Here is a 97,620-nt window from a genome sequence, read left to right as displayed (position 1 = left end):
CGCCCCTCCAGTTCAAACGCGGAGACGTGTGTGACCCACCCCTACCCCCTTCGAGCGGGCGGGGTAGCTGATGCCGTTTTCGTCAACCACGATTCGGGACCGGCGGCGGTCTGAGGTTCGGCGTCGGGATGGTGATGCACCGTGCGCGTTGCAGATCACCGCTGATTGTCGGGCGGTGGGTGGGGCGATTGATTACGACGCACGGCCGCCGCATCCGCGATCATTTACGGTCGACCATGTCATCAGCTCGGATGAGGCGTTGAGGTTGGGCTGGTCGCCGGTTGAGGCGGACGCGTTGGAGAACTGTGCTACGTGCTGTTGGCAGTGCAATCGTGAGAAATCCTCTGGTGTGCGGAGAACCGCGCCGATCCGTGAGACCTATCTGAATCCGCGGTTCGCATGACTGCGAAAGGTGTGCCTGATGGCCAAGTACGCGACGCTCGCTGAGGCGATGGTCGACAACAGCGATGAGTTGGCTGAGGCCGAGATGCGGTATCGGTTGCTGTCGGAGTCGTTTGAGGCGATGCCTCAGTTGCGGGCGAATCTGAATCCTGCGTTGGAGCGGGCGAAGGCGGAGATTCTTCGATTGCGGGCGGCGCGGGCTGCGGTAGCGCCTAGGTCGGAAGGGGGCGGCCAGGTGGTCGCGGTTGATCCTGCCCGCTTTCGCAAATCAACGGGCTGAAATGATGAAAGATGTTTTGCAGCAATGCTATTGGCTGACAGGAGAGTAAGCTGTGACGTTACCCGCTGATTGGATCGCTGGTGATGATTTCACCGCCGCCGACGAAATCAATGTCGAAACCGCCCTCAATAACCTCGCTAACGGTTCAACAGTCATCCCCAGGTATGTGAATATTTCCGGTGCATCAACTTTGACGTTGACGGTGGCGAAGAATATGTGGGTGTTCAACGGCACTACAGCAGCCGCTTGGACGCTGCCAGCTGTTTCGGGGAACACCGGGTACACGTTGTGGCTGTATAACCGCGGCACCGCCAATCTGACGGTGCAGCGCGCCGGCAGCGACCAGATTTACCACTCCGGGGGTGCGGTCACGTCGATGACGTTGCTGCCGGGCCAGTCGGTGGAACTTCTCAACGACGGCACGTATTGGCTGGTTTTCACGGGCGGCGCAGCGCAGCCCCCGTCGGTGGATAATTCGGCGAAGTCGACTGAGCAATCTGGTGTGGTCAGTCCCGCAACGTTCACGTGGAACCACACTGTCGGAGCCTCCGCGTCGAGGGTCATCGTCATCGTTTACGGCAGCAGCGGCATGACCGCATCCGCTACCGCCACTGTGACTTTCGGGGGCACCGCGCTCACCGAGTTGGGTAGTTCCGTCAATACGAGTGCTGGACATTGGCAGCGCTGGTTTATCGGCACACCCCCCGGTTCGGGGTCGAAGACCGCGAGTGTGACCCTCACACAATCAGGCGGCGCCACCCTGAACTCGGGTGGCGCGATGTCAATAACGTGCAACAACGTCACCACCGCGGCGGGGTTCACCACGTCCAGCACCGACGGGTCAGGCGCCACGCTGACTGTCACGCCAAGTAACGTGCCGAATCTGGTGGTGTTCAGCTCATACACCACCTTTGGTGGCTTGTCAGTGCCTATCGGAACTCGCCAAACATTGAACGGCAAAGTGGTTTCCGATGTCGTTTTGGCGCAGTCGAACTCGTTTCCCATTCAATGGGAGGCGGGCAGCCCGAGCTGTGCAGCGGCGCTGAATCTCTACTAGCAACTGGAGAAATCATGTTCGCCGCAATCAAGATGATGTTGACGCCCACCACTGTGGCGCTGCCGAACCCTGTCACCTTGATTGGCGTCAACCGCTCTGGCGTAAGTATCACCGGCACGTCCGACGTGCCGATCCCTGCTCATCAGGCCGGCGACGACATCTACATCATCGCGGCTCAATGGCCGACAAACACCGTTCCGCCGAAACCCGCTGCAGGCGGCACCGTTCCGGCGTGGGAGGACGTGGACGCCCCTGCGGGCTCGAACAACGTGGCGGCAAGGACAGCGCATTTCAAAGCGACGGCGAACAACCACACCTCAGGTGACTGGTCCGGCGCCAGCTTCGTCGGTGCGGTCGTGGTGCGCGGCGCGGACGCCACCACCCCGACCGGCGGGCACGCAATGCAAGGCGGCGCGTCGACCAACGGGGACTCCATCGCCCCGGCAGTCACCCTGGCGCGAAGCAACGGAACAAGCCTGCTGCTGCATCTCTGCGTCTCACCCCAATCCACCACGTGGGACGCTGCGCCAGCCGGATACACCAAACGGGCCGAAGGCATCGGTTTGTGCGTAGGAACGAAGAACAGCTCCACCGCTGATGGCAGCGTCACGTTCAGCGGCAACGCCGGCGCGGAATATCGCGCCGCAACAATCGAAGTCCGAGCACACTAAAGGGAAGGCAAACTGATGCCTCTTGCATTAAGAGTTGAAACCGAACTCGATCAGCGGTCCCTGTCGAATGTGCGTCAGCAGGGCCGAAAACGAACTCACCGAGGTTCATCGACAGCACACCCGCGCCAGGGCATCACGCCTGTCGTCCAGTTCCGACATCAGCCAGAACGGAACCCCGCCCGAGCCGTCTGCCCTATGATCGCGTGGGGACGGCACACAGTTAGCTCAGTGATGAGCTCTTCGGCAATAAAATCTTCGCCCACCGGACCAGGTGTGTGTTCTTAGACCACAACTGACGGTCTTCGGATGGCTTAGACGCCAATGAGTGCCTTAAGGGCGCTTACAATGCGGTCATCTGCTAGCCCACATAGAGTTCCTATGAGAAGCGCACTCCTCCAACTCACGGCCATCGTGAGGCCTTTTCCAAGGGAAGTGTATTCATACGCGTTGAAGAAAACTAACGCGACTATCGGGCCAACAAAGAGCTTGCCGTTGTTCGCCTGTAGGAAAGTTTCTTGAAGCGGGTTCGAGATATCTGACAGTGCTTCTCTGACAAAAGCGCCGAGCAAGGCCGCTACTATGACGACCAGATTCAGCGAGAGGGGATAAGGACTAATTTGCAAGTGGGTCGCGACTGAGATCGTCCTTTGAGCTTCGCCTGCTTCATATTCGCCCTCAAAGCCTAATTGGTATTTCCTTGGTTCAAGAGCTGGCCGCCTGAACTTCACCACATATGTACGTACGAAGGAGGATCCTGGCTCTATGGTGGTCAGACCCGTGCTGTCCGTCTCGGTGACCTTCGCTTCCACCCTGCGGAGCTGGTCGATCTTCGCTTCGAATATTGAGCGCAGAGTGTCCTCGTCGTTGGGGGGCGACTGTTCTGGCGCGCTGGGGGTGAACCACTTTTTGAGCGCTAGATCGGCATCTTCCGACGACTCGATCTTGAACAGGGCGCCGGCTAGGGAGTCATCATCTCGATCGTCCGACAGATCAAAGACCTCGCCGCCGATTCCGGTCAATAGGCCCTTCATTACAGAGGCATAGCGATCCCATATGTTTCGTGCTCCACTGGTGGGCGGGTTTGAGGACGATCGAGCAACGCGTTCAGCGGTTCTTCGTACTTGTTTTTGCTTCTCCTGAAAAGCGGGCATTTCACTGAACCGTTGGAGCAAAAGTATGTTCAACTCGTGAACAAGTTGATCTCTGCGCTGACCTGCTTGAACCATTGAGTTGTCGATTACATCTACAAGTCTGGCACCTACCGGAAGCCGAGGCTTAAGCGTAAGAATGGTGAGTGACGTGATTAGTGTGTTGTCGATGGTTAGTTTGTAGGCCACTTCGCGCGATCGGATGTCTTCAAATTGTTCGTCGAGCTTCACGGTTGGAGCCGCGGTTGTCCCATTAACCATTGGTATCGCCCCCCGCCGCCTGAGCCGCTTGATTAGTTACAGGTCGAGTATGCGCCGTTCTGAAAGAAGTCCGGTGACGATTGCTCAATTTCGGCGCTCCAGGAGGCGAGCACGAGAACCAAGAATACGCGGTGCGGTGGGCGGAAGCCGCCGACGACCTCTCTATATTCGATGTCGCTATCTCGGGGGCAAGTTGTGAGTGACCCACTGGTCGACACTCGGCGGCATTGCCCACCATCGGCTTCCGTAGTTGGTCGCTGATTCGCGTATCGCCAGTTCATACATCTGTTGGATCGCTGTAGCGATTTGCGCGTCAGGGACTCCTGGAAACATGCGTCGCCTGAGGTCGGCATCGGTGACCACGCGTTGCGCGATGGGTTTCGCGCGGTCTTCATCGAACGCGGCCGACGACGGGTAGGCCGATGCGTGATGAGTTCCCATCGCTGCGACGACGAAGCAGTACGCAATGTCGAACTGGCACAGTGAGTTCAGCGCAATGTCATGGTCTGTGAGTTCGCCGGGCCCTATTTGGTCGTCGGAAATGTCGGGCCGCATCGTCGGGTGTGCTGTGGATGAGTTTGTTGCAGGGTCTCTGGTGTTCCTTTGGTGCGACGCAGGCTGGCGAGAAGTCCACGGGGGGAAGTTTTCTTCCTTTGATGGGCGTTATCTGCGGCTGATTACATGTAACTGCGCAGACAATCCTGGTAGTTTTTCTCGCACTGTTCCAAAGCCCATTGCCTATCTTCAGGAGGCAAGTTCCTGGCGTTTAGGATGCAGGACTGGCGTTGCTCGGCGCAGAATTTCGCACGGCTTGTGCCGCTGTTTATTCCGCCACCCCCTGTTCCGGCCCCTCCTCCTGTGTCCACAAAGTCCCCGAAGTTGTCAAAGCCTGGGAGGTTGCGATTGAGCCCGTCGCGGTCGGAGAGCAGTCTTAAGCCGCTATACGGGAGGCGGTTCTGCTGGCCCAACGCTGCGGCAGTCTGGCTCAGCTGTCGAAAGATATCGGCGACGGTCTCGTTGGTGAAAGCGACTTCAGCGACGATCAGTCGCTTTCCGCAGCAAAGACGGACATCTTCGGTTGGAACCACTGCCTCGATGTCAGCCTTACTGACAGTTATCGTTTGTGAGCAAGCACATCGCCCGCCTACCACTGGAGTAACCGCGACACGGTCCTCGCCGGAGGATTCGATGGTGGCAAGCACCGGGAGGTCGCTCTGCCGTTCGAGCAACTCGTCGACGCTCAGGCTTGTCCTATCCGCGTGCTCCGTTGTTGGACCCACAGGATCGTCCTCCTCACGATTGAATCTGAATCACGGGGGTCTGCCGAGGATCAGTGCGCAAATCGTGTATTCCCGCTACTCCGGTACGTCATGAATGGTAGTCGTCCCCTTTACTGATGCAATGGTTCCATGCAAATCGCGCGAATTGGAGTAGCGCACTACACAACCCGTCACGCAGCGCCCAAGAAGAGATGTTCACCGCAAACGCTAACGGCAAGGAAAATTATGACTGTACGCTGATAAAAGAAAGGCTAACAACGTCCCGCTGTCATGACGCTGCCACAACTCCCGGAGAACTCACCCATGCGATTTGTGCATTAGTGCGGCGCGACAACTGACCTACAGTTCGGGGCCGGGATCTCTATCGTCGAAGTCTCGGCGGTGGCAGATCGTTCGCAGCCGTGGCGTGTAAAACGTGTCCCCGCATGTCTTGCAGTAGTGCGTTCGATGCATGATCCCGCAGTCACAGTGCGCTACACCCACGAGGGCGTTGCCCTTCAGCGTGTGCCCGTTGGCGCATCGGGCCGGCGCTAGTTCCTCCCAGCCACGGCGCGTGCGACGTAGCCGCATACCTTCGACGCTATGACGGCAGAACGACAGATCCGGGTTCGACGTTTACGATCCCCTTCAGCGAGGGATGCCGGAGACGGCCGGTGAACTCGCGGTAGTCGACGTTGACGACGACGGATGGGGTCAGCCAACGGGCGCCGTCGAGTCTGCGCAAATTACTGAAGGGTGATGTCGCGCAATCGAGTTCGGCGAACTTCGCGGCCAGCGTCCGTCGTAGCGGGCCGCTGAACCCGAACCCGACCTGGCCGCAGTAGACCAGCGCACCGCCGCTGTCGTGACCGCCAACTAGTAGCGATCCGACGCCACCGCCTCGGCCGGGCATCCAACCCCCGACCACCAGCGGTGCGCGGTGCCGCACAACACTTTTGATCCATGCCTGCGACCGCTGCCCCGGTTGATACACCGACGATGCGCGTTTGCACACCACACCCTCAAGGCGCATCTCCTTGACGATGTCGAACATCGCCTCCGAACTGATTCCTGTCCAATACGGCGAAGTCAGCACCAGCTTCGCCGTGAGGTCCAGGTCATCGAGGAGTCCACGGCGCTCGAGATAGGGGCGGCGCATCACGTCGGCGCCGTCAAGGTAGAGAACATCGAAGACAAAGAACATGGCCGGTACAGCGGCGACGAGGTGCGCGGGCGGGCGCGTGCTACGCATCCGACGCTGAATCAACGAAAACGAGGGACAAGCGTGCCGATCGATTGCAACGAGTTCGCCGTCGAGGATCGCGGTACGCCCCGCCAAGGCGTCGGCCAGGTGCTCGGTGATCTCCGGAAAGCAAGGCGTCATGTTATGCGCGTGACGGCTGAACAGTTCTGTGCGCCCGTCGACGCGGGCGAGGGCGCGGACACCGTCCCATTTCGCCTCGAACACATATCCGCTTGGATTCGTCGGCAGGGTGGCTGCGGTAGCCAGCATCGGTGCCGGCGGAAACGGGACGACCGCAGTCATGGCATAAGTCTGCCTGATCGGCTCGCACTAGTTTCCTGCTGAACGCGGTCACTTGCGTGCTATCGTCGGCGTTAATTTGCTGGCGTGGTTAGCGGCGGGTATCTGGCCTGGTTAGCCGCACGTCTGAGATCGGATGGTAGTGGCGAAGTCAGTTTTTCCCTTTGTCAGCGCGGGGTGCGCGATCGCAGGTGCCGGCAGCATCTGGCTGGCCAGTCCGCCCAGCGCCCCGGCGCATCCGGTGGCACCCCCCATTCAGGTTCAGTTGGCGTCGGTCGGGTCGACGCTGCCCCCACCGCTGTCCCCGCCGTCGTGCCCGCTGGATCCGTCGGGCTGCGGCAGCAACCTGTTCGGCACCAACTTCTCCACGCCCACCCCGAAGGGGCTGACCGCGGCGCTGCTCCCCACGCCTGGTGCGCCTATTCCCGCCGCTTCCACACCGAATCCGATCAGCGCCATCATCGGGATTTTCATCGGCAACGGAGCCGACGCCCCAGCGGACTGCACCGGGACAGCCTGCAACGGCGGCAACGGCGGGTTGCTGTTCGGCAACGGCGGGGCGGGAGCCAACGGCGGTAAAGGCGGCAACGCCGGCTTGTTCGGCGACGGCGGTGTGGGCGGCGTTGGGGTCGCCGGGGTGAACAACGGCACCGGTGGCGCTGGCGGCAACGGCGGTTTGCTGTTCGGTAACGGTGGCCGCGGTGGCGCCGGTGTGGCCGCCGACCTCAACAATGGCGTCGCCGGCAATGGCGGGGCGGGCGGCAACGCCCGGCTGATCGGCGCGGGTGGGGCCGGCGGCGCGGGTGGCCAGGGGCGCACCGGCACCGCTGGGGTCAACCCCACAGTCAGCGGCGCCGGCGCCGAGGGCTCCTACCCCGGAGGGACGGGCGGCGATGGCACCACGACTTTCGTCGGCGGAGTCCCGGTATCCAGCCAGGCCGGCGGCAAGGGCGGCCCGGGAGCCAACTCGTCACCTGGCGGCGCGACGAGTATCGGCGGACCAGGCGGCAACGGCGGAAACGGCGGCGTCGGCGCTCCCGGCGGCACCGGCGGGACGGGAGGGTACGCCAGCACCGCCGCCAGCGGCACGTCGTCTCAAGGCGGAACCGGCGGCACCGGCGGCACCGGGGGGAACGGCGTCGATAACGCCGGCACCGGTGGCCTTGGCGGCAACGGCGGTCCCGGCGGAGACGGCGGACTCCTCGGAGGCAACGGCGGCCCAGGCGGAGCGGGCGGCCAAGGCGGCACCGGTGGCACCGGGACGACCGGCGGAGCGGGCGGGGCGGGCGGAACGGGCGGCCAGGGCGTACTCGCCGGCGCCTGCCGGGACAATGGCACCTGTTCGCGAGCGGCGGGCAACGGCGGCACGGGCGGTAACGGCGGTAGTGGGGGTGCCGGAGGCGCCGGCGGAAACGGCGGAAACGGCGGCACCGGCGGCAACCATCGCGGGCTGTGGGGCACGGGCGGCGCCGCCGGATCGGCCGGTCCCGCCGGACAAGGCGGAGCCGGTGGCGCGGGGGGTGCCGCGGGTGCTGGAGGCAGTGCCGGCAGCACCGATCCCGCCGGTGGAGCTGCCGGCAGCCCCGGTGCCAGCGGCACGACCGGTGGCACGGGCGCGACGGGCTCCGCAGGCAGCGCCGGCAGCCCCGGAACCGCCGTCAAATAACTACCTCGACGCGGCCACGGAAGACGCGGGCACCGATATCGACATCTGCTCAGTGGAACTCCGCTTGAACTACCTGAAAGGGTGTACTACTCGTACTTTCTTCGGCAGCGAAGTGCCGCCGCTTTAGAGGAGTGGACCCGCCCCGTGGTGATTGGTGGCAGACAGATTCCGCGAAGGCGACGGTCAGCGGGGCAACGCTAGCGTCTTAACAAAGGGGATGAACCCCGCTGACCGCCTTGCAGGAACCGCCGGGGTCATCCCTCACCGTCGTTTCCCACTGACAACACTCGTTGCCGACGCTGGGTATGATCAAACACAGCATTCGGCCCGTCAGCAGGGGCGCCGATAGCTGCGGGCGCGCGTGAGTCTTAAACGACTGCAGTCGGTTGTCGTACCTTCGCGGCGCCTAGTCGACCGGTTGGTGCTTGCTGAGACTCCAATCAGATCGTTGACACTCGGGTGGGGTCTAAGGGTTGGGCTGGAGTGAGAATCGAGCTGCCCCCGGTATCTGGGACAGGAGCGTTCTTAAGGACGCACCACCCCTCGGGGTAGGTGCCTCCTGTCCACGTGCCGCCGGCCACAACGCAGCAGTCGAAACTGGCTGCGGTGCTGCCTTCTCGTGGCTTCAATTGCTTGTAGCAGGTGTTGTACGCGTCTATTTGCTTGACGGGCTGGGCCTGCGCTTCTGTGGCAGCGCCGAACGCACCGAGTGCGCCGGCGGCAACGATGAGGGTGGCGGACGCGAGCCTGCGGGCGAAAGCGGTCATGGTGTTTCTCTCCCCTTTTAGGTGGCACCCCTCATGGGGGTGCGATCATCTATTGGAAGAAATGGTCGCGTTCACCGGCACTTCGCTGTAATAGCCCAGCGGCCAGAGTCCGCTTGGGGCAAGAAATGATTTTCTATCCGCCGGGTAAGAGTGGCTGCACAGCAGACGCGGCCCGGGCGTGTCCGGAAGGTTTGGCCCGCCATCAGGGGAGCGGATGGCGGGCCGATTGGGGGAGACAGTAGGTCAGACGCCGGACATGTCCGTTTGGTTCCCCGACAGGAAGAAACCGCGCACCAAATCCGAACGGGTCTTCGCCTCCTCAAGCAAGAGCGCCACCTGTGCGCACACCGCGGCAAGCTGCCGCAGCGACTCAGGCTGGTTCATGAGTACCTGCGCGGTCCCTGATGTGTCCGGCAACCCGTCAATCGTCGCTTCGTACACAACGTCTAGCGGGTGTTCATCGTTGGGATGCCAGTAGCAATACCGCTCAACCTTCCCGACGATGTGGCCGGCAGTAACAACCGCATACGGGTCGATCATGTCGACCACATTGGCGCCGATGTTCGGGATGGGCGGCAACTCGCGGCGCTCGATACGCACCTCGGTGGCGGTCATCGCTGCGCCCCGTCCAGGATTTCGCAGGTGTCGGCGAGGTTCAGCAGCATCGCCGCCAACCGCCGCGCATCCTGCACTGTCAGATCGTCGCCGCGAGACTGGATCGCCTCGTCGAGCCGCATCATGATGCTCCGCCCTGTAGTGCCGCGGGCGTACTGGACGCCGTGAATGGTGAGCGTCGCGTCCCCGATATCGATGGGGGCGTGTTCGAACGGGCGGCCCCGGTCAGCACCGTCGCCGCGCCATTCGCCGACGTGCACAGCGCCTGCGGGCGCACTCAGGTATTGAGTGGGGTCGTAGGTGGTTGTCATCAGTTCTCCCTTCTGCGGGAGTGAAGTCAGTCAAGGATATTTGCGGTATCCACGCTCGCTGACCACCAGCATTTAGCCATGTCATGCACAGCGCACAGCAGCCCATAGTGGCCATCTATCTGTACTGAATGACGGCTATCGCCCCTCTAGGCATAAGAGGGCTGGCACACACACAGAGCCTGTCTCCACATCGAAACCTGGGCGACAATTCATCGGCCGCTCAAACTACTTACAACTCGGGCCGGGTTGTCGCTCGTCGCGGTCTCGACGGTGACAGATCGTGCGCAACCGCGGCGTATAGACCATGCCCCGCACGCCTTGCAGTAGTGCGTCCGATGCATGAATCCGCAATCACGGTGGGCCGCCCCGACAAGCGCATTGCCCTTGAACCGGTTCCGTGAAGGCCTTCCCGGGCAGGGCTCCTCAGGCCCCCTCGCGGCCCTGAGCATCGAGATAGGCCGCGGCGCGCTTGAGTATCAGCACCGCGTCGGCCGCGGTGGTGTGCACATCATCGTTGAAGGCGTCCAGATTCGCCCAGTTCGATGACTCGGCGGAATTGGCCAACCGCACCAGTAGTAACTCCAGCCGATCTACTTGCCGTTGCGCCGCGTAGGGCTGTCCGCTGTGCCAGTAGCCAGCTGCGGTACGTAACGCGCCTCCCAGGCAGAAGCTGCATGGGGAAGCCACGGGCTCGGTGCGTACGCGGTAAGCACCCGCGCCCACGTGCGCGGTTAACATCCGCACCCACTCGCCCGGGGAGTCGACTGCTGGGTGCACCTGAGTGCCATCGGCGTCGCGGCAGTAGGCGCCTTGGGTCCACCCACCGTCAGCCTCGATGAGCGCGAGGGCGCCCTCGATTACCTCCCGGTCGGTATTCATGTCAGCCATACCTTCAAAGTACGAAGTGCCGCCGCGCGACAACACGGGGTTGACCCTACGATTGATGGGGGTTAACCCCCCTGACGCGACCTTGTGTACGACGACCCCGCTGAATGGTGACTCAGCGCCGACGCAGGTGTTGGCGTTGCCTCCGCTCTAGATGCGTTCGTGCGTAGGCAACCGCCACTTTCGCGAGACGTGAGCCGAGTGGCGTTTGCATTTGGGGTTAGGACAAAGCGGCAAAACGGTCACGCACGTTTGCGATAGTCGGCGCACCGTGATCCGCTATGCCCGGTGAAAGTCTTGTTCTAAAATTCGGAAATGATGCTTCCGGCGCGCTGGGCTGCCTTGACACTGCTAGTTGCGGCCGCCATCGGAACACCAATCGGCGTCGCGCAGGCTGAACCCGTGGATCCGCCGCCCGGGCCGCCGCTTCGCCATGTACAGTACAGCGTTTGGTCCGAAAAGCCGTACAGAGCCGAGATCTATTACCGCGACACAGATCCGCCGAACTGGGGCGAGTACAGCCACAACCCGTATCTGTACAGCCCTAACATCGAGGTGGACGTCGGGCCCGACCGCAAATGGAACATGGACACCTACCTGGCGAACCCCGACGCCTGGGCAATGGTCGTCACAAGCATCCAGACCGACTCGCAAGCGACACCCAACCTGCACTGCGTGCTCGCAGTCGACGGCGTCGTCGCCAAGACCGCCCAAGGCCCCAAGGGCGCTTTGTGCTCGATTCGCCCTTGGTAAGGCGTGGCCGATTCGCCCCTGGCAGGACGGCTATCCGCCCGCTGAAGCAGCTGCCTTCATCGACTCGACCGGCTCTCCTTCGAGCTCGCGCAGCCAGGCCTCGACGAATTCCAGCGTCTCGGTATGCCCCCCCGACATGCCCAGTGCCGTCTCCATGACGAGCATGCGGGACAGGCTCGTGGCGAACACCGCCCATACCACCGGCGGAACCTCTGAAGCGTCGATGCCGTAACGCTGCAGCGTCTCGCTGATCACCTTGCGCTCGCGCTCGCGGAACAATTCGCCGTAGCGCGCGAACTCGGCCCGCAACTCATCGCGATGGATGGCCAATGCCATGAACTCGACGGTGAAGGCAGTGATTCTCGGATCGGAGCTATATCTCCACAGCGCCCACAGGGGCTGCTCGGACTTCAGTGCCCGCTCTTGGGCCTCGAGCCCTTGCTCGGCGCGCCTGCGGAACACCGCCAGGTACAGATCGCCCATCGTGCGGAAGTAGTAGTGCACCAACTGCGGTTTGAGGCCGGCCTTCTCCGCGACCCGCCGCGACGTCACCGCCGCGTAGCCTTCCTCGAGCATCAGCCGCTCGGCGGCGTCGAGCAGCACGGCACGATTCTTCGCGTCCGGCGCCCCGATTCTGCGCTCCGATGCCATCCCCGGCGCCACCTTTCCTGCTGCCCACACCCGCGACACCCCCGAAACGCCGATGGTAGCGGCCTCCCGGCTCGTCGCCTTGACCCTGACCTCAGCCCCATGCTAAGCAGGTGCTCAGCAGATTTTTCGTCATTCGACAACATCATCATTCCGGCCCGGGAGGCACGAACCAATGACCACAGATTTCGACTCGGTGGACTTCTTCACCGACCCGGCTCTCGTGCCCGACCCGCACCCCTATTTCGACCACCTCCGGTCCAAGGACTCCACCTGCTGTCCGATCAACAATGGCGTGCTGGCAGTCACCGGCTGGGAAGCCGCCAACGCGGTCTACCGGGACGTCGAGAACTACTCAGCCTGCGTCGCGGTGGCAGGTCCGTTCACCCCGATCCCTTTCACCCCGGAGGGCGACGACATCACGGCGCAGCTCGAGGCGCACCGCACCGAGATCCCGATGTATGAGCACATGGTCACGATGGATCCGCCGCATCACACCAACGCCCGATCGCTGCTGAGCCGACTGCTGACGCCCAAGCGGCTGAAGGAGAACGAGGACTTCATGTGGCGCCTCGCCGATCGCCACATCGACGAGTTCATCGACGACGGCAAGTGTGAATTCCTGGCCGCCTACGGGAGGCCGTTCTCGCTGCTGGTGGTGGCCGACCTACTCGGTGTTCCCGAGGAGGATCATGAGGAGTTCCGCGAGGCCTTCGGCGCACAGCGGCCCGGGAGCAACATCGGCGGCCTGGACCACGAGCCGATCGCGGCGAACCCTCTGGAGTGGGCCGACGAGAAGTTCTCGCACTACATCGAGGACCGTCGCAAAAACCCGCGCGATGACGTTCTCACCGGCCTGGCGACGGCGCTGTACCCCGATGGCTCAACCCCCGAGGTGGTGGATGTGGTGCGCACCGCCACTTTCCTCTTCGGCGCGGGCCAGGAGACGACGGCCAAGCTACTCAGCGCGGCGATGCGGGTGCTCGGCGATCGCCCGGACATCCAGGACAAGCTACGAGCGGACCGCAGCCTCATCCCGGTCTTCATCGAGGAGTGTCTGCGGATGGACAGCCCGGTGAAGAGCGTGTTCCGGATGGCCCGCAAGACCACCACGCTGGGTGAGACGCCGGTCCCTGCGGGCACCACGGTGATGGTCAGCCCGGGCGCCGCGAACCGGGATCCCTCTCGCTTCGAGAACCCGCACGAGTTCTCACTCGACCGCAAGAACGTCCGCGAACACATCGCTTTCAGCCGCGGCATCCACTCCTGCCCCGGCGCGCCGCTGGCCCGCGTCGAAGGCCGCGTCAGCATCGAGCGCCTGCTGGATCGGTTGAGCGACATCACCATAGACGCGGACAAACACGGTCCGGCGGGCGCGCGCCACTACACCTACGAGCCGACGTTCATCCTGCGCGGGCTGACCGAGATCAACATCAAGTTCACCCCGGTGGGGTGACCTCTACAGATCGCCGCGCTCCCACCGACTCAAGCCGTCACGGGCATTGCAGGTGAGGAAGAGGCCGTCGGGTGCCTGCGCGACCTCACCCTCCTCCGCCGGGCAGAAGTCTCCTTCGTTCTTGATGCCGTGCATCTCAGGTGAGCGAAACCACCGCGGCTCGTACCGTCTCGGCGAGCCGCAGAACACGAGCCTGCCCCAGTCCGTGACACCGAACGCGTAGTAGGTCGGATTGTCGCAATAAGAGCCGAGGACGATGTGCGGGGCGATGCCTGGCGTGCAATCGGGATAGTTGCACTCGTCTGCGGCAGCGGGTGGAGCGGACGCCAACAATCCAGCGGTCATGACTCCGGCGAGCGCCGCGTTCAGGGATCGCACATCGGCCATTCTCACACACCACCGAAACCAAATTCTCTCTTTCAGAGAGCAGCACTTCAACCGGCGATAGGCTGGTGCCATGGGTGGAAAGCGTGTCGTCGGAAGCATTGTGACAACGGCATCAATCGCGCTCGGAGCGCTGGGTACCGCGCCGCCGGCGCAGGCAGACGCCCCCAACCTCAACGGTCGCTACCAAGCGTTGTCCAACGGGCAGTTCGCCAGGACCAACGACGTCTTCAAGGATGAGCGAACAATCGTGGAGACCTGGGATATCTCAACGACCTGTAAGAGCCCCATCGAGTGCCTCGGTGAGGTGAAGAGTTCGGCCGGCTGGACGGCGCCGATCACGTACGACGGTGATGTGTGGAACGTCAAGCGCGCCATTCCGAACTGGGAAGCATGCCCAGACGGCACCTACGCCGAGGGCGCACAGAACATCATTTTCTGGGGCATCGATCCCGTGAAAAACGAACGCCGACCGACCTTCACCACCCTCCTCGGCGGCCGGGACATCACGATGTCCCCGTCGGGTTCCTGCGGAATCAACAAGTCCCTGCAAATCGAACTGCCCTTCCGGCTGGACAAGTTGTAGCCCCAGCGCTTCCGGTGCCGAGCGGCCGTCAGATCGGGAGCAGATCCTTCCACGACTTCGGGTGTCCACCCGCCGCGAGATTCTGCACCTGCTGCAGCCGACCGTCGGGGGTCAGATAGTTTCCCGTGCGCGGGTCGTAATGCGTGATCGCCACCGATGGTCCGCCGCTTGCGTTGCTGTTGAAGGCACTTGGCGCAGCCGGGACTGCGCCGTCCGCGGGCGGCGGCGCAGGTATCGGCACGCCGTTGAGAGAATTGCCCGGTGGCGGCGGTGCAGGCACGGCCGCCGGCGCGACCGCCGGAGGCGGCGGACCAGGCGGCGGAGCGCCAGGTGGCGGAGCATCGGGCGCCGTGCCCGCGGGCACCGCGCCGGGAGGCCTGGGGGTGCCCTCTACCGGAGCGTGGATCCGGTCGTTGAAGTCGACGCGGTCATCGGGTGGCACGCCCTGAGCGATCAGGTTCGGGTCGAACGGATACGGCCCCAAGGAGTGCTCCCGGATCGCCGTGGGGATGTATCCCCTTGGGTCGTTGCAGAGTTCGACGGTCGGCGCGCGTTTTCCGGGGTGCTCGATACACGGGTAATTGCGCGCGCCGCGCACGTTCATCGGGGAATCCTGCGGCAGCTTGCAGTACAGATTGTCAGGGGTATCGATGATCGACAGGTCCTCGGGCGATCGCCACGACGACGGCGGTAGAAAGCCAACGGTGCACGCCGGTGGATCGGTAATGGTCAACGCGAAATCACCCAGCGGTAGACCGTTGACGTTGTTCTTCGGGATGCCGAACGCCTGCTCCATCGAAAGCGCGGCCGGAAGGATCACCAGCACCTGTTCGATGGCCGGGTTGTAGGTGAGGAGGATCTGGCCCAAAGTGTTGAGGTTCGCGAGCAAGATCGGCAGCGTCGGCTTGATCTGATTCAGCAGTGTGCTGACCTCTTGGGCGAACCCGGGTCCCTTTTGCAGTATCGCGCGGATTTGCGGATCGTCTTCAGCTAGTTGCTGTGTCACTCCGGACAGGCTGCGCGCCCACGTCCGGATAGCGTCCGCCGTTTCGGCTTGTGAATCCAAGAGCGGGCCGCTGTCATCGATCAACGCCTTCGTCTGATCCGAGACGGCCGTGGCGTCCTTGGTGACCGTGGAAGCCGAGTCGACCAGTGACTGGAAATCGGGGCCCGCCCCGTTGAACGCCTTGAACGTCTCGTCGAGCAGGTCGGAAATCCTGTCCTTGGGAATGCTACCCACCAACGAGTTGAGCTGATCCAGCACCGGACCGACTGCCTGCGGGATCGACGTGTTCTCTTTGGCGATCACCGACCCGTTCTGCAGGAAGGGGCCAGAGGCGGTGCGTGGACGCAAGTCGACGTACTGCTCGCCCACCGCAGACACGCTGCGGACATCCGCCTGGAGATCGGCCGGAATCTTCGGCGACCTGTTAAGCGTCAAAGTGGCTTCAGCTCCGGTTCGCGTCAGCTTGACGTCAGTGACCTTGCCGACTTGCACACCCCGGTATGTCACGTTGGAGAACTTGTACAGGCCACCCGCCGCCGGCAGTTTCATCGTCACGGTGATCCGTCCGATGCCCAGTAGGGTCGGCACCTGGATGTAGGTGAACAACATGACGGCCACACCCACGATCGAAGCGATCGTGAAGATGATCAGCTGGTTGCGCACAAAGCGCGTCAGCATCAGCCACCCCCTTCAGGTGTGGGTGCTATCTCGGCCGGGGGCGCCTGCGGTGCCGCCGATCCTGGCCCATACGGGCCCGCAAAGATTTGGGAAGACGTCGTCAGCGGCGCGGCCGCGCCCGGCATCGTCGGCGGTGGCGATACCGGTAGCAGCGGTCCGGTGACCGGCGGCATCGGCGCCCCTGGGGCCGCCGCAGGCGCGGGTGGCGGCGCTTCCGGCGGCGGGGCAACGCCGACGTTCATCGGGGCATATGAGTAGGTCAGGTAGAAGGGATCGCCCGGCGCGGGAATCATTTTCGCGTTCTCGTCGCCCCACCGGGTGCCGAGGAACAGTGTCCTCTTGAGCCGCGGATAGGTGATGTCGAAGATCGCATAGAGGTTGATGTAGTCACCTCTGGTGATCTTGTCGGCGAACGTCGGACCATACGGAAATGCGGTGGCGAAGATCAACGCGTTGAACAGGTCAGGCCCAATGTCCGCGAGCGACCTCAGAATCGGGTCGAGATTCCGGAGGTCGGTCACCAGGTCGTCGCCCGCGTCATTGACCAACTGCGCTGCGGTGTCCCCGAACTCGCCCAGCCTCGTAAGCGCAGTTGTCAGTAACGGCCGCTCCTTGATCAGCACGTCCAACGCCGGAGGTATCTCCCTGAGCGCGCGGTCGATCACCTCACGCTGCCCGGCGAATGTTCCCGCCACCCGGTTGAGTTGCTGGATGGTCGTGATGATGTCGTCACGTTGCTGATCGAGGACGCCGACGAAATTATCGAGATGGGTCAATAATTCGCGAATTTGGGGTTCGCGTCCGGCCACTGCGACGCTCGCATTGTGGATGATGTCCCCGATCTGCCCCAGGCCACCGCCGTTGAGTACCGCAGAAAGGGACGACAGCGTCCGTTCCGTTGTCGGATAGGTCGCGGATTGCTTCAACGGAATCGTAGTGCCGGGTTGCAAACGGCCGCTCGGCTTTTCACCAAGGGGAGGGTTGAGCGCCAAGTGCATGGACCCCAACAGGCTGGTCTGGCCAACCGTGGCCACCGCGTTGGCCGGCACCACGACCTCCGGCTTCACCGAGATCTCCACGTCGGCGTGCCAGTTGTCGACCTTCATCGGACCCACACTGCCGACGACGACGTCGTTGATCAGGACCGGCGAATTCGACTCCAACGTCGCCACATTGGCGAGCTCGACGTGGTAGGTCGCCGCACCCGGTCCTCGTCCCACGGCTCCGGGTAACGGCAGCGAGTTCAGGCCCTGGAAGGCACACCCTGTCAGAGACACCGCAAGGCACGAACCGACGATCGCCAGTCGCTTGATTGCGCGCGTCATGACGGCGGCGCTCCTTCCGCAGGAAGCAGTGGCCCAGGAGGCTGCGGAGCTTGCCCGGGTAGCAGCAGGTTGTCGACCGTCGGCGGCGGCCCCGCAGGCACATTCGAGACCACCCTGGGCGGGCCCGGGATGGCCGCGCCGGGAAAGAGTGCCGGCGACGGCGGGATCGGTGCGTCGTTGCCCGGCGAATAGATTCCAGGCGGCCCCGGAGGAGCGCCCCAACCGGGGGGTGGTGGGATATCGCCCGCGCCCAGGTAGGCCGAAACCGATGGAAATGGCTCCGGCGGGTCGCCGGGCCCCGCGCCGCCGGGGGCGAGCTTCGGATCCGTGTAGATGAGGTAGTCAGGGTTGATCGACGGTCGCAGGTAGGCGTTGAACGGCAACGGGATGTTGTTGAAGTTCAGCAGGCGCAGCACCGGGCCGAGGTATTGCGCGCAGAGTTTCGCCGTTTCGGGTGCGGTGGTATTCGCGATTCCGCCGATCAAACCACAGAAGAAGTAGACCGGGTTGGAGAAGTTCACCAGCGAGAACGCGCCCGAAACCGCACCTCCGTTGGGGTAGTAGATGTTCTCGAAGTTGGCTAGCGCGTTGGGCGCGACGTGCAGGATGTTCTCGAGCGACATCTTGTTGTCGACCAGCACCTGGGTGACATCCGCCAGCCGGGCCACCTGCTCAGCGGCCTCGTTGCGAGTGCCCGCCACGAAGCGCTGCACTTCACCGATCGCCACCGACAGATCCGACAGCGCCGCGTCCAGATCAGACCTGCTGTCGTTGACGACGCTGGTGAGGCTGGCCAGCCTGTTCTCGAACAGAACGATCTGCTCTTTGCTGTCGCGGAGGGCGGCCACGAAGATCTGCAGGTTCTTGATGATGTCGACGATGTTTCCGCTGCCTTCGGCGAAGATCCTTGCTGCACCGGATAGTTGGGCGAGTGTCTGCCGAAGCTTGTCCCCGTTGCCCCCGAGCGCGTTGGCAGAGCTGTCGAGGAAGCGTGAGATCGAGGTGTCGGAAATGCCCGAGCCGGGCTTGGGTCCTAGATCAGTCGCAAGCCGCATCAACTGCTCTTTGACTTCATCCCATTCGACGGGTACGGCGGTTCGATCGGCGGGTATGACCGCACCGTCGCGCATGGTCGGTCCGCCGCCGTTCCGATATGCAGGCGTGAGCTGGACGTAGCGGGCGGCGACCAGGTTCTGTGCGACGATGACGGCTTTGGCGTCGGCCGGAATGGCTATACCGTGATCGACTTTCAGTGTCATCTTCGTCTGGGTGCCGTCAGGCTTGATCGAATCGATCGAGCCGACCTTGACGCCCGACACGCGGACCTCATCGCCGGCGTAGATCGCCGTCGCGGTCGGAAAGTAGGCGGTGATGGTGGTCGGCCCGAAAAAAGCTTTCCGGACGAGCACGATGGTTCCGGCCACCAACACGACGACCAGTAGGACCGCCGCCAGCATGGTTATCCGCTTACGGTTGCGGTTCACCCGGATCCCCATCGTCAGGAAGGTCTCCCGGTTGCGGAATGCTGTTGACCGGGAAGGGTAGCTCTGATCGCGGACCGGCGTTGTCCGGCGGTTGTCCGGCGTTCACCCCGCGCCGGAAGCCGAATGCGTAGTCGAGGAACGGTTGCAGAATCTGGGCGGGCGAGATGTTGGGGATGAGCGCGTTGTAGTAGGCGCCGTTGGAGACGATTTCACCCTGGGTCACCAGATACTTCTTGATCCCCGGCAGCATCTTCGACACGTTCTCCCGGTTCTTCTGCAGCACTGCCAGGACGGAGTTCAGCTTGTCCAGCGTCGGTTTGAGTTCCTTCTCGTTGTCAGCGACCACGCCGGTCAGCTCCTTGGACACAGCCGAGGTGCTCGCGAGCAGGCTGGTGATGGCGTACCGACGGTCGTTGAGGACGCCGACCAGGTCGTTGGCGTTCAGGATCAGCGTGTTCACCTGCGCACTGCGTTCAGAGAGGATACCGGTCACGTCGCCCGCGGTCTTCAACAGCTCCGCCAGGCTCTCGTTGCGGTTGTTCAACGATCTCGACAGCCGCGAAAGGCCATCGAAAGTCGGGCCGAGTTGCGGCGCGATCTGGTCGAGCGTCGAAGCAAGGGTGTCCAGCGACTGATTCAACGATTGAGTGTCGGTCCCTGCCGTGTTCGTGGTGAGCTCACTGACCGCGTCGGTCAACGAGTAGGGCGATGTGGTCCGTGAGATTGGTATGACCGCGTTGGGCTTCAATGTGCCGCTGCCCGCCGATTCCAGCGCGAGCACCCGCTCTCCCAGCAGGGTGCCGGTACGGATGTGTGCGGTTGTGTCGCTGCCGAGAGCGTATTTGCCGCTGACGGTGAACCCGACGAGTGCGTCACCGTTGTCGAGCTTGATCGATGAGACCGTGCCCACCTTGGTGCCCGATACCGTCACGTCATTGCCTTCGACCAGCCCACCGGCCTCGGAGAACAGCGCGTTGTACCGCAGCGCAGAGGCCCACGCCACCAGTCGCTCGGGCTGTAGTCCGACAGTGATGGTCAGGATGGCTAGCACGATGCCGATGATCCCGGCCCGCGCCAGCTGTGATCCATGATATTTGAGCACTACTCCGCGCACCTCCCTTGGAGCTGCTTGATCCACGGGAACACCACGGTGCGGCCCTGTAGATCGCTGGCACGGAAGCTGATCCCGCAGATGTAGTACGGGAAGAAGGACCCGTAGGAGCCGACTCGCGCGAGTTTGGCATAGATATTAGGCAAGCGCTGAATCGTGGCGTCGAGTCGCGGGTTGTCATTCGCGAGGATCGGAGCCAGCCTGCTGAGCTGATCGACGGTGCCGTTCAACGGCTCTCGCGCGCGACCGAGCAGATCCGCGAGGGAGGTGGTTCCGTTGTTCAGCGACTCGATCGCCGTCCCGATGGGGTCGCGATCCTGGGAGAGTCCGGTGACCAGGCGCTCGAGCCGATCAACCGCGCCGGAGAACTGGTCTCCGTCTTTGTCGAGCGTATCGAGCACCGTTTTGAGTTGGTCGATCAACTGCTCGATGATCTGATTGTTGTCTGCGAGCGAGTTCGTGAAACTCGACGTCTTCGACAACAACGAGTCCAGCGTGCCCCCTTGGCCCTGCAGGATCTCGACCAACGATCTCGTGAAAGTATTCACGTCCTGTGGATTCAGGCCCCGGATAACAGGCTTCAGTCCGCCGAGCAGGAGATCCAGGTCGAGCGCGGGCGCCGTTCGGTCGATGGGTATCTGTCCGCCTGCCGCGAGAATCCGCGTGGACCCCGGTCCGTCCAGCAGTTCGAGGTAGCGATCGCCGACCAGGTTCAAGTAGCGGATCGCGGCTTTGGTGCCGGTCGTCAACTTGATGTCGCGATCCGCGTCAAAGTTGACGAGGACCTTTCTGTCCGCTTGCAACGCAACGTCTTTCACGGTGCCGACACGTATGCCCGCGACTCGCACGCTGTCGCCGGACTTGAGCCGCGAGGCATCGGTGAAAACGGCCGAATACCCGTTGGTGGAACCGGTCCTTGTCTCGGCGAAGATAAAGAACAGGAACGCGGTCAGCACCGCCATCACCAGCGCGAAGGCGGTGAACTTGATCAGAGTGCTGATTGATCGGGTCATCCTGGCATTCCAACTTGTGCGGTGTTGCGCGGCGGTCCGTCGAGTGGTCCGAACAGCCAGTTCTTGAGTCCCTCTGAGTTCAGCAGAATGCCTTGATTGCCGTACTGCGCCGGGTTAGCGCCGACGTCGCCGACAACGAACGGGGACCTGAAGCCGGGAGGAACCTCTGGCAGGCTCAGCTCCTTGCAGAGATCGCGACCGCCGGTCGTGGCGGCGACCTTCGGCAGATCATGCGGATAGCGATACCGCTCGACGCCGAGGGTGAGGCCGGCACTGACGAGGATTCCCGGAGACTGCGGCGGCGATATCGTCAGCGGCACAAGGCCGCCGATCCCGCACGTGATTTGTTTGTCGTACCTGGCGAGCAGGTCGGTGGTCGGCACGAGAACGTGCAGCAGATCTGTCAGCGCCTGACGGTTGCCGCCGATGACCTCGTTGCCGATCTGCGCCAGACCGATGGCGCTGACGAGGAATTCGTCGAGATTCTGCTGCTCGTCGACAATAGAATTGCTCACCCGGGTGGTGTTCTCGATGGTCGACATCAGGTCCGGCGCAGCATCGCCGTAGGCATTGAACGTAGGGGCGGCGGCGGCGATGTCACGCGACAAGTTCGGCAGGCTGGGTTCGATCTTGGCCAGCAGAGCGTTGAGGTCGGACAAGGTCTGGCCGAACTTCTCGCCGCGGCCGTTGAAGGCCGACGAGATCGCACCCAGCGTTTCGTTCAACTTGGCCGGGTCGATCTTGTCGAGCACTGAGACCAACTGCTGAAACACCGTGTTGATTTCGACGGTTACGTGCTGGCTCTGTATGACTTGGCCAGCGCGCAGCGTCTGCGGCGACGGGTCCGGCGGCGAGTTCAGCTGGACGTATTTGGCGCCGAAAACCGTGTTCGACGTGATGTTGACGAGCACGTTCGACGGAATGAGCGCCATCTGCGACGGTTCCATGGCCAGGTGCAGCGCCGCAGTCCCGTCGGCCCGATCCTCGATGTCTTCGACCTTGCCGACCTGCACGCCGCGCAACTTGACCTTGGCGTCTTTGTCCATCACCAGACCCGCGCGGTCCGAGATCACCGTCACCGGAATTGACTTGGTGAACGTTCCGCGGAACAGCGCGATCGCGAGCGCGATGATCAACGCGATCGCCAGCACGAAGCCCAGGCCCGCGAGCGGACGCACCGCATTGCTCTTCATCACACCCCCTAACCCGACAGGTTGAAGTTGCCGTTGGAACCGTAGACCGATATCGAGACCAGAAGCGTCACCGTCACCACGACGACAAGCGATGTGCGCACCGCGTTACCCACCGCGACGCCGACGCCCGACGGGCCCCCAGACGCGAAATAGCCGTAGTACGTGTGAACCAGCAGGATCGCGATCGCCATCAGGATTGCCTGCAGGAACGACCAGAGCAGATCAATCGGGTTGAGGAAGGTGTCGAAGTAGTGGGCGTACAACCCGCTGGACTGGCCCAGCAGAAACACCGTGGTGAACTGGCTGGCGAGAAAGGACATGATGACCGCGATCGCGTAGAGCGGCGTGATGGCGGTCATGCCTGCCACGATCCGGGTAGACACCAGGTACTCGACGGGCCGAATTGCCATCGATTCGAGGGCGTCGATTTCCTCGTTGATGCGCATTGCGCCCAGCTGCGCTGTGACGCCCGCACCGAAGGTTGCGGCCAAACCGATCCCTGCTACCACTGGCGCGGCGATGCGCACGTTGATGAACGCCGATAGGAACCCTGTCAGCGCCTCGATGCCGATGTTGCCCAGCGAACTGTAACCCTGAATCGCGAGCACGCCACCGGTGGCGAGGGTGAGGAACCCGACGATTACCACGGTGCCGCCGATCATCGCCAATGTCCCTGCGCCCATGCTGATTTCGGCGATCAGGCGAATGATCTCCTTGCGGAAATGCACAGTGGCGTGGGGCACGCCGCGCAGCGCCCTCAGGTAAAACAGAACGTGGTCGCCGATGTTGCCGAAAAAGTTGACAGGGCGGCGTGCTTGGCGGAAAACCCTCGGATAAACAGCTCTCAGTGCCATCGAGCTATCCCGTCGTCATCCGGATGCCGATGGCGGTCACGACCACGTTGACCACGAAGAGCGACATGAACGCGTACACCACGGTTTCGTTGACAGCGTTTCCAACGGCTTTGGCACCGCCACCGGTGATCGTCAAGCCGCGGTAACACGCCACCAGACCAGCGATCAGACCGAATAGCAGGGCTTTCACGCACGAGATGATCACCTCGGGCACGCCGGTCAGCAGTGTGATGCCCGCGGCGAAGGCACCAGGGTTCACGTCCTGGATGAGAACCGAGAACACGTAGCCGCCAAGAATGCCGATGATGACGACGAGGCTGTTCAATAGCAGCGCGACCAAACCCGACGCCAGCATGCGAGGAGTCACCAGTCGTTGGACCGGGTTGATACCAAGAACTTCCATGGCCTCGATTTCCTCGCGGATAGTGCGCGAGCCCAGGTCGGCGCACATCGCCGTGGCCCCGGCTCCCGCCACGATCAAGACCGTCACCAACGGACCGAGCTGTGTCACCGCGCCGAACGCGGCGCCAGCGCCGCTGAGATCGGCCGCGCCGAGCTCGCGCAGCAAGATATTCAGCGTGAATGACACAAGGGTCGTGAAGGGAATGGCCACCAACAGCGTCGGCAACATCGACACCCGCGCGACGAACCACGCTTGCTCCAAAAACTCGCGCCATTGGAAGGGCCGGCGAAAGATGAAGATGAATGCGTCTTTTGCCATCGCGAAGAGGCCTCCGATGGCCTGCATCGGTCCGGAAAGACTTTTTCCGAGGGAAACCCCGGTGGGCCATCTATCCGCCATCGACAACCGGTCCTTTCCCAGACTCGGCCGTCGAGATGGTGCCCGGCGCATGCAGGGACTGCGCGACAAGCTTCGTCGTTAAGCCCACGCACATTCTTCGACTTGGTATCCCCCACCTCGCGTTCACAGTTAAGCCTCCGCCGATCGATGTGATCCCGGCTTCGACGATGTGCAGCCCCCGTACTGTTCGGCGAATCCGAACAACTTATAGCTGATCGCCTCGATCGCCGGAAACAAATCGTGAACTTCGGTCACATTGACCCCCGATTGCGTCGTTGCTGTCGCATCGCGGGACTCTTCGGACGGCTTCGTGCGGCCTTGTCGCAGGGCATGTGGTCCTTTGCTATCTACGTGACCGCGCCGGCCGTCTTGAGCTCGATGATGCGGTCCCAATCCAACCCGAGCTCCAGCAGAATCTCGTCAGTCTGCTCTGCGAACGCAGGCGCCGGTCCGGATTGGGGTGCAGTGACATCAAACTGCACCGGATTCGCCACCAATTCGAGCTCGCCAGCCTGTACCAGGTATTCGTTGGCGCGGATCTGCGCGTCCTCGACGGCCTGCAGGGTGTCTTGCACCGGCGCCCACGGACCGAGCAGCGTCGCAAACCGCTCACTCCATTCGGCGAGCGGCCGCTTCGACATCGCCTCGGTCAAGATCCCCGTCGCCACCGCGGTATTTTCCGCGATGGACTCGGCGGTGGCGAACCGCGGATCGTCGGCGAACTCCTCAAGATCCATGTGCGTGCACACGTCGGCCCAGAACTTCGTCGGCTGCATCATGACGAAAGATATGTACCGGTCGTCGGCGGTGGGATACAAGCCGACAAGCGGGTTGATGGGCGAGCCGTGCACGCCGGGCGGGAATGCCTCCATGCGTTCGCCGAGGTGCTTGGTCAGCGCGACGGTGTGACCCAACGACCAGAACCCGCTGCCGAGCAGCGAGACGTCGACGATCGACGGCTCGCCTGTGCGTTCACGCTTCAGCAGCGCCGCAGCGATACCTCCCGCCAGGTTCGTACCGCTGATGGTGTCGCCGTAGGCCGGACCCGGCGGGCCGACCATGCCCGGCGTGCCGGGCGGGGTGATGGTCGCCGCGGTGCCCGCACGGCACCAGAAGGCGGTCATGTCGTATCCACCCTTGACCGACTCCTCGCCGCGCGGCCCGAGCGCACTGCCCCGGGCGTAGATGATCTTGGGGTTGACGGCGCGGATGTCATCGACGTCGATACCGAACTTCTGGCGATGGCCGGGCAGGAAGCTGGTCAGGAAGACGTCGCTGCGCTTGGCGAGTTCGAGCAGCACCTCTCGGCCCTCGGGAACTGACATGTCGAGCCCGATGCTGCGCTTGTTGCGATTGGCGTGCTCGATGTTGGGATTTGGATCGCCCTCCACGCGCAGCAGCCCGGTCTGGCGCAGTCCGCGCTGCGGGTCACCGGTGACCGCGTGCTCGACCTTGATGACGTCGGCGCCCCATTCGGTGAGCACCGCACCAGCCGACGGCACGAAGCCGTACATCGCGACTTCGAGAACGCGAATGCCGTCAAGAGGCGCACTCATGACACCACCGTCGCAATCGTCTTGCGCTCCAGGAACTCCTCCAGGCCCGCGGCGCCCATCTCCCTGCCGATGCCGGACTGCTTGTAGCCGCCGAACGGGCTGTCGGGGCCGAAGTACATGCCGCCGTTGACCGACAACGTGCCGGTGCGGATGCGGCGCGCGACCGCCAGCGCGCGGTCCTCGCTACCGAAGACCGCACCCGAGAGCCCGTAGATCGAGTTGTTGGCGATGCGAACCGCGTCGTCATCGTCCTCATAGCGGATGACGACCAGCACCGGTCCGAACACCTCCTCCTGGGCGATCTCGCTGTCCGGATCGACGTCGGTCATCAGCGTCGGCTTATAGAAGAAGCCAGGGCTCACCTTCTCGCCACCGGTAACCAACGTCGCGCCCGCCTCGACGGCGCGCTTGACCATGCCGTCGACCTTGTCGCGCTGCTTCTCGCTGATCAGCGGACCCGTATAGGTGCCCTCCTCGGCGGGGTTGCCGTAGTTCACCACCTCGAGGTTGTTCTTCAGCTTCTCGACAATCTCGTCGTGGTGCTTGGTCGGCACCAGGATCCGCGTCGTGATCGCGCACCCCTGACCCGAGTGGCTGGCCACGGCGAACGCGGTGAACAGTGCGGCCGTGTCGAAGTCGCCGTCGTCGAGCACGATCGCCGCCGACTTGCCACCGAGTTCGAGGAAGACGCGTTTACAGGTCTCACTCGCCGCGGCCATGATCGCCCGGCCGGTCGGTGTGGAGCCGGTGAAGGTGATCATGTCGACGTCCGGGCTCGTGGTCAGCGCGACACCCACTTGGGAATCGGTGCCGGAAAGCACGTTGACGACACCGGCGGGGATGTCGGTGTGTTCGGCGATCAACTCGCCGAGGGCGAGTGTGATCAGCGGTGTGTCCGGTGCGCCCTTGAGGACAACGGTGCAGCCGGCCGCCAGCGCGGGCGCGAGCTTTGCCAGCGCCAACTGGGTCGGATAGTTGTAGGCGATGATCGCCGCCACCACCCCCGCGGCCTCTTTTTCCACCCAGCGGTGGTGCTGCATCCCGTGGCTCTCGCTGTTGCCGAGATCCTCGGTCAGCGGGTAGGTCTTCAGCAGATCGGCGTAGTGGCGCACGATCGCGATCGGCGCGTCGAGTTGAGCGCCCGCACACATGGCCGGCGTCGCACCGACTTCGGCGATGGTCAGCTCGGCGAGTTCGTCGCGATGCTCCACGAGGACGCGGTGCAGCTGGTCGAGGCAGGCGATCCGAAACTCGGTGTTCGTGGACCAGTCGGTGGTGTCGAACGCCCGCCGCGCCGCGGCGACTGCGGCATGCGCATCGGCGACCGACGCGTCAGGGGCATAGCCGACCGTTTCTTCGGTTGCGGGGTTGACGGACGCGAACGTCCCCGGCGTCTCCACCAGCTGACCATCGATCAGCATCCGCCGGGCGCCCCGTTGATCCGACGTGCCCGCCCCCGGCCCGCCGCCAGCGATCGTCGGCGCCTCCGTCATCCGGCCTCCCTAGCAAAGTTACAGTGTGATGGAAACTTCATTCTCATCCTCGGCGAATCATACATTCGCGTCACGAGAACTCAAGAAAATGAAGATGTCCTAGTCATGTGCCCTGATGACGGGTTTGAGGAAAAAACGCATGCGACAATTGGGCCTGATTTGTCTTGCGATACCGCACAATGCGAGAGTACGGTTCTCATATTCGGAAGGATGATTCTTGATGGTTGAGACGGGCGCCCAGTCGTGACGACCGCCGTCGTCACCGGAGGCGGTTCAGGTATCGGCCGGGCCGTCGCCCATCGGCTGAGCTCCGACGGGTATCACGTCGCCACCCTCGATCTCGTCGACTCCGATGAGAAGTTCGCCTACATCGCCGACGTCACCGACCGCGCCGCCGTCGACGCTGCGCTGGCCGGCGTGCGCGAGCAGCTCGGCCCGATCACCGTCCTGGTGAACGCAGCAGGTATGGAACGGTTCAAACGGTTCCACGACCTCACGTTCTCCGACTTCAACCGCGTCGTGGACGTGAACCTCAACGGCGTCTTCCACTGTGTGCAAGCGGTGTTGCCGGACATGATCGAGGCAGGCTGGGGCCGGATCGTCAACATCTCCTCGTCCAGCGCCCAGTCCGGCCAGCCGTACATGTCGGCCTACGTCGCAGCGAAGTCGGCGGTGAATGGGCTGACCAAGTCGCTGGCGCTGGAGTACGGGCCCATGGGCATCACGGTCAACGCGGTCCCGCCCGGATTCATCGACACCCCGATGCTGCGCAAGTCCGAGGAGCGCGGACTCCTCGGCGGCACCGTCGAGGAACACATCGCCCGCACCCCGGTGCGCCGGGTCGGCAAGCCCGAAGACATCGCCGCCGCATGCGCATTCCTGATCTCTGAGGAGGCCGGCTACATCACGGGTCAGATCCTCGGGGTCAACGGCGGCCGGAACACCTGAGCCGAAACGTCTAGCGGAGGTCACGAATGAAGGTTTCTGTCGACTCGGGGCGCTGCCAGGGTCACACGCTGTGCGCGATGATCGCCCCGGATGCATTCGAGCTCAGCGACATTGACGGCACGTCGTCACCGGCGAACGAAATCGTTCCGCCCGGGCAGGAAGAAGCGGTGCGCGAAGCGGCGCACTCATGCCCCGAACAGGCCATCTCGATCGAGGAGTGAAGGTTGACCACCATCGACGACTTCGCCGAAGACTCAGCCGCCGACAGCGAGCGCAAGAAGAATCGCTATCACTTCGACCGCCACACGCCGGAGTACCGGTTGCAGTTCGAGAAGATCACCGAAGAGATGCAGGCCAAGTGTCCGATGGCGTGGTCGGACACCTACGACGGGCACTGGGTCGCTGCGGGCAGCAAGGAAGTCTTCGAGCTCGCCCGCTGCCCTGCGGTGTCCAACCACCATGATTTGACGGGCGAGACGCCGTATCAGGGCATCACGATTCCGAAGGCGCAGCGGGCCACGGTGGTGCGTGGCGGCATCCTCGAGATGGACGAGCCCGAGCACAGCCTCTACCGCGGCGCGCTCAACCCCTACCTCTCCCCCGCGGCAGTCAAGCGGTGGGAACCGTTCGTCAACGAAATCGTGCGGGCGGCATTGGACGAGAAAATCGAGTCCGGCCACATCGACTTCGTCGACGATCTGGCCAACATCGTCCCGGCCGTGCTCACGCTGGCGATGATGGGCATCGAGCTCAAGAAGTGGCCGGTGTACAGCGAACCCGCTCACCTTTCGGTGTCAACCCCTGAGCATTCGCCCGATGCCCCCCGGGTCGCCGAGATGAACCGACAGATGGGCATCGACATGATCAACACCATGAACGAGGTCCGCGAGAATCCGCGGCCGGGCCTGGTGAACGCCCTCCTGCAGCTGCGGATCGACGGCGAGCCCGCACCCGACCTGGAGATACTCGGCAACCTCGGCCTGATCATCGGCGGCGGCTTCGACACCACGACGGCGTTGACCGCGCACGCGCTCGAGTGGTTGTCGGAAAATCCGGGCCAGCGCGAGTTGCTCAGCCGCGAACGCGACAAACTGCTCAACCCGGCCACCGAAGAGTTCCTGCGCTACTTCACCCCTGCCCCGGGCGACGGCCGCACGTTCTCCGACGACGTCGAGTTCGAGGGCACCCGCTTCAAAGAGGGTGAGCGGCTGTGGATTTCCTGGGCGATGGCCAACCGCGACCCCTCGGTGTTCGAGAAGCCCCACGAAGTCATCCTCGACCGAAAAGGCAACCGCCACTTCAGTTTCGGTATCGGTGTGCACCGCTGCGTCGGGTCCAACGTTGCGCGGACGGTGTTCAAATCGATGCTGACTGCCGTGCTCGACCGCATGCCGGATTATGTCTGCGATCCCGAGGGCACCGAGCACTACGAGACCATCGGGGTCATCCAGGGCATGAAGCACCTGCCGACGACGTTCACGCCCGGCAAGCCGCTGGGACCGGGCCTGGACGAGACGCTGGAGAAACTGCAGCGCATCTGCAACGAGCAGGAACTCGCGCGACCGATTACGGAGCGCAAAGAGGCCGCCGTCATCGACTGAAACGCCGACGAAGGCTTGGGCGAATGGTTTGATAGACAGCCTGTAGCGCGGCGAGGAGGGACGATCGTGAGACGTTTGACTGCTATCAGCGCGGCGATCGTGGTCGCTCTCGGCGCGCTCACGTTCGCGCCACCAGCCAAAGCGTTCATGACACTGGGCAATTACGACCTACTCACCAACCGGTACGACCGGGCGTCGTGGGTGTGGTGGATTTCCACCTGCATCCCGGAGAAATCGCCAGACTGTGTCGACGTCAACGGCATATCCCGACTGAAGTACTACTACGAGTACGGCGGCAAGGCACACCTCGACGGTGACATCTACACCTTGGTGGTCGACGTACCCGACGGCCTGCGCTGTCCCGGCCAGGTGCTGCCCTCACGCGACACTTACACCTGGAACCAGGTCACGCTGGCCGGCGAGATCAATTCCACCTACGACGTCGGCTGCTTCGGCGGCCCTCCCGGAACCCAGTTCTGGACGTTCGCGCTGCAGCGGTTGTAGTCATACTCCGGGTGGTGCGACGAAGCCTCCCAACACCTGCTCGACCAGGCGACCGGCAGTAAGTGTCGTCCGGTCCTCGAGATAGGGGCCGATGATCTGCATCCCCACCGGCAGGCCCGACGCCGTACGGCCCACCGGCACCACTGTCGCCGGCAGATGCGCCAACGTCGCCAGCGCCACCCACGCCATCAGGTCGGTGTAGGGCCGGACCGCGCCGTTGACCTCGATCACCCTGTCGGTAAACGGCTCGCGGTGATCGTGCGCGATTGCGGGCACCATCGCCACCGGGGTGAGCAGCGCGTCGACGTCGACGAAGTAGTTCGCCATCAAAGCCCGAAGCTGTTCCCGCTTCTCGGTGGCAAACGCCCAGTCGCGGTAGCGCTGCGTAGCGAAGCGCGCCGTGCGCGCCAACGGCCGATCATCGTCGTCGGCCAGCGAGGCCGCCAGCTTCACCATGCCGTCGAAAGACTGCTGCCCCATGCCGGATAGCAGGATCGGATACAGAAACTGCTGATAGAGCCGCACCACGTCCGGCATCGCGACGGCCGGCCGCTTATCGACCAGTCGCGCCCCGCCGGCCTGCAGCGCGTCCGCTGCTGCAGCTAGGACCGTCGCCACCTCGGCGTCGACGGGATAGTCCGAGTCACCGAGCCAGAGCGCGAGCCGCAGATCCTCCAGCGCGGTGGCGCGCGGCGGCGGAAGCTCTAACCGCCAGCCGACTGCGGCGTCACCCGCCGCGCCCGCGATCACGTCCAGGGCCAGCTCGAGGTCGGTGACGTCGCGTGCCAACGGACCGACGACGGCGAGGTCGGTGCTGGCGAGTCTGCCCGGGGCGGGTGGCAAGTGACCCGCTTGCGAGACGATGCCCCACGTCGTCTTGTGTCCGCAGACCCCGGTCCAATTCGCCGGGAAGCGGATCGATCCGCCGATGTCACTGCCCAGCTCCAGAGCCGTCATCCCGGTCGCGACCGCCGCCGCGGCGCCACCCGAGGATCCGCCGGTGGTCCGCGCGGTATCCCACGGGTTGTTGGTGGTACCGAAGATCGCGTTGTACGTCTGCCAGTCCCCCGCCTGCGCGGGAGTGTTGGTCTTGCCGAATATCACCGCACCGGCGCAGCGAAGCCGTCGCACCGCCTCGGCGTCCCCCTCTGGCACGTGATCCCAGGCGGGCAGCCCGCAGGTGGTCCGCATGCCCGCGGTCTGGAAGGTGTCCTTGACGGTCATCGGCACGCCGTGCAGTGGACCGATGTCGTCGCAGCGCGCCAACTCGGCATCCGCGGCGTCCGCGGCGCCGCGCGCCCCGTCGGGGTCTGTGGTGACGACGGCGTTCACTAGCGGGTTGACTGCTTCGACACGGGCGAGGTAGTACTCGAGCAACTCGCGGCTCGATACGTCACCGCGCCGGATGGCCGCTGCCAGCACATGTGCGGGCTGCAAAGCGATGTCCTCCATGCCGGTTGCCCTTTCTCTCGAGCAAACAGGACGAAAAGCAGCGAATGAAACCGCCTGTGCGGCGGCGACATTGAGGGCGGCTGGTTGGTTCGCCTGGCTAGGCGTGACCCATTTGAAGGTCCACGGTGCCCGCCGTGATCGGGGTCGGGCTGCCGCAAGCCGGTCCATCCGAGCTACTGACGATCTTTCCGCGAAGCGTCTGCGGATCCAGCGACAGCACCATCGTGCCGCTGGCCCATGTGCCGTTCTTGCAGTCGACCGCTTCTGCTCTGTGCGTTGAGCCGGTCCAGCGACCGTCCACCAGATGCATTTGCCAACTGATGTCGATGTCACCGTCGACTTGTTTGCAACCGGGTCCGCAGGAACTGACGGTCCACATTGCGTCGGCCGCTCCAGGATGGTGGCCTGGCGCGAGTCCAGCGGTGCGAACAACGATGTACTTGCCGTCTTCGAAGTTGTCGGCGTACGCCGGCCCGGCGACGGCTAACGCCGCCACCCCCGTCAACGCGGCCGATGCCGCAATTCTGACGATCGTCATGCTCTCCCCTCACGCCCGTCCATTCATTGTCGGGGCAGGGCGTTCGCCGCGGCGCACTATTGGCGAGATTGTCGGCCGGCTCGCGGCGGCCGATGGCCGCTGCCCGTGCATGTGCGGGCTTAAAAGCGATGTCAGACATGCCAACCGGCCTTTCTTTTAAGCAGAGAGTACAAACAGCCCGAAGGCGTTCCGGCGCTGAAACACTGGGCCTTGTGACTGTAAGCGCCGGGAGTGACGTCTATTACGACCCGTATGACGTCGACCTCAACGCGGACCCGTACCCGATGTTCCGCCGGATCCGCGAGGAAGCGCCTCTCTATTTCAATGAGCGGCACGGTTTCTTCGCGCTGAGCCGGTACGACGACGTGGACGCCGCCCTGCACGACTTCGAGACGTTCAGCTCAGCGCGCGGCGCGGTGCTCGAGATCATCCAGTCCGGCATGGAGATCCCGTCGGGCACACTGATCTTCGAGGACCCGCCGATCCACAACATCCACCGCAAGCTGCTGTCGCGGATCTTCACACCGCGCAAGGTGGCCGCCCTGGAACCGAAGATCCGCGAGTTCACCGCACGCTGCCTGGACCCGTTGGTCGGCACGGGCCGGTTCGACTTCGTCAAAGACCTCGGCGCACAGATGCCGATGAAGGTCATCGGCATGCTGCTCGGCATCCCCGAGTCGGACCAGGCGTATGTCTCAGAGCACGGCGACTCGACACTGCGCACTGAGCGCGGCGGCAAGATGACCGAGAACCCCGACGCTGTCATCGCCACCGGCGAAGTATTTGCCTCTTACATCGACTGGCGCGCCGAGCACCCGTCCGATGACATCATGACCGAGTTGCTGGCCGCCGAGTTCGCCGACGAAACCGGCGTGATCCGGCGCTTGGGCCGCGACGAGCTGCTGCTGTACCTGCAGGTGATCTCGACCGCGGGCAGCGAAACGACCACCCGGCTGCTGGGCTGGGCGGGCAAGGTGCTCGCCGAGCACCCCGACCAGCGACGCGATCTGGTCGCCAACCGCACGCTGCTGCCCGCCGCGATCGAAGAACTGCTGCGGTTCGAGCCGCCCGCCCCGCATGTCAGTCGCTACGTGACACGCGATGTGGAGTACTACGGTCAAACCGTGCCTGCTGGCAACGCGATGATGCTGATCGTCGGTGCCGCCAACCGCGACCCGCGCCGGTTCGGCGCGGACAGTGAGGTGTTCAACATCCACCGCCGACCGCAAAGCCACCTCGCCTTCGGTATCGGCACCCACTTCTGCCTGGGTAACGCATTGGCCCGTCTCGAGGGGCGCGTCGCCCTCGACGAGATCCTCAACCGCTTCCCGGAGTGGGAGGTCGACCTCACCGATGCCGAGCTCAGCCCCACGTCGACGGTCCGCGGCTGGGAGTCCATGCCGGCCGTGACGTCATGACGGGACGCGTCGAGGGCAAGGTCGCATTCATCACCGGTGCGGCGCGCGGGCAAGGTCGCAGCCACGCCGTGCGGCTGGCGTCCGAAGGGGCCGACATCATCGCGCTCGACATCTGCAAGCCGATCGACAACGTGGTGTATCCCGCGTCGACTCCCGCCGACCTCGCCGAAACCGTCGCATTGGTCGAGAAGACCGGCAGGCGAATCATCGCCTCGGAGGCCGACGTTCGCGACTACGAAGCGGTGAAGGCCGTCGTCGACGCTGGTATGGCGGAGCTGGGCAGGCTCGACATCGTGGTGGCCAACGCGGGCATCGGCAATGCGGGAAACAAGCTGCACAAGATCGGTGAGCGCATCTGGCAGGACATGATCGACGTCAACCTGTCGGGTGCGTGGAAGTCGGTGAAAGCATCTGTGCCGCATGTCATTGCCGGCGGACGCGGCGGCTCGATCATCTTGACCAGCTCGGTCGGCGGCATGAAGGCACATCCACACACCGGCCACTACATCGCCGCCAAACACGGTGTGGTGGGTTTGATGCGCACCTTCGCCGTCGAGTTGGGGCATTACTCGATCCGCGTCAACTCGGTGCACCCGACCCAGGTGAACACGCCGATGGCACTGAACGACGCGACCTTCCGATTGTTCGCCCCCGACAAGGAGAGTCCCGGCCCCGAGGATTTCGCGCCCGTGTCGCAGATGATGCACACGCTGCCGGTGCCGTGGGTGGAGCCCGAGGACATCAGCAACGCCGTACTGTTCTTCGCCTCTGACGAATCACGTTACGTCACAGGCGTCCAGCTGCCCGTTGATGCGGGCTGTCTACTCAAGTAACCAGGATGAGACAAAGGGAGACGGGCATGCCGGATTACGACTACGAAGAAATGAAGAAGGAAGCGCAGCAGTACATCAAGTTCGAGAAGGACAAGAAGAACCGGATCGCCTACATCACCTTCGACCGGCCGGAAGCGCAGAACTCGACCACGCTGGGCATGCGGCAGAACTACGCCGACCTGATCCACAAGTGCAATGTGGACGACGACGTCAAGGTCGTCGTGATCCGCGGGGAGGGCGAGGATTTCGGCAGTGGCGGGGATCTGCCCGAGCAGCGCGGCATGCTGGAGAACCCCGGCATGCCGCTGCTGCACGAGCTGGCCATCAACGACGAAGACGTGCGCTATCCACCGGGTGGGTCCTACCGCTACCTGTCGACGGTGACCGACTTCTACGCCAAGGCCCGCGCGGGCAACCGGCCGCTGCAGGAGTTGCGCAAGATCAGCATCATCGAAGCGAAGGGCTACTGCTACGGGTGGCACTTCTACCAGGCCGGTGACGCCGACCTCGTCATCTCATCCGACGACGCGCTGTTCGGCCATCCCGCGTTCCGCTACGTGGGATGGGGACCGCGGCTATGGTGGTGGGCCGAGACCATGGGCCTCCGCAAGTTCTCTGAAATGCTGTTCACCGGAAGGCCTTTCAGTGCCAAGGAAATGTACGACTGCGGCTTCGTCAACAGCGTCGTGCCACGCGATCAGTTGGAGAAGGAAACCGAGAAGTACGCGCTGGCATGCTCGAAGGCCCGCCCCACCGACACCGTCGCGGTGCAGAAGACCTTCCTCGAGCTCTACAAGCAGCACAAGGGTGAATACTTCGGCAGCCTGCTCACGGGCATGGTCGAGGGCATGCTGCCGATGATCCAGAACGATCAGCAGAACGAGGTCGACCTCACCGAGGGCACCTTCGAGAAGGGGCTCAACAACGTGGTGAAGGACAACGACCTGAACTTCCCACCCGAGTGGCGGCTGAGCCGCTCGGGCCGCAACAAGCCGTGAGTTCGTGTCTGCGCTGAAGGGACTCCGCGTCGTCGAGCTTGCCGAATCCGTGGCCGGCGAGTACTGCGGCAAGCTGCTCGCCGACTTCGGCGCCGACGTGGTCAAGGTCGAACGGCCCGGGTGCGGCAGTCACACCCGGGCCATGACCCCGCCCAGCGTGTTCGCCTATCTCAACACCAACAAGCGCTCCGTCGAACTCGACGCCGACGATCAGGCCGTACAGGTGCTCATTGCGTCGGCACATGCCGTCATCGACGATCACGCGTCGGCCGCCGAACTCGCCAAGCGCCACCCCGACGTCGTCGTCTGCTCGATCACGCCGTTCGGCCACGACACGCCCGATGAGCTGCGGAACGCCAAAGCCATCAACGTCTTCCATGCCAGTGGATGGGGCTACCACACTCCCAGCCACGCCGACCCGATGAAACCTCCCCTCAAGGGCCCCGGCCGGTTCCTCGCCGATTACGAAGCCGGCCTCGACGCCGCGCTGTGCGTGGCGTCGTGCCTGTTCGCCCAGATGCACCGCGGCCAAGGCGAATTCATCGACATCTCCGCCCATGCGGTGCTGGTTTCGCGCACCGACTGCATTTTGGGCCGCTTCATCACCGGCGAGATCACCCCCGAGGGCACCCGCGACGACTACGACCAGCAGGGCCCGGCGTCGTTCTTCGCGTGCCGCGACGGCTATGTCTACCTCTACATGACCAACGGCTATCACTGGGTGGCGCTCAAGAAGCTGATGGGACACCCTCAGTGGCTCGACGAGTTCGACGACGACTGGCTGGAGTTCTCGGTGACGCCCGAGAAGGTAGCGCGGTTTCACCGCGGCTTCGCCCCGTGGATTGCAGACCACGACAGACACACCGTCGCCGAGCAGGCTCAGCGCCTCGGCGTTCCGCTGGTTCCGGTCCACACCGTCGACGAGTTACCGGCACTGCCGCAGTACCGCCACCGCAACTTCTTTCGCGACGTCACCCACCCGGTACTGGGCGCCGCCGCCTACGCAGGCGTTCCCTATCTGTTGAGTGCTTCCCCGGCCGAAATCAGCAGCTGCGCACCGGCTCTCGGTCAGCACACGGCTGAAGTGCTCGCTGGCCCTGCGCCGCGGCAACGGCTCAGAGTCACCACCCCGCAACTGAAATCGCCGCAGAGACCGCGGGGCGGACCGCTGGAGGGTGTGCGGGTCGTCGAATTGACCAAGGTATGGGCCGGCCCGTACGCGGGCAAACTGCTGGCGTTCCTTGGCGCCGAAGTGATCAAGGTCGAAACCTCCACAAGGCCCGAGGAGATGCGGGCCTACGGCGGCACCGACATCGACCACGCCCCGTTTTTCCTCAGCATCAACCCCGAGATCCTCAGCGTCGACATCGACATCACGACCCCCGCCGGCTCCGCCCGGTTGCGTGAGCTCATCAGCCGCAGCGACATCGTCATCAACAACCTGCGACCCGGGGCCATGGAACGGCAAGGGCTCTCCTACGACGCATTGCGGGCCATCAAGGCCGACATCATCTCGGTGTCGATCAAGATGTGGGGCAACGACGGTCCCCTGGGCTACCAAACCGGCTATGCGCCGTGCTTCGCCGCGCTGGCCGGCCTCGCCTCGCTCGTGGGATACGAGGACGGCCCGCCGCTTGGCGCCAGCATGCGCTACGGCGACTCGACCGTCGGCGCCGCGGCCGCGTTCGCGGCCATCGCCGCTCTTCTGCACCGTGAACTCACCGGACACGGTCAGTTCGTCGACGTTTCTGCCGTCGAGGTGCTGACGTCGATGATCGGTGACTGTGTTGTGGAGCAGGCGCTGACCGGTGAGCGGCTCGAGCCGGACGGCAACCGCCACCGCGACCTGTCGCCGCACGGCTGCTATCCGTGCGCCGACGGCGACTGGATCACCATCGCGGCGGCCGACGACGCCGAGCGACGCGCACTGCACGACGTCCTCGGCGACGGTGACCTCCATCAGCTCACCCGGCCCCACGATGCGGCCGAGCTCGCGCGACGATTGCGACGCGCTGGCGTGGCCGCCACCAAGAGCGCGACTGCGCTCGACGTCATCGCCGATGAGTCGCTCTGGGAGCGCGGCGCATACCGCTTCGTGTCCGACCACCTCGAGGGTCAGCGACCGGTCCTCGGCCCGTCGTGGCGGATGTGGCGCAACGAGGCCCGGATCGAACGCGGAGCCCCGAATCTCGGTGAGCACAATGACTATGTGTTCGCCGACCAGATTCAGGAGACCCGATGACGACGAGCCTGTCGGGCACCGTGGCGTTGGTTACCGGAGCCAGCAGCGGGATCGGCGCCGCGACGGCCCGCGCGCTGGCCACGCAGGGTGCGGCGGTCGCACTGCTCGCCCGCCGCGCCGACCGGCTCGAGCAGCTGAAAGCCGACATCGAGTCCATCGGCGGTGCGGCGTTGGTCACGCCCGCCGATGTCACCGACTCAGACCAGGTGGCCGTCGCCATCGCAACCACGGTCGAGGGGTTGGGCCGCCTCGACATCCTGGTCAACAACGCCGGGCTGTTGCGGATGGGCGACGCCGCCGCTGCTCCTCTCGCGGACTGGGATGACCTTGTCTCGGTCAACGTGTCGGGCGTCCTCTACGCCACACACGCCGCGATCCCGCACCTGATCGCTGCGGCCGCCGACTCTCCGCGAGGTGTTGCCGATCTCGTCACGATCAGCTCGACCGGCGGCCGGGTGGCGCGGTCAGGGACCGCGGTGTACTCGTTGACCAAGTTCGGCGTCGGCGCGTTCAGCGAAGGCATCCGCCAGGAACTGATCGGCAAGCGGGTCCGCGTCGGGCTCGTCGAGCCGGGCACGGTGCAGACGGAAATCTTCGATTACCTTGACACCGAGGCGCATTCGGCCAACAGCCAGCGCACGGCCGGCATGGTCAAACTGCAGCCGGAGGACATCGCCGATGCGGTGGTGTACATGGTGACGCGCGATCGGCGGGTGGCAGTCAACGAGATGCTGGTCCGCGCGGCCGAGCAGACCTGGTGACGGGTCGCTGGTTCACCGGCGACGAGTCCGGTCTGTCGTTCCCCGCCGACCCGGCCACCCTGCGCGATGGCGGAGTCGCGTTTCTGATTAAGGCTTTTCAGACGCCTGTCACGGCCGTCACCCGGTGTGAGGAAGTTTCCGGCGGCAGCACTGGCCGCAAGGTGCTCCTCGACGTCACCTACCGCGAGCCGCGACCGGACCTGCACACCGAACTCTTCGTGAAGTTCTCCCGCGACTTCGACGACCCGGTCCGCGATCGCGGACGCACCCAGATGGCCTCCGAGGTCACGTTTGCGTCGCTGTCGTTGACGCCCGAGTTCCCCATCGTGGTGCCGCGCCCACAGTTCGCCGATTACCACCGTGAGTCCGGCACCGGCATCCTGATCACCGAGCGAATCCAATTCGGCAGCAACGGCATCGAACGGCAGTACCACAAGTGCTTGGATTACCAGATGCCTCGGGCCGCCGACCATTACCGCGCGCTGCTGACCGCGATCGCCCGCCTGGCGGGCGCGCATCGATCCGGCAGCTTGCCCGCTCAGCTCACCGGCCGGTTCCCCGTCGATCTGCGGGCCGCCGCGGTGGGCGAACCCCCACCGCTGAGCCCGGAAAAGTTGGCGCGGCGCGTCGCGCGACTCGCCGAGTTCGCCGAGGCGCGTCCTGGCCTGCTGCCCGCCAGCGTGCGCTCGGCCAACTTCTTCAATCGCTTCGCCGCCGAAGCTCAGCTGGTGCTGGAGCGAGAGTCAGCGATCTGGCGCCATCTCACCGACGCGACGGAATACATCGCGCTGAGCCACTGGAACGCCAACGTCGACAACGCATGGTTCTGGACTGACGATGGCGGCACGCTGAGATGCGGGTTGATGGACTGGGGCTGCGTCAGTCAGCTGAACGTGGCGATGGCCATCTGGGGTTCCATGTCGGGCGCCGAAACCGAGCTATGGGAACAGGATTTCGACGAGATCCTCGAGTTGTTCTGCGGTGAGGTGCATGCATCGGGCGGTCCGAAGCTTGATCCAGCGGCACTCGAGCAGCAGGTGCTGCTCTACGTCGCGTTGATGGGCATCACCTGGCTGCTGGACGTGCCCGCGCTGATCCGCGTCAAGGCACCCGAAGCGACGCATCGCACCGATCCGGCAATCAGGGGCGACGAACACGTCCGCGCCCCGCTGCAGATGCTGAGCAATGTGCTGAAACTCTGGGAGTCAAGGAATCTCACCGGAGCGTTGCGGACCCTTCGACGGTCAGTTCAGCTGCCATAGGGCGTGTACGGGTAGTCGGTGAGGCGGTACCAGCCGTCGTCGGTGGTGACGATGATCTCCTCGCTGCGGTAACCGCCGGTGCCGTCCTGCCAAATTACCGGCTCGAGCACCAGCGCCATGCCGGCCGGGAAGACGAAGTTGTCGTCGTATTCCTCGCCGAGATCGGTTCCTATCAAAGGTGCTTCGGCAGGATAGGTGCCGATGCCGTGTCCCAGATAGAAGTGTGGCAACCACGGTTTGGATCCGCCGTTGGCCGCAATCGCCGCGCGGGCAAGATCCCCGGAGGTGGCGCCCGCTCTCGTGACGGCGAGCACGGCGTCGAGGATCGCGCGCCACTGCAAGAACTGATCCTGTTGCACCACCGTGGGCTCCTGACCGACCAACCAGGTTCTGCCGAAGTCTGAACAGTAACCGGCGTAGGAGATGCTGACGTCGGTCCACAGAACGTCACCGGCTGCCAGTGCCCGCTCGGTGGTCAACAGCGGCAACGCAAGGTCGCCGTGCGTCGTCCACACGCCCTCGGCCCGCGATGGCGGCATCACCTGCCAGATCGACTCGAGCATGTTGGCCGTGGCGCCGAGCTCGAAGGCGTGGCGCACAAACGCTGCCGACAAATCAATCTGCCGCACGCCCGGCACGAGTTGCTTCTGGATGTCGACCATCGCCTCGTCGGTGATCCGGCATGCGCGCCGGATACACGACACCTCGTCGGCTGTCTTGACCAATTGAGCGGCCGCGACGACAAGCGTCGCGTCCGACGGTGGGCCGCCCGGGAACAACCGGTCGGCGGCCCGGCGCATCGCGCCCGACATCTCATCGACGGCCACACATGCGTTCGGAGGCACGAGGCCGGCAAGCATGCGGGCGAAATGCTCGACGCCTTCGTCGAATTCGAGGTACAGCGGTCCGTGCAGATGGTCAGGCGGTACCCGAAATTCGCTGGACGCACCCTCACGCAACGGCATGAACAGGTGCGGGTGTTCGTCGTCGGCCAGCACGATCGCTACGGGGCGCTCCACGTGGCCCAGACCGGCGTCGAGCATCGGCCAGCTCGCACCGGTCGCATATGTCACGTGCCCGTTGAGCAGAAGCACCAACGCGTCAACGCCCTGCTCGGCCATCGCCGCGCGGAGCCGGGCGCCGGTGTCGCGGTACATGCGCGCGCGGTCGGGCGCCTCGGGAATCAGTTCGACGGTCGTCATGTCTCCTACAGAAGTCCTGCCAATTTGCCGTGCTTCTTTCTTGTCAATCCACTTTCGGATACGTGATGCCGGTGAGCTGTTCGCTGAGTTGCCACAGTGCGCGTGCGTCGTTCTGGCTGCTGGCCAGTCGCGGCACCTTGGCGAACGTCACTCCCCCGCCCGCGGTTTCGTAGAAGCCGCGCGGCCCGTAGTACGCGCCGCCGGTCGCGTCCGGTGACACCGCCGCATACAGCGTCGGTTTGATGGCTTCGTCGACGTCGAGCCACATGAACGGCAGCAGCCGCCACGTCAGCATTGTGAACCGCGCACTGAGCCTTGGCTTTTCCCGACCATACGATGCACCGCTGAGCAGGCCCGTCTTGGCTAAGCCGGGATGGGCCGCGTTCGACATCAGCCCCCAGGCCGCGGCCTCGCTTCGCCTGTTCAGCTCGACGGCGAACATCAACTGGGCAAGCTTGGCGATGCCGTATGAGCGCATGGGCCGGTATCGCTGCTCGGCATTGGCGTCGTCGAAGCCATCGAAGCCTAGGCCTTCTTGTTTGGCAGCGATGCTGCCGACGGTGACGACCCGGGCGCCGGAAGCCGCCTGCAACAGCGGTAGCAGGTGAGCCGTCAGCGCGAAGTGGCCGAGGTGGTTTGCGCCGAATTGCAGCTCGAAATCGTCGTCGGTGGTCTGCCGTTGCGGCGGGGTCATCACGCCCGCGTTGTTGATCAGAAGGTCGACGGGCCTGCCCTCGTCGACGAGGCCTTGACCAAAGGCTGCAACGCTTTTCAGCGATGCCAGATCCAGCTCCTTGATCGTGAGCTTGGCCGCGGCAACGGTGCCCCGGATGTCCTCGGCCGCCGCCTCCCCCTTGCGGGTGCTGCGCACCGCCATGATGATGTCGGCGCCGGCAGCCGACAACGCGCGAGTCAGGCCTAGACCCAGGCCGCTGTTGGCCCCGGTGACGACCGCCAGCCGCCCGGAGAGATCCGGAACCGTGAGGGTCAGGTTGCCAGTCACCAGGTGACCGGCAACTCGTAGAGACCGTAGGCGAGCGCGTCATGTTTGAACGGCAACTCGTCGACCGGCACCGCCAGCCGCAGTGTCGGAATGCGCCGGAACAGCGTCGGCAATACGATCTGCAACTCCATCCGGGCGAGCTGCTGACCGACGCACTGGTGTCGGCCGTAGCCGAAACCGACGTGTGGTCCGTCGTCACGGCGTAGATCAAGCCGGTCGGGTTCGGGGAACTGGCGATGGTCCCAGTTCGCCGGCGCGACATCGAGGATGATGCCGTCGCCGGCCCGGATCAGGCGGCCGCCTACTTCGATGTCCTCGTCGGCGATGCGCCGCTGCCCGGTCTGGATGATGCTGCAGTAGCGCATCAGTTCCTCCACCGCAGCGGCGATCACCTGCGAATCGTCGGCGTCGCGGAGCAGCGCCAGCTGCTCGGGGTGCTCGAGCAGCGCGACGATGCTGACCGCGATTTGTCCCGCGGTCGTCTCGTGCCCGGCGATCAGCACACCGGTGGCCAGTTGCGCGGCTTCGCGGACGCTGATCTCCTCGTTGCGTACGCGCTCGGCGAGGTCGGACACCAGATCCTCACCGGGGTGGTCGATCTTGGTGCGGACCAGGTTGGCGAGGTACTTCGCCAACGCGCCAGCGCCTTGCGCGGCGTCTTCGGCGCTGGCGTAGCGGCTCATTCCCTTGTTGGCCTGGGTCTGGAAGAACTCGGCGTCTTCGTAAGAGACACCGAGCATTTCGCTGATGACCAAGGACGGGATGGCCAGCGCCAGCCCCTCGACGAGGTCAGCCGGCTTCGGTCCGGCCAGGATGGCGTCGATGTGTTGGTCGGTGATCCGCTGCACCGCAGGCCGCAGCGCCTCGACGCGTTTGTAGGTGAACGGACGCGACAGCATGCGGCGGAAACGGGTGTGTTCCTCGGCATCCGAAGTGAACACCGACCGGGGCCGCTTGTGCACCGTCGCCAGCATTCCCTCGTTCCAGTGGGGGTAGCCGGGTTTGCGGTCGTCGACGCTGGCGCGGCTATCGGCGAACAGCGACCGGATGGCCTCGTAGCCGGTGACCAGCCAGGGCGTGCTGCCGTCCCAGATGCGAACGCGGAAAAGCTGTTCGGTGGCGCTGCGTTCGAGCACCTCGGGCGGCGGTGCGAACGGGCAGCCCGCCGCCCGCGGCATGGGGAAGTCGAGGACGTCAGGCATGGACGGGCGCCTGCCACAGGCCGACGATCGCGTCGATGAGTCCCTGGCCGGCGCTGGCCCACCCCAGTCTGGCTTCGGCACCGCGCTCGGCCAACTCGACTTCGTGTTCGGCGCACGTGTGCATCAACAGGTTGCGCGCCATCACGATCCGTTCGTACCGCACCCGTTTCGGAAGCTCGGGCAGGCAGTCGTTGATCCCGTTGATCGCAGCGACCAGCTCCGGTGAGGTCAGCGCGTCCTTGGTGACCACCTGGCGGTAAGACGGGTCTGCCATCGCCTGCGCGGCGAATCGCGCATACCAGCTGGGATTACCCAGCGCCGCAAGGTGATCGGTCAACGGCAGCACCAACGCGCTCACCCAGTCGCGCAGCTCGGTCGAACCCTCGATCTCGGCGAGCATCCTGGCGCGCAGTTCCTCGATCGGCGCTCGGTGCTTGCTCTCGATCGCGCGCAGAAGATCCGTTCGCGTGCCGAAGTGGTAGCACGCCGCGGCGTTGTTGCCCTGGTTGGCGGCCTCACTGATCTGCCGGTTCGAGACGGCATACATGCCGCGCTCGGCGAACAACCGCTCCGCCGCGAGCAGCAGCGCCTCCCTGGTGGCCGATGATCGTTCACTGCTCAACACCCTGGCTGCAGTCACCGACCCAGTAGACACCCCGGATGAGGTTAAATCAAGCAGTTTAATTAACTCCGGCGCGATCCGACTTCGCGCAGAAACTCCTGCGTGTGGGCGATCCGGCCGGTCAGCGTGGCCGGATCGCCGGTGCAGAGCAAAAACGCGGTCTGGGTGATCAGCTCGATGTCCTCGGTGTCGGTCTTGGCCAGATCCAGCGCGCCGGCGCCCTCCGTCGCCACCGGGTTCGTCGGCGCCGCGGCGTTGACGGCGATGCCGTCGTCGTACAGTTCGGCCGCCAGGCTCTTGGTCAGCCGGTTGAGCGCGGCCTTAGCCGTTCCGTAGATCCCGAAACCGGCGGTGCGGTCGAAGTCGGAGAACGGCGGGCCCGGCGGGAGATCCCCGCCGACCGACGTCACGTTGAGCACCCAGCCGCGGCCTCGCTCACGCATCGCCGGAATCGCGAGCTGTGTCAGGTGCAGCGGAGCGAGCACGTGCATTTCCATCATCAAGCGCACCCGACGGTCAGGGAACTCGTCGAGCGGACGCAGGAAGGTGACCGCCGCGTTGTTGACCAGGATGTCGGGTGCGCCGACGCGGTCGACGACCTCGCTGAACAGCCGTTCGCGTTCCTCGACCTTGGACAGGTCGGCCTGGATCGCGACCGCTGTGCCGCCGGAGGCGTCGATCTCGTCGAGCGTCTGCCGAAGGGAGCCTTGGTATTTCGGGTCCGGCTCCATGGTGCGCGCGGTGAGCGCCACCGTGGCGCCCTCGCGTGCCAGCCGCTGCGCGATCGCCTTGCCGAGGCCCCGGCTGGTTCCGGTTACCAAGGCCACCTTGCCGTCACACGACATCGACATTGCTGCCTACCTCCAAAATCAGGTGAGTTCGATACCGGCCAGCTTGTCGGCGAACTTCGCCTCGGCGGCGGCCCGCAGCCGCAGCAGGTGCTCGGAAGGGAAGACGTCGGGTGCCGGCTTGTAGTCCTTGAGCAGCAACCGGGCCAACGTGACCTTGTGCACCTCGGTCGGCCCGTCGGCGAGCCCCAGCACGAACGACTCCACCAGGTACTGTACGAACGGCATCTCGTGGGTGGTGCCCAGCGAGCCGTGCAGCTGAAGAGCCCGCGCCGACACGTCGTGGAGCACCTTCTGCATCATCGCCTTGACCGCCGAAATATCAGCCCGCACGGCCTTGTAGTTGTTGTGCTGGTCGATCTTCCACGCGGTCTGCAGGGTCAGCAGCCGGAACGCCTCGATGTCCATCCACGAGTCCGCGACCATCTCCTGGACGAGTTGCTTTTTCGAGAGCATCTCACCCTGTGTGTAGCGCGACACCGCGCGTTCGCAGATCATGTCGAAGATGCGACGCACCAGGCCGACGGTGCGCATGGCGTGGTGGATGCGCCCGCCGCCCAACCTCGTCTGGGCGACCACGAAGGCTCCGCCGCGGGGACCGAGCATGTGATCGCTTGGCACGCGAACGTTTTCGTAGCGGACATAGCCCTCGCGGCCGCCGCCGAGTGGCTGGTAGCCCAGCCCGACGTCACGCAGCACGTTGATGCCCGGTGTGTCCCCGGGCACGACGAACATCGAATAGCGTTCGTACGGCGGCGCGTCTGGGTCCGTCATCGCCATCACGATGATGAACGACGCCATCGACGCAAACGACGAAAACCACTTCTCGCCGTTGATCACCCAGTGGTCGCCGTCCTGTACGGCGGTGGTGGTGAACACCTTCGGGTCGGCCCCGCCCTGGGGTTCGGTCATCGAGAAGCAGGACACGATGCGGTTGTCCAGCAACGGCTCGAGATAGCGCTGCTTGAGCTCCGGGGTGCCGTAGTGGGCGAGAATCTCACTGTTGCCGGAATCCGGTGCCTGCGAACCGAACACTATCGGCGCGCATTCGGACCGCCCGAGGATCTCGTTGAGCAATGCCAGCTTGACCTGGCCGTAGCCGGGGCCGCCGAGGTGCGGGCCCAGGTGAGTGGCCCACAACCCGCGCTCCTTGACGATCTCCTGCAGCGGCGGGATGAGCGCCTGGCGTACGGGGTCGTTGAGGTCGTGGGACTCCTTGACGATCAGGTCGATCGGCTCGCATTCGGACCGCACGAACTGCTCGACCCACGCCAGCTGCTCGGCCCACTCCAGGTCGGTTGAGAAGTCCCACGCCATCGGTCGTCCTTTTCGTCGAAGTTCAGCGGCTACTCTGCCGCGCCGATCCGGATTCCAGAAGGGCCGCGACGGCTTCGTCGTCCAGGCCCAGCTCGGTGAGCACCTCGCGGGTGTGGTCGCCCGGAAGCGCCGGCCCGGCCGGTGTCGAGGGCACGGTCCGCGAGAACCGCGGCGCCGGAGCCTGTTGCACGACACCGTCGACCTCGATGAAGGTGCCTCGCGCGGCGTTGTGCGGGTGCCGGGGCGCCTCGGCGAGGCTCAAAACCGGTGTGGCACAACAGCCCGGCGAATCGAGCTGGGCTTCCCACTCGGCGCGTGACCGCTCGCGGAACCGCGTCGCGAGCACCGCGCGGTGCGCGGCCCACGCCTGCGGATCGTCCTCGTCCTGCGGCACGTCGACATCCAGCCGCTGACACAGCTCCGCGTAGAACTGCGGCTCCATGGCGCCCACCGCGACGTGCTCACCGTCAGCGGTCTCGTAGACCCCGTAATAGTGGGCGGCGCCGTCCAACACGTTGGCGTGCCGCTGGTCTCGCCAGGTGCCCGCGGCCACCATGCCCCAGTAGGGCGCCATCAGCGTCGCGGCGCCGTCGACCATCGACACGTCCACCACCTGGCCCTGTCGTGACGTCCGCGCCTCCATGATCGCGCTGAGCAACCCGACCGCGAGCAACATGCCGCCACCGCCGTAGTCGCCCACCAGGTTCAGTGGGGGTACCGGCGCGTTCGCGGGGCCGATCCCGTGCAACGCTCCCGCGAGCGCGATGTAGTTGATGTCGTGGCCGGCGCGCTCGGCGTACGGACCGTCCTGGCCGTAGCCAGTCATCCGCGCATACACCAGCCGGGGATTACGGGCGAGCAGATCGTCCGGACCGATACCGAGCCGTTCGGCGACGCCGGGGCGGAAAACCTCGACGAAGGCGTCGGCGTCGTCGATCAACTGCAGCAAGACCGTCCGGCCCCAATCATCTTTGACATCCAGCGCGATGGATCGCTGGCTGCGCCGGACGGTGTAGTCGATCGGCAGCTCACCGTCGACTGCGCGTGGCATGTCGATGCGCACCACGTCGGCGCCCAGGTCACCGAGCAGCATTCCGCAGAACGGCCCGGGACCGAGCCCGCCCATCATGACGATCCGCACGCCGCGCAGCGGACCGGTCACGTCTCCCATTTCTGCCGTCTGGCCGCCGCGTCGTCAGACGCGTGGCTGAGCACCTGGTTGCGGTTCTCGAGCTCCACCGCGGCGTCGAGATTGGCTGCGTCGGTGTTTACCTGTAGTGCGCGCTTGGTCAGTTGCACTCCGAGCGGAGACAATTCGGCGATCGTCGAGGCGATCTCGATCGCACGCCCGACAAGCCCGTCGGCCTCCACCACCTCACTGACCAGACCACGGCGGTCGGCCTCCTCGGCGCTGACGGTGCGACCCGTCATCATCCAGTCGGCGGCGACACTGGTTCCGACGATCCTGGGCAGGTGATAGCTCATGCCCATCTCGGCGCCGGAGAGGCCCAGCAGGATGGCGGCGTTCCCGAAAGTGGCTGCGCTGGAGCAGATCCGGATGTCGGCGGCCAGGCATAGCGCGAATCCGCCGCCGACACAGGGACCGTTGACGGCCGCAATGACCGGTTGAGGCAGGTCGCGAATCGCCTGCGGCAGCGCCGCCATCGTCTCCTGGAACCGCAGCCGGTCGATGGCCGGGTCGTCGGCAGCCGGCACATCCGGCCCGAAGCCGCGCATGTCGATACCGGAGCAGAAGCCTCGGCCCGCACCGGTCAGCACCACCGCGTGGATGTCGTCCCCGACCGCGCCGAGTGTCTCGGTGAGCTCGCGCCGCAGCGCGTCGTTGATCGCGTTGAGCCGTTCGGGTCGGTTCAGCGTCACGACGAGAACACCGGCGTGCGGACGTTCGACGAGCAGCGTCTCGGCCACGGGTTAGCGCCGCGGCAGGCCGAGCACTTGCTGGGCGATGATGTTGCGCTGGATCTCCGACGTCCCGCCCGCGATCGTCCCGCCGAAGCTACGGGCGTAGCGCTCGAACCAGCTTGCGAAGTAATGGTCGAGGTTCATGTGCTCATACGGCCCCGACGTCGAGGGGTGCACGAGCCCGTCGGTTCCGGCGGCGGCCAACGCGTTCTCCATGGCTTGGCGCTCGGCCTCGGAACCGAAGAGTTTGAGCACCGACACCGACGCGGTGTCCATCTCGCCGCGCGCGGCGCGCGACAGCGCGGCCGAGCCCATCGCCCGCAACGCCTGATAGTCCATGATCGTGGTGGCGTACTGGTCGCGCTCCAGCGCGGTTCGCGGCCGGAAATCGGCGATCATGTTGTCGATTCGATCGGCGAAGCCCAGCCACATCATCGTGCGTTCATGCCCCAGCGATCCATTGGCCACTCCCCAGCCGCCGTTGAGGGGACCGACGAGGTTCTCTGCGGGAACGCGGGCGTCGGTGAAGAACACCTCGTTGAAGTCGAGGTTCTCCTGACCCGTCATGTCCGCGAACGGCCGGCACACCACACCGGGGGTGTCGGTCGGGATGATCAGTGCGCTGATCCCCTTGTGCTTCGGGGCATCCGGGTCTGTGCGTACGAACGCCAGCAGGAAGTCGGCATCGTGCGCGCCGGAGGTCCACACCTTCTGGCCGTTGACGACGAAGTGATCGCCGTCAAGGACGGCTCGGGTGCGCAGCGACGCGAGGTCGGAGCCCGCGCTGGGCTCACTCATGCCCAGCGACGCGGTGAGTTCGGCCTTGAGCACCGGTACCGCCCAGCGCCGCTTCTGCTCATCGGAGCCGAACGAAATCAGCGATGCAGCAACGATATTGACGCCTTGGGGGTTGAAGCTGTGGTAAATGCGGCGCCGGCACAGCTCGTCGAGATGGACGAATTGCTGCAGCACGGTCGCGTTGCGGCCGCCGAACTCCGGCGGCTGGGCGGGTAGCAGCCAGCCGTTGTCGAACAACAGCCGCTGCCAGTCCCTGGCCCACTGCGGCATGTGTGACACCGACCGCGGCCGCTCCAAGGTGTCGGCTTCGGCAGGCAGGTGCTCGTCGAGGAAGGCCGCGAACTCGGCGCGGAACTCCTCGACGTCGGAATCAAAAGTCAGCTGCACCGGAACTCCTGAATTCCTCTGCGATGATCGCGCGATGTTCTGCGGCGCCGCCGAGCAGCAACTCGCCGGCCTTGGCCCGCTTCAGGGCGAACTGAAGATCGTTCTCCCAGGTGAATCCCATGGCGCCGAACAGCTGCAGGCCGTGCCGGAACACGACCGCCTGCGCCTCGCCGGCCGAGGCCTTCGCCATCGCCGCGGCCAGACGTCGGCGCGGGTCGTCGGCCGAAATGGTCAGCGCCGCAAAGTAGGACAGCGCGCGGGCGCGTTCGGTGGCAACGTGCATGTCGACTGCCTTGTGCTGCACGGCCTGGAAGGACCCGATCGCGACGCCGAACTGCTGGCGCTGCTTCACATGCTCGAGCGCGAGATCGATGATGCGCTGACACGCGCCGACCATGGTGATCGCCATTCCCGTGAGCGCCAGGTGTCGCGCCTTTTCGGCGTCGGTGCGCAAGCGCTCGGCGTCGGCCAGCCGCACGCCGTCGAACGACACGTCGGCGATGTGCAGGACGGGGTCGAAGACCTTGCTGCGCCGCACGCTCACTTGGTCGGTGTCGACGAGGAAGACCCCGCCGTCGGTGACCACCGCGAGCTGTTGGGCCCGGTCGGCGTCGAGGACGTGGCGCGCCGTTCCGTCCAGCACCCAGCCGTCGGCGTCGCGGTGGGCGCTGATGCCCTCATAGATCGCCGCCCCGACCTGCTGCGGATCGAAGCGGTCGCCGGCCAGCGGCGCGAACTGCGTCAGCGTCGCCAGAAACGGCGTGGGGTCGGTGGCGCGACCGAGCTCTTCGAGCACGATCGCCAGCTCGACGGCGTTCTCCGGGTCGGTCAGCTCGGTCCAGCCGGCGTCGATGTAGGCCTGCCAGAGCGGTGCCGGGTCGACGCCGTTCTCCGCGATGTCCCGCACCAGCGACGGCGGGCACTGCTTGCCGACCGCGTCGCGCACCGTGTCCTGCCACAGCCGCTGATCCGCATCAAACTCGAGTAGCATCCGACGCCTCCTGGTGCGATCGCCCGGCCTGTTCGGTTCCGCGAACGAGAATAACATTCTCCTTAGATGCCGTAACTGTTCTCGTAAAGCGACTACCTCGTTTCGCTGCCCGACGGGTAGGTGTGTCACCAGCGCAGGCCCTGACCTGCGAAGAAGTAAGCGCTCCGTTTGAGAACCCAATTCTTGCCATTGAAGAACTTGGCTTTACACTGGGCCTATGACCGGCGTCGTCCGGCCGGTATCGGAGGCCATCAGTGATCCAACATCCTGACGGGAGCCACACCCCCGTCATCGACGCGAGCGTGCACATCTTCGTGCAGTCGAACAAGGACCTTCGCCAGAACTTCATGGCCGAGCCCTACCGCAGCCGGGGGTTCCCCGACTACGAGATGGACTGGTACGGCGCACCGGGCGGCGAGTACGCGCCCAGCACCGAGGGCCCCGACGGCCAGTACCCGGGCTCTGACCCGCAGATCGTCGGGCGCCACCTGTTCGACCAGCGCGGTGTCGACGTTGCGGTCCTGCATCCGATGACGCGCGGCATGATGCCCGACCGCCACCTCGGCACGGCGATCGCCGCCGGCCACAACGAGATGATGGTGACGCGCTGGCTCGACGACAGCACCTACGGCGAACGCTTCCGCGGCACCATTCGGGTGAACCCCGACGACATTCCGGGTGCGCTCCGGGAAATCGAGAAGTACAAGGACCACCCGCGCGTCGTGCAGATCGGTGTGCCGTTGCAGTCGCACGACGTCTACGGAAAACCGCAGTTCTGGCCCCTGTGGGAGGCGGCCATCGACGCCGGTTTACCCGTCGCCGCACACATCGAGGTCGGAGCGGGCACGTTCTTCTCGCCGACGCCGTCGGGCACCACCAGAACCTATGAGCAGTACGTGTCCTTCATGGCGCTGAACTTCCTGTACCACCTGATGAACATGATCGCCGAAGGGGTATTCGAGAGGATGCCCGACCTGAAGTTCGTGTGGGCCGACGGTGCTGCCGACATGCTGACACCGTTCTTTTGGCGGATGGACTGCTTCGGCCGGCCGCACCTGGAGCAGACGCCGTGGGCGCCGAAGATGCCGAGTGACTACCTGCCCGGCCATGTGTTCTTCGTCGAGGGTGCGATGGACGGCCCTGGCGACGTCGACTTCGCCGGCGAGTGGCTCGGCTTCACCGGCAAGGAGGACATGGTGATGTACGGGTCCAGCTATCCGCACTGGCAGGACAACAAGCTGAGCGTGCCCGCCACCTACACGCCCGAACAGCGCGACAAGCTGTGCTGGCGAAACGCCGCCGAGCTCTACGGCATAGACGTCGGGGCCGGCGTCAGCGCACAGTAATAGCTAGAGGCTTCGATTAAGGAAGATGAAGATGACTGCAACGATCACGTCAACCACCGAGCGCAAGCCCGCCGCCGAGCGCGTTCCCGTCCGGTGCGTCGACTCCGACGTGCACCCGACGCCTCGGGCCGGCGAGCTGACGCAGTACATCCCCGAGCCGTGGCGCAGCAAGTACTTCCTGACGCGCAAGATCGGCGATCAGATCTATTACGACGCTCCGGACTACGCGCACGCATACGCGATGCGGGTGGATACGTTTCCCGCCGACGGCAACTTCGCGGGCAGCGATCCCGACCTGGCGTTCAAGCAGCTGATCATGGAGGCCGGCGCCGACATCGCCATCCTCGAACCCGCCGCCTACCCGGCCCGTTTCCGCGAGCCCAACCACGCGATGAACGTCGCCCTCAACGACTGGCAGGCCAACCACTGGCTCGACAGCCACAACAACTGGCATGAGCGGTGGCGCGGGTCGATCTGCATCGCGATCGAGGAGCCGCAGGATTCGGCGCGCGAGATCGAGCGCTGGGCCGGCCATCCCTACATGGGTCAGATCCTGATCAAGGCCGAGCCGCGCCCGTCGTGGGGCGACCCGAAGTACGACCCAATCTGGGCGGCGGCCACCAAGCACGACATCACGGTCAGCTGCCATTTGTCGCGCAGCCACCACGAAGAGCTGCCGCAGCCGCCGGTCGGATTCCCCAGCTACAACCATGATTTCATGGTCACCTACTCGCTGCTGGCGGCCAACCAGGTGATGAGCCTGATCTTCGACGGGGTGTTCGACCGATTCCCCACCCTGCGAATTGTGTTGGTGGAGCATGCCTTTACCTGGATTCTGCCGCTGATGTGGCGGATGGACGCCATCTACGAAGCTCGCAAATCGTGGCTCGATATCAAGCGCAGGCCGTCGGAGTACGTCAAGGACCACATCAAGTTCACCACCCAACCGCTGGACTACCCGGAGGACAAGACGGAGCTCACCCGTGCCTTGGAGTGGATGGAATGCGAGAAGATCCTGCTGTTCAGTTCCGACTACCCGCACTGGACGTTCGACGATCCACGCTGGCTGGTGAAGCACCTGCCAGAGCACGCCCGTGAAGCGGTGATGTTCCGCAACGGCATTGCGACATACCACCTTCCAGAGACCGTCCCGGCCCTCGAGGGCCAAGTTCGGGTGTTCTGACACGGTGGCAGAGGAAACAAAACCGGCTCCGGCCGGCCCAAAAAGACTGGCCCAGGGCCGTGAGCACGTCGTAGCCACCGTCGACGAAATCCCGCCGGGGACACACAAGCTGGTGCCGATCGGCCGTCACGGCGTCGGTGTCTACAACGTCAACGGTACGTTTTATGCGATCGCCAACTACTGTCCCCACGAAGGCGGCCCGCTGTGCTCAGGCCGGGCGCGGGGCCGAACCGTCGTCGACGAGAAAGTGCCGGGTGACGCCGTCATGGTCCGCGACCTCGAATACATCTACTGCCCGTGGCACCAATGGGGGTTCGAGCTCGCCACGGGCACGACCGCGGTCAAGCCGGAGTGGAGCATCCGCACCTATCCTGTGCGGGTCGTCGGCAACGATGTGCTGGTGATGGCGTGACCATCAACACCGAGTCGGGCCCCACGCTCGAGCGTGGCGAGAAGACGTTCGAGGTCAACGGCGGCAACGTCGTCTACGAAATCCTCGGCAAGGAAGGCGATTTCATTGCCCTGACGCCCGGCGGGCGGTTCAGCAAGGACATCGAGGGTCTCCGCCCGCTGGCCAAGAAGCTGGTCGAGGGCGGCTATCGGGTGCTTCTGTGGGACCGGCCGAACTGCGGGAAGTCCGATGTCCAGTTCTACGGGCAGAGCGAATCGCACATGCGCGCCGAGACACTGCATGCGTTGGTCACCGGACTCGACATCGGTCCGTGCATCCTCGCGGGCGGATCGGGCGGCGCCCGCGACTCCATGCTGACGACGATGCTCTACCCGGACATCGTGCGAAAGCTGGTGGTGTGGAACATCGTCGGCGGGGTGTATGGCACATTCGTGCTGGGCTCCTACTACGTCGTGCCAAGCATTCTGGCGGTCCGTGGTACCGGCATGAAGGGTGTCGCTGCGATCGGCGAATGGCAGGAGCGCATCGCCGAGAACCCGGCCAATAGGGACCGCATCCTCTCTCAGAACCCCGACGAGTTCCTCAAGCTGATGCTGCGCTGGCTCAACGCGTTCGTCTCCAAACCGGGTCAGACCATCCCCGGCGTCGAGGACGACATGTTCGACAACATCAAGGTGCCCACGCTGATCATCCGAGGCGGCGAGAACGACCTCGACCACCCGAAGCGGACCTCGCTGGAGGTGAGCTGCCTGATCAAGGATTCCACGCTCATCGACCCGCCGTGGCCGGAGGACGCGTGGGAGCGCGCCAGTGAGGCGCGGGCGCAGGGAAAGGTCAAGCGCTTCAACATGTTCGACACGTGGGTGCAGGCCGCACCGGCGATTCTGGACTTCCTGGACAAGCGATGACGTCACGTGGTCCTGATGTGCACTTCGCAGTTGAGGGAGGCCTCCAGGGCGGTGTGAATACGGCTTTCGGGAACGCGGGCCAAATCCGCCTTGCGCAGCGTTACTTGCACGACGTCGAAGCCGTCATCTCCCGGCGTACGCGTGATTTCACCGGTCAGTCCGAAGCCGGCGAGCACGCCGCGGGCGTCGTCGTCGGTGCCGCGGCTGATGTAGGTGAGCACGCCGGCCACTGGCGCGGTTCCAAACGCCTTCGAGCACAGCTCAACGGCGAATCCCTTGAGCTCTTCGCCGTTATCGCCGGTGATCAGCAGCTCGACCTCACGCCGGTGGGCGGGCAACGCGGCGATGTTGTTGTCGAGCACCTCGAAGTCAGCCGAATCGGCCATCGCGCGGAGGGACGTCATGCCCTCGGCTAGCCGCTGCGGTGTGAGGTCGCCGGCGGGGTCCACCTGGACCCGCACCACCGCCGTTCTCATGTCCGCAACCCTATCGGCGGGCGGAAGGATGCCATGACCGCCACGACAGATCTCGCCGTCGCGGCGTGGCCAGGCATCGAGCCGCGGCTGCTGCGCACGAGCGCCGAGGACTACTCCGACTACCGCGCTTCGGGTGGCTACCAGCCCGTTGAGGACGTCGACGGCCTTCTCGCTCAGGTGGACCTGTCCGGCGTCCTCGGCCGGGGCGGCGCGGCGTTTCCGCTTGCGGTGAAGCTGAAGACGGTCCGCGACAACGGCCGCCGGGCCGGCGGCGCCGTCGTCGTGGCCAACGGCGAGGAGGGCGAGCCCGCGTCGATCAAAGACCGCTGGCTGCTGAGGCACCGTCCGCACCTGATCCTCGACGGGTTGCGCCTCGCCGCGCGAATGGTGGCGGCCGAGCGGGCGTATGTCTATGTGTCCGACCGCGCCGCCGCAGAAGCCGTGGAGACCGCACTCGGAGCGCTCGACAACGAGCTGCTTGACCGGCTGACGATCTCGGTGAGGACGGTCGATCCCGGCTACGTCGCCGGCGAGGAGACCGCGGCGGTGCGAGCCCTCAACGGTGGCCCGGCCAAGCCGACGGACAAGCCGCCGAGGCCGTTCGAGGAAGGCGTCGGGCTTCTTCCGACCATGGTCAGCAATGTCGAGACGCTCGCGCTCATCCCGTTCATCGCCCGCCACGGCGCCCAGACGTTTCGCGAGCAGGGCACGTCATCATCGCCGGGAACGTTCCTCGCGACGATCACCGGCGCGGGCCGCCCGCCGGCGCTGTACGAGCTTTCACACGGCGTCGCGTTCAGCGAGCTGCTCGAATTCCACGGCGTCCCAGCCGATCAGGTGCGCGGGGTGCTGATGGGTGGCTACTTCGCGGGCCTGCTGAACCGCGACGTCCTCGACATCACGCTGGACCACGAATCCTTGCGTCGCCTCGACAGCGGGCTTGGCTGCGGTGCCATCACGATCCTCACCGAGGACTGCCCGGTGGCGGTCGCGGCGTCGGTGATGGCGTACTTCGACCGCGAGAACGCGGGCCAGTGCGGCTCGTGCTTCAACGGCACGGCCGCGATGTCGGCGGTCACCGAAGCGCTTCGTGACGGTGTCGCGACGACGGAAGATCTGGCGCGCCTCGAACGGTGGTCGGTGGTGCTGCGCGGTCGCGGCGCCTGCGCCACGCTGGACGCGGCGACGAATGTGGCGGCCAGCCTGTTGTCGGCGTTCCCGCAAGTGGTCGATCGTCATGTGAACAACGACTGCGAGTCGTGCCGAGCCGGCACATACAAAGCGTTGCGGCCCTACGAGATCGAGGCGGTGATGACGGCATGAGGATTCGTCTCGACCGGACGGTATGCGACGGCTTCGGCGTGTGCGCAAAGCATGCGCCGGAATACTTTTCATTAGACGACTGGGGATATGCCTCGCTGGAGGGCAATGGCACGATCCCAGCGGAGGATCAACCCGCGGTAATGCGTGCGCTGTTGGACTGCCCGGTGCACGCGATCATCGAGATGGGCGGACACCGGCCCTCTCGTGACGGGACCGCGCACTCGCAAGCTCAGGACGTGCCGGAACCCGATCCTCGTACGGTCGACAACGAAGCGATATCGGAATTCGTCCGGTGAGCAGGCCCCTCCCCGAAGTCAACGCGCAGAACGAGTTTTTCTGGACTGCGGGCGCCGACGGCGTGCTCCGGATCCAGGAATGCCAGGACTGCGACGCGCTGATCCACCCGCCGCAACCGGTGTGCCGGTACTGCCGGGGCCGCAACATGGGCGTTCGCGACGTCTCGGGCGAGGCCACGCTGTCCGCCTTCACCGTCAACCACCGCTTCGGTTTCCCCGATCTGCCACCGCCCTATGTGGTGGCGCAGGTGGCGATCATCGAGGACCCGCGGGTTCGCTTGACCACGAATATCGTTGACTGCGACCCCGACGGGCTCGAGCTCGGGCAGACGGTCGAGGTGCGCTTCGAAAAGCTGGAGGACAAGATCGGCACCGTGTGGCTGCCGGTCTTCACGCCGACCGCCGAGAAGAAGACCGGCCCGCAGGCCGTCGACGAGATCGCGCCGCAGGACTTCGGCAAGCATGTGTCGCCGATGCTCACCACGGAGAAGTTCGAGGATGCGGCGGCGATCACGGGTATCGGCATGTCGAAGATCGGCAGGCGGCAGATGGTGCCGCCGCTCTCGTTGACCATCGATGCCTGCCAGCAGGCGGTCGCCGACGCGGGGCTGACCTTCGACGATATCGACGGGCTCTCAACGTATCCGGGGCTCGATATCGCGGGCATGGGTGAGGGCGGGGTGAGCGCGCTGGAGGGTGCGCTTGGTCTGCGCCCCACGTGGATCAACGGCGGAATGGACACGTTCGGTCCCGGCGGCTCGCTGATCGCGGCCGTGATGGCGATCGCCACCGGCATGGCGCGCCACGTGCTGTGCTTCCGCACCTTGTGGGAAGCCACCTTCCAGCAGCTGATGAAGGAAGGCAAGATGGCGCCGCCAGGCGGTGCGCGCACCTCGAGCTGGCAGATGCCGTTCGGGGCGACGTCGGCTGCGCACACGCTGGCGTTGAACGCGCAGCGCCATTTCGATCGGTATGGCACCACCAAAGAGACGTTGGGCTGGATTGCGTTGAACCAGAGGGCCAATGCGGCGTTGAATGCGACGGCGATCTACCGCGACCCGCTGACCATGGACGACTACCTCAACGCTCGGCCGATCACCAGCCCGTTCGGCCTCTATGACTGCGACGTGCCATGCGACGGCGCGGTCGCGGTGGTGGTGTCGGCGGTCGATGTGGCCAAGGACATGCCGCGCAAGCCTGTGCTGTTCGAGGCGGTCGGCACGCAGATCGTCGAGCGCACCGACTGGGACCAGACCACGCTGACCCATGAGCCGCAGGTGCTCGGCCAGTCCGCGCACATGTGGACGCGAACCTCGTTGCGGCCCAGCGATGTCGACGTGGCTGAGCTGTATGACGGTTTCACGTTCAACTGCCTGTCCTGGCTGGAGGGGCTGGGCTTCTGCGGGATCGGCGAAGCGAAGGACTTCCTCGACGGGGGCAAGGCGATCGCCCGCGACGGCGTCATCCCGCTGAACACCCACGGCGGCCAGTTGTCGCATGGACGCACGCATGGCATGGGTCTGATGCACGAGGCCGTAGTCCAGTTGCGCGGCGACGCGGGTGAGCGTCAGGTCGCCGGTGCCCGTGTCGGGGTCGTCAGCAGTGGCGGCTTGACGCCGAGCGGGGCGATTCTGCTGCGGACGGACGAATAGCTCTGAGTAGCATCGCGCCCCGCCCACGCGTCGTTCTGGTCGACGGCGTGCCGATGTCGGCGTTGGTCGCGTCTGTGCCGGAGCCGAAAGCGGTCGTCGTCGCGATCCACGGCGGTGCCACGTCCGCAGCGTATTTCGATTGTCCGGCGCATCCCGAACTGTCGCTGCTGAGGTCGGCGGCGGCAGGCGGTTACACCGCGATCGCGTTGGACCGGCCCGGTTATGGCGCGTCGGCGTTCTACCACGACCAGATGGCAGACCCGGCCCGGCGGGTCGGTTTCGCGTTGGGCGCTGTGGAGCGGATCGTCGGTGAGAGTTCCTGGGGGGCTGGGCTTTTCCTGCTCGCCCACTCGGCGGGCTGCGAGCTGGGGCTGCGCATGGCGATCGATGAGCGGGCCGCCGACGTACTCGGGCTGGAGGTGTCGGGCACCGGCCGACGCTACAGCGAGGAAGCCAAGGCGATCATCAGCCAGGCCACCGCGACGTCGCGTCCCGCGGGGCTGCGCGACCTGCTATGGGAACCCACCGACCTCTACCCGCCCGAGGTGCTGACGGGTGGCCTGTCGGCGCCGGGCGCCCCCTACGAGGCCGACGTCACCGCGAACTGGCCGCGTCGCGACTTCCCCGACATTGCAGGCCGGGTGCGGGTGCCCGTCGAGTTCAGCGTGGCCGAACACGAACGCGTCTGGGAGACGACGCCCGAGGCGACCGCGGCCATCGCCGCGTTGTTCACGTCGTCGCCGCGGGTCGTGGTCAACCAAATGCCGGACAGCGGACACAATCTCAGCGTCGGCTGGAGCGCAGGCGAGTATCACCGGCGGGTGCTGGGCTTCATCGACAAATGCACGACCGAGACGGAACGGGAGGCGGGTTGATGCGCGTCGGTTTCATCGGACTGGGCAGCCAGGGCGCCCCGATGGCGCGGCGGATCGCCGAGGGCGGTTACGAGCTGACGCTGTGGGCGCGTAGGCCCGCCACACTTGAACCGTTCGCCGACACGGGAGCGAAAACGGCGCAATCCCCCGCCGAGCTCGCCGCCGCCAGCGACATCGTCTGCCTTTGTGTCGTCGGCGACGACGACGTCAGAGAGGTGGTCAACGGAGATACGGGCGTGCTGGCCGGGCTGCCATCCGGTGGGATCATCGCAATCCACAGCACCGTGCATCCCGACACCTGCGCCGAAATCGGCGAAGCGGCGGCGCAGCAAGGTGTTTCGGTCGTCGATGCCCCGGTGAGCGGCGGCGGACCGGCCGCAGAGGAGGGCACCCTGCTGGTGATGGTCGGCGGTGATGAGGACGCTGTGCAACGGTCCCGACCGGTGTTCGCGACCTACGCCGACCCGGTCGTGCATCTCGGCCCGCTGGGCAGCGGCCAGGTCGCCAAGATCCTGAACAACCTCTTGTTCAGCGCCAATCTCGGCGCCGCCAGTTCCACGCTGACGCTCGGCGAGTTCCTCGGCATCCCCCGTGACAGGCTGTGCGAAGTGCTCACCCGCGGGTCGGCCACCAGCAAGGCGGTGGGCAGCATCGCCGTCTTCGGCGGAACACTGGAGCAGCTCGAATCGCTTGCCGGGGCGTTGCTGCGCAAAGACGTCCGGCACGCGGCGAGCATCGCCGAGGCAGCCGGCGCCCCGGAGGGTGTGGTGTTTGCTGCGGCCGACGCCGCGCTGAACGCGATGAACCATCCGCGATGACGCGCGTCGGCTTCATCGGCGCGGGCCGCATGGGTGGTCCCATGGTGGCGCGCCTCGTGCAGGCCGGACATGACGTTCGGGTGCTCGGCCGCACACCCGAAAAGCGTGACGCCGTGGCGATATTGGGCGCACAGCCGGTGACCGCCGTCGAAGCGGTCGCCGAGGCTGCCGACGTCGTCATCGTCTGCGTGTTCACCGACGAGCAGGTGCGGCAGGTATGTCTGGAGGACGGCCTCACCGAGGCAATGCCGCCGCACGCGGTGCTCGTCATCCATACGACGGGCAGCCCACGCACGGTGGAGGCGGTCGGCGTTCGCGGCGTCGAGGTCGTCGACGCGCCGGTCAGTGGCGGCCCACACGACATCGCCGCGGGCGAGGTCACGGTGTTTCTGGGTGGTCGCGACGCGGCGGTGGCCAGGGCCCGCCCGGTGCTATGCGCCTACGGCGACCCGGTCCTGCACATCGGCCCTCCCGGCGCGGGGCGGTTGGTGAAGCTCATCAACAACGCGCTGTTCGCCGCGCAGATCGGCCTCGCCGCCGAGGCCGCGCGGTTGGGCGGGCTGCTGGGCGTCGCCGAACCCGCGTTGCTCGAAGCGCTGACCCACGGCAGCGCCGGCAGCCGCGCACTAAGCCTCATCGCGCGCGCCGGATCCGCCGCGGCGTTCAACGACGCAGTGGGGGGCTTCATCGGCAGAGACGTCGCGGTGGTGCGTCAGACGGTCGAAGAACTCGGCGGTGATCTCGGCGCGCTGCACGACGTTGTCAACGCCGGGCTTTCGCGATAAGACACCGCGATTGAATGTGTCGTTCTCTGTATTGGAAACGTCGTTTCCGATAGAGTTACAGTTCAAGCACCTCTCGTAACGCTCCCCGGCGTCGGCCCCCGCTGAAGGTGAGGAGATCATGATCAAGCCAAAACTGGTGTTCGACCCGTATTCGCAGGAGTATTTCGACGATCCCTACGCCATCTATCGGCGGATGCGCGACGAGGCTCCGATCTACTACGACGAGGAGCTGGACTTCTACGCGTTGACCCGGCATGAGGACGTGGCTGCGGCGCTCAAGGACCACGAGTCGTTCTCGTCCACCCGCGGCTGTCATCTACACATGGTCAAGTCCGGCGACGAGTTTCAGAAATCCATCATCTTCATGGATCCTCCGGAGCACCGGTTCATGCGCAGCCTGCTCAACAAGGCGTTCACTCCGAGGGCGATCCAGTCTCAGCGTGAGACCGTCGTCGAACTGGTCGAGCACTACCTGAGCAAGGTCGACCGCGACAACTTCGACGTGGTGCAGGACTTCTCCGGGCCTTTCCCCGTAGAGGTGATCACTCGGATGGCAGGTGTGCCCGAGGAGTACCGCCAGCAGGTCCGGCACTGGATCGACAAGGGCCTGGAGGTCAAGCCGGGCCAGCTCCAACTGTCCGAAGAGAACATGCAGGCCAACATCGACGCCGGCATCTACTACTACGGGCTGGTGCAGGAGCATCGCCAGAATCCACAGGACGACATGATCAGCCGGCTGATCGACGCTGAGATTCCCGGTGAGAACGGCGAAATGCGCCAGCTCGACGACATCGAGATCACCGGCTTCCTCGCGCTGCTGGGTGGCGCGGGCGCCGAGACGGTCACCAAGTTGGTCGGCAGCGCCGTCGTCGAGTTCGCGCGTAACCCCGAGCAATGGCAGATGCTGCTCGACGACCGCAGCCTGGTGCCTGCCGCCGTCGAGGAGCTGCTCCGCTATGTCGGTCCGGTGCAGTACAACGTGCGCTACACGCTCAAGGAAGCCGTGGTGCCCAGCGGCACCATTCCCGCGAACAAGCCGGTGTTCCTGATGAAGGCGGCCGCCAACCGTGACCCGCGCGCATATGACAACGCGGAGACGTTCGACATCACCCGGGACCGGACGCAGTCGCCCCATCTCGGCCTGGGCTACGGCATCCACAGCTGCCTCGGCGCGGCGTTGGCCCGGCTGGAAACCACGATCGCGCTCGAGCACCTGCTCGACTTCATGCCGCGCTACGAGCTCGACTTCGCTGGGCTGAAGCGCGTGCACATGCAGAACGTCGCCGGCTATCAGCACGTCCCGGTGAGGGTCTTGCGATGACGAAGAAAATTGAAGTCGACTTCGGGCTGTGTGAGAGCAACGGGGTCTGTATGGGCATCATCCCCGAAGTGTTCGACCTGGACGACCAGGACTATCTGCATGTCCTGCAGGACGAGGTGACGCCGGAGAACGAAGACCAAGTAAAGGAAGCGGTGCGACAGTGTCCTCGGCAGGCGATCTCCATCAAAGACGAATGACCACTTCCGAACTCGTCTTCGATCCGTTCTCCGAGGAGTTCTTCAACGGGCCGTACGAAATTTATCGCCGCATGCGCGAACAAGCGCCGGTCTATTACAACTCCGAATATGACTTCTACGCGTTGTCCCGGCACGAGGACGTCGCGGCGGCCTTCAAGGACTTCGAAACGTACTCGTCGGCGTACGGCCTCGACCTGGCGATGTTGAAGTCGAACGAACCGCCTCCCGTGAAGATGATCATCATCATGGACCCACCTGAGCACCGGCACATGCGCAGCCTGGTGAACAAAGTCTTCACGCCCCGAGCCATCGAGAACATGAGACCGATGGTCACCCAGACGATCGACCGCTACATGCCGACGGCCGACGCCGATCACGTCGACGTGGTGCAGGATTTCGCCGCCTTGTTCCCGGTCGACGTGATCAGCCAGATGCTCGGCGTGCCGGAGGAATACCGCCAGAAAGTCAGGGAATGGGGCGACACTTCGCTACGACGTGAGCCCGGTCAAATCGAGATGTCCGAGGAGGGCAGGCAAGCTGTTGTGGAATTGATGGGGTTCTACTACAACCTCATTCAAGAACGACGAGCCGAGCCCCAAGACGACATGTTCAGCCGGCTGATCGCCGCAGAAGTCAAGGACGCAAACGGCGAGACCCGGCAGCTCGACGACGTCGAGATCGCCGGATTCGCAACACTTTTGGGCGGAGCAGGCGCCGAGACCGTGACCAAGCTCGTCGGCAACGCGGCGGTGACCTTCGCGCGCTTCCCCGACCAGTGGCAGAAGTTGCTCGACGACCGCAGCAAGATCCCGGCTGCGGTCGAGGAGCTGCTGCGGTACGAAGCGCCGAACCAGTACAACGTGCGGCGCTCAATGAAGGATGTAACGCTGCATGGTGTCACTATTCCGGCAGGAAAACCCGTTTTCCTGCTTGGTGGTTCGGCGAACCGCGATCCCGAGGCATTCACCGACGCAGACACTTTCGATATCGACCGCGATCGCACCGAAGCCCAGAACCTCGGGTTTGGTTACGGGGTGCACAGCTGTTTGGGCGCGGCGCTGGCGCGGATGGAAAGCGCGATCGCGCTCGAGCGGTTGCTCGACTTCATGCCGCGCTACGAGGTGCTGTGGGATGAGTGCCAGCGGGTCGCCATGTCGAACGTGGCGGGCTGGTCGAGTGTGCCGGTGCGCGTGCTGCCCCGCTCATAACCGCGAGCGTGCGTGTCTGCACATGACACGCCGCGGAATTTCAGCAGTCAGCGCACGCTCGCGCGGCCGCGAGCGCTCGAACAGAATTCAGCCGAGGCCGTGCAGGATTGCGCCGTTGCAGTCGGCCGCGGCCTGCCGAAGCTTGGCGGCCTCCTGATAGGCATCGGATTTGTACCACTCGCGGGCCGCCTCCGGCGACTCGAACTCCAGCAGCACGGTCTGGGTGCCGTGCCACTCGCCTTCGATCTGTTCGACGTTGCTGTCGAACGCGAGGATCGTCGCGTTGGCCATCGTCTGACTTGCGAGCTTGGCGTATTCGGCCATCCCGGCGGGATCCTTGACGTCCTCGGTGATGACTACGTAACCCTTCGGCACTGACTCTCCTTGACTGGCTTTCAATCGGTTTCGACGATGGCTTGTTCGGGGCAGTTCACAATGGCCTCTTTGGCGGAGTCCTCGAGACCCGCAGGCACTTCCTCAGGATCGGCGACGGCGTAACCGTCGTCGGTCATGTGGAATACGTCAGGACATATCGTCAGGCACATGCCGTGGCCGCGGCACCTGTCCTCGTCGACACTGACCTTCATGAATCACCTTCTGCCAGGTCGAATTCGAGGTGCAGTTCGGTCAGTCCGCGCAGGATGTAGGTCGGAATGTATTGGTAGCGGCGACTTCCCGCCGGGCCGTGTTTCGCCTCGCTGATGCGGATGTCGGTCGTGCGGTCCAGCAACCGCTCCAGGCCGACGCGGGTTTCCGCGCGGGCCAACGGCGCACCGGGGCAACTGTGGATGCCGCGGCCGAAGGCCAGGTGCTGGCGTGCGTTCTTGCGCTCGGGGTCGAAGGTGTCGGGGTCGTCGAACCGACGCGGGTCGCGGTTGGCCGCCCCGTTGATCACCATCACCGTGCAGCCCGCGGGCAGTGCTTCGTCGCCGACGGTGGTCGGCACGCGCGACAGCCGGAAGTCACCCTTGACTGGGCTCTCGATGCGCAGGCACTCTTCGATGAAGTTCGGCAGCAGGCTACGGTCGTTTCGCAGCTTCTGCTGGATGTCAGGATGGTCGCCCAGCACCTTCAACGCCGTGCCGAGCAACCGCACGGTGGTCTCCTGGCCGGCGGAGAAGACGTTGGTGGCCACCCGCACCACGTCGGCGACCTCGGGCACCGAGCCGTCGGGGAACGTCGCGGTCGCCAGCCCGGTCAGCACGTCGTCACGGGGGTCACGCCGACGGTCCTCGACGTACTCTGCGAACACGTCGTACAGGTACTCCAACGGAGTCTTGGCCAGCGTCTTCTCGGCATTACCGAGGCCGCTGCCGTGCGTGCCGCGCGCCAGCCGCTCGAGCAGCTCGGGTCGGTCCTCCTCGGGCACACCCAGCAGATCGGCGATGACGCGCAAGGTGAAGGGCCCGGCGAAGCCTGTGATGAACTCGCCCTGCCCCGGTGCCAGGTAGCCCTCGAGGATGTCGTCGGCGATCTGCCACATCGCATCCTCGTTCTCCTTGAGGCGCTTGGGCGTGATCAGCCGCATCAGCAGGGCGCGGTGGTTGGTGTGGGTCGGCGGATCCAGCGTCGGCAGCTGGTCGCTGAACGGGATCTCGTCGCGGTGCTCCTTGATGATCTCGGTGACGTCTCCGTCTTCAAAGCCCTCCAGGGATACCGGGAATCCCGGGAACGGTCCGGTCACCGAGATGCACGACGAAAACGTCTCGGCGTCGTTGTAGACGTCGACGGCCTCCTGCCACCCAGTCACCATCGTCACGCCGTAGTGGTCCTCGCGGCTGACCGGGCACTTGTTGCGCAGCGCCGCATAGAACGGATACGGGTCGTCGGTCAGACGACTGTCCCGAAAGAAGTCGACCGAGGTGAGGTCCTCCGCCATTGCCACTCCATGATCTCGGATGAAGAGAACGTGATTCTCATCTGCGGGTATTAGATTTCCATAGCGGCTGCGCCGCGTCAACGAGGGGGTACGCCTTACTGGATGGGCTCGTCGCCGAGCACTGTTGTGCGCAGCATCTCCCGCGGTGAATCGGGGTCATAGGGGGCCGCGCGATGCAGCACACCGCGGTTGTCCCAGATGACGGTGTCTCCGACCGACCAGCTGTGGCTGTACACCTTGTCGTCGGTGGTGGCGCGCTCCAGCAGCGAAGCCAACAGCGCGCGGCCGTCGTCGACGTCCATGCCGACCACGTAGTCGGCCGACGCCCCCAGCACCAGTGACTTGCGCGCGTTGCGGTGGGTCCACACCAGGGGGTGCTCGTGGGTGGGCCGGGCACGCCACCGCGCGAGCTCCTCGTCGCTGGGATCCGGGTTGACGCGACGCTGGGATGCCTCCAGCGAGTGCACGACGCGCAGCGGGGCGAGCCGCTCCTTCTCCTCGCCACTCAGCGAGTCGTAGGCGCCGTAGGAACTCGCGAACTCCGTTTCCCCGCCCCGCTCGGCCACCTGGACCGCCGAAAGCACCGTCGCCTTCTGCGGGTACTCGTCGTTGGTCGGCGTGCACCCGTCGATGTGCCAGTCGAAGGTTGCGCGCAGATACGCCGCCGACGAGTTCTTCGACTTGTCGAGCGTGACGGGATAGATGCCCGCGACGGGATGGTGTCCGTCCGACGAATGGTCGATATCACCGAGCCTGCGGCAAAACTCCACCTGTGCCTCGGGTTCGAGCCGCAGACCAGGGAACACCAGTACGCCGTTGTCCTCCAAGGCATTCAGGACAGCTGCACCCAGCGTCTCGTCACCCAGCGATGACGAGTCCAGCCCGGTGACCTCCGCGCCGACCGACGCGGTGAGCTTGTTGATCGTCAGCAGACTCATGCTTCTCCTGTCACGTTAATGCTCCTCGCGTGCGCGTCACCTTATTGCTCCTCGCGTGCGCGTCACGTTATTGCTCCTCGCGTGCGCGTCACGGCACCGGCGCACTGACGCGGTGCATTTCCGCATCGGCGGAGTCGGCCGGCTTCTGCGTGCCGAAGATCTCGACGGCCATCGAGACCATGATCATCGAGTAGATGAGGTGCAACAGGTTCAGCGCGTCGTCGGGCACATCCTCAAGGGGAAACTTGTCGCAGTAGTCGATGGCCTCCTCGAAGCGTGGCGAGAACGCATCGTAGAACTCCCGGATCTCCGACATCGGAGTCGACAGGCGCGCCTCCCACCGCTCGGGTTCGGTTGCCAGACACCATTTCTCGGCGAACTTCTCGAATTCGGCGAAGGCGCTGGGAAGACGGGGTTCGGTCACGATCACACTCCCACCGGTGCGCGTTCGGACTTGTACTCCTCGACCCATTTGACGGCCTCGTGGTGCAGGTGACGCACGAGGATCTCCTGGTCGGACAGCGGGAAATCGTCGACGACCGGTTCTCCCAGGCCGTACTCCAGCGCGGCCTGCGTGCCGCCGAGCATGCCCGCATCCTGTAGCGCGAACTCCTTGAGCACCACCGAGGCAACCTCGTGTTCGATTCGCTCGCGCACCGTCCGCGCCGGATGAAATGCGTTGTAGGCCTCAAACTTATGGGTGTTGTGCGAGGTCGGCCAGTAGCGGTAGAGCAGATACCAACCGTGGTAGATCAGAATCTCCAGGTTGGGGAAAATCTGGAAGTTGGTGATGCCCCACGGTTCGATCCCGCCGGGGTTGAGACCGGCTGACTGGTGCGTCTCCGGGGTCCGCCACGGTCCGACAAGCCCGCTGCGCGTGATGCGTTCGACCGGATACATGTACTCGGGATCCAGCAGCCAGCGGCGGGTGCCCGCGGTCGACACCAGACGGTGGGGGCCGTCGATCTGGAAGTGCCCGCACTCGAACGTCTGGTTGGGTTGACGCACCGCACTGGGCACCTGCTGACTGTGCAGCGACGGCACGTGGTAGTACTCCTGGAACGCGTCGGCGAAGATCTTCCAGTTGCTGTTGTTGTGCGCCTCGAAGTCGTAGCGCTCGGTCATCAGCCCGAACGGATAGTCGTCGAGCGCGGTGATCATCGGCCCGAGGAATTCCCGCAGGCTCCAGCGTGGTTCGGGATCGAAGTTGATGAAGATGAACCCGTTCCATACGTCGCAGTTGATCGGTTTGAGCCCGTACTTGTCGGTGTCGAGGTCGAAGAACTCGCCCTCTTGCTGGACGAACGTCAGATCACCCTTGAGGTCGTAACGCCAACCGTGGTACTTGCAGGTGAACTGCCGGCAGGTGCCCTTGACCTCCTCGTTGGGAAAGTCGTTCCACACCAGCTTGTTTCCGCGGTGTCGGCAGACGTTGTAGAAGGCGCGGATCTGTTGATCCTTACCCTTCACCACGATCACCGACGTTCTGACCGCGTCGATTTCCTTGGTGAGGTAGCTGCCGACGCGCGGGAGCTCCTCGACGCGGGCGACGTTGAGCCACGCCCGCTTGAAGACGGCCTCGCGTTCGAGTTCGTAGAACTCGGGGGATATCGAGTCTCGGAACGAGATGGGCGCGGTGCCCAGTTCCGGGTAATGCTGCGTCCAGCTGCCCTCTGCCGGCTTAGGCCACTTCCCCATGCGAACCTCCCTCTCGTGCTAACAAACTCATCACATCACCGATCCGCCGTTGACGCCGAGCACTTGGCCGGTAATGAATCCGGCCTCCTCGGAACACAGGAACCCGACCGCCGCGGCGATATCGTCGCCGGTGCCAAGGTGGCCCAGCGGCACGCTGGCAGCCATCTGCTCGTTGGGGGGCAGGTGTCCGGCCGCCTGACCCGCGTGCTGCATCGGGGTCTCGATGGCCGACGGCGGGATGTTGTTCACCGTGATACCCACCGGGCCGAACTCGCGGGCAAGCGATCTCGTCAGCGAAAGCAGTGCGCCCTTGGACGCGGCATAGTGCGCCATCTGGGGTGAACCGCGCTGGGCACTGGACGAGGAGATCATCACGATGCGGCCCCACCCCGCGTCGATCATGTCCGGGATCGCGACCTGACAGCAGTGGAACGTGCCGGTGAGGTTGACGTCGATCAGTCGCTGCCACGCCGCGAGGCTGAGTTGCGTGAACGGAGCCCAATCGACCGCGCCGGCGCTGGTGACCAGAATGTGCACCGGCCCCATTTCGCTGCGCACCTTGGCGAACGCTTCCTCGACGGCCGCGCGGTCGCTGACGTCGACGGCTACCCCCAGCGCCGTCACGCCGTCAGCGCGCAGCTCTTCGGAAACCCGCTGGGCCGCTTCACCGTTGAGGTCGAGCACGGCGACCTTATGGCCGCGTCTCCCGAGCTCGTGGCAGGTCGCCTCGCCCATGCCCGAAGCGCCCCCTGTCACCACTGCTACCCGCGTCACTGGCACCGCCTCTACTCGTAGACCACGTGGACTATTCGGCTCGTTGGCAGAGATTGACACGTCAACACCCAGCCTTCGGCCACTTCATCGTCGTCGAGCGCGTCGTTGTTGAGCATCCGCGCGCTGCCGGACTCGATGCGCGCCATACACGTCCCACACGACCCGGTTTCGCAGGACGACGGCGCCTTCAGACCCGCCATGCGGGCGGTCTGCAACAGCGTGTTGCCGGCCCGGTAGGAGGCGGTGACGGTCTTACGATCCAGTTCGATGACGACCTCTTCGGTCGCTACCGAGCTTTCCGCCGCGTCGGCCGGCACCGGTTCCACCTGAAACCGCTCGAGATGCAACCGTTCGCGCGGAACGGCCGCGCCAAGCAACGTCTCTTCGACGGTGTCCATGAACGGGCCGGGGCCGCAGATGTAGTAGTCGGCATCGGTGGCCGCGTCGATGAACGACTGGATCGCGGCGCGCTGCACGACGCCGGACTCCTCGTCGAAGTGCTCGGTCAGCGCCAGCCGAGCGGGGTTGGCCTCGACGAGCGCACGCAGCGATTCCCCGAAGATCACGGAGTCCCGGCTTCGGTTGGCATAGAACAACCTGATGCGTCGGTTGGTGCTCACCAGAGCCGAACCGATCAACGAGAAGACCGGTGTGATCCCGCTGCCACCAGCGAAGGCGACGATGTCACGGTCGGAGTCGCTCAGGACGAATCGACCCTCCGGTGGCGACGCGTGGATTTCGACGCCGGTCGCCGCGGTGTCGTTGAGGTAGTTGGAAACCAACCCACCGGGATCGCGCTTGACCGTGATCTGCAGTTCGCCGCCGTTGTGGGGCGACGACGACATCGAGTAACACCGCCGGTGATCATCGCCGGCGACCTTCACCCGCAGGGTGAGGTACTGGCCCGCCTTATAGCGGAAACGATGCGAGCATTCGGCGGGCACGTCGAGCACCAGCGACACGGCGTCGCTGGTCTCGCGCACCACGCGCTTGATGCGCAGCGGCGCAAATTCGGCGGCTTGTTCCGACATCACCGCGAGAGTATCAAGTACTTGCGACTAATCTCAAGTACTTGTCTGCCGAACTATGGCGATGGGCCCCGTGTTGTCGTTAGCCGCGACTTCGGCGCTGAGCACAACGACTATTCGCTGATGTGGTCGCCGGCGAGGGTGTGCCCCGTGCCCTTTTCCACGACGCGTGCCAGTAGGTCGCGCAGAGTCTGTTGTTCCTCGGGCGTCAGCACACCGAACACCGCCTCGTGGGCAGCGATCGCGTCGCTGACCACTGCGGCGGCGACGTCACGGCCTTGATCGGTCAGGTATGCCTTCAGGATTCGGGCGTGCTGTGGGTCCGGTTTGCGCTCGACGAGCCCACGTTGTTCCAGGGCCTTCATGGCCAGCTGCACGCCCTGGGGAGTGATCAGCAGTCGGCGCGCGAGTTCGGCGCCGGAGAGCCCCGGCTCGTTGGCGAGCTGGCGCAGCACACCGATCTGCGCCGTGCTGACACCGTGCTGGCTCACCGCGTCATTCACGGCGGTCAGCGAGAAGTACCACGCCTGCTTGAGGTGCCACAGGATGTTGTCGACCAGTTCCATGCCGAGGTCTTCAGCCATGACGTCAACTCTCGTCGTGTTTGTAGATCTGACCGTCCTTCATCACGAACCGCACGTCGAGTGTGGTGGAGATGTCGGTCGACGGATCACCTGGCACGGCGATGATGTCGGCAAGGTATCCGGGTGCCAGACGGCCTAATTCGTCGTCGGCCTCGATCAGTTCGGCGCTTATGACGGTCGCGGCCCGGATCGCCTGCATCGGCGTCATGCCTCGATCGACGAGGGCTCGCAGTTCCTTGGCGTTCTGGCCATGCGGAATGGCCGGGGCATCCGTGCCGCAGGCGATGCGCACGCCGGCCGCGATCGCCTTCGGCAACATCGACTGCGCCCGCGGGAACACCTCCTCGGCCTTCTTGCGCAACTCCGGAGCGATGCGGTCGACGGCCATCGCTTCGGTCAGATAGGTGGTCGACACCAGGAAGGTGCCGGTGTCGGCCATCAGCTGAATGGTGTCGTCGCTGGCGAGGAAGCCGTGTTCGATGCAGTCGATACCCGCCTTGATGCATGCGCGAATCGAGCTGTCCCCCACCGCATGCGCGGCCACCCGCACCCCGGCGCGGTGCGCCTCGTCGGCGATCGCGGCGAACTCCTCGTCGGAATACTGCTGCGCACCCGGTGCGGTGCTGTGAGACATAACCCCGCCGGAGGCCGACACCTTGATCAGCTTGGCCCCGTGCCGCACCTGGTAGCGCACGCAGGCTCGGACGTCATCGACGCCGTTGGCGATGCCCTCGGCCACCGACAGCGGCATGATGCCGGGCGCGAGCCGCTGGAACACCGTCGGATCGAGATGACCGCCATACGGCGTCACCGCATGCCCCGCAGGGTAAATGCGCGGGCCGACGTGCCAGCCCTGGTCGATCGCGCGCTGCAACGCCACGTCGAGCAGGTAACCGCCCGTCTTGACCATCAGGCCGAGGTTGCGCACGCTCGTGAAGCCGGCTTCCAGGGTGGTCCGCGCGTTGACCGCACCGCGCAAGGTGCGATAGGCGGGATCGTCCTGCACGCCATGCATCGGGGTGGGCAACCCCTCTGGCCCACCCGGCCCACCGATGAGCAGGTTCAGCTCCATGTCCATCAGCCCGGGCAGCAGCGTGACATCGCCCAGATCGATGTCGCGTGCCGGATCTGGTGGCGCCGCAGTGGGGTTCACCGCGGAGATGCGGTTGCCCTCGACGACCACCACGGCCGGTGAGCGGACCTCGCCGGCCTCGACGTCGGCCCAGCGGGCCGCGCGTAGGACTGTCTGGGTCACGGTACGGGTTCTGACACGCAGTCCAGCGTCGTGGCGCCCGAGTCCGGCACCTTCGGCTGCTTCCAGCACTCGACCGGAAACGACACCTGGATCATCGAATAGAGAAGATGCATCAGGTTGAGCACATCCTCGGGCAGGTCATCTAGAGGGAACTTGTCGCAGTAGGCGATCGCTTCCTCGGCACGTGCTGTGACGGCGTCGTAGAAGGCCTGTATCTCGTGCATGGAACTGGCCAACCGCTTGGCATAGCGCTCCGCCTCGGTCGGCAGACACCAGTCGGAAAACTCTTCCAAATCAGCGAATTCGGGCGGCAGTTTCGCTGTCATGGTAGCGGTATCGGTCATCTCACACCCCTGCCGTCTTGCGCTCGTAGTCCTCGACCCAGGCCGCGGTTTCCTTGTGCAGATGGCGAATCAGCACCTCCTGATCGCACAGCAGGAAGTCGTCGAGGACCCGCGATTCGATCATCGACTGGGTGGCTTCGAGGGTGTTCGCGTCCTGAAGGCCGTACTCCTTGAACGAGACGGCGGCCAACTCCTGAGCGATGCGCTCACGCGGCGTGCGGGGCTGTGGGAAGTACACGGTGCCCTCGAAGATGTGGGTGTTGTACGACGTCGGCCAGTAGTGGTAGGTCAGGTACCAACCTTGGCCCCAGAACAAAACGACGAAGTTGGGGAACAGCTGGAACGAATCCAGGCCCCAGGGATCGCATTTCGCCGGGTTCAGTCCCGGAGGCATCTCTCCCAGATCCTGTTTGTCCCATGGCCCGAACAGGCCGCTGCGGCAGATATCCTCGATCGGCTTGCGCATCTCGTCGGCCATCTCCCAGGCCCGCACACCGGACGTGCTCACCAGACGGTGCGGTCCTTCGATGCGGTAATGCGGCGCTTCGAATCCGGCCTCTGCCGCCGCCTTCGAGTACGCGGTGGGCGACTGGTTCGCGTGCAGCACGGGTGCGTGGTAGAACTCCTGGAACGCGTCCATGTAGAGCTTCCAGTTGGCCTTTACTTCCGACCGGTAGTAGAACCGCGACGTCATCTTGTCGAACGGATAGCCTTCGAGACTCGTGATCATCGGTCCGAGGAAGTCGCGCAGGGACTGTTCGGGCTCTTTGGCGAAGTTGACGAAGATGAACCCTTCCCACACCTCGCAGTGCACCGGAACCAGACCGTAGCGGCTCTTGTCGATGTCGAAGAACTCCGACTCCTGCTGCACGAATGTCAGGTTGCCGTCCAGGTCGTAGCGCCAGGCGTGGTACTTGCAGGTGAACTGCCGACACACCCCGCTGGTCTCCTCCAGCGGCAGGTCATTCCACACCAGCTTGTTGCCGCGATGACGGCAGATGTTGTGGTAGGCCTTCACCTCACCGGACGTGGTGCGCACGACGATGATCGACGTGTTCACGACCTTCAGCTCTTTGGTGAAGTAGCTGCCCTTACGCGGAACCTGCTCAACGCGACCAACATTGAGCCACGCCCGCCTGAATATGGCCTTGCGTTCCTTCTCAAAGAACTCGGGGCTGATCGAATCCTCATAGGAGACGGGACCGGTGCCCAGCTCCGGATAGTGCTCCGTCCAACTTCCCTCTGGCGGTTTGGGAAAGCGAGCCATTGCTTACTCCTGTCGACCCTGCGTCCCGGCCCGACCGCGCCGGGAGGTGCAGCGCCGACGGTATATGCTCCATGTCACAATCGCAAGTAGTTGATATTGCTCGGCAGGAGGGAGTCGAACGGGTGCGCTCGGAGGAACTGTTCATCGGCGGCACGTGGACCACAGCCAGCACCGATAACCGAATCAACATCGTCTCCCCCCATACCGAGGAGCCGGTGGCGCGCGTGGCCGCCGCGGGCCCCGAAGACGTCGACGCGGCGGTGGCTGCGGCGCGCAACGCCTTCGACAAGGGGCCGTGGCCGCGCCTGCGTCCGGCCGAGCGGATCGCCGCCGTGCGCAACGTCGCCGAGGCGTACGGCCAGCGGCGGTCGGACATGGCCGAGGTGATCACGTCCGAGATCGGCGCGCCGATCAGCTTCGCCCAGCGCGCACAGGTCGCACTGCCATGGTCGATGATGACGGCGTTCTGCGACCTGGCCGACACGTTCCCGTGGACCGAAGCACGGCCGGGCAGATACGGGTCCGACGTCCACATTCGTCGAGAGCCCGTCGGGGTGGTGGCCGCGATCGTGCCGTGGAACATGCCGCAGTTCCTCACCGTCACCAAGCTGATTCCGGCGCTGCTGGCCGGCTGCACCGTGGTCCTCAAGCCCGCGCCTGAGTCGCCGCTGAACGCGTTGCTGCTCGCCGAAATCCTCGCCGAGTCGGATCTGCCGCCGGGCGTGGTCAGCGTGCTGCCCGGCGACGGTGCCGTCGGTGAGTACCTGGTGAAGCACCCTGGCGTCGACAAGGTGTCCTTCACCGGCTCGACAACCGTGGGCAAGGCCGTCGCGGCGGCGTGCGCGGCCGACCTGAAACGCGTCAGCCTCGAGCTCGGCGGCAAGTCCGCCGCGATCGTGCTCGACGACGCCGATCCGGGCGCCGTCGCGGCCGGTGTGCGGTCGGCGAGCTTGAGCAACAGCGGCCAGATCTGCAACGCGCTGACCCGAATTCTGGTGCCCGCCAAGCGAGCCGGCGAATTCACCGACGCATTAGCCGCTGAGATGTCGTCGTTGGTGGTCGGGGATCCGACCGATGCCGCCACGCAGGTCGGTCCGCTGGTCGCCCAGCGCCAGCAGGAGCGCGTGCGGGGCTACATCGATGCGGGCCAGGCCGGCGGCGCCCGTCTGGTCGTGGGCGGCACCGAGATGCCCGACGGCATCGACAAGGGGTGGTACGTGCGTCCCACCCTTTTCGATCAGGCCGACAACGGCATGCGCATCGCCCGTGAAGAGATTTTCGGCCCGGTGCTGACCGTCATCGCCTACGCCGACGAGGACGAAGCGGTGAGCGTTGCCAACGACTCCGACTACGGGTTGGCCGGTTCGGTGTTCACCGCCGACGGCGAGCGCGGGCTCACCGTCGCCGAACACATCCGCACCGGCACGTTCGGCGTCAACCAGGGCTACCCCATGGACCCGTTCGCGCCGTTCGGCGGGGTCAAGGGCAGCGGCTACGGACGCGAGCTCGGCCGTGAGGGCATCGAAAGCTACACCGAGACGAAATCCATTTCGGTTGCCGGAGGCAACAATTGAGCTCCCGTAGCGCAGTAGTCAGGGCAGCTTGATCGCAGAGATGTACATCTCGATGACGGGCCGGTACAGGTCGACCTCGTCGAGTTCGCTGTTCAGCACGACGGAATCGCTGGTGGCCACGAGCACCTGCGCGAAGGTCAACGGCGGGATCAGCAATGTCCCGCCGAGCCTGTCGATGCCGGCGACGATGAACTTCGCGAGGTCCTTGACGACCTCTAAACGCTTCTGCGCCACCCGCTCACGCACTTCGGGATTGCGCAGCAGGTACAGGGTGAATTCATGGCCCAGCGCTGCGTGCTCCGCGCCGCGCTCGTGGCTGATCTGGCGCCACCGCGCAGCGATCTCGTCGAGTTCGCGCGATCCGACATGATCGGCGGAGATCACCTCGGCGAAATTGTCGAAATAGCGCCGCCAATACCGGTCGCTTACCGCCAGGAAGAGGTCCTCCTTGGTGGCGAAGTGTTTGTAGATGGCGCCCTTTGTGTAACCGGCCGCGCGCGCGATGTCGTCGAGAGTCGCTGAGATGAAACCCTTTTCAGCGAAGACTTCCTCAGCGGCATCCAGCAGCAGTGAGCGCGTGTGTTCGAGGCGCCGTTCCCGCGTCCACCGCTCCACCATGAAAAAAGTCTGCCACAGAATCCCAGAACCCTGTTGGACATTCAGATACTCATTGGTATCTTGATGCTGGCAGTGGCCGGGCAGTCTCCAGGAGGCGACGTGAGCGACCTATCGAGCAAGCGACAACCTGCAGTCACCGAACCGGCCGGCGCGGTGACCGCACTCGGTGCGGAGGGACAGCGTCCCTCGAGCGCTGTCAAGATCTGGGCGACGTTCGGCGCCGCGGTCCTGCTTCTCCAGTTGTGGGTGTGGGGCAAGTGGATCACCGGCCCGTACTTCCAGCAGGTGTACGCCGGTCCGACCCCGGTGCCGCTGTACATGAAGATCCCGCTCATCGCGAATGCGGTTGTTCTCTGGGTGGGCCTGCCGTTCGCGCTCTACTACTTCTTCATTCGGCCGTGGCGCCGCGAACGGCGAATCACTTTGGACGGCATGCTTTTCCTGTCGATGGGCCTGATGTTCTTCCAGGACCCGCTGCTGAATTACTTCAACACGTGGTGCACCTACAACACCTGGCTGTTCAACCGGGGCGCATGGACACCGCACCTACCGGGGTGGTTCTCACCTGACGAACCCGGCCGGATGGTGCCCGAGCCCTTGCTGACGAACTCGGTGGGATATGCCTACGGGGTTCTGCTGATCACGATCGTCGGCTGCTTCGTGATGCGCAAGATCAAGTCGCGGTGGCCCAACATCAGCAACGTGCGTCTGATCCTGGTGACCTACGCCATCGCCTTCGTGTTCGACTTCGTGATGGAGGCCCTTGTCCTGTTGCCGACGGGGCTCTACACCTATCCCGGCGCCATCCGGGCGGTGTCGTTCAATGCCGGCACGTATTACCAATGGCCTGTTTACGAAGGGCTCCTGTGGGGCGGCGTCCAGACGGCCCTGTGCTGCCTGCGCTTCTTCACCGACGACCGTGGCCGCACGATCGTTGAGCGCGGATTGGACCGTATCCGGGGCGGTTTCGTCAGGCAACAGTTCGTCCGGTTCCTGGCGATCTTCGCCGCGGTGAGCGCGTGCTTCTTCTTCCTCTACAACGTTCCCGTCCAGTGGTTCGCCATGCACTCCGACCCGTGGCCAGAAGACCACCTGAAGCGGTCGTACTTCAACGGCGGGGTGTGCGGTGACGGGTCTGAATTCCCCTGCCCCGACCCCAGCCTGCCACTACCGAGCAGGTGGTCCGGCTACATCAATAAGGACGGCGAACTCGTCCTCCCGGAAGGCAAGCAGGTGCCCGAGACGGTGCCGTTCGACCGGGGCAAGTGAGGGCTCAGGGCATCTTGATGGCCGATACGTACATCTCGAGGATCGGCCGGTAGAGGTCGACGTCGTCCAGCTGGCTGCCCAATTCGACGGCATCGGTGGTGGCGATGAGGATCTGGGCGAAGGTCGCCGCAGGGATCAGCATCGTCGCCCCGAGCCGCTCGATTCCCTCGACGATGAACTCTGCGAGCTGATCGACTACCTCTGACCGTTTGGCCGCCACGCGTTCTCGTGCTTCGGGATTACGAAGGAGATACAGGTTGAACTCGATGCCCAGTGCCGCGTGCTCGGCGCCGCGGTCCTGGCTGAGCCGTCGCCACCGCGCGGCGACTTCCTCGAGTTCGTGCGGGCCGAAGTGGTCGGACGCCGACATCACCTCAGCGAAGTTGTCGAAATAGCGACGCCAGTACCGGTCGCTCGCCGCGAGGAACAGGTCTTCCTTCGTGGCGAAGTACTTGTAGATGGCGCCCTTCGAATATCCCGCAGCCCCGGCGATGTCATCGAGCGTCGCGGGTACAAATCCTTTTTCGGCAAACACTTGCTCGGCGGCATCGAGGAGCAACGAACGGGTGCGCTCGAGGCGCCGCTCGCGGGTCCACGGTTCGATCATGCGGCAATCTTGCCACAAATTTTGACCCCTTGGTCATTCAGATACCGACTGGTAGATTTTTGGATCATTGGCCACTACGTATCGACCACACCGCAGAGGAGACGGCGTCACATGAGTGACCTATCCCAGAAGAAACGCGTTGTCACCGAGCCTCTGCCCGACGCGTCGCTGGGCGCGGAGCCGCAATCGAAGATCCCCGCGGTGAAAATCTGGGCGGCGTTCGGCGCCGTGATCCTCGCCTTCCAGCTGTATGTCTGGATCCGCTGGATCTCCGGGCCCAACTTCGAGCGGGTTCCCGCAGGACCGAGTGATCCGCCGACGTTCATGAAGGCGATCCTGTTCACCTGGACCACGGTGATCGTCATCGGCATGCCAATTGCCGTGTGGTGGTTCCTCATTCGGCCGTGGCGTCGGGAGCGCCGCATCACCCTCGACGGCATGCTGTTCGTGTCGTGCGGACTGCTGTGGTTTCAGGATCCGCTGCTGAACTTCTTCAATACCTGGAGCACCTACAACACCTGGATGTGGAACATGGGCTCATGGGTCCAGGACATTCCAGGATGGGTGTCGTTCGGGGAACCGGGCGCCATGATGGCCGAACCGGTCCTGATGAACGCCCCGGGCTATTTCTTCGTCCTGCTGTGCACCATGCTCGGATGCTGGGTCATGCGTCTGGCCAAGAAGCGCTGGCCCAACATCAACACCGTCGGCCTGATCGGCGTGGTGATCGCTTGGACCTTCCTCTTCGATTTCGTCATCGAAGGCCTGTTCCTCATGCCGATGGGGTTGTTCACCTATCCGGGCGCAATTCAGGCGCTGTCGGTCAATGCCGGCACGTACTACCAGTGGCCGCTCTACGAAGGCCTCATGTGGGGCGGTGTCCAGGCCGGTCTGTGCTGCCTGCGCTACTTCACCGACGACCGCGGCCGGACGTTCGTCGAACGCGGACTCGACCGGGTGCGCGGCGGTTTCGTGAAGCAGCAACTCACCCGCTTCCTGGCGATCTTCGCTGCGTGCAGCGCGTTCTTCTTTGTCTTCTACAACATTCCGGCACAGTTCTTCGCGATGCACCAAGATCCCTGGCCGGAGGATGTCCTCAAGCGGTCGTACTTCCTGATGGGCATCTGCGGCGAAGACACCGATCGGCCATGCCCGGACCCGGCACTGCCGATGCCCCTGACGAATTCCGGCTACATCAACCATGACGGCCAGCTCGTCCTACCCGATGGCGTCGATCTTCCGAAGAATGTCCCGTTAGAGCGAGGAAAATAAGTTGCGCAACAATACTTCTGCGGTCGTGACCCCTGTCCCGGAAGCGCCGTTTTATCGTGCGGTGGGCGACGAGGTGCAGGTCTTCCGCGCGGCGGCCCGCCGTGGTCTGCCGGTGTTGTTGAAAGGCCCGACGGGATGCGGGAAGACGCGCTTCGTGGAAGCCATGGCCCACGAGCTCGGACGAGAGTTGATCACCGTCGCCGGCCACGAGGACATGACGTCGGCCGATCTGGTCGGTCGATTCCTGCTGAAAGGCGGCGAGACGGTTTGGGTGGACGGTCCGTTGACCCGCGCCGTGCGCGAAGGCGCCATCTTCTATCTCGACGAAGTGGTGGAGGCGCGACAGGACACCACCGTGGTCATCCACCCGCTCGCCGATCATCGCCGTGAGCTTCCCGTCGACCGGCTCGGCACGACTTTGACTGCGGCACCGGGCTTTCAATTGGTGATTTCCTACAACCCGGGTTACCAGAGCGTGCTGAAGAACCTGAAAGAGTCGACGCGACAGCGGTTCATCGCGATCGAACTCGGCTATCCCTCCCCCGAGATCGAGACCGAGGTGGTTGCCTACGAAGCAGGGGTCGACACCGAGACCGCACGGTCGTTGGTGAAGCTCGCGTACGCCATCAGAAATCTCGAGGGCTCACCATTGCGCGAAGTGTCCTCCACCCGCATGCTGATCCTCGCCGGTGGCCTCGCAGCCGAAGGACTGAATTTGCGCAGTGCCGTGCACGCCGCCGTCGTCGAGGTACTCTCGGACGACGCCGATGTCATTCGCGCTCTCGATGAACTCGTAAATTCCGTTCTGCCCCAAACGTGACCGACATATCCGATCCCGCTCGCTTCCGCTTCCTCGCCACCTACGTCGCGGGTAGGTCCGTCGACGTCGCCGAGGCGCCGGCTGGCCAGCCTGCACACACCAACGGCCAGTTCATCTTCGTCTCGGCTGGAGGTTCCGTCTCCGAGCAGCGGCGCGAAATGCTGGTTCAGGCCGCACTTCTCGGCGCGGGCAGCCTTGACCCGTCCCTGGTGAAGGCGCTGCGGGCACGCTCGACGTTGGCACGTCGTTATCTGGCACTCGAAGGCCAGCGGGTCCTCACCGAACTCACCCGACAGATCCCACTCGATGCCGCATTTGTGCCAGACCGGCAGCCCAGGACCGCGAGCGCCGCCGAGTCGCTCGGGGTGGCCAAGAGCCGAGCCGAGATCCCCGATCCGCCGGCGTGGTTCGGTGTCATCAAACCCTCCCGGTTGTTGGGGTCGTCTGCCGGACCCGGTGGACAAACGACCAACAAAGATCTGCAGCTGCAGTTCAATCCCATCGACATGCCGGACTCAGAGCACGACGACGAGGACGAGGATGACGACGGCGGGAAGTCGAACGAGAGCAAGATCCTTAAGTTGTTCGAGAGCCCGCTATTCAACAACCAGTCGGTATCGGACTACTTCCGAAAAATGTTCGGCGGTAAGCGATCCGACGGGGAAGGTGCCGCGGGCGCCGAGATGACGGTTCGGTCGATCCGGCGGGTGCAGGAGATTGGGCCGAACGCCCGCCCGCTACCTACCAAGATTCACTTCAGCGATGACGGTAAGCCCGGCGCTGCGGTCGGTGTAGGCGGTGCCCTGTATCCGGAGTGGGACGTCTTCAACGACCGGTACAAGCCTGACTGGTGCCGGGTGATCGACTTTCCGCTGACCGTCGCGGCGGACGTCACGAATGCCGGTGTCGCGCACGACGATGTGCTGCGGCGTCGCCTTGCCCGCGTCGGACTCGGACCGAAGGTCCTTCGCAGCCGTGCCGATGGCGACGACCTCGACATCGAGGCGCTCATCGACCTCTTCATCGATCTGCAGTCCGGCTTTTCGGCGCCCGAGCATGTCTATCTGGAGCGCCGCAAACTTGCCCGCAATCTCGGCGTGCTCATTCTCATCGACGCCTCCGGGTCTGCCGTAGACGCCGACCCCGACGGCCTCGCCGTGCATGACCACCAGCGACGGGCGGCGGCCACCCTGGCCGTGACACTGGAAGAGCTTGGTGACCGCGTCGCGGTCTACGCATTTCGATCGCAGGGTCGCCACGCCGTGCATTTGCCCGTCATCAAGACGTTCGATCAGAGTTTCGGCGCCGTGGGGCGGGCTAGGCTCAACCAGCTGCAGCCGTCGAGCTATACGCGGCTTGGCGCCGCGATTCGCGGTGCGGGTGAGATCCTCAAAGCAGAGGCCGGCACACCTAACCGGCTGCTGCTCGTGCTTTCCGACGGGTATCCCTACGACGACGGCTATGAAGGTAGGTACGCCGAGGCCGACGTTCACAAGGCCTTGGAGGAGTTGCGTACCGAAGGCGTTGCCTGCCTTTGTCTTTCCATCGGCGCCGCCACGGCAGCTGAGTCGCTCGAACGCGTCTTCGGCTCTGCCAGCTATGCCAGCTCGGCGACGCTGGCCGAATTGAGTCCACGGATGGACGAACTATTCCTGTCGTCATTGCGCGAACTCGCCGCTCCAGCGCCGCAGCGAGGCTAAGCGCTTCGCCTAACTTCATTCACTGGTCAACGCGCCGGCGCAGGTATAGGCTTCCACCCGCAATAGCAACTAGTTGATATTGCTCGGGTAGGAGCGTGACGGCGATGACGACGATGTCGGATGGGGAACCCAACTTCGCACAGCCGTGGGCGCCGCATCGCAAGCGGATCTATCTCGCCGTTGCGGCCTTCACGGCCCTGGTGTTCGGCGCCATGACGATCGGCGTGGGCACCGGCATCATCGAGCCGACGTTCGCCTCCGACGTCATCGCGAACCTACTGTTCGGCATCCCTGTGATACTGCTTCCACTGGTGCTGCTGTGGGATGCACCGGGAGAACGGCGATCTCGGCTCGACAAGGCGGCCGAACTCACGCTGTTCTATCTCCCCTATACCGCGTTCAGCCAGATCGGCTACGAATTGGTGTTCCTGGTCGGGGCGCCGCTGGGCTGGTGGGGACCTACGACGGATCCGGGATTCAGGTGGCTGTGGTGGCAGTACGGCCTCGCCGACACTCGGTACGTCAGCGGCAATCCTCTGACGTTCGGGTTGGAGGTCGTCGGCGTGACAACCGGCATCGTCGTCATCGCGACCTGGAGCCGGCTGGTCCGCCGCGGTCTACCGGCAGAGTCGCGCATCCGCTGCCTGTGGGTGGCGTTCGCGTGCTGCGCCGTGCTGATGAGCAGCACTTCGGTGTACTACTTGTCCGAGGTGGGCTCAGGATTCAACGACATCGGGCAGGGCGCGTTCGGCTTCTGGTTCAAATTCATCGGCGAGAACATCCCGTTCATGGTTCTGCCGCCGCTCGTCCTTTACGCGATCTACCTACAGGTCGACTACCTCACCCGAAAGGCTGGGCTGCGGGCGCTACAACCCAGCCCGGTTTCCGAGGCCAGCTCCGCCTAGGCGGCGTCTCGTTCGGCGAGTGCTATGCCAACTCTCACCTCGACCTTGCTGAGGTGTACCCGCATCGTGCCCGGCGGTGGCGGTGCCGTTGACCAGTAACGGTGGTCAGTCGGCGTGACGAATTCCGCTGTGTGCGCGCCATTTTCCTCGTACGCCGCGGTGACTTGCCAGCCTGGCGACTCCTTGACGTAATTGCAGTGTTCACACGTGCCCAGGCCGTTCTCGGCGCTGGTAAGCCCTCCGCGATGCCAGGGCCGGGCATGGTCGCGATGTCGGATCGGCGCATCGCAATACGGTGTGCGGCACACTCGGTCACGCAGCCCGATGAACTTTGCGAGCCCCTTGGGGAAACGCCGCGACCGGGACTCCATCGCCACCAACTGACCCGACTTGGGATGGCGGTACAGCCGCCGCAGCGTGCACCGCGACCGTTTGTCGGCAACGGCCCTCACGACCAGTTTGCGGGCCACTGAGGCGGGGACGGGCCCGTAGCCGTCGACCACCGCCGCATTTTCGTCGTCGCCGAGCAGTGTCTCGTCGGTCAGCACCAGATCGACAGCCACCGAGTCCGCGACATCGGCCGGCTGCCCGGTAACCCGCTCGAACAAGGTGTCGGCCATGACCTGACCACGCGACCGCTCATCGAAGGTCGTGTCGGCGGCCCGCTTCAACGCGGCATACACACCGACTCCCTTGGCGACCGGGAGCAACGCGGTCACATAGGTCATGGTGTCGGGGGCGGGCCGGATCGTCACCGTGCGGTCGTGCTCGGCCTTGGCGGCCTGTTCGACCACCGCTCGCGGATCGAGCCGATACGCGACCGACTTGGCCTCGGCGGTGATCTGCTTATCGCCCTTGCCGTCGAGCTTGCCGACGTCGGCGCACATCTCGGCATCCAACGCCCGTCTGTCCTCGACGCTCAGGCACGCCGATTCCCGCACGATCAGCGTGGCCCGCCACTCCGAGAGCGCGCCGCACTCCAGCGCCGCCAACGTATGCGGCATCTCGAACACCAACGCCGTGGCGAACCCCAGGTGCCTGCCGCCGCGCGCAGGAGAATCGCACCGAGCCAACCCCACTTCGCTGGCCAAGCCGCGGCACTGCTTCGCGCGAGGCACGCCGGCGGCGGCCTCAGCAGCGCGGCGCTTTTCGGCGAGGGCCGCCGTCACGCGGGCCTGACCAGCGGCAGCGGCCGACTTCACCCGCTCCAAGCGCGCGATTTCGTCGACCAAGGCCGCCTCATCGGGCGACACCATTTCGAACATGTGTTCGACACTACACCACACCAGTGACATGCCGCGACCATTCTGATGCAGCAAAGCAACCCCGCGGCACCCACTTCGTGCCGCGAACTGCGGCGGCTAACGTGCCAACTGACATCAGCGCGTCGGCAGGCCGAGGACGTGTTGGGCGATGATGTTGCGCTGAATCTCCGACGTTCCGCCGGCGATGGTGCCGGCGAAGCTGCCGATATAGCGCGTGAACCAGCCCGCCGTGAATTGCGCTGGGCTGTATGGGTTATACGGCGCCGTCATCGCCGGGTCAGCCAGCGCGTCGGCACCCGCCGCCTCCAGGACGTGGCGGTAGGCGTTCTGTTCGGCCTCCGACCCGAACACCTTCAGCACCGACAATCCGGCCGTATCTCCTTCGCCGCGAGCGGCTTTCGCCAGTGCAGCCGACCCGAGCAAGCGCAGCGCCTGATAGTCCATGGCGATGGTGGCAAACTGGTCACGCTCTAACTGGCTCGCCGGTTGGAAGCTCTCGAGCGTCTGCCCCAGCCGGTTCGCGAACTGCAGCCACATCATTGTGCGTTCGTGACCAAGCGACCCGTTGGCGACCTTCCAGCCGCCGTTGAGCGGACCGACTAGATTCTCGGCCGGCACCTTCACATCGGTGAGGAAGACCTCGTTGAAATCCAGGTCATTGCGGTCGTACACATTCGCAAACGGCCGACACGTGACTCCGGGAGTGTCCGTCGGGATCAGCAGCGCGCTGATTCCCTTGTGCTTGGGTGCGTCAGGATCGGTGCGCACGAAGGAGAGGATGACGTCGGCGTCATGCGCACCCGACGTCCAGACCTTCTGCCCATTGACGATGAAGTGGTCCCCGTAGAGCACTGCCCGCGTCTTCAACCCCGCGAGGTCGGAACCCGCACCCGGTTCACTCATCCCCAACGAGGCGGTGATCTCCGCACGCAGAATCGGTACCGCCCACCGCTGCTTCTGCTCGTCGGTGCCGAACGACAGCAGCGACGCGGCGATGATGCCCACGCCCTGCGGGTTGAAGGCGTGATAAATGCGGCGTCGCGCCAGCTCCTCGCGATGCACGAACTGTTCCAGGACGCCGGCGTTGCGGCCGCCGAACTCGGGCGGGTTTCCCGGCAGCAGCCAGCCGTGGTCGAACTGCAGCCGCTGCCACCGCCGCGACCATTCCGGCACATGCGAGGTCGACCGCGAGCGCTCCGCGGCCGCTTCCGCCTCGGGAGGTAGATGCGCCTCGAGGAACGCGACGAACTCCGCGCGAAAGGCCTCGACGTCATCATCGAACCGCAATTGCACGAACCCAACATATCAAGTACTTAACATTTGGGTGGTGATGCGCTATGACTGATGGGTGCTCGACGGCGAGAAGATCCTGATCACCGGCGCGACCGGCAAGATCGCTTTTCCGATAGCCCGCGCCCTCGCCAAACGCAACGAGGTATGGGGCGCGGCTCGCCTGAGAGAGCCCGCTGACCGGGACAGGCTTTCGGCCGCCGGTATCACCCCGTTCGTCCTCGACATGGCAGACCCGGACTTCTCGAAGCTGCCGGCCGACTTCGGCTACGTGTTTCACGCGGCGGTCGATACCGGGACCGACGACTGGACCAGATGCGTCAAGACCAATGCCCACAATTCCGGTGCGCTGATGCATCATTGCCGAACAGCCAAGGGCTTTGTCTTCTGCTCGACCGGATCGATCTACGGTTACCAGGGCCAGCGCCCGCTACGCGAAACCGACCCGCCCGGTGTGCCGCTGCGGTCGAACTACAGCTTCTCGAAGGTCGCCGCCGAGTCGGTGTGCACCTGGGTGGCAGACCACTTCGGTATCCCGTTGACGATCATCCGCATCTGCTCCACCTATGGGCCCGAGGGCGGCGCCCCGGCCGACCGCCTGGAGGCGATGTTGGCGGGCAGACCCATTCGGCTGCACCCCGACAAGCCGAACAACTACAACCCCATCTATGAGGACGACTACGTCGAGCTCGGTATGCGCGCGATGGAAGTTGCCGCCATTCCCCCGGTCGTCGTCAACTGGGCGGGCAGCGAGACCGTCAGCATCGAGGACTACTGCACCTACATGGGCGAGCTAGTCGGCGTCGAACCCATCTTCGAGTACACCCCCAACGCGCACACGCCGCTCTGGCCGGACGTCACACGCATGCACGAGATCCTGGGCACGACGAAAGTGCATTGGCGCGAAGGCTTTCGACGCATGATTGCAGCCCGTCATCCCGAAATCCATCTGCGGGAAGGATCGACGTGACTCTTCCAGGGACTCCGTCCGACGAAGTCGACGGCGTGCTCGCTGCAGGGCGCGGCGATATCGGAACGCTCTTCGTCTCCATGGCACGACGCCATCCGGAGGGGCGCGACGCCGAGTACCTACGCTGGCACACCCTCGACCACCGGCCCGAGCAGCACCGACTTGCCGGTGTTCGGGCATCCCTGCGACTGGTGTCCACACCCGAGTGCCGAGCCGCCCGCGCGGTCAGCCACGAGCGCTTCGACCAAATCGACCACGTGATGACATACTTCTTCACCGATCAGAGCGGGCTGACGCCGTTCCTCGAACTCTCCGACGCGCTGGGCGGTGCCGACCGGAAGCTGCCCCTTCTGCCGCCGGTTCAGCGCGGTGTCTACGCGATTGAGCAGAAAGTGGCGGCGCCGCGGATAAAGATCGGCGCCGACGTCCTGCCGTGGTGGCCCGCGCAGGGTGTGTACCTCCTGTTGGAGACGGGCACGACCGAGCCCGTCGACCTCGTCGACGTCGACGGCGTTGGTGGCGTCTGGTCGGTGGCGTCGCAAGACGTCGACGCACGCCTGGCCAGCGCCCCTTCGGGGCAGCTACTCACCTACTGCTTCCTCGACGACGACCCGGTAGCGGTCAGTCAACGGTTGCGTCCCCTGCTTACTGACCGCTGGGAGCAGGCCGGTGTCGAATCACTGCTCGCCGCGCCTTTCTATCCTGTCGTGCCGTACCAGTGGGATCGCTATGTGCCGTAAGGGGTTTGGATGCGCATCGGCCTGATGGTCGGTTCCGACAAGGAACGTTCCCGGGCGGACCGGCTCAGCGGTCTGCTGGCCGACGGACAGGCCGCCGAGGAGCAGGGCTTCGCCACGTTCTGGATTCCCCAGGTCCCCGGCTATCTCGACGCGCTGACCGCCGTCGCACTGCTCGGCCACACAACTGAGCGCATCGAGATCGGCACGGCGGTGGTCCCGCTGCAGACCCGCCATCCGATGATCCTGGCGCAGCAGGCAATGACAACGCAGATCGCATGCGACGGCCGATTCGCGCTGGGCGCCGGGCCGTCACACCACTGGATCATCAAAGATCAACTCGGACTGCCGTACGACAAACCGGCCCGGCTCGTGCGTGATTACCTGGACGTGCTTGACGCGGCGTTCGCCGGCCCCGGCGCGGTGAACGTCGACAACAACAGCTATCACGTGCACAGCCCCGTGGACGTCACCGATGGGTATGAGATGCCGGTGCTCCTCGCGGCTCTCGGCCCGGCGATGCTGCGGATCGCGGGCGAGCGCACCCGCGGCACCATCCTGTGGATGGCCGACGAACGCGCGATCGGCGACTACGTCGTCCCGCGAATTACCGAAGCCGCAGGCCGCTCCGATATCCGCGTGGTCGCCGGCGTTCCCGTAGCGCTGTGTTCCGACGACGAGGTCGCCGACGCCCGGGCATACGCCAGCGCGTTGCTCGGCCACGCCGACTTCTCCCCGAACTACGTTCGGCTGCTCGAGCATGGCGACGCCGAAGACGTCGGGGACACGATGGCCGCAGGCGACGAGTCGACGGTGTTGTCGCGACTGCGCCGCTACCGCGACGCGGGCGTCACCGACCTTGCCGTGCGAGTCGTGCCGCTCGGTGACGACGCCCGTCAGCGCAGCGCTTCACGGCGACGCACCCAGGACTTCGTCGCATCGCTGGTGCCCGAGTTCGCCGCAGCTAGTTAGACATGCGTTAACTATTTGCGCTACCGAATCCAGCTGCTAATGTGCGATTGTGCCAGAGAGCCGCGAGTTGGCTGTAGCTGACGGTGGTCAACGTCGGGCAAGTTTCCAGCGCGCCCGCTCCACCGAGACCAAGCGGGCATTGGTGCAGGCGGCGATGGCGCTGTGGCGCACGAACGGCTACGCGAAGACGACGGTCGCCGACATTTGCCGGGCCGCCGGCGTGTCGCGGGCCCTGTTCTACTTTTACTTTCCGGCCAAGGAAGACGTGCTGTTCGAGGTCGGGCTGCTCTCCACGCGGGCGGCGCAGAAGACCGTGCACCAGCAGCTGTCAGGCGACTACGACGTCGATGCCGTGATCGTCGCGGCTCTGCGCAGCCTCGAGCGGTCGATGTCGCGCAACCCTCGCGACCTGATCGTCGAGACGATCCTGGAGGGTTATCGCCAAGAGCAGTGCATTCTGACCGGCGAGCGACCCGAGGACACCGACGCCGACATGTTCGGCGAACTGTTTCGCAAGGCGAAGGTCGACGGCAAACTGGGCGCCCACGTTGACGTGCCCCATCTGTCGAGGCTGGCCCAGATGCACGTCAGCGAGGGTGTACGGCACTGGGCCCTCGGCGGATTCGGAGAACAATCCTTCGCCGAGGTGGTGGCACGCGACATCGCCGCGCTAATCAGAGGCTTCAACCACCAGTCCTGAAGTGAAGGAGACACACAATGGCGTGGGATTTCGAGACCGACCCCGAATACCAGAAAGAGCTGGACTGGGCCGACGCATTCGTTCGTGACGAGATCGAACCGCTCGACCTGGCCTTCCCGCACCAGCAGTTCACCCCGCTGGACGACAACCGGCGCAAGGTCATCGATCCGCTCAAGGAAGAGGTCAGGCGACGCGGCCTGTGGGCGACTCACCTCGGACCGGAGTTGGGCGGTCAAGGTTACGGCCAGCTGAAGCTGGCTCTGCTCAACGAAATCCTGGGCCGCTCACAGTGGGCGCCAATCATATTCGGCTGCCAAGCACCCGACACCGGCAACGCCGAGATCATCGCCCACTACGGCACCGACGACCAGAAGAAGCGCTACCTGCGCCCGTTGCTGGACGGTGAGTTGTTCTCCTGCTATTCGATGACCGAACCGCACGCCGGCGCCGATCCCACCCTCTTCACCACGCAGGCGGTCCGCGACGGCGACGACTGGGTGATCAATGGCTGGAAGTTTTTCTCCTCCAACGCCAGAACCGCCTCCTTTCTGATCGTCATGGTGGTGACCAACCCCGAAGTCAGTGCCTACCAAGGCATGTCGATGTTCCTTGTGCCCACCGACACACCCGGTGTGAAGATCGTCCGAAATTTCGGATTACACGGCGAGGCCGAGGGCGAGGGGTCGCACGCGCTGATCCACTACGACAATGTCCGGGTACCGTCCGAAGCCCTCCTGGGAGGCGAAGGCCAGGCGTTCGTCATCGCGCAGACCCGCCTCGGCGGCGGCCGAATCCATCATGCGATGCGCACGATCGGGCTCGCACGCACTGCGTTGGACATGATGTGCGAACGGGCACTGAGCCGAGAAACCCAGGGCAGCAAGCTGTCCGACAAGCAGTTCGTACAGGGCTATATCGCCGACTCGTATGCACAGCTGCTCCAGTTCCGGTTGATGGTGCTCTACACCGCCTGGCAGATCGACAAGTACAACGACTACAAGAAGGTGCGCAAGAATATCGCCGCGGTGAAGGTGGTCATGCCGACCGTGCTGCACGACATCGCATGGCGGGCAATGCAAGTGCACGGCGCGCTCGGCGTCACCGATGATATGCCGTTCATGGGGATGGTGACCGGCGCCGCGGTGATGGGGCTGGCCGACGGCCCGACCGAGGTGCACAAGGCGACGGTGGCCAAGCAGGTGCTGCGCGACTACCGCCCCAGCACCGACACCTGGCCATCGGAGTGGATACCCCGAAAGCGTGAAGCGGCCCAACAGAAGTTTGCCGAGTACCTGGAGCACGAAGTGGGCAATCTATGAGCCAGCCGACTATAGACACCGCGCGCCTCGCCGAATGGATGGACGGCCAGGGCCTCCCCGGGAAAGGCGAGCCCCTGGAAGCCGACTTCCTCTCCGGCGGCACTCAGAACGTCATCTACAAGCTCACCCGCGGCGACGACGTGTGCGTGCTGCGCATGCCGCCTCCTGACGCTCCTCCCGACCGGGACAAGGGCATTCTGCGGGAGTGGCGGATCATCGAGGCGCTCGACGGCACTGAGGTGCCCCACACCGCGGCTTTCGGGGTCTGCCCCGATGCGTCGGTGCTCGGCCGCCCGTTCTACCTGATGGGCTTCGTCGACGGCTGGTCGCCCATGGACTTGACCGATCGACGGTGGCCGGAACCGTTCGGCAGCGACCTCGAAGCACGCGCGGGGCTGGCATACCAGCTCGCTGAAGGCATCGCGTTGTTGTCGAAGGTGGACTGGAAAGCCAAGGGGCTGCAGGACCTTGGCCGGCCGGACGGCTTCCACGAACGCCAGGTGGACCGCTGGATCGGCTTCTTCGAGCGCATCAAGGGACGCGATATCGAGGGCCTCGACGTCGCCACGGAATGGCTGCGCAGCCACCGCCCGCTCGACTTCATCCCCGGCTTGATGCACGGCGACTACCAGTTCGCCAACGTGATGTACCGGCACGGCGGGCCCGCGCAATTGGCCGCGATCGTCGACTGGGAGATGGGCACTGTCGGTGACCCGAAGTTGGACCTGGGCTGGATGGTGCAGAGCTGGCCAGAAGACACCGATGCCCCGTCGGCGATGAGCTATGTCGACATGCGGGGAATGCCTTCCCGCACCGCGGTGATCGACCACTACGCCACAGTGTCCGGTCGGCAGGTCGACGACCTCGACTACTACCTGGTGTTGGCGAAGTGGAAGCTGGCGATCGTGCTCGAGCAGGGCTTCCAGCGCGCCGGTGACAACGAGAAGCTGCTGGCGTATGGGCCCGTCATCGTCGACCTGATGCGGTCGGCGGCCGACCTGGCCGAGTCCAGCGATTACTCGTGATCCGCGCGGCGGTGTGCCCCGAGTACGGGCCGCCGGAAGTCGTCCGGGTCGAGATGCAACCGTCACCGCCGCTCGAGAACGGGCAGGCCCGCGTGCGGGTCGCAGCGGCCGCCGTCAACTATCCCGATGTCCTGCTCGTTGCCAACCGCTACCAGATCAGCGTGCCGCCACCGTTCGTCGTCGGCAGTGAATTCGCGGGCGTCGTTGTCGAAGTGGCCGGCGGCCCAGGCGATGTCGCCGTCGGTGACCGGGTCACCGGGACGATGATGTACGGCGCGTTCGCGCAAGAGGTCGCGGTGCCCGCGCGGGTACTCACCCGGATCCCGGACAGTGTCGATGACCGCACGGCCGTGGCGTTCGGAGTCGCGCACCGGACGGCGTATCACGCGCTGCGCTCGGTCGCTGATGTGCATTCAGGTGACGCTGTCATCGTGCTCGGCGCAGGTGGGGGCGTCGGCCTGGCCGCCGTCCAGCTCGCCGCTTCGCTGGGCGCCGACGTCACCGCCGTCGCCTCATCATCCGAAAAGCTCGACGCGGCAGCCGCCTACGGTGCACGCGAGCTCGTCAACCACGGTCGCGGCGACCTTCGTTCAGCACTTCGGGAAGCGGTGCCCGAAGGTGCGGACGCCGTCATCGATCCGGTGGGCGGTGAGCTGTCCGAACCCGCGTTGCGCTCGCTACACCGCGGCGGGCGGTTCGTCACCGTCGGTTACGCGTCGGGCTCCATCCCACGCATCCCGCTGAACCTCGTTCTGGTCAAGGGAGTACAAGTGCTGGGCTTTCAGTTCCAGGACGTGTCGCCCGACGAGTTCGTCCGCAACGAGGCCGAACTCCGCGAGCTGCTCGTCTCCGGGAACGTGGCACCACATATCGGCGCCGTTTTCCCGCTCGCCGAAACATCAAGGGCGCTGCGGCATGTCGCCGACGGGAAGGCCGTCGGAAAGGTGCTGATCGACCGGTTCAGCTTGCCGGAATGAGATCGGCGGCGACCGACGGCGTCGCCATCACCCCGCAGCGGAAGGTTTCGGTGTCGCTGACCGAACCGGCGTCGGCGGCGGCCGCCAACGCCTGACGCTTGAAGGCGCGCGCCGCGGCGCTGAGGTTATGCGCGACAGGCCCGACGCTGTCGTCCAACTCGGCGGGCACAGTGTCGCCCCACAGGGTGACCTCCGTGACGCCCTGCTCGAGCGCGCCGAGTACACCGCGGCGCACCCGTTCGTCGCTGGCGAACAGGTCGGCGGCGACCGCGACGGTCTGCGGATGCGGACGTTGCTCCCACAGCGCCAGCGCCGATTCGAGGTCTGCCGTTGCGACACCGAGGATGTCCAGCGGCCGAGCGTCCTCGCTGTGGGTGAGCAGAACCGTGACATCCCAGCCGGCCATCACACGGTCGTACATCCAACCGCCCGCGAACCTGACGACATCGACAACGCTCGGCCCCACCACATCGAGCCGGTATCTCATTTCGAGTTCCTTGGCGCCAAGTCGGCCGCCAGCGACTCCGCGTATCCCTTGAAAGCCGCGGTGAGCGGTATTGACGGGTCGAGCAACCATAGTGTCTCCATTCCATTGATGAAGGCGAGAATCTCGACGGCCTTGGCGGCCGCGTCACAATCCGGGCGGTACTTGCCGATCCGCTGACCGCTTTCGATATTGCCGGTGAGGATGTCGATGGCGGCGCGATAGCGCTTGTGCAGCCTGTCGTGCAGGGGTGCGTCGGGCGCGATGTTCTCGACGAGCAGCACGGTGAACGTGCCCACAAGTTCGGGTGCTCGCTCGAAGCGCTGAGGCACCCGCTTGATTTCGGTGATCAGATCGCCGGATTCGTAGTCCGCATGCACGGCGTCGTCTTCGTCTCGAGCGTCGAGCACCGCGTTGAGCAGTTGCTCCTTGGACTCGAAATGGTGCAGCAGGCCGGCGGGGGTGACACCCGCCTCCCTGGCGATCAGGGCGAGCGAGGTGCTGCGCCAGCCGTTGCGGGCGAGCAGGCGCTCGGCCACACCGAGGATGCGTTGCCTACGGTCCTCGCCCTTGGCGAGGAGCGTCTCGTAGGGCCGCTCGCGCGAAGCCGACGTCACACATCTCCCTTGCTCAACCAACCTAGTGAACACACAGTAGGTAGGTTCTGCCGCTGTGACAAGGGTCTCAGCGCAGAAAGGTTTACATCACCGTCACGCCGCAGGTCAGGGGTGTCTCACGGCACAACTACAGGCCGAGCGACTTGGCGATGATCACCTTCATCACCTCGCTGGTGCCCGCGTAGATCCGGGCCACGCGCGCATCGGTGTACAACCGCGCGATCGGATACTCCATCATGTAGCCGTAGCCGCCGAACAGCTGTAAGCAGCGGTCGACCACGCGCTGTTGCATCTCGGTGCAGAACAACTTGACCCGCGCGGCGTCGGCGCCGGACAGCTCTCCGTCCACGTGCAGGGCCACCGCGCGGTCCAACATCGCTTGGGCCGCCTCGACCTCGGTCGAACAGGCGGCGAGCTCGAACTTGGTGTTCTGGAACGAAGCGACCGGTGTGCCGAACGCCTTGCGGTCCTTGGTGTAGTCGATGGCCGCGGCGATGGCAGACCGTGCCTGCGCGACCGACCCGACCGCAACAGTCAGGCGCTCCTGCGGCAGGTTGTGCCCCAAGTAGCCGAACGCCTCGTCCACCTCACCGAGCACGTTGGCCGCCGGAACCCGCACATCGGTGAACGACAGCTCGGCGGTGTCCTGCACCTTGCAGCCCATCTTGTCGAGCTCGCGGCCGCGGACAAACCCGGGCATGCCGTCCTCGACGACCAGCAGCGTCAGCCCCCGGCGCCGATTGTCCGGATCGGTCGAGGTGCGGGCGACGGTAATCACCAGATCGGCCTGGATACCGCCGGTGATGAAGGTTTTCGCGCCGTTGACGATGTAGTCGTCACCGTCGCGCACCGCGGTGGTGCGCATGCCGGCCAGATCCGACCCGGTACCCGGCTCGGTCATTGCGATGGCGGTCAGCAGTGTGCCCGCGGCCAGGCCGGGGAACCAACGCTCACGCTGCTCGGCGTTCGCGTAGTGCAGGAAGTACGGCAGGATCACCTCGAGCTGCGTGCGCACGGTCGACAGGGTGACCAGCGCCTTGGCCGCCTCCTCCTGCATCACGACGTTGTAGCGGTAATCCGGTACGCCTGCGCCGCCGTACTCCTCGGGGATGGCCATGCCGAGCATGCCGAGCGACCCCATCTTCTCGAACACCTCGCGGGGCATCCGGCCGGCCTTCTCCCACTCCGGATAGTGCGGTGCCACTTCCTTTTCCACGAAGTCGCGGCACAGCTCGCGAAACGCCTCGTGGTCGTCGGTAAAGAGGTCTCGACGCATCAGGCGATCAACTCGACCAGCGTGGCGTTGGCTGTTCCGCCGCCCTCGCACATCGTCTGCAAGCCGAACCGGATTCCGTTGTCCCGCATGTGATTGAGCATCCGGGTCATCAGCACCGCGCCCGAGGCGCCGAGTGGGTGGCCGAGTGCGATCGCGCCGCCGAGCGGGTTGAGGCGTTTCTCGTCAACGCCGGTCTCTTCGAGCCAGGCCAGCGGTACCGGCGCGAATGCCTCATTGACCTCGAACACTCCGACCTCGTCGATCCCGACGCCGGCCTTGTGTAGCACCCTCTCCGTGGCGGGGATCGGTCCGGTCAGCATGAGCACTGGATCGGCTCCGGTGACGGCACCCGCGCGGTATCGCGCGATCGGATTCAGCCCCATGGTGACGGCGTTCTCGGCCGTCGTCACCAGGAGGGCGGCGGCGCCGTCGGAGATCTGCGACGAGTTACCCGCATGGATGACACCGTCCTCCTTGAACGCCGGCTTCAACCCGGCCAGCTTTTCCACCGTGGTGCCCCGGCGCACGCCCTCGTCGGCGACAACGGGTTCGCCACCGGTGAAGACGGAAATCATCTGGCTTTCAAAGGCTCCGCTGTCCTGCGCCACGGCCGCACGCTCATGCGACTGGGCCGAGTATTCGTCGAGCCGGGTGCGGGAGAATCCCCACTTCTCGGCGATGAGCTCGGCTGAGATTCCCTGATTGAAGGAGAAATCGCCATAGCGCGCAAGCACTTTCGGCCCGTACGGCATGCCCGTGGCGCGGGCCGCACCCAGCGGGACTCGGCTCATCACCTCGACGCCGCCTGCCACGACCACGTCCTGCTGACCCGACATCACCGCCTGCACGGCGAAATCCAACGCTTGCTGACTGGACCCGCAGGCACGGTTGACTGTGGTTCCCGGAATGGATTCGGGCCAGCCCGCGGCAAGGACCGAATAGCGGCCGATGTTGCTCGACTGGTCACCCACCTGCGATACGCAGCCCCAGATGACGTCGTCGATGATCTCGGGGTCGACGCCGGCGCGTTCCACCAGCGCCGTGAGGACCAGCGCCGACAGGTCGGCGGCATGCATCTCCGACAGCCCGCCGTTGCGTTTGCCCACCGGCGTACGCACCGCTTCGACGATTACCGTTTCCCGCACCTGTCGACTCCGTTCCTCAAGAGCGATATTCGGGGCCGATGGCCCCCTGCTTACGAAGCGACGCGATGTCGTCGGCTCCGAATCCGAACTCGGACAAGACCGCATCGGTGTGCTGCCCCAGCCCGGGCACAGCCCCCATCGGAGGATGGTATCCGTTGATGACCGGCGGGGGCAGCAGCGCCTGGATCGGGCCCTTCGAGGTCTGCACCTCATGCCACCGGTTGCGAGCGGTCAGCTGTGGGTGCACGACCACCTCACTGGGCAGGTTGTAGCGCGAGTTGCCGATCCCGGCATCGTCGGCGACCTTCTGGATGTATGCCAGATCGTGCTGCGCACACCAGGATCCAATCGCTTCATCGAGGATCTCGCGGTGTGCACATCTGCCCGGGTTGGTGGCAAAACGGGGATCGTCGGCGAGGTCCGGCCGATCGATGATCTCCCGGGCGACGCGTTGCCATTCCCGGTCGTTGGTGGTCCCCAGCACCACAGTCTGACCGTCGCGGGTCTCGAAGGCGCCATACGGCGCCACCGCGGGCGACCCGACGCCAAGCGGCTCCTGATCGATACCCGAGTGCTGGGTGTACGTCAGCTGATAACCCATGACGTCGGTCAACACATCGAAGAGGCTCAATCCCACTGCGGGGGCTGGCCCTTCGCGTCTATCGCGAGAAAACAGCAACGCGATGATCGACAGCGCCGCGTAGAGGCCGGTGGTGAAGTCGGCCATCGCCGGCCCTGGCTTGGCCGGCATCCCCGGATAGCCGGTGACGGCGCACGACCCGCCTTCGGCCTGGATCAGCAGATCATAGGCGCGCTTGTGTGAGATCGGGCCGCCGGGGCCGTAGCCGTCGATCTCGACCGGGATGACAGTGGGATGCCGCTCGGCGAGATCGGCGGGCGAAAGACCAAGCCGCGCCATCGATCCCGGCGCCAGGTTCGACACCAGCGCGTCGGCACCGTCGAGCAGCCGGTGCAGGACGTCGATGCCGGCGGGCGACTTGAGGTTCAGCGTAACCGACTCTTTGCCGCGGTTGCACCAGACAAAGTGCGCCGCGAGGCCACGCGGGCCGTTGACGACGTCGTCGTAGTCGCGGGCGAAGTCGCCGCCGTTGGGGTTCTCTACCTTGATAATGCGGGCGCCGAAATCGGCGAGCACGCGGGTACACATCGGGGCGGCCACCGCCTGCTCCATCGCCACGACGGTGACGCCGGACAGCGGCGCGATCATCCGTGCGTGCGTCACATGACCATTCCGCCGTCGACCGGCAGCACCTGCCCGGTGATGTAGGACGCCGCGTCCGAGGCCATGAAGACGAACGCACCCGCGACTTCATCGGGGTTGGCCCAGCGCTTCATCGGAATGCGGTTCATCATGTTGGCCGCGAACTTCTCGTTCGTCCGGATGGTCTCGGTCATCGGTGTCGCCGCCAGCGGGGCCAGAGCGTTGACGACGATGCTCTTGGTCGCGAGTTCGCGCGCAAGCGATTTCGTGAAGCCGATGATACTCGCCTTGGCCGCCGAATAGTTGACCTGCCCGAGCGTTCCGGTGAGGCCCGCGGCGGACGTGACGTTGATGATGCGCCCCGTACCGTCGGTCGGGATGTGCGGCAGCGCCGCCTGCGTGACGTTGAACGCGCCCATGACGTGAATGTCGAACAGCAGTCGGAACGACTCCTGCGTGGTCTTTTCGAACATCGCGGGCTTCGTGACACCGGCATTGTTGACCAGGATGTGCAGCGCCCCGTCGGCCAGCGCGGCCGCCTGCGCAGCAGCCGCTTCCGCTGAGTCGCGATCCGACACGTCGAGCGCAGCAGCCTCAGCCCGACCGCCGGCGGCCGAAATCTGTTCGGCCACAGCGACCGCGGCGTCCTTGTCCAGATCGGTCACCAGCACCGCCGCGCCCGCATCGGCCAGCGCGGCCGACACAGCGGACCCGATACCGCCCGCCGCACCGGTCACCAGCGCCGAACGGCCGCTCAGATCGAAGTAGTTGGTCATCAATAGCTCCTCGGCATTCCCAGCACGTGTTCGCCCAGGAAGTTGAGGATCATCTCCTGGCTGACCGGGGCGATCTTCATCAGCCGTGACTCGCGGAAGTAGCGCGACACGTTGTACTCCTCGGAATAGCCCATGCCGCCATGCAGTTGCAGCGCGCGGTCGGCGGCGCCGAAACCAGCGTCGGCGCAGAGATATTTGGCGGTGTTGGCTTCCCGCCCGCACGGTTTGCCGTTGTCGTAGAGCCACGTCGCCTTGCGCAGCACGAGTTCTGCGGCGTCGAGTCGGGCCAGTGAGTCCGCAAGCGGAAACTGCAGGCCCTGGTTCATGCCGATAGGCCGATTGAACACCACCCGCTCGTTGCCGTACTTGACCGCCTTTTCGAGTGCGACCCTTCCGATGCCCAATGCCTCGGCGGCAATCAGCATCCGCTCCGGGTTGAGCCCGTCGAGGATGTACTTGAAGCCCTTGCCCTCTTCGCCGACGCGATCGCCGACCGGGACCATCAGGTCGTCGATGAACACCTCGTTGGAGCTGACCGCGTTTCGGCCCATCTTGTTGATCGGCCGGATGTCGACGTGGTCGCGGTCGAGGTCGGTGAGGAACAGCGTCATGCCGTCCGTCTTCTTGGTCACCTCGTCGTACGGCGTGGTGCGCGTCAGCAGCAGGATCTTCTCCGACTCGAGGGCCTTGGAGATCCACACCTTGCGCCCGTTGACGCGATAGTGGTCGCCTTCGCGCTTGGCGAAGGTGGTGATGCGCGAAGTGTCAAGGCCCGCACCGGGTTCGGTGACGCCGAAGCACACGTGCAGGTCGCCGTTGACGATCCGGGGCAGCGTGGCCTTCTTGAGCTCCTCGGAGCCGTGCTTGACCACCGGCTGCATCCCGAAGATGGACAGGTGGATCGCACTGGCGCCGTTCATGGCCGCCCCCGAGCGCGCCACCTCCTCGAGCAGCAGCGTCGCCTCGGTGATGCCGAGACCGTGACCGCCGTACTCCTCAGGGATGGTCATGCCGAGCCAGCCGCCCTTGGCGATCGCGTCGTAGAACTCCTGCGGGAATTCGTGCGCCTGGTCCTTCTCCATCCAATAGTGGTCGTCGAACTTGCCCGCCAGCTCCGCGACGGACTTGCGGATCAGCTCCTGATCCTCGCTCAGCTCGAAACTCATCCCGGACACAGCTGGTTCTCCTTGGTCGATCGCACACATCAGTGCGCCGGTGCTACCACGCATTCGTTTCGCACCGGCGCACTACATCGGCTCGCCGCCGCAGCGACTAATCCGTATTGCCGCTCAGCTCCTTTGCATTCGCCGCGAAGTCGGCGAAGTTGGCGCCGGTCTTCTCCTTCTTCGACAGCGCCTGGATCGATACGTCGTGGTCTCCGGCCGCTTTGCGTAGTGCGCCGACGGTGGCCTGGTCTTTGGTGATGTGGGTGAAGGGGTCCCAGTGATACCAGCGC

98 protein-coding genes and 1 pseudogene are annotated in these 97,620 nt (G+C 64.8%); 44 read left to right on the top strand and 55 right to left on the bottom strand.

What is annotated here, in order from left to right; all coding sequences use genetic code 11:
- The first annotated feature begins 70 nt into the window (after window positions 1-70).
- The 4 genes from A5651_RS26390 to A5651_RS07670 are packed head-to-tail and all read left to right on the top strand — an operon-like array spanning window position 71 to window position 2,410.
- Window positions 71-403, top strand: coding sequence for an HNH endonuclease signature motif containing protein (locus A5651_RS26390; RefSeq protein ID WP_082943631.1), 333 nt, complete (start codon window positions 71-73; stop codon window positions 401-403).
- Window positions 404-421: 18 nt separating this feature from the next.
- Window positions 422-682: a hypothetical protein gene (locus tag A5651_RS07680; protein WP_066977710.1), complete on the top strand. Its 261-nt coding sequence runs from the start codon at window positions 422-424 to the stop codon at window positions 680-682.
- 52 nt (window positions 683-734) lie between these two features.
- Entirely contained in the window at window positions 735-1,739 is a 1,005-nt protein-coding gene (locus A5651_RS07675; RefSeq protein WP_066977707.1) for a hypothetical protein, read from the top strand.
- Between the two features lie 14 nt (window positions 1,740-1,753).
- Window positions 1,754-2,410, top strand: a complete 657-nt coding sequence (locus tag A5651_RS07670) for a hypothetical protein (protein WP_082943630.1) — start codon at window positions 1,754-1,756, stop codon at window positions 2,408-2,410.
- A 311-nt stretch (window positions 2,411-2,721) separates the two neighbouring features.
- On the opposite strand, the gene A5651_RS07665 is transcribed toward A5651_RS07670, so the two are convergent.
- The 3 genes from A5651_RS07665 to A5651_RS07650 all read right to left on the bottom strand — a co-directional run bounded on the left by A5651_RS07665 (window position 2,722) and on the right by A5651_RS07650 (window position 6,624).
- Entirely contained in the window at window positions 2,722-3,789 is a 1,068-nt protein-coding gene (locus A5651_RS07665; RefSeq protein ID WP_156662703.1) for a hypothetical protein, read from the bottom strand.
- Between the two features lie 707 nt (window positions 3,790-4,496).
- A complete protein-coding gene (locus tag A5651_RS07655) occupies window positions 4,497-5,099 on the bottom strand; it encodes a hypothetical protein (RefSeq protein WP_066977698.1) in 603 nt (200 codons plus the stop codon).
- Window positions 5,100-5,679: 580 nt separating this feature from the next.
- Complete coding sequence (locus A5651_RS07650; RefSeq protein ID WP_066977696.1) at window positions 5,680-6,624, bottom strand: RNA ligase family protein; 945 nt, start codon at window positions 6,622-6,624, stop codon at window positions 5,680-5,682.
- Between the two features lie 139 nt (window positions 6,625-6,763).
- On the opposite strand from A5651_RS07650, the gene A5651_RS25235 reads away from it, so the two are divergent.
- On the top strand, window positions 6,764-8,287 hold the full coding sequence (locus A5651_RS25235) for a hypothetical protein (RefSeq protein ID WP_066977693.1): 1,524 nt from the start codon (window positions 6,764-6,766) through the stop codon (window positions 8,285-8,287).
- A gap of 1,010 nt (window positions 8,288-9,297) precedes the next feature.
- Here A5651_RS25235 and A5651_RS07640 read toward each other — a convergent pair.
- The 3 genes from A5651_RS07640 to A5651_RS07630 all read right to left on the bottom strand — a co-directional run bounded on the left by A5651_RS07640 (window position 9,298) and on the right by A5651_RS07630 (window position 10,868).
- Window positions 9,298-9,669 (bottom strand): hypothetical protein, encoded by a 372-nt coding sequence (locus tag A5651_RS07640; protein WP_066977690.1) that lies wholly within the window; start codon window positions 9,667-9,669, stop codon window positions 9,298-9,300.
- Window positions 9,666-9,980, bottom strand: a complete 315-nt coding sequence (locus A5651_RS07635; protein WP_066977687.1) for a hypothetical protein — start codon at window positions 9,978-9,980, stop codon at window positions 9,666-9,668. The genes A5651_RS07640 and A5651_RS07635 overlap by 4 nt, the downstream gene beginning before the upstream one ends.
- Before the next feature lie 423 nt (window positions 9,981-10,403).
- On the bottom strand, window positions 10,404-10,868 hold the full coding sequence (locus tag A5651_RS07630; RefSeq protein WP_066977746.1) for a hypothetical protein: 465 nt from the start codon (window positions 10,866-10,868) through the stop codon (window positions 10,404-10,406).
- A gap of 312 nt (window positions 10,869-11,180) precedes the next feature.
- Between A5651_RS07630 and A5651_RS07625 the strand changes: the two genes are divergently transcribed.
- Entirely contained in the window at window positions 11,181-11,618 is a 438-nt protein-coding gene (locus A5651_RS07625) for a hypothetical protein (protein WP_066977684.1), read from the top strand.
- A 30-nt stretch (window positions 11,619-11,648) separates the two neighbouring features.
- Here the strand turns inward: A5651_RS07625 and A5651_RS07620 are convergent, their stop codons facing one another.
- Entirely contained in the window at window positions 11,649-12,269 is a 621-nt protein-coding gene (locus A5651_RS07620) for a TetR/AcrR family transcriptional regulator (RefSeq protein ID WP_066977681.1), read from the bottom strand.
- A gap of 172 nt (window positions 12,270-12,441) precedes the next feature.
- Between A5651_RS07620 and A5651_RS07615 the strand changes: the two genes are divergently transcribed.
- Entirely contained in the window at window positions 12,442-13,722 is a 1,281-nt protein-coding gene (locus tag A5651_RS07615) for a cytochrome P450 (protein ID WP_066977678.1), read from the top strand.
- Window positions 13,723-13,725: 3 nt separating this feature from the next.
- On the opposite strand, the gene A5651_RS07610 is transcribed toward A5651_RS07615, so the two are convergent.
- Window positions 13,726-14,100 (bottom strand): hypothetical protein, encoded by a 375-nt coding sequence (locus tag A5651_RS07610; protein WP_066977743.1) that lies wholly within the window; start codon window positions 14,098-14,100, stop codon window positions 13,726-13,728.
- A 79-nt stretch (window positions 14,101-14,179) separates the two neighbouring features.
- On the opposite strand from A5651_RS07610, the gene A5651_RS07605 reads away from it, so the two are divergent.
- Complete coding sequence (locus tag A5651_RS07605) at window positions 14,180-14,692, top strand: hypothetical protein (protein WP_066977675.1); 513 nt, start codon at window positions 14,180-14,182, stop codon at window positions 14,690-14,692.
- Between the two features lie 28 nt (window positions 14,693-14,720).
- Here the strand turns inward: A5651_RS07605 and A5651_RS07600 are convergent, their stop codons facing one another.
- The 10 genes from A5651_RS07600 to A5651_RS07555 all read right to left on the bottom strand — a co-directional run bounded on the left by A5651_RS07600 (window position 14,721) and on the right by A5651_RS07555 (window position 27,207).
- The gene (locus tag A5651_RS07600) at window positions 14,721-16,376 is read right to left on the bottom strand and encodes an MCE family protein (RefSeq protein WP_066977672.1); all 1,656 of its coding nucleotides are present in this window, start codon (window positions 16,374-16,376) and stop codon (window positions 14,721-14,723) included.
- Window positions 16,376-17,701: an MCE family protein gene (locus tag A5651_RS07595; protein ID WP_066977669.1), complete on the bottom strand. Its 1,326-nt coding sequence runs from the start codon at window positions 17,699-17,701 to the stop codon at window positions 16,376-16,378. The genes A5651_RS07600 and A5651_RS07595 overlap by 1 nt, the downstream gene beginning before the upstream one ends.
- Complete coding sequence (locus A5651_RS07590) at window positions 17,698-19,197, bottom strand: MCE family protein (RefSeq protein WP_369803920.1); 1,500 nt, start codon at window positions 19,195-19,197, stop codon at window positions 17,698-17,700. The genes A5651_RS07595 and A5651_RS07590 overlap by 4 nt, the downstream gene beginning before the upstream one ends.
- Window positions 19,169-20,287, bottom strand: a complete 1,119-nt coding sequence (locus tag A5651_RS07585; protein ID WP_066977666.1) for an MCE family protein — start codon at window positions 20,285-20,287, stop codon at window positions 19,169-19,171. Before A5651_RS07585 ends, A5651_RS07590 begins: the two co-directional genes overlap by 29 nt.
- Window positions 20,287-21,309 (bottom strand): MCE family protein, encoded by a 1,023-nt coding sequence (locus tag A5651_RS07580; RefSeq protein ID WP_066977663.1) that lies wholly within the window; start codon window positions 21,307-21,309, stop codon window positions 20,287-20,289. The genes A5651_RS07585 and A5651_RS07580 overlap by 1 nt, the downstream gene beginning before the upstream one ends.
- The gene (locus tag A5651_RS07575; protein ID WP_066977661.1) at window positions 21,306-22,502 is read right to left on the bottom strand and encodes an MCE family protein; all 1,197 of its coding nucleotides are present in this window, start codon (window positions 22,500-22,502) and stop codon (window positions 21,306-21,308) included. The genes A5651_RS07580 and A5651_RS07575 overlap by 4 nt, the downstream gene beginning before the upstream one ends.
- A gap of 8 nt (window positions 22,503-22,510) precedes the next feature.
- The gene (locus A5651_RS07570) at window positions 22,511-23,356 is read right to left on the bottom strand and encodes an ABC transporter permease (protein WP_066977658.1); all 846 of its coding nucleotides are present in this window, start codon (window positions 23,354-23,356) and stop codon (window positions 22,511-22,513) included.
- Window positions 23,357-23,360: 4 nt separating this feature from the next.
- Entirely contained in the window at window positions 23,361-24,158 is a 798-nt protein-coding gene (locus tag A5651_RS07565; protein ID WP_066977655.1) for an ABC transporter permease, read from the bottom strand.
- Between the two features lie 347 nt (window positions 24,159-24,505).
- Window positions 24,506-25,714, bottom strand: coding sequence for a CaiB/BaiF CoA-transferase family protein (locus A5651_RS07560; protein WP_066977653.1), 1,209 nt, complete (start codon window positions 25,712-25,714; stop codon window positions 24,506-24,508).
- Complete coding sequence (locus A5651_RS07555) at window positions 25,711-27,207, bottom strand: aldehyde dehydrogenase family protein (RefSeq protein WP_066977650.1); 1,497 nt, start codon at window positions 27,205-27,207, stop codon at window positions 25,711-25,713. The genes A5651_RS07560 and A5651_RS07555 overlap by 4 nt, the downstream gene beginning before the upstream one ends.
- A 243-nt stretch (window positions 27,208-27,450) precedes the next feature.
- Here A5651_RS07555 and A5651_RS07550 point away from each other — a divergent pair, with 243 nt between their 5' ends.
- The 4 genes from A5651_RS07550 (at window position 27,451) to A5651_RS07535 (ending at window position 30,260) form a co-directional block, all read left to right on the top strand.
- Window positions 27,451-28,155 (top strand): SDR family NAD(P)-dependent oxidoreductase, encoded by a 705-nt coding sequence (locus A5651_RS07550; RefSeq protein WP_066977647.1) that lies wholly within the window; start codon window positions 27,451-27,453, stop codon window positions 28,153-28,155.
- Between the two features lie 26 nt (window positions 28,156-28,181).
- A complete protein-coding gene (locus A5651_RS07545) occupies window positions 28,182-28,376 on the top strand; it encodes a ferredoxin (protein WP_066977645.1) in 195 nt (64 codons plus the stop codon).
- Window positions 28,377-28,388: 12 nt separating this feature from the next.
- The gene (locus A5651_RS07540) at window positions 28,389-29,756 is read left to right on the top strand and encodes a cytochrome P450 (RefSeq protein WP_369803924.1); all 1,368 of its coding nucleotides are present in this window, start codon (window positions 28,389-28,391) and stop codon (window positions 29,754-29,756) included.
- Window positions 29,757-29,822: 66 nt separating this feature from the next.
- A complete protein-coding gene (locus tag A5651_RS07535; RefSeq protein WP_066977639.1) occupies window positions 29,823-30,260 on the top strand; it encodes a hypothetical protein in 438 nt (145 codons plus the stop codon).
- On the opposite strand, the gene A5651_RS07530 is transcribed toward A5651_RS07535, so the two are convergent.
- On the bottom strand, window positions 30,261-31,712 hold the full coding sequence (locus A5651_RS07530) for an amidase (RefSeq protein ID WP_066977636.1): 1,452 nt from the start codon (window positions 31,710-31,712) through the stop codon (window positions 30,261-30,263).
- 97 nt (window positions 31,713-31,809) lie between these two features.
- A complete protein-coding gene (locus A5651_RS07525; RefSeq protein ID WP_066977633.1) occupies window positions 31,810-32,250 on the bottom strand; it encodes a hypothetical protein in 441 nt (146 codons plus the stop codon).
- A 212-nt stretch (window positions 32,251-32,462) separates the two neighbouring features.
- Between A5651_RS07525 and A5651_RS07520 the strand changes: the two genes are divergently transcribed.
- The 6 genes from A5651_RS07520 to A5651_RS07495 are packed head-to-tail and all read left to right on the top strand — an operon-like array spanning window position 32,463 to window position 39,764.
- A complete protein-coding gene (locus A5651_RS07520; RefSeq protein ID WP_066977631.1) occupies window positions 32,463-33,668 on the top strand; it encodes a cytochrome P450 in 1,206 nt (401 codons plus the stop codon).
- Window positions 33,665-34,501 carry a mycofactocin-coupled SDR family oxidoreductase gene (locus A5651_RS07515; RefSeq protein ID WP_066977628.1) on the top strand — a complete coding sequence of 279 codons (837 nt, stop codon included), beginning with the start codon at window positions 33,665-33,667 and terminating at the stop codon, window positions 34,499-34,501. Before A5651_RS07520 ends, A5651_RS07515 begins: the two co-directional genes overlap by 4 nt.
- 26 nt (window positions 34,502-34,527) lie before the next feature.
- Entirely contained in the window at window positions 34,528-35,499 is a 972-nt protein-coding gene (locus A5651_RS07510) for an enoyl-CoA hydratase/isomerase family protein (protein ID WP_066977609.1), read from the top strand.
- Window positions 35,500-35,503: 4 nt separating this feature from the next.
- Window positions 35,504-37,741 (top strand): CaiB/BaiF CoA-transferase family protein, encoded by a 2,238-nt coding sequence (locus A5651_RS07505; protein WP_066977606.1) that lies wholly within the window; start codon window positions 35,504-35,506, stop codon window positions 37,739-37,741.
- Window positions 37,738-38,502 carry an SDR family NAD(P)-dependent oxidoreductase gene (locus A5651_RS07500; protein ID WP_066977603.1) on the top strand — a complete coding sequence of 255 codons (765 nt, stop codon included), beginning with the start codon at window positions 37,738-37,740 and terminating at the stop codon, window positions 38,500-38,502. The genes A5651_RS07505 and A5651_RS07500 overlap by 4 nt, the downstream gene beginning before the upstream one ends.
- A complete protein-coding gene (locus A5651_RS07495; protein ID WP_066977600.1) occupies window positions 38,499-39,764 on the top strand; it encodes a hypothetical protein in 1,266 nt (421 codons plus the stop codon). The genes A5651_RS07500 and A5651_RS07495 overlap by 4 nt, the downstream gene beginning before the upstream one ends.
- Here the strand turns inward: A5651_RS07495 and A5651_RS07490 are convergent.
- From A5651_RS07490 to A5651_RS07445, 10 genes are read right to left on the bottom strand one after another with little or no spacing between them, the layout of a single operon-like run.
- Window positions 39,752-40,966, bottom strand: coding sequence for a Xaa-Pro peptidase family protein (locus tag A5651_RS07490; RefSeq protein WP_066977597.1), 1,215 nt, complete (start codon window positions 40,964-40,966; stop codon window positions 39,752-39,754). The genes A5651_RS07495 and A5651_RS07490 overlap by 13 nt on opposite strands.
- A gap of 43 nt (window positions 40,967-41,009) precedes the next feature.
- Window positions 41,010-41,972, bottom strand: a complete 963-nt coding sequence (locus tag A5651_RS07485; protein ID WP_066977594.1) for an SDR family oxidoreductase — start codon at window positions 41,970-41,972, stop codon at window positions 41,010-41,012.
- Window positions 41,966-43,171 carry a cytochrome P450 gene (locus A5651_RS07480; protein ID WP_066977591.1) on the bottom strand — a complete coding sequence of 402 codons (1,206 nt, stop codon included), beginning with the start codon at window positions 43,169-43,171 and terminating at the stop codon, window positions 41,966-41,968. Before A5651_RS07480 ends, A5651_RS07485 begins: the two co-directional genes overlap by 7 nt.
- Entirely contained in the window at window positions 43,164-43,811 is a 648-nt protein-coding gene (locus tag A5651_RS07475) for a TetR/AcrR family transcriptional regulator (RefSeq protein ID WP_369803919.1), read from the bottom strand. The genes A5651_RS07480 and A5651_RS07475 overlap by 8 nt, the downstream gene beginning before the upstream one ends.
- A 44-nt stretch (window positions 43,812-43,855) precedes the next feature.
- Window positions 43,856-44,638, bottom strand: a complete 783-nt coding sequence (locus tag A5651_RS07470) for an SDR family NAD(P)-dependent oxidoreductase (RefSeq protein ID WP_369803923.1) — start codon at window positions 44,636-44,638, stop codon at window positions 43,856-43,858.
- 24 nt (window positions 44,639-44,662) lie between these two features.
- On the bottom strand, window positions 44,663-45,958 hold the full coding sequence (locus A5651_RS07465; protein WP_066977581.1) for an acyl-CoA dehydrogenase family protein: 1,296 nt from the start codon (window positions 45,956-45,958) through the stop codon (window positions 44,663-44,665).
- 22 nt (window positions 45,959-45,980) lie between these two features.
- Window positions 45,981-47,120: a CaiB/BaiF CoA-transferase family protein gene (locus A5651_RS07460; RefSeq protein ID WP_066977736.1), complete on the bottom strand. Its 1,140-nt coding sequence runs from the start codon at window positions 47,118-47,120 to the stop codon at window positions 45,981-45,983.
- The gene (locus A5651_RS07455; RefSeq protein WP_066977578.1) at window positions 47,117-47,887 is read right to left on the bottom strand and encodes an enoyl-CoA hydratase/isomerase family protein; all 771 of its coding nucleotides are present in this window, start codon (window positions 47,885-47,887) and stop codon (window positions 47,117-47,119) included. Before A5651_RS07455 ends, A5651_RS07460 begins: the two co-directional genes overlap by 4 nt.
- A 3-nt stretch (window positions 47,888-47,890) precedes the next feature.
- A complete protein-coding gene (locus tag A5651_RS07450) occupies window positions 47,891-49,066 on the bottom strand; it encodes an acyl-CoA dehydrogenase family protein (protein ID WP_066977576.1) in 1,176 nt (391 codons plus the stop codon).
- Entirely contained in the window at window positions 49,050-50,057 is a 1,008-nt protein-coding gene (locus A5651_RS07445; protein WP_066977733.1) for an acyl-CoA dehydrogenase family protein, read from the bottom strand. The genes A5651_RS07450 and A5651_RS07445 overlap by 17 nt, the downstream gene beginning before the upstream one ends.
- Window positions 50,058-50,311: 254 nt before the next feature.
- On the opposite strand from A5651_RS07445, the gene A5651_RS07440 reads away from it, so the two are divergent.
- The 4 genes from A5651_RS07440 to A5651_RS07425 are packed head-to-tail and all read left to right on the top strand — an operon-like array spanning window position 50,312 to window position 53,906.
- Window positions 50,312-51,403 (top strand): amidohydrolase family protein, encoded by a 1,092-nt coding sequence (locus A5651_RS07440; protein WP_066977573.1) that lies wholly within the window; start codon window positions 50,312-50,314, stop codon window positions 51,401-51,403.
- A gap of 31 nt (window positions 51,404-51,434) precedes the next feature.
- On the top strand, window positions 51,435-52,586 hold the full coding sequence (locus A5651_RS07435) for an amidohydrolase family protein (protein ID WP_066977730.1): 1,152 nt from the start codon (window positions 51,435-51,437) through the stop codon (window positions 52,584-52,586).
- Between the two features lie 4 nt (window positions 52,587-52,590).
- The gene (locus A5651_RS07430) at window positions 52,591-52,998 is read left to right on the top strand and encodes a Rieske 2Fe-2S domain-containing protein (protein ID WP_066977570.1); all 408 of its coding nucleotides are present in this window, start codon (window positions 52,591-52,593) and stop codon (window positions 52,996-52,998) included.
- Window positions 52,995-53,906, top strand: a complete 912-nt coding sequence (locus tag A5651_RS07425) for an alpha/beta fold hydrolase (RefSeq protein ID WP_066977567.1) — start codon at window positions 52,995-52,997, stop codon at window positions 53,904-53,906. Before A5651_RS07430 ends, A5651_RS07425 begins: the two co-directional genes overlap by 4 nt.
- Window positions 53,907-53,908: 2 nt before the next feature.
- Here the strand turns inward: A5651_RS07425 and A5651_RS07420 are convergent, their stop codons facing one another.
- A complete protein-coding gene (locus A5651_RS07420; RefSeq protein WP_066977565.1) occupies window positions 53,909-54,382 on the bottom strand; it encodes a hypothetical protein in 474 nt (157 codons plus the stop codon).
- Between the two features lie 33 nt (window positions 54,383-54,415).
- Between A5651_RS07420 and A5651_RS07415 the strand changes: the two genes are divergently transcribed.
- From A5651_RS07415 to A5651_RS07375, 9 genes are all read left to right on the top strand, one after another.
- Window positions 54,416-55,705, top strand: a complete 1,290-nt coding sequence (locus A5651_RS07415; RefSeq protein ID WP_066977562.1) for an NADH-ubiquinone oxidoreductase-F iron-sulfur binding region domain-containing protein — start codon at window positions 54,416-54,418, stop codon at window positions 55,703-55,705.
- Complete coding sequence (locus A5651_RS07410) at window positions 55,702-56,001, top strand: ferredoxin (RefSeq protein WP_066977559.1); 300 nt, start codon at window positions 55,702-55,704, stop codon at window positions 55,999-56,001. The genes A5651_RS07415 and A5651_RS07410 overlap by 4 nt, the downstream gene beginning before the upstream one ends.
- Window positions 55,998-57,653 carry an OB-fold domain-containing protein gene (locus tag A5651_RS07405; RefSeq protein ID WP_066977556.1) on the top strand — a complete coding sequence of 552 codons (1,656 nt, stop codon included), beginning with the start codon at window positions 55,998-56,000 and terminating at the stop codon, window positions 57,651-57,653. Before A5651_RS07410 ends, A5651_RS07405 begins: the two co-directional genes overlap by 4 nt.
- Before the next feature lie 2 nt (window positions 57,654-57,655).
- Window positions 57,656-58,528 (top strand): alpha/beta fold hydrolase, encoded by an 873-nt coding sequence (locus A5651_RS07400; RefSeq protein WP_369803922.1) that lies wholly within the window; start codon window positions 57,656-57,658, stop codon window positions 58,526-58,528.
- The gene (locus A5651_RS07395; RefSeq protein WP_066977724.1) at window positions 58,528-59,346 is read left to right on the top strand and encodes an NAD(P)-dependent oxidoreductase; all 819 of its coding nucleotides are present in this window, start codon (window positions 58,528-58,530) and stop codon (window positions 59,344-59,346) included. Before A5651_RS07400 ends, A5651_RS07395 begins: the two co-directional genes overlap by 1 nt.
- Window positions 59,343-60,131, top strand: coding sequence for an NAD(P)-dependent oxidoreductase (locus A5651_RS07390; protein ID WP_066977553.1), 789 nt, complete (start codon window positions 59,343-59,345; stop codon window positions 60,129-60,131). Before A5651_RS07395 ends, A5651_RS07390 begins: the two co-directional genes overlap by 4 nt.
- Window positions 60,132-60,249: 118 nt before the next feature.
- Window positions 60,250-61,452 carry a cytochrome P450 gene (locus tag A5651_RS07385; protein WP_066977550.1) on the top strand — a complete coding sequence of 401 codons (1,203 nt, stop codon included), beginning with the start codon at window positions 60,250-60,252 and terminating at the stop codon, window positions 61,450-61,452.
- Window positions 61,449-61,649 carry a ferredoxin gene (locus A5651_RS07380; protein ID WP_066977547.1) on the top strand — a complete coding sequence of 67 codons (201 nt, stop codon included), beginning with the start codon at window positions 61,449-61,451 and terminating at the stop codon, window positions 61,647-61,649. The genes A5651_RS07385 and A5651_RS07380 overlap by 4 nt, the downstream gene beginning before the upstream one ends.
- Window positions 61,646-62,857, top strand: coding sequence for a cytochrome P450 (locus A5651_RS07375; protein ID WP_066977545.1), 1,212 nt, complete (start codon window positions 61,646-61,648; stop codon window positions 62,855-62,857). The genes A5651_RS07380 and A5651_RS07375 overlap by 4 nt, the downstream gene beginning before the upstream one ends.
- 87 nt (window positions 62,858-62,944) lie before the next feature.
- On the opposite strand, the gene A5651_RS07370 is transcribed toward A5651_RS07375, so the two are convergent.
- From A5651_RS07370 to A5651_RS07315, 12 genes are all read right to left on the bottom strand, one after another.
- Entirely contained in the window at window positions 62,945-63,232 is a 288-nt protein-coding gene (locus A5651_RS07370) for a DUF1330 domain-containing protein (protein WP_066977542.1), read from the bottom strand.
- A 20-nt stretch (window positions 63,233-63,252) separates the two neighbouring features.
- On the bottom strand, window positions 63,253-63,444 hold the full coding sequence (locus A5651_RS07365) for a ferredoxin (protein WP_066977539.1): 192 nt from the start codon (window positions 63,442-63,444) through the stop codon (window positions 63,253-63,255).
- Entirely contained in the window at window positions 63,441-64,736 is a 1,296-nt protein-coding gene (locus A5651_RS07360) for a cytochrome P450 (protein ID WP_066977536.1), read from the bottom strand. Before A5651_RS07360 ends, A5651_RS07365 begins: the two co-directional genes overlap by 4 nt.
- A gap of 95 nt (window positions 64,737-64,831) precedes the next feature.
- Window positions 64,832-65,674 carry a TauD/TfdA family dioxygenase gene (locus A5651_RS07355; RefSeq protein ID WP_066977532.1) on the bottom strand — a complete coding sequence of 281 codons (843 nt, stop codon included), beginning with the start codon at window positions 65,672-65,674 and terminating at the stop codon, window positions 64,832-64,834.
- Window positions 65,675-65,762: 88 nt separating this feature from the next.
- Window positions 65,763-66,146, bottom strand: a complete 384-nt coding sequence (locus tag A5651_RS07350) for a hypothetical protein (protein WP_066977530.1) — start codon at window positions 66,144-66,146, stop codon at window positions 65,763-65,765.
- Window positions 66,101-67,372, bottom strand: a complete 1,272-nt coding sequence (locus tag A5651_RS07345; protein WP_066977527.1) for an aromatic ring-hydroxylating dioxygenase subunit alpha — start codon at window positions 67,370-67,372, stop codon at window positions 66,101-66,103. The genes A5651_RS07350 and A5651_RS07345 overlap by 46 nt, the downstream gene beginning before the upstream one ends.
- A gap of 30 nt (window positions 67,373-67,402) precedes the next feature.
- Window positions 67,403-68,146, bottom strand: a complete 744-nt coding sequence (locus A5651_RS07340; RefSeq protein ID WP_066977524.1) for an SDR family NAD(P)-dependent oxidoreductase — start codon at window positions 68,144-68,146, stop codon at window positions 67,403-67,405.
- An 11-nt stretch (window positions 68,147-68,157) separates the two neighbouring features.
- Window positions 68,158-69,177, bottom strand: coding sequence for a ferredoxin--NADP reductase (locus A5651_RS07335; protein WP_066977521.1), 1,020 nt, complete (start codon window positions 69,175-69,177; stop codon window positions 68,158-68,160).
- A 110-nt stretch (window positions 69,178-69,287) separates the two neighbouring features.
- Window positions 69,288-69,740 carry a MarR family winged helix-turn-helix transcriptional regulator gene (locus A5651_RS07330; RefSeq protein ID WP_066977721.1) on the bottom strand — a complete coding sequence of 151 codons (453 nt, stop codon included), beginning with the start codon at window positions 69,738-69,740 and terminating at the stop codon, window positions 69,288-69,290.
- Window positions 69,741-69,762: 22 nt separating this feature from the next.
- The gene (locus A5651_RS07325) at window positions 69,763-71,013 is read right to left on the bottom strand and encodes an amidohydrolase family protein (RefSeq protein WP_066977518.1); all 1,251 of its coding nucleotides are present in this window, start codon (window positions 71,011-71,013) and stop codon (window positions 69,763-69,765) included.
- Window positions 71,010-71,357: a hypothetical protein gene (locus A5651_RS07320; RefSeq protein ID WP_231988604.1), complete on the bottom strand. Its 348-nt coding sequence runs from the start codon at window positions 71,355-71,357 to the stop codon at window positions 71,010-71,012. Before A5651_RS07320 ends, A5651_RS07325 begins: the two co-directional genes overlap by 4 nt.
- Window position 71,358: 1 nt before the next feature.
- A complete protein-coding gene (locus A5651_RS07315) occupies window positions 71,359-72,624 on the bottom strand; it encodes an aromatic ring-hydroxylating dioxygenase subunit alpha (RefSeq protein WP_066977515.1) in 1,266 nt (421 codons plus the stop codon).
- A 122-nt stretch (window positions 72,625-72,746) separates the two neighbouring features.
- Here A5651_RS07315 and A5651_RS07310 point away from each other — a divergent pair, with 122 nt between their 5' ends.
- The gene (locus A5651_RS07310) at window positions 72,747-74,198 is read left to right on the top strand and encodes an aldehyde dehydrogenase (RefSeq protein WP_066977512.1); all 1,452 of its coding nucleotides are present in this window, start codon (window positions 72,747-72,749) and stop codon (window positions 74,196-74,198) included.
- Window positions 74,199-74,216: 18 nt separating this feature from the next.
- Here A5651_RS07310 and A5651_RS07305 read toward each other — a convergent pair whose 3' ends face one another.
- Window positions 74,217-74,816, bottom strand: a complete 600-nt coding sequence (locus A5651_RS07305; RefSeq protein WP_066977510.1) for a TetR/AcrR family transcriptional regulator — start codon at window positions 74,814-74,816, stop codon at window positions 74,217-74,219.
- Between the two features lie 99 nt (window positions 74,817-74,915).
- On the opposite strand from A5651_RS07305, the gene A5651_RS07300 reads away from it, so the two are divergent.
- On the top strand, window positions 74,916-76,085 hold the full coding sequence (locus A5651_RS07300) for a spirocyclase AveC family protein (RefSeq protein ID WP_156662699.1): 1,170 nt from the start codon (window positions 74,916-74,918) through the stop codon (window positions 76,083-76,085).
- A gap of 4 nt (window positions 76,086-76,089) precedes the next feature.
- Here the strand turns inward: A5651_RS07300 and A5651_RS07295 are convergent, their stop codons facing one another.
- The gene (locus A5651_RS07295; protein WP_066977503.1) at window positions 76,090-76,692 is read right to left on the bottom strand and encodes a TetR/AcrR family transcriptional regulator; all 603 of its coding nucleotides are present in this window, start codon (window positions 76,690-76,692) and stop codon (window positions 76,090-76,092) included.
- Window positions 76,693-76,803: 111 nt separating this feature from the next.
- Between A5651_RS07295 and A5651_RS07290 the strand changes: the two genes are divergently transcribed.
- The 4 genes from A5651_RS07290 (at window position 76,804) to A5651_RS07275 (ending at window position 81,389) form a co-directional block, all read left to right on the top strand.
- Window positions 76,804-77,964: a spirocyclase AveC family protein gene (locus A5651_RS07290; RefSeq protein WP_066977500.1), complete on the top strand. Its 1,161-nt coding sequence runs from the start codon at window positions 76,804-76,806 to the stop codon at window positions 77,962-77,964.
- 1 nt (window position 77,965) lies between these two features.
- Complete coding sequence (locus tag A5651_RS07285; protein WP_066977499.1) at window positions 77,966-78,784, top strand: CbbQ/NirQ/NorQ/GpvN family protein; 819 nt, start codon at window positions 77,966-77,968, stop codon at window positions 78,782-78,784.
- On the top strand, window positions 78,781-80,484 hold the full coding sequence (locus A5651_RS07280) for a nitric oxide reductase activation protein NorD (RefSeq protein ID WP_066977496.1): 1,704 nt from the start codon (window positions 78,781-78,783) through the stop codon (window positions 80,482-80,484). Before A5651_RS07285 ends, A5651_RS07280 begins: the two co-directional genes overlap by 4 nt.
- Window positions 80,485-80,597: 113 nt before the next feature.
- Window positions 80,598-81,389, top strand: a complete 792-nt coding sequence (locus tag A5651_RS07275) for an emopamil-binding protein (RefSeq protein WP_369803921.1) — start codon at window positions 80,598-80,600, stop codon at window positions 81,387-81,389.
- Here A5651_RS07275 and A5651_RS07270 read toward each other — a convergent pair.
- Window positions 81,386-82,654 (bottom strand): HNH endonuclease signature motif containing protein, encoded by a 1,269-nt coding sequence (locus A5651_RS07270; RefSeq protein WP_066977493.1) that lies wholly within the window; start codon window positions 82,652-82,654, stop codon window positions 81,386-81,388. The genes A5651_RS07275 and A5651_RS07270 overlap by 4 nt on opposite strands.
- A gap of 114 nt (window positions 82,655-82,768) precedes the next feature.
- Window positions 82,769-83,947, bottom strand: a complete 1,179-nt coding sequence (locus A5651_RS07265; protein WP_066977490.1) for an acyl-CoA dehydrogenase family protein — start codon at window positions 83,945-83,947, stop codon at window positions 82,769-82,771.
- Window positions 83,948-84,002: 55 nt separating this feature from the next.
- Here A5651_RS07265 and A5651_RS07260 point away from each other — a divergent pair, with 55 nt between their 5' ends.
- From A5651_RS07260 to A5651_RS07230, 7 genes are read left to right on the top strand one after another with little or no spacing between them, the layout of a single operon-like run.
- Entirely contained in the window at window positions 84,003-84,914 is a 912-nt protein-coding gene (locus A5651_RS07260; protein ID WP_066977487.1) for an NAD(P)-dependent oxidoreductase, read from the top strand.
- Window positions 84,911-85,654: a hypothetical protein gene (locus A5651_RS07255; RefSeq protein ID WP_066977484.1), complete on the top strand. Its 744-nt coding sequence runs from the start codon at window positions 84,911-84,913 to the stop codon at window positions 85,652-85,654. Before A5651_RS07260 ends, A5651_RS07255 begins: the two co-directional genes overlap by 4 nt.
- Before the next feature lie 9 nt (window positions 85,655-85,663).
- On the top strand, window positions 85,664-86,623 hold the full coding sequence (locus A5651_RS07250) for a TIGR03564 family F420-dependent LLM class oxidoreductase (RefSeq protein ID WP_066977481.1): 960 nt from the start codon (window positions 85,664-85,666) through the stop codon (window positions 86,621-86,623).
- Between the two features lie 49 nt (window positions 86,624-86,672).
- Window positions 86,673-87,323, top strand: a complete 651-nt coding sequence (locus A5651_RS07245) for a TetR/AcrR family transcriptional regulator (protein ID WP_231988602.1) — start codon at window positions 86,673-86,675, stop codon at window positions 87,321-87,323.
- Window positions 87,324-87,340: 17 nt separating this feature from the next.
- Window positions 87,341-88,642, top strand: a complete 1,302-nt coding sequence (locus tag A5651_RS07240) for an acyl-CoA dehydrogenase family protein (protein WP_066977475.1) — start codon at window positions 87,341-87,343, stop codon at window positions 88,640-88,642.
- A complete protein-coding gene (locus A5651_RS07235) occupies window positions 88,639-89,667 on the top strand; it encodes a phosphotransferase family protein (RefSeq protein WP_066977472.1) in 1,029 nt (342 codons plus the stop codon). Before A5651_RS07240 ends, A5651_RS07235 begins: the two co-directional genes overlap by 4 nt.
- Window positions 89,667-90,644 (top strand): NADPH:quinone oxidoreductase family protein, encoded by a 978-nt coding sequence (locus A5651_RS07230; protein WP_066977713.1) that lies wholly within the window; start codon window positions 89,667-89,669, stop codon window positions 90,642-90,644. The genes A5651_RS07235 and A5651_RS07230 overlap by 1 nt, the downstream gene beginning before the upstream one ends.
- Here the strand turns inward: A5651_RS07230 and A5651_RS07225 are convergent.
- From A5651_RS07225 to A5651_RS07190, 8 genes and pseudogenes are all read right to left on the bottom strand, one after another.
- Window positions 90,628-91,131 carry a hypothetical protein gene (locus A5651_RS07225; RefSeq protein WP_066977469.1) on the bottom strand — a complete coding sequence of 168 codons (504 nt, stop codon included), beginning with the start codon at window positions 91,129-91,131 and terminating at the stop codon, window positions 90,628-90,630. The two genes, A5651_RS07230 and A5651_RS07225, sit on opposite strands and share 17 nt — an antisense overlap.
- Window positions 91,128-91,745: a TetR/AcrR family transcriptional regulator gene (locus A5651_RS07220; protein WP_082943628.1), complete on the bottom strand. Its 618-nt coding sequence runs from the start codon at window positions 91,743-91,745 to the stop codon at window positions 91,128-91,130. The genes A5651_RS07225 and A5651_RS07220 overlap by 4 nt, the downstream gene beginning before the upstream one ends.
- 127 nt (window positions 91,746-91,872) lie before the next feature.
- Window positions 91,873-93,021, bottom strand: coding sequence for an acyl-CoA dehydrogenase family protein (locus tag A5651_RS07215; RefSeq protein ID WP_066977463.1), 1,149 nt, complete (start codon window positions 93,019-93,021; stop codon window positions 91,873-91,875).
- The gene (locus A5651_RS07210) at window positions 93,021-94,166 is read right to left on the bottom strand and encodes a thiolase family protein (protein ID WP_066977460.1); all 1,146 of its coding nucleotides are present in this window, start codon (window positions 94,164-94,166) and stop codon (window positions 93,021-93,023) included. The genes A5651_RS07215 and A5651_RS07210 overlap by 1 nt, the downstream gene beginning before the upstream one ends.
- Before the next feature lie 16 nt (window positions 94,167-94,182).
- Complete coding sequence (locus A5651_RS07205) at window positions 94,183-95,394, bottom strand: CaiB/BaiF CoA-transferase family protein (protein WP_156662705.1); 1,212 nt, start codon at window positions 95,392-95,394, stop codon at window positions 94,183-94,185.
- Between the two features lie 11 nt (window positions 95,395-95,405).
- Window positions 95,406-96,164: an SDR family NAD(P)-dependent oxidoreductase gene (locus tag A5651_RS07200; RefSeq protein ID WP_066977454.1), complete on the bottom strand. Its 759-nt coding sequence runs from the start codon at window positions 96,162-96,164 to the stop codon at window positions 95,406-95,408.
- Window positions 96,164-97,330: an acyl-CoA dehydrogenase family protein gene (locus A5651_RS07195; protein WP_066977451.1), complete on the bottom strand. Its 1,167-nt coding sequence runs from the start codon at window positions 97,328-97,330 to the stop codon at window positions 96,164-96,166. Before A5651_RS07195 ends, A5651_RS07200 begins: the two co-directional genes overlap by 1 nt.
- 106 nt (window positions 97,331-97,436) lie before the next feature.
- A pseudogene (locus A5651_RS07190) lies at window positions 97,437-97,620 on the bottom strand (amidohydrolase); the annotation flags it as partial.

This window comes from Mycobacterium sp. 1274761.0 (genome assembly GCF_001668615.1).
In the GTDB taxonomy this organism is placed as follows: Bacteria; Actinomycetota; Actinomycetes; order Mycobacteriales; family Mycobacteriaceae; genus Mycobacterium.
Note: the sequence above shows the minus strand (reverse complement) of the source record. Positions and strands in the feature narration are given on the sequence as shown.

Coding starts and splice junctions, on each gene's coding strand:
- A5651_RS26390 (WP_082943631.1), top strand. CDS start 71: ATGCCGTTTTCGTCAACCACGATTCGGGACCGGCGGCGGTCTGAGGTT.
- A5651_RS07680 (WP_066977710.1), top strand. CDS start 422: ATGGCCAAGTACGCGACGCTCGCTGAGGCGATGGTCGACAACAGCGAT.
- A5651_RS07670 (WP_082943630.1), top strand. CDS start 1,754: ATGTTCGCCGCAATCAAGATGATGTTGACGCCCACCACTGTGGCGCTG.
- A5651_RS07650 (WP_066977696.1), bottom strand. CDS start 6,624: ATGACTGCGGTCGTCCCGTTTCCGCCGGCACCGATGCTGGCTACCGCA.
- A5651_RS07640 (WP_066977690.1), bottom strand. CDS start 9,669: ATGACCGCCACCGAGGTGCGTATCGAGCGCCGCGAGTTGCCGCCCATC.
- A5651_RS07635 (WP_066977687.1), bottom strand. CDS start 9,980: ATGACAACCACCTACGACCCCACTCAATACCTGAGTGCGCCCGCAGGC.
- A5651_RS07630 (WP_066977746.1), bottom strand. CDS start 10,868: ATGGCTGACATGAATACCGACCGGGAGGTAATCGAGGGCGCCCTCGCG.
- A5651_RS07625 (WP_066977684.1), top strand. CDS start 11,181: ATGATGCTTCCGGCGCGCTGGGCTGCCTTGACACTGCTAGTTGCGGCC.
- A5651_RS07620 (WP_066977681.1), bottom strand. CDS start 12,269: ATGGCATCGGAGCGCAGAATCGGGGCGCCGGACGCGAAGAATCGTGCC.
- A5651_RS07615 (WP_066977678.1), top strand. CDS start 12,442: ATGACCACAGATTTCGACTCGGTGGACTTCTTCACCGACCCGGCTCTC.
- A5651_RS07605 (WP_066977675.1), top strand. CDS start 14,180: ATGGGTGGAAAGCGTGTCGTCGGAAGCATTGTGACAACGGCATCAATC.
- A5651_RS07600 (WP_066977672.1), bottom strand. CDS start 16,376: ATGCTGACGCGCTTTGTGCGCAACCAGCTGATCATCTTCACGATCGCT.
- A5651_RS07595 (WP_066977669.1), bottom strand. CDS start 17,701: ATGACGCGCGCAATCAAGCGACTGGCGATCGTCGGTTCGTGCCTTGCG.
- A5651_RS07590 (WP_369803920.1), bottom strand. CDS start 19,197: ATGGGGATCCGGGTGAACCGCAACCGTAAGCGGATAACCATGCTGGCG.
- A5651_RS07580 (WP_066977663.1), bottom strand. CDS start 21,309: ATGACCCGATCAATCAGCACTCTGATCAAGTTCACCGCCTTCGCGCTG.
- A5651_RS07575 (WP_066977661.1), bottom strand. CDS start 22,502: ATGAAGAGCAATGCGGTGCGTCCGCTCGCGGGCCTGGGCTTCGTGCTG.
- A5651_RS07570 (WP_066977658.1), bottom strand. CDS start 23,356: ATGGCACTGAGAGCTGTTTATCCGAGGGTTTTCCGCCAAGCACGCCGC.
- A5651_RS07565 (WP_066977655.1), bottom strand. CDS start 24,158: ATGGCGGATAGATGGCCCACCGGGGTTTCCCTCGGAAAAAGTCTTTCC.
- A5651_RS07560 (WP_066977653.1), bottom strand. CDS start 25,714: ATGAGTGCGCCTCTTGACGGCATTCGCGTTCTCGAAGTCGCGATGTAC.
- A5651_RS07555 (WP_066977650.1), bottom strand. CDS start 27,207: ATGACGGAGGCGCCGACGATCGCTGGCGGCGGGCCGGGGGCGGGCACG.
- A5651_RS07545 (WP_066977645.1), top strand. CDS start 28,182: ATGAAGGTTTCTGTCGACTCGGGGCGCTGCCAGGGTCACACGCTGTGC.
- A5651_RS07530 (WP_066977636.1), bottom strand. CDS start 31,712: ATGGAGGACATCGCTTTGCAGCCCGCACATGTGCTGGCAGCGGCCATC.
- A5651_RS07525 (WP_066977633.1), bottom strand. CDS start 32,250: ATGACGATCGTCAGAATTGCGGCATCGGCCGCGTTGACGGGGGTGGCG.
- A5651_RS07515 (WP_066977628.1), top strand. CDS start 33,665: ATGACGGGACGCGTCGAGGGCAAGGTCGCATTCATCACCGGTGCGGCG.
- A5651_RS07510 (WP_066977609.1), top strand. CDS start 34,528: ATGCCGGATTACGACTACGAAGAAATGAAGAAGGAAGCGCAGCAGTAC.
- A5651_RS07500 (WP_066977603.1), top strand. CDS start 37,738: ATGACGACGAGCCTGTCGGGCACCGTGGCGTTGGTTACCGGAGCCAGC.
- A5651_RS07490 (WP_066977597.1), bottom strand. CDS start 40,966: ATGACGACCGTCGAACTGATTCCCGAGGCGCCCGACCGCGCGCGCATG.
- A5651_RS07480 (WP_066977591.1), bottom strand. CDS start 43,171: ATGCCTGACGTCCTCGACTTCCCCATGCCGCGGGCGGCGGGCTGCCCG.
- A5651_RS07470 (WP_369803923.1), bottom strand. CDS start 44,638: ATGTCGTGTGACGGCAAGGTGGCCTTGGTAACCGGAACCAGCCGGGGC.
- A5651_RS07465 (WP_066977581.1), bottom strand. CDS start 45,958: ATGGCGTGGGACTTCTCAACCGACCTGGAGTGGGCCGAGCAGCTGGCG.
- A5651_RS07445 (WP_066977733.1), bottom strand. CDS start 50,057: ATGCTACTCGAGTTTGATGCGGATCAGCGGCTGTGGCAGGACACGGTG.
- A5651_RS07435 (WP_066977730.1), top strand. CDS start 51,435: ATGACTGCAACGATCACGTCAACCACCGAGCGCAAGCCCGCCGCCGAG.
- A5651_RS07420 (WP_066977565.1), bottom strand. CDS start 54,382: ATGAGAACGGCGGTGGTGCGGGTCCAGGTGGACCCCGCCGGCGACCTC.
- A5651_RS07415 (WP_066977562.1), top strand. CDS start 54,416: ATGACCGCCACGACAGATCTCGCCGTCGCGGCGTGGCCAGGCATCGAG.
- A5651_RS07410 (WP_066977559.1), top strand. CDS start 55,702: ATGAGGATTCGTCTCGACCGGACGGTATGCGACGGCTTCGGCGTGTGC.
- A5651_RS07395 (WP_066977724.1), top strand. CDS start 58,528: ATGCGCGTCGGTTTCATCGGACTGGGCAGCCAGGGCGCCCCGATGGCG.
- A5651_RS07390 (WP_066977553.1), top strand. CDS start 59,343: ATGACGCGCGTCGGCTTCATCGGCGCGGGCCGCATGGGTGGTCCCATG.
- A5651_RS07385 (WP_066977550.1), top strand. CDS start 60,250: ATGATCAAGCCAAAACTGGTGTTCGACCCGTATTCGCAGGAGTATTTC.
- A5651_RS07380 (WP_066977547.1), top strand. CDS start 61,449: ATGACGAAGAAAATTGAAGTCGACTTCGGGCTGTGTGAGAGCAACGGG.
- A5651_RS07375 (WP_066977545.1), top strand. CDS start 61,646: ATGACCACTTCCGAACTCGTCTTCGATCCGTTCTCCGAGGAGTTCTTC.
- A5651_RS07365 (WP_066977539.1), bottom strand. CDS start 63,444: ATGAAGGTCAGTGTCGACGAGGACAGGTGCCGCGGCCACGGCATGTGC.
- A5651_RS07360 (WP_066977536.1), bottom strand. CDS start 64,736: ATGGCGGAGGACCTCACCTCGGTCGACTTCTTTCGGGACAGTCGTCTG.
- A5651_RS07355 (WP_066977532.1), bottom strand. CDS start 65,674: ATGAGTCTGCTGACGATCAACAAGCTCACCGCGTCGGTCGGCGCGGAG.
- A5651_RS07350 (WP_066977530.1), bottom strand. CDS start 66,146: ATGGGTCGAGGAGTACAAGTCCGAACGCGCACCGGTGGGAGTGTGATC.
- A5651_RS07345 (WP_066977527.1), bottom strand. CDS start 67,372: ATGGGGAAGTGGCCTAAGCCGGCAGAGGGCAGCTGGACGCAGCATTAC.
- A5651_RS07335 (WP_066977521.1), bottom strand. CDS start 69,177: ATGTCGGAACAAGCCGCCGAATTTGCGCCGCTGCGCATCAAGCGCGTG.
- A5651_RS07330 (WP_066977721.1), bottom strand. CDS start 69,740: ATGGAACTGGTCGACAACATCCTGTGGCACCTCAAGCAGGCGTGGTAC.
- A5651_RS07320 (WP_231988604.1), bottom strand. CDS start 71,357: ATGACCGATACCGCTACCATGACAGCGAAACTGCCGCCCGAATTCGCT.
- A5651_RS07315 (WP_066977515.1), bottom strand. CDS start 72,624: ATGGCTCGCTTTCCCAAACCGCCAGAGGGAAGTTGGACGGAGCACTAT.
- A5651_RS07305 (WP_066977510.1), bottom strand. CDS start 74,816: ATGGTGGAGCGGTGGACGCGGGAACGGCGCCTCGAACACACGCGCTCA.
- A5651_RS07295 (WP_066977503.1), bottom strand. CDS start 76,692: ATGATCGAACCGTGGACCCGCGAGCGGCGCCTCGAGCGCACCCGTTCG.
- A5651_RS07290 (WP_066977500.1), top strand. CDS start 76,804: ATGAGTGACCTATCCCAGAAGAAACGCGTTGTCACCGAGCCTCTGCCC.
- A5651_RS07275 (WP_369803921.1), top strand. CDS start 80,598: ATGTCGGATGGGGAACCCAACTTCGCACAGCCGTGGGCGCCGCATCGC.
- A5651_RS07270 (WP_066977493.1), bottom strand. CDS start 82,654: ATGTTCGAAATGGTGTCGCCCGATGAGGCGGCCTTGGTCGACGAAATC.
- A5651_RS07250 (WP_066977481.1), top strand. CDS start 85,664: ATGCGCATCGGCCTGATGGTCGGTTCCGACAAGGAACGTTCCCGGGCG.
- A5651_RS07240 (WP_066977475.1), top strand. CDS start 87,341: ATGGCGTGGGATTTCGAGACCGACCCCGAATACCAGAAAGAGCTGGAC.
- A5651_RS07235 (WP_066977472.1), top strand. CDS start 88,639: ATGAGCCAGCCGACTATAGACACCGCGCGCCTCGCCGAATGGATGGAC.
- A5651_RS07225 (WP_066977469.1), bottom strand. CDS start 91,131: ATGAGATACCGGCTCGATGTGGTGGGGCCGAGCGTTGTCGATGTCGTC.
- A5651_RS07215 (WP_066977463.1), bottom strand. CDS start 93,021: ATGCGTCGAGACCTCTTTACCGACGACCACGAGGCGTTTCGCGAGCTG.
- A5651_RS07205 (WP_156662705.1), bottom strand. CDS start 95,394: ATGATCGCGCCGCTGTCCGGCGTCACCGTCGTGGCGATGGAGCAGGCG.
- A5651_RS07200 (WP_066977454.1), bottom strand. CDS start 96,164: ATGACCAACTACTTCGATCTGAGCGGCCGTTCGGCGCTGGTGACCGGT.
- A5651_RS07195 (WP_066977451.1), bottom strand. CDS start 97,330: ATGAGTTTCGAGCTGAGCGAGGATCAGGAGCTGATCCGCAAGTCCGTC.